Origin of the sequence: Microcoleus sp. ARI1-B5 (genome assembly GCF_036705795.1) — a bacterium.
Classification (GTDB): domain Bacteria; phylum Cyanobacteriota; class Cyanobacteriia; order Cyanobacteriales; family Microcoleaceae; genus Microcoleus.
This window is the reverse complement of sequence record NZ_JAUBVK010000013.1, coordinates 26256-141598: the sequence shown is the minus strand read 5'-3', so window position 1 is coordinate 141598 and position 115343 is coordinate 26256. Positions and strand designations below refer to the sequence as shown.

General features: G+C 46.7%; 84 protein-coding genes (1 of these 84 only partly in view). 44 read left to right on the top strand and 40 right to left on the bottom strand.

All coding sequences use genetic code 11. The features are described from left to right. Nucleotides 1-808, bottom strand: partial view of a glycosyltransferase family 2 protein gene (locus QUB63_RS19635; RefSeq protein WP_332946950.1) — the 5' portion only. 209 nt of this gene lie to the left of the window's left edge; 808 of the gene's 1017 nt are visible here — the first part of the coding sequence; its start codon is at nucleotides 806-808; its stop codon lies off the left edge, out of view. A gap of 613 nt (nucleotides 809-1421) precedes the next feature. Here QUB63_RS19635 and QUB63_RS19630 point away from each other — a divergent pair. Next, nucleotides 1422-2117 carry a glycosyltransferase family 4 protein gene (locus tag QUB63_RS19630; protein WP_332946948.1) on the top strand — a complete coding sequence of 232 codons (696 nt, stop codon included), beginning with the start codon at nucleotides 1422-1424 and terminating at the stop codon, nucleotides 2115-2117. 82 nt (nucleotides 2118-2199) lie between these two features. Here the strand turns inward: QUB63_RS19630 and QUB63_RS19625 are convergent, their stop codons facing one another. The 5 genes from QUB63_RS19625 to QUB63_RS19605 form a co-directional block, all read right to left on the bottom strand. Further along, the gene (locus QUB63_RS19625) at nucleotides 2200-2706 is read right to left on the bottom strand and encodes a serine O-acetyltransferase (protein WP_332946947.1); all 507 of its coding nucleotides are present in this window, start codon (nucleotides 2704-2706) and stop codon (nucleotides 2200-2202) included. Between the two features lie 403 nt (nucleotides 2707-3109). After that, nucleotides 3110-3691, bottom strand: a complete 582-nt coding sequence (locus QUB63_RS19620; protein WP_332946946.1) for a serine O-acetyltransferase — start codon at nucleotides 3689-3691, stop codon at nucleotides 3110-3112. Nucleotides 3692-3889: 198 nt separating this feature from the next. Continuing rightward, nucleotides 3890-4900 (bottom strand): glycosyltransferase family 2 protein, encoded by a 1011-nt coding sequence (locus tag QUB63_RS19615; RefSeq protein ID WP_332946945.1) that lies wholly within the window; start codon nucleotides 4898-4900, stop codon nucleotides 3890-3892. Between the two features lie 245 nt (nucleotides 4901-5145). Continuing rightward, nucleotides 5146-5757 (bottom strand): acyltransferase, encoded by a 612-nt coding sequence (locus tag QUB63_RS19610; protein WP_332946944.1) that lies wholly within the window; start codon nucleotides 5755-5757, stop codon nucleotides 5146-5148. A gap of 635 nt (nucleotides 5758-6392) precedes the next feature. Beyond that, nucleotides 6393-7310, bottom strand: a complete 918-nt coding sequence (locus QUB63_RS19605) for a histone deacetylase family protein (protein ID WP_332946943.1) — start codon at nucleotides 7308-7310, stop codon at nucleotides 6393-6395. Nucleotides 7311-7387: 77 nt separating this feature from the next. Between QUB63_RS19605 and QUB63_RS19600 the strand changes: the two genes are divergently transcribed. The 4 genes from QUB63_RS19600 (at nucleotide 7388) to QUB63_RS19585 (ending at nucleotide 16648) form a co-directional block, all read left to right on the top strand. Further along, on the top strand, nucleotides 7388-7894 hold the full coding sequence (locus QUB63_RS19600; protein WP_332946942.1) for a hypothetical protein: 507 nt from the start codon (nucleotides 7388-7390) through the stop codon (nucleotides 7892-7894). A gap of 751 nt (nucleotides 7895-8645) precedes the next feature. Beyond that, nucleotides 8646-13361, top strand: a complete 4716-nt coding sequence (locus tag QUB63_RS19595) for a response regulator (protein ID WP_332946941.1) — start codon at nucleotides 8646-8648, stop codon at nucleotides 13359-13361. Next, nucleotides 13327-15360 (top strand): adenylate/guanylate cyclase domain-containing protein, encoded by a 2034-nt coding sequence (locus QUB63_RS19590; RefSeq protein ID WP_332946940.1) that lies wholly within the window; start codon nucleotides 13327-13329, stop codon nucleotides 15358-15360. The genes QUB63_RS19595 and QUB63_RS19590 overlap by 35 nt, the downstream gene beginning before the upstream one ends. Before the next feature lie 397 nt (nucleotides 15361-15757). Then, nucleotides 15758-16648, top strand: coding sequence for an alpha/beta fold hydrolase (locus QUB63_RS19585; RefSeq protein WP_332946939.1), 891 nt, complete (start codon nucleotides 15758-15760; stop codon nucleotides 16646-16648). A 456-nt stretch (nucleotides 16649-17104) separates the two neighbouring features. On the opposite strand, the gene QUB63_RS19580 is transcribed toward QUB63_RS19585, so the two are convergent. Further along, nucleotides 17105-17986, bottom strand: a complete 882-nt coding sequence (locus QUB63_RS19580) for a Cof-type HAD-IIB family hydrolase (RefSeq protein WP_332946938.1) — start codon at nucleotides 17984-17986, stop codon at nucleotides 17105-17107. Between the two features lie 373 nt (nucleotides 17987-18359). On the opposite strand from QUB63_RS19580, the gene QUB63_RS19575 reads away from it, so the two are divergent. From QUB63_RS19575 to QUB63_RS19555, 5 genes are all read left to right on the top strand, one after another. Next, a complete protein-coding gene (locus tag QUB63_RS19575; protein WP_332946937.1) occupies nucleotides 18360-23873 on the top strand; it encodes a trifunctional serine/threonine-protein kinase/ATP-binding protein/sensor histidine kinase in 5514 nt (1837 codons plus the stop codon). Between the two features lie 47 nt (nucleotides 23874-23920). Further along, nucleotides 23921-25333: an adenylate/guanylate cyclase domain-containing protein gene (locus QUB63_RS19570; protein ID WP_332946936.1), complete on the top strand. Its 1413-nt coding sequence runs from the start codon at nucleotides 23921-23923 to the stop codon at nucleotides 25331-25333. A gap of 156 nt (nucleotides 25334-25489) precedes the next feature. After that, entirely contained in the window at nucleotides 25490-26701 is a 1212-nt protein-coding gene (locus QUB63_RS19565) for an acyltransferase family protein (protein ID WP_332946935.1), read from the top strand. A gap of 167 nt (nucleotides 26702-26868) precedes the next feature. After that, the gene (locus tag QUB63_RS19560) at nucleotides 26869-27879 is read left to right on the top strand and encodes a hypothetical protein (RefSeq protein ID WP_332946934.1); all 1011 of its coding nucleotides are present in this window, start codon (nucleotides 26869-26871) and stop codon (nucleotides 27877-27879) included. 47 nt (nucleotides 27880-27926) lie between these two features. Then, nucleotides 27927-28163 carry a DUF433 domain-containing protein gene (locus tag QUB63_RS19555; protein WP_332946933.1) on the top strand — a complete coding sequence of 79 codons (237 nt, stop codon included), beginning with the start codon at nucleotides 27927-27929 and terminating at the stop codon, nucleotides 28161-28163. On the opposite strand, the gene QUB63_RS19550 is transcribed toward QUB63_RS19555, so the two are convergent. After that, complete coding sequence (locus tag QUB63_RS19550; RefSeq protein ID WP_332946932.1) at nucleotides 28099-28293, bottom strand: hypothetical protein; 195 nt, start codon at nucleotides 28291-28293, stop codon at nucleotides 28099-28101. The genes QUB63_RS19555 and QUB63_RS19550 overlap by 65 nt on opposite strands. Before the next feature lie 71 nt (nucleotides 28294-28364). Between QUB63_RS19550 and clpP the strand changes: the two genes are divergently transcribed. Further along, nucleotides 28365-28973 (top strand): ATP-dependent Clp endopeptidase proteolytic subunit ClpP, encoded by a 609-nt coding sequence (clpP, locus tag QUB63_RS19545; protein ID WP_332946931.1) that lies wholly within the window; start codon nucleotides 28365-28367, stop codon nucleotides 28971-28973. Between the two features lie 296 nt (nucleotides 28974-29269). Here clpP and QUB63_RS19540 read toward each other — a convergent pair whose 3' ends face one another. Together QUB63_RS19540 and QUB63_RS19535 are read right to left on the bottom strand one after the other, a co-directional pair. Then, nucleotides 29270-30250: a hypothetical protein gene (locus tag QUB63_RS19540; RefSeq protein ID WP_332946930.1), complete on the bottom strand. Its 981-nt coding sequence runs from the start codon at nucleotides 30248-30250 to the stop codon at nucleotides 29270-29272. Between the two features lie 213 nt (nucleotides 30251-30463). Then, the gene (locus QUB63_RS19535) at nucleotides 30464-30655 is read right to left on the bottom strand and encodes a hypothetical protein (protein ID WP_332946929.1); all 192 of its coding nucleotides are present in this window, start codon (nucleotides 30653-30655) and stop codon (nucleotides 30464-30466) included. A gap of 484 nt (nucleotides 30656-31139) precedes the next feature. Here QUB63_RS19535 and QUB63_RS19530 point away from each other — a divergent pair, with 484 nt between their 5' ends. The 4 genes from QUB63_RS19530 to QUB63_RS19515 all read left to right on the top strand — a co-directional run bounded on the left by QUB63_RS19530 (nucleotide 31140) and on the right by QUB63_RS19515 (nucleotide 36151). Further along, on the top strand, nucleotides 31140-33515 hold the full coding sequence (locus tag QUB63_RS19530; protein WP_332947007.1) for a ribonuclease R family protein: 2376 nt from the start codon (nucleotides 31140-31142) through the stop codon (nucleotides 33513-33515). Nucleotides 33516-33895: 380 nt separating this feature from the next. Beyond that, nucleotides 33896-34528, top strand: a complete 633-nt coding sequence (locus tag QUB63_RS19525; protein ID WP_332946928.1) for a flavin prenyltransferase UbiX — start codon at nucleotides 33896-33898, stop codon at nucleotides 34526-34528. A gap of 43 nt (nucleotides 34529-34571) precedes the next feature. Continuing rightward, nucleotides 34572-35579, top strand: coding sequence for a LapA family protein (locus QUB63_RS19520; RefSeq protein ID WP_332946927.1), 1008 nt, complete (start codon nucleotides 34572-34574; stop codon nucleotides 35577-35579). Between the two features lie 20 nt (nucleotides 35580-35599). Then, nucleotides 35600-36151 carry a shikimate kinase gene (locus QUB63_RS19515; RefSeq protein ID WP_332946926.1) on the top strand — a complete coding sequence of 184 codons (552 nt, stop codon included), beginning with the start codon at nucleotides 35600-35602 and terminating at the stop codon, nucleotides 36149-36151. A 952-nt stretch (nucleotides 36152-37103) separates the two neighbouring features. On the opposite strand, the gene QUB63_RS19510 is transcribed toward QUB63_RS19515, so the two are convergent. Both QUB63_RS19510 and QUB63_RS19505 read right to left on the bottom strand, forming a co-directional pair. Continuing rightward, a complete protein-coding gene (locus QUB63_RS19510; protein WP_332946925.1) occupies nucleotides 37104-37547 on the bottom strand; it encodes a hypothetical protein in 444 nt (147 codons plus the stop codon). 201 nt (nucleotides 37548-37748) lie between these two features. After that, nucleotides 37749-38153, bottom strand: coding sequence for an NIL domain-containing protein (locus tag QUB63_RS19505; RefSeq protein ID WP_293149705.1), 405 nt, complete (start codon nucleotides 38151-38153; stop codon nucleotides 37749-37751). Nucleotides 38154-38330: 177 nt separating this feature from the next. Between QUB63_RS19505 and QUB63_RS19500 the strand changes: the two genes are divergently transcribed. The 4 genes from QUB63_RS19500 (at nucleotide 38331) to QUB63_RS19485 (ending at nucleotide 46011) form a co-directional block, all read left to right on the top strand. Next, the gene (locus QUB63_RS19500; protein WP_332946923.1) at nucleotides 38331-38933 is read left to right on the top strand and encodes a thioredoxin family protein; all 603 of its coding nucleotides are present in this window, start codon (nucleotides 38331-38333) and stop codon (nucleotides 38931-38933) included. 702 nt (nucleotides 38934-39635) lie between these two features. Beyond that, a complete protein-coding gene (locus QUB63_RS19495) occupies nucleotides 39636-42854 on the top strand; it encodes an efflux RND transporter permease subunit (protein WP_332946922.1) in 3219 nt (1072 codons plus the stop codon). A 433-nt stretch (nucleotides 42855-43287) separates the two neighbouring features. Continuing rightward, nucleotides 43288-44160, top strand: a complete 873-nt coding sequence (locus tag QUB63_RS19490) for a hypothetical protein (protein ID WP_332946921.1) — start codon at nucleotides 43288-43290, stop codon at nucleotides 44158-44160. Nucleotides 44161-44838: 678 nt separating this feature from the next. Further along, nucleotides 44839-46011, top strand: coding sequence for a TRC40/GET3/ArsA family transport-energizing ATPase (locus QUB63_RS19485; RefSeq protein WP_332946920.1), 1173 nt, complete (start codon nucleotides 44839-44841; stop codon nucleotides 46009-46011). A 163-nt stretch (nucleotides 46012-46174) separates the two neighbouring features. Here QUB63_RS19485 and QUB63_RS19480 read toward each other — a convergent pair whose 3' ends face one another. The 3 genes from QUB63_RS19480 to QUB63_RS19470 form a co-directional block, all read right to left on the bottom strand. Continuing rightward, entirely contained in the window at nucleotides 46175-48496 is a 2322-nt protein-coding gene (locus QUB63_RS19480) for a DNA phosphorothioation-associated putative methyltransferase (protein ID WP_332946919.1), read from the bottom strand. A 294-nt stretch (nucleotides 48497-48790) separates the two neighbouring features. Beyond that, complete coding sequence (locus tag QUB63_RS19475) at nucleotides 48791-52237, bottom strand: response regulator (protein ID WP_332946918.1); 3447 nt, start codon at nucleotides 52235-52237, stop codon at nucleotides 48791-48793. Between the two features lie 125 nt (nucleotides 52238-52362). Continuing rightward, nucleotides 52363-52794 carry a response regulator gene (locus QUB63_RS19470; protein WP_332946917.1) on the bottom strand — a complete coding sequence of 144 codons (432 nt, stop codon included), beginning with the start codon at nucleotides 52792-52794 and terminating at the stop codon, nucleotides 52363-52365. A gap of 358 nt (nucleotides 52795-53152) precedes the next feature. Between QUB63_RS19470 and purC the strand changes: the two genes are divergently transcribed. The 8 genes from purC to QUB63_RS19430 all read left to right on the top strand — a co-directional run bounded on the left by purC (nucleotide 53153) and on the right by QUB63_RS19430 (nucleotide 62695). Continuing rightward, nucleotides 53153-53881: a phosphoribosylaminoimidazolesuccinocarboxamide synthase gene (gene purC / locus QUB63_RS19465; protein WP_332946916.1), complete on the top strand. Its 729-nt coding sequence runs from the start codon at nucleotides 53153-53155 to the stop codon at nucleotides 53879-53881. A 312-nt stretch (nucleotides 53882-54193) separates the two neighbouring features. After that, nucleotides 54194-56659: a BamA/TamA family outer membrane protein gene (locus QUB63_RS19460; RefSeq protein WP_332946915.1), complete on the top strand. Its 2466-nt coding sequence runs from the start codon at nucleotides 54194-54196 to the stop codon at nucleotides 56657-56659. Nucleotides 56660-56837: 178 nt separating this feature from the next. After that, the gene (lpxC, locus tag QUB63_RS19455; protein ID WP_332946914.1) at nucleotides 56838-57695 is read left to right on the top strand and encodes a UDP-3-O-acyl-N-acetylglucosamine deacetylase; all 858 of its coding nucleotides are present in this window, start codon (nucleotides 56838-56840) and stop codon (nucleotides 57693-57695) included. 103 nt (nucleotides 57696-57798) lie between these two features. Next, entirely contained in the window at nucleotides 57799-58320 is a 522-nt protein-coding gene (gene fabZ / locus QUB63_RS19450; protein ID WP_332946913.1) for a 3-hydroxyacyl-ACP dehydratase FabZ, read from the top strand. Nucleotides 58321-58607: 287 nt separating this feature from the next. Beyond that, entirely contained in the window at nucleotides 58608-59402 is a 795-nt protein-coding gene (gene lpxA, locus QUB63_RS19445; protein WP_332946912.1) for an acyl-ACP--UDP-N-acetylglucosamine O-acyltransferase, read from the top strand. A 216-nt stretch (nucleotides 59403-59618) separates the two neighbouring features. After that, the gene (locus tag QUB63_RS19440) at nucleotides 59619-60224 is read left to right on the top strand and encodes a Uma2 family endonuclease (protein WP_332946911.1); all 606 of its coding nucleotides are present in this window, start codon (nucleotides 59619-59621) and stop codon (nucleotides 60222-60224) included. A gap of 9 nt (nucleotides 60225-60233) precedes the next feature. Beyond that, entirely contained in the window at nucleotides 60234-61406 is a 1173-nt protein-coding gene (gene lpxB / locus QUB63_RS19435; RefSeq protein WP_332946910.1) for a lipid-A-disaccharide synthase, read from the top strand. A gap of 23 nt (nucleotides 61407-61429) precedes the next feature. Next, on the top strand, nucleotides 61430-62695 hold the full coding sequence (locus QUB63_RS19430; protein ID WP_332946909.1) for a DNA cytosine methyltransferase: 1266 nt from the start codon (nucleotides 61430-61432) through the stop codon (nucleotides 62693-62695). A gap of 347 nt (nucleotides 62696-63042) precedes the next feature. Here QUB63_RS19430 and QUB63_RS19425 read toward each other — a convergent pair whose 3' ends face one another. The 9 genes from QUB63_RS19425 to QUB63_RS19385 form a co-directional block, all read right to left on the bottom strand. Further along, nucleotides 63043-63414 (bottom strand): four helix bundle protein, encoded by a 372-nt coding sequence (locus tag QUB63_RS19425; protein ID WP_332946908.1) that lies wholly within the window; start codon nucleotides 63412-63414, stop codon nucleotides 63043-63045. 114 nt (nucleotides 63415-63528) lie between these two features. Beyond that, a complete protein-coding gene (locus QUB63_RS19420; protein ID WP_332946907.1) occupies nucleotides 63529-64860 on the bottom strand; it encodes an adenylate/guanylate cyclase domain-containing protein in 1332 nt (443 codons plus the stop codon). 519 nt (nucleotides 64861-65379) lie between these two features. After that, nucleotides 65380-66399 carry a chemotaxis response regulator protein-glutamate methylesterase gene (locus tag QUB63_RS19415; protein ID WP_332946906.1) on the bottom strand — a complete coding sequence of 340 codons (1020 nt, stop codon included), beginning with the start codon at nucleotides 66397-66399 and terminating at the stop codon, nucleotides 65380-65382. 376 nt (nucleotides 66400-66775) lie between these two features. After that, nucleotides 66776-69781, bottom strand: a complete 3006-nt coding sequence (locus tag QUB63_RS19410) for a hybrid sensor histidine kinase/response regulator (protein ID WP_332946905.1) — start codon at nucleotides 69779-69781, stop codon at nucleotides 66776-66778. Between the two features lie 177 nt (nucleotides 69782-69958). Next, nucleotides 69959-70627 carry a chemotaxis protein CheW gene (locus tag QUB63_RS19405; protein ID WP_332946904.1) on the bottom strand — a complete coding sequence of 223 codons (669 nt, stop codon included), beginning with the start codon at nucleotides 70625-70627 and terminating at the stop codon, nucleotides 69959-69961. A gap of 152 nt (nucleotides 70628-70779) precedes the next feature. Further along, nucleotides 70780-72372, bottom strand: a complete 1593-nt coding sequence (locus QUB63_RS19400) for a HAMP domain-containing methyl-accepting chemotaxis protein (protein WP_332946903.1) — start codon at nucleotides 72370-72372, stop codon at nucleotides 70780-70782. Then, a complete protein-coding gene (locus QUB63_RS19395) occupies nucleotides 72365-73942 on the bottom strand; it encodes a methyl-accepting chemotaxis protein (RefSeq protein ID WP_332946902.1) in 1578 nt (525 codons plus the stop codon). The genes QUB63_RS19400 and QUB63_RS19395 overlap by 8 nt, the downstream gene beginning before the upstream one ends. A gap of 206 nt (nucleotides 73943-74148) precedes the next feature. Continuing rightward, complete coding sequence (locus tag QUB63_RS19390; RefSeq protein ID WP_332946901.1) at nucleotides 74149-75903, bottom strand: methyl-accepting chemotaxis protein; 1755 nt, start codon at nucleotides 75901-75903, stop codon at nucleotides 74149-74151. 312 nt (nucleotides 75904-76215) lie between these two features. After that, nucleotides 76216-77544 (bottom strand): CheR family methyltransferase, encoded by a 1329-nt coding sequence (locus tag QUB63_RS19385; RefSeq protein ID WP_332946900.1) that lies wholly within the window; start codon nucleotides 77542-77544, stop codon nucleotides 76216-76218. Between the two features lie 141 nt (nucleotides 77545-77685). Here QUB63_RS19385 and QUB63_RS19380 point away from each other — a divergent pair, with 141 nt between their 5' ends. Next, nucleotides 77686-77820 (top strand): hypothetical protein, encoded by a 135-nt coding sequence (locus QUB63_RS19380; RefSeq protein ID WP_332946899.1) that lies wholly within the window; start codon nucleotides 77686-77688, stop codon nucleotides 77818-77820. Between the two features lie 19 nt (nucleotides 77821-77839). On the opposite strand, the gene QUB63_RS19375 is transcribed toward QUB63_RS19380, so the two are convergent. Continuing rightward, nucleotides 77840-78325 (bottom strand): chemotaxis protein CheW, encoded by a 486-nt coding sequence (locus tag QUB63_RS19375; RefSeq protein ID WP_332946898.1) that lies wholly within the window; start codon nucleotides 78323-78325, stop codon nucleotides 77840-77842. A 144-nt stretch (nucleotides 78326-78469) separates the two neighbouring features. Here QUB63_RS19375 and QUB63_RS19370 point away from each other — a divergent pair, with 144 nt between their 5' ends. The 5 genes from QUB63_RS19370 (at nucleotide 78470) to QUB63_RS19350 (ending at nucleotide 80839) form a co-directional block, all read left to right on the top strand. Next, nucleotides 78470-78814: a BON domain-containing protein gene (locus tag QUB63_RS19370; RefSeq protein WP_332946897.1), complete on the top strand. Its 345-nt coding sequence runs from the start codon at nucleotides 78470-78472 to the stop codon at nucleotides 78812-78814. 236 nt (nucleotides 78815-79050) lie between these two features. Then, nucleotides 79051-79422: a DUF4278 domain-containing protein gene (locus QUB63_RS19365; protein ID WP_332946896.1), complete on the top strand. Its 372-nt coding sequence runs from the start codon at nucleotides 79051-79053 to the stop codon at nucleotides 79420-79422. Between the two features lie 275 nt (nucleotides 79423-79697). Further along, the gene (locus QUB63_RS19360; RefSeq protein ID WP_332946895.1) at nucleotides 79698-80348 is read left to right on the top strand and encodes an RNA ligase family protein; all 651 of its coding nucleotides are present in this window, start codon (nucleotides 79698-79700) and stop codon (nucleotides 80346-80348) included. Beyond that, the gene (locus tag QUB63_RS19355) at nucleotides 80345-80644 is read left to right on the top strand and encodes a DUF433 domain-containing protein (RefSeq protein WP_332946894.1); all 300 of its coding nucleotides are present in this window, start codon (nucleotides 80345-80347) and stop codon (nucleotides 80642-80644) included. The genes QUB63_RS19360 and QUB63_RS19355 overlap by 4 nt, the downstream gene beginning before the upstream one ends. Nucleotides 80645-80647: 3 nt before the next feature. Further along, nucleotides 80648-80839 carry a DUF5615 family PIN-like protein gene (locus tag QUB63_RS19350; RefSeq protein ID WP_332946893.1) on the top strand — a complete coding sequence of 64 codons (192 nt, stop codon included), beginning with the start codon at nucleotides 80648-80650 and terminating at the stop codon, nucleotides 80837-80839. Nucleotides 80840-81232: 393 nt separating this feature from the next. Here QUB63_RS19350 and QUB63_RS19345 read toward each other — a convergent pair whose 3' ends face one another. The 4 genes from QUB63_RS19345 to QUB63_RS19330 form a co-directional block, all read right to left on the bottom strand. After that, the gene (locus QUB63_RS19345) at nucleotides 81233-81502 is read right to left on the bottom strand and encodes a type II toxin-antitoxin system RelE family toxin (protein ID WP_332946892.1); all 270 of its coding nucleotides are present in this window, start codon (nucleotides 81500-81502) and stop codon (nucleotides 81233-81235) included. 5 nt (nucleotides 81503-81507) lie between these two features. Then, nucleotides 81508-81777, bottom strand: coding sequence for a hypothetical protein (locus QUB63_RS19340; protein WP_332946891.1), 270 nt, complete (start codon nucleotides 81775-81777; stop codon nucleotides 81508-81510). Between the two features lie 59 nt (nucleotides 81778-81836). Then, nucleotides 81837-83984, bottom strand: coding sequence for an RtcB family protein (locus tag QUB63_RS19335; protein WP_332946890.1), 2148 nt, complete (start codon nucleotides 83982-83984; stop codon nucleotides 81837-81839). Between the two features lie 282 nt (nucleotides 83985-84266). Beyond that, nucleotides 84267-84653 (bottom strand): DUF2358 domain-containing protein, encoded by a 387-nt coding sequence (locus tag QUB63_RS19330; protein ID WP_332946889.1) that lies wholly within the window; start codon nucleotides 84651-84653, stop codon nucleotides 84267-84269. 123 nt (nucleotides 84654-84776) lie between these two features. Between QUB63_RS19330 and QUB63_RS19325 the strand changes: the two genes are divergently transcribed. Continuing rightward, the gene (locus tag QUB63_RS19325; RefSeq protein WP_332946888.1) at nucleotides 84777-85487 is read left to right on the top strand and encodes a glutathione S-transferase N-terminal domain-containing protein; all 711 of its coding nucleotides are present in this window, start codon (nucleotides 84777-84779) and stop codon (nucleotides 85485-85487) included. Between the two features lie 230 nt (nucleotides 85488-85717). On the opposite strand, the gene QUB63_RS19320 is transcribed toward QUB63_RS19325, so the two are convergent. Continuing rightward, entirely contained in the window at nucleotides 85718-87142 is a 1425-nt protein-coding gene (locus tag QUB63_RS19320; RefSeq protein WP_332946887.1) for an NADP-dependent isocitrate dehydrogenase, read from the bottom strand. A 487-nt stretch (nucleotides 87143-87629) separates the two neighbouring features. Next, nucleotides 87630-88244: a DedA family protein gene (locus QUB63_RS19315; RefSeq protein WP_332946886.1), complete on the bottom strand. Its 615-nt coding sequence runs from the start codon at nucleotides 88242-88244 to the stop codon at nucleotides 87630-87632. 123 nt (nucleotides 88245-88367) lie between these two features. On the opposite strand from QUB63_RS19315, the gene QUB63_RS19310 reads away from it, so the two are divergent. Next, a complete protein-coding gene (locus QUB63_RS19310; RefSeq protein WP_332946885.1) occupies nucleotides 88368-88562 on the top strand; it encodes a hypothetical protein in 195 nt (64 codons plus the stop codon). Between the two features lie 154 nt (nucleotides 88563-88716). Here QUB63_RS19310 and ahcY read toward each other — a convergent pair whose 3' ends face one another. The 3 genes from ahcY to QUB63_RS19295 all read right to left on the bottom strand — a co-directional run bounded on the left by ahcY (nucleotide 88717) and on the right by QUB63_RS19295 (nucleotide 90940). Then, the gene (gene ahcY, locus QUB63_RS19305) at nucleotides 88717-89994 is read right to left on the bottom strand and encodes an adenosylhomocysteinase (RefSeq protein ID WP_332946884.1); all 1278 of its coding nucleotides are present in this window, start codon (nucleotides 89992-89994) and stop codon (nucleotides 88717-88719) included. A 47-nt stretch (nucleotides 89995-90041) separates the two neighbouring features. Beyond that, complete coding sequence (locus tag QUB63_RS19300) at nucleotides 90042-90182, bottom strand: hypothetical protein (RefSeq protein WP_332946883.1); 141 nt, start codon at nucleotides 90180-90182, stop codon at nucleotides 90042-90044. A gap of 146 nt (nucleotides 90183-90328) precedes the next feature. Beyond that, nucleotides 90329-90940, bottom strand: a complete 612-nt coding sequence (locus QUB63_RS19295; RefSeq protein WP_332946882.1) for a DedA family protein — start codon at nucleotides 90938-90940, stop codon at nucleotides 90329-90331. A 153-nt stretch (nucleotides 90941-91093) separates the two neighbouring features. On the opposite strand from QUB63_RS19295, the gene QUB63_RS19290 reads away from it, so the two are divergent. Both QUB63_RS19290 and QUB63_RS19285 read left to right on the top strand, forming a co-directional pair. Further along, nucleotides 91094-91387, top strand: coding sequence for a hypothetical protein (locus QUB63_RS19290; RefSeq protein WP_332946881.1), 294 nt, complete (start codon nucleotides 91094-91096; stop codon nucleotides 91385-91387). Beyond that, nucleotides 91309-91974, top strand: coding sequence for a mechanosensitive ion channel family protein (locus QUB63_RS19285; protein WP_332946880.1), 666 nt, complete (start codon nucleotides 91309-91311; stop codon nucleotides 91972-91974). The genes QUB63_RS19290 and QUB63_RS19285 overlap by 79 nt, the downstream gene beginning before the upstream one ends. Nucleotides 91975-92305: 331 nt before the next feature. Here the strand turns inward: QUB63_RS19285 and QUB63_RS19280 are convergent, their stop codons facing one another. After that, nucleotides 92306-93004, bottom strand: a complete 699-nt coding sequence (locus QUB63_RS19280) for a PEP-CTERM sorting domain-containing protein (protein ID WP_332946879.1) — start codon at nucleotides 93002-93004, stop codon at nucleotides 92306-92308. Between the two features lie 621 nt (nucleotides 93005-93625). After that, entirely contained in the window at nucleotides 93626-94225 is a 600-nt protein-coding gene (locus QUB63_RS19275) for a sulfite oxidase-like oxidoreductase (protein WP_332946878.1), read from the bottom strand. Between the two features lie 315 nt (nucleotides 94226-94540). Here QUB63_RS19275 and QUB63_RS19270 point away from each other — a divergent pair, with 315 nt between their 5' ends. Next, nucleotides 94541-94774, top strand: a complete 234-nt coding sequence (locus QUB63_RS19270; RefSeq protein ID WP_332946877.1) for a hypothetical protein — start codon at nucleotides 94541-94543, stop codon at nucleotides 94772-94774. Nucleotides 94775-95151: 377 nt separating this feature from the next. On the opposite strand, the gene QUB63_RS19265 is transcribed toward QUB63_RS19270, so the two are convergent. The 3 genes from QUB63_RS19265 to QUB63_RS19255 all read right to left on the bottom strand — a co-directional run bounded on the left by QUB63_RS19265 (nucleotide 95152) and on the right by QUB63_RS19255 (nucleotide 97674). Continuing rightward, nucleotides 95152-95847 (bottom strand): potassium channel family protein, encoded by a 696-nt coding sequence (locus QUB63_RS19265; RefSeq protein WP_332946876.1) that lies wholly within the window; start codon nucleotides 95845-95847, stop codon nucleotides 95152-95154. A gap of 140 nt (nucleotides 95848-95987) precedes the next feature. Beyond that, on the bottom strand, nucleotides 95988-97322 hold the full coding sequence (locus QUB63_RS19260) for a TrkH family potassium uptake protein (protein WP_332946875.1): 1335 nt from the start codon (nucleotides 97320-97322) through the stop codon (nucleotides 95988-95990). 193 nt (nucleotides 97323-97515) lie between these two features. Beyond that, complete coding sequence (locus tag QUB63_RS19255) at nucleotides 97516-97674, bottom strand: hypothetical protein (protein WP_332946874.1); 159 nt, start codon at nucleotides 97672-97674, stop codon at nucleotides 97516-97518. Here QUB63_RS19255 and QUB63_RS19250 point away from each other — a divergent pair. The 3 genes from QUB63_RS19250 (at nucleotide 97668) to QUB63_RS19240 (ending at nucleotide 109990) form a co-directional block, all read left to right on the top strand. Beyond that, entirely contained in the window at nucleotides 97668-98621 is a 954-nt protein-coding gene (locus tag QUB63_RS19250; RefSeq protein ID WP_332946873.1) for a methyltransferase domain-containing protein, read from the top strand. The two genes, QUB63_RS19255 and QUB63_RS19250, sit on opposite strands and share 7 nt — an antisense overlap. Nucleotides 98622-99069: 448 nt before the next feature. Next, nucleotides 99070-100071, top strand: coding sequence for a homogentisate phytyltransferase (locus QUB63_RS19245; RefSeq protein WP_332946872.1), 1002 nt, complete (start codon nucleotides 99070-99072; stop codon nucleotides 100069-100071). A 145-nt stretch (nucleotides 100072-100216) separates the two neighbouring features. After that, nucleotides 100217-109990 (top strand): tetratricopeptide repeat protein, encoded by a 9774-nt coding sequence (locus QUB63_RS19240; RefSeq protein WP_332946871.1) that lies wholly within the window; start codon nucleotides 100217-100219, stop codon nucleotides 109988-109990. A gap of 123 nt (nucleotides 109991-110113) precedes the next feature. Here QUB63_RS19240 and QUB63_RS19235 read toward each other — a convergent pair whose 3' ends face one another. After that, complete coding sequence (locus QUB63_RS19235; RefSeq protein ID WP_332946870.1) at nucleotides 110114-112543, bottom strand: class I SAM-dependent methyltransferase; 2430 nt, start codon at nucleotides 112541-112543, stop codon at nucleotides 110114-110116. Nucleotides 112544-112645: 102 nt separating this feature from the next. Between QUB63_RS19235 and cobA the strand changes: the two genes are divergently transcribed. From cobA to QUB63_RS19220, 3 genes are all read left to right on the top strand, one after another. After that, nucleotides 112646-114214 carry a uroporphyrinogen-III C-methyltransferase gene (cobA, locus tag QUB63_RS19230; RefSeq protein ID WP_332947006.1) on the top strand — a complete coding sequence of 523 codons (1569 nt, stop codon included), beginning with the start codon at nucleotides 112646-112648 and terminating at the stop codon, nucleotides 114212-114214. 189 nt (nucleotides 114215-114403) lie between these two features. After that, nucleotides 114404-114595: a DUF2281 domain-containing protein gene (locus QUB63_RS19225; RefSeq protein ID WP_332946869.1), complete on the top strand. Its 192-nt coding sequence runs from the start codon at nucleotides 114404-114406 to the stop codon at nucleotides 114593-114595. After that, nucleotides 114582-114977 (top strand): type II toxin-antitoxin system death-on-curing family toxin, encoded by a 396-nt coding sequence (locus tag QUB63_RS19220; RefSeq protein WP_332946868.1) that lies wholly within the window; start codon nucleotides 114582-114584, stop codon nucleotides 114975-114977. Before QUB63_RS19225 ends, QUB63_RS19220 begins: the two co-directional genes overlap by 14 nt. Nucleotides 114978-115343: the final 366 nt, after the last annotated feature.

Genomic DNA, 115343 nt, shown 5'->3' with positions numbered 1-115343 from the left:
GGTAAGCGCTGCACGCTAACAGGCTCCAGCCTTTTGTCGGCCATGCCATTGTCAAGGCTAGCACTGGCAAGACTAATCCCCAGAACCAGGTACTTTGGGTCTCTTTGACCCAATGGCGCTCCGGTTCGCTTCCGTGCATCCAGGCTCCCTCGGCGTAGGCGTAACCAGCTCTTTGAGCGCGCTTCCACCACTGAGAAAAACTGGTCATTTGTGCGTCGTGCAGGGTCATTTCTGCGTCTAAGCGAAGGATTTTCCAACCTTTTTGGCGCAGCCGCACGCACATTTCCGGTTCTTCGCCGGCTATGAGTGCGGGATTGAAACCTTCAACTTGCTCAAATGCTGCTGCGCGCATCATGGAATCGCCACCGCAGGCTTTGGTTTCACCGATCGGGGTATCCCATTCGATGTCGCATAATTGGTTGTAGATAGTAGCTTCGGGGTATCTTTCGCGCCGGCGACCGCACACCGCAGCTACATCGGGGCTGGCTGTGAGTTCGCTGTGCGCGCGATCGATCCATCCCTCAACCACTTCGCAGTCGCCGTCCACAAATTGGACAAATTCGATGTCCGGTGATAGTTCCAGCAGGCGAGCAAAGCCTACATTCCTGGCGCGAGCTGCGGTAAACGGTGTGGACAAGTCGAGTTCCACTGCATCGACTCCTAGGGAACCAGATAACTCAACGCTGCCGTCTGTGGAGCCGGAATCGACGTAGACGACGCGGGCAACTTTGCCCAGGGCGGAGACTAGGCACTGGCGGAGCCGCTGCCCTTCATTACGTCCGATCGCCACTAATCCAATTTGTTTCAAGTCTTACCTCTTGAATTCGACCGAGCTGTTCTTTTAATATTTTAGTAACAATCAAGCTAATTTCACAAGATCTTTATGCCAAAACTTTCAGCCCGGGGCTGTAGTGGCGGTCTAAGCGCCTTCAGCTTATTATATATTAAGTCATGTCACATCTACCGTTTTTAATTCAGCGGAGTCAACCATGTTAAATTTGAGTTCTTTGTTCACAATTTACTGTAGCGGTCAAGGAATAAGCCATATATTTTTGTCACTTTGCTCCGAGTGGAACTACCCTGACTTTAAAACCCGGATGGTTGTTCCCAATTGCGCGCCATCATATCGCGGGTCTAATAATATTGTTGAAAGCGTACCCCGATATTTGAAATGGTTTTACTACAGGTTCCCAGATACAGCGCAATCTTGTGCCCAAAAGCGTTTTCTGAGAGATGTCAATGATTTTGATGCATTTTACTTGTTCCCTCCCACTTCAATCGAAACTTTTAGAAAGGTAAAGCAGCAGGCGAAAAAAGTTTTTTGTGAGCGTATTAACTGCTCTACTAAAAAGGCAAAATATATTCTTGACGATGCTTACGACCGCTTGGGCCTCGCTCCCCAACATGGAATTACAGAGGCGATGATTCAGCAAGAAGATGAAGAAATGAGCTTGGCTGATTTCATTTTTTCTCCTAGTCCGGAGGTAAAAAAATCTTTTCTCGAAATAGGAGTTCCCGAATACAAACTGATTTCAAGCAGTTACGGGTGGTGTCCCAAGCGCTTCCCGAATATTTCGCCCAAAAAACAGCCATCAGACACCGTTACTGTGGTCTTTGTGGGCAGCGTCTGCGTCAGAAAAGGAGCTCACTTGCTCTTGCAAGCTTGGGAAAAAGCCGGCATTAAAGGCAGACTGGTGCTTTGCGGAACCCTAGAGCCTGCAATTGCCGAAACTTGCAGCGATATTTTAGGACGCTCTGATGTAATTCATCTGGATTACACCACCAATGTTGGCGAGGTATATGGCGAAGCTGACATTTTTGCCTTTCCGAGTCTGGAAGAAGGCAGCCCGCTGGTTACCTATGAAGCTATGGCTCACGGGTTGCCACTTATCACCTCACCTATGGGAGCGGGCGCAATTGTTCGGAACGGCACAGATGGGCTCGTGGTGGACCCCTACGACTCTGAGGCTCTTGTTGAAAGTTTGCGAAAGCTTGCTTTGTCGCCGGAGTTGAGAGCTGGGATGGCTGATAGTGCTCGCCAGCAAGCCGAGGAATTTACCTGGGAAAAAGTAGCGCGCCGGCGGAAAGAATTGGTGCAGGAGAAATTGAAAGTTTAGAAAATAGGAGGATTCTTTGAAAGAATCCTTCCTATCCAACTTCCTTTTTCCTGGCAAGATTTCTCGGGGTGTATTTTCAGGATTAGGGTTTTTTTTCGAGAATTTTTGCGGGTATTCCCACTGCGGTTGCGCCCGGTGGTACGTCGCAAATCACCACAGCATTTGCACCAATCAAAGCATGATCGCCGATCGTTACGGAGCGAATAATTTTTGCTCCTGCACCGATATCGACGTGACCGCCAATTTTGACATGAGCAACAATTGTGACCTGTTGAAAAATCATACAGTTCGGGCCAATAGACGCCTCTGGATGAATGACAATGCCATTAGGATGAAGCATAACGAGTCCCCCTCCTATCTGGCAGTTCAAAGGGATGTCAGTTCCAGCTACAATAGTCCAGAATAGATGCTGGATCGTGTTGAACCGGGATAAAAAATATCCTAAAATTCCACCTTGCTGCTGCCATTTTTGATAGTTGCGGATAGATTTTAGGAGTTGGCGACTGGGTTCCCACCACTTGCTAAGTTTTTCGCGGCTCCAGTCTGGAACTGTGGCAGAAACGACTGGTGTAGTTATTGATTCAACCATTCTTTGTGCAACAGAATAGATAAAATATACATAATCATGTGACCCTTGATTATCAGTATATGATAACTGGTTGCTGATTGACAGTATTTTTTGAAATTCTCTAGCAATCCTATTTGAGTTGTAATGTTTTTGTAGGTTGCCAGGTTTTTAGGGTAGGCACGGCGGGGGACTAACCCTACAAATTTTTCACAATTCATACAGGATTGCTATACGGTCAACTTATCATTATTTAGTTAACCGAGTTGATGTCTACAAACAAGCCGTCGCGATCGCACCCTTTGTGCCACAATAACAATTGCAATAGAACTACACGATTTCGTAAAACCCTCTATCACTATAGAGGTGGTATATCTCTAGTTTATTTAAGTAAGAGAAGAGACAGGTCACTTTTTCTGGCACTAATTTAAGGATTGTTTTCCACAGGGCGAGATTTGATAATTTTGGCAGGGATGCCAACGGCAGTTTGACCAGCAGGAATGTCTGATAAAACGACAGCATTTGCACCGATATTTACGTCGTCTCCCAGGTAGACCTTGCCGAGAATTTTTGCTCCGGCGCCGACGTTCACCCGATCGCCCAATTGAGGGGATTCTAGAGGTTTTTCCAAGTAGCGGTTCCCCAGGGTTACGCCTTGGCGGATAATGCAGTCGTCACCAAGAGCGCAGTATCCGTGAATGATAATAGCACCTTGATGTTCAATCACCACGCGGCGGCCGAGCTTCACTGTGTACGGCAAATCTATGCCGTAAGTATTGCGGACTTTTCGATAGAGCGATCGATATAGAATGCTCAAGGGAGCCCGCAGCAGTTTTGGTTCTACCTGCATTCTCCAGACACCGAATCTTTGAACTGCTACGGCGCGAAATCCCGGTTTTGTCCAATCGCGACCGTGAGCAATCCAGTCTTCTTTAATCTGCTGCCACAATCCCAGTGCAGGGGTTTCTACTTGATTTTCACTTGCTATTAAATTTGACTCCGTTACCATAAGCTGTACTCAACACTCTGTCTTGTTTAAGTTGTTATTAGATGCCCCAGATTTTAAGCTATTTCTCTGGTTTTGCAGGGAGAATGCACCCGGTTTCTTCAATCAAAAACACCCCATGCTGCTGCGGTGAATTACGCAATGTTTGGTTTGCCAGGATTAACCGGGTTTCTCAGGCTTTGATTTATTTACAAACACCATTTAAAAGTTTTTGGAATCTTCAATCTTACCTCCCTTAAAAAATACACTATTCATGACAAAATCGGTGAGCATTTTTGGCGGGTCGCCGTCCGGCTTACCTTGAAGTAGGCGGCGGAACCTCCATGCAGCAAAGCCCGAAGCCCAGGATAAATCAGTTAACGCTGTGTAAACCAAGCCGTAGTTTTTGATAAAGTACCTGCGCCGGGAATCAAACCAATAATGTGGCAGTCGCTTAGGGGGCTTTTTGGTGTCAGTAACACCTGAGCTTTGACCTACTAGGTGAACCACGCGACTTTCAGGTACATACCAGCAACTCCAGCCGGCTTTGTTAGCTTGCAGACAAAAGTCCATTTCTTCGCAGTACATGAAATAAGCTTCATCGATCAAGCCTATCTTTTCAAATACTTCGCGACGGACGATCATGCTGGCTCCAGCCACCCAATCAGTTTGACTGATTTCTTGGGAAATAGGAGGCGCTGCGACCCAGTTTGCCAATAACTTTGATATAAAGCCCGTCCGCCAACCAAAATCTAGTTCGGTCAAGAGATTGTGAAACCGAAAAGCTGACTGCTGGGGGGTACCGTCGGGGTCTTCCAAGCGGCTGCCGGCAATGCCTGCGTCGGGATGAGTGTCCATGAAATCGACGAGGGCTTTTAATGCACCGGGGCGAACTACGGTGTCTGGGTTGAGCAGCAGGATGTAAGGGGGGGGATTGGTGGATTCCAGGGCGGGACGGATCAGGGCGTTGTTGCCGAAGGCAAATCCGCCGTTGCGGTCTAGGGGTACGAAGGATGCCCATTGGCTCCAGCCTTCTGACGCTATAGCGGCTGCTATTTGTTCGCTAGAATTGTCGCCGGATGCGTTGTCGGCAACTGCAACTCGCATACCGGGGAGCGATTGCACTTCGGTAACTAGAGAGCGCAAGCAGTCAATTGTCAAACTAGAGGTTCGGTAGTTAACAATGACAACCAGCAGTGGATACGGGTGATTGGGCTCGCTGGCATTGGACATAGGTGCGGTTGTTGGTTTAACAACTTTTTAGCTCAAGTTGTACCGATTTGGCAAGCGGGCGCGATCGCCATTTGAGGCATTGCCTACTTTTTTGATAGTTTGGACATATTTTACAAAAGCGGCCACTCTTTTTAAGCTCTTCTGTTGAAAAGCCTGCTTTACTGCCAAGAAAAACCCCAAAAATGCCCAAAAAATATTCACAAAAAAGATTGTGTATATAAGGGTTTGAGTATTGTTGGATATGTCTATGTATTTCTATAGAAGTGTGACAATCGCACTTGTGTAAGCTGGGGTTCCATTTCGGGGTCGTAGGCACCTTCACGACTGTTAATTAAATTGGCCCACGGTAGGCTTTGAGTTTCAGTTTGCCATTTTTCCACCAAGTCTGCGACGCGTCCGATGGGTTTAGCGGGAACACCGGCAACGATATCGCCTTCTGCGACATCTTTGGTGACGACGGCACCAGCGGCGACGATCGCATTGGGGCCGATGGTGACGTTGCGGAGGACGATCGAGTTGTAGCCGATAAATACGTTGTCACGGATGTCTATTTTGCCCACAGCATCTAGTTTGACGTTGTAGGCTTGATTGAGCATGGCGACGGCTCCGTCGTGGCAGATCAGGGTACAGGTGGAAAAGTGGACGTTGTTGCCGATGCGGACGTAGGAGGGGTCTGTAAACAGCGTGCTTGGCAGGATCGTGCAATTTTCGCCGATCGAGTACAGGTTGCCGTGAAGGCGAAGAAATTCGGTGTATTCCTCGGAACTCGGATCGCAGAATTTGACGTAGAGGCCTCGCAACTTGCCGTAGCGCATAGCAAAGTGGCGAAGGATTTTCTGAAAGGTTGATTTAATCATTATTTTCCTGAGCCTAGGTAGATTTAAGAATATTGGCAGACATACTAACCGCTGTTGTGGCAGGAGGTAGAGCTGACAAGATGACAGCGTTGACACCAATGTTCGTGTCATCTCCGAAAGTGATGCTGCCGATAATTTTACCACCATTGCTCAGCGATTGATTCGATCGCCCAGTTGAGGCTCTTCTGGGCCGCGATCGAGAGTGCAATTGCCCAAGCTTACGTATTGGCGGATCGTGCAGTCGCCGCCAACTAATAACAGTGAACGATCCTCGCGCCTTGATGTTCTGCAACTAGGTAGCGGCCGAGTTTAACAGTGTCGGGCAAGTCTCTGGTGTAGGTGTTGCGACTCTCTAGCTGCTGTTGCTGGCGATCGTCGCCAGCACTCTATTAGACATCGACCGAAACTAGGTTTTTGCTTGAGCAGGACAATGGTTTCAGATTTTTTGCGAGATGTCTCTTGTTAAACTGAGCGTTTTTTATGCTAAAGACAACTCTAATTAAATTCCTACTGACATCTGGCCGATCGCCGTAGGATAGCCTTGGTTTTTTTCTATTTTTTAACCCGTTTCTGAGTGAAACAAACATGATTATTTGATGATTTTATAGCCGTATTTACTTGTGCAGGGTTCGGGCTTAAAGTCGATATTGCCTGTAGGCTTGACTTGCGGCTCGGTGCAGCAGCGAATGCCGGTAAACTAACCCTTTCGTGTCATCGGAATAGCCGCCGCCAATCACGCAGGCAACGGGATAGCCGCGGACCAAACACGCCATCAAAACTTGCATTTCCCTGCGAAATAAGCCCGTATCAGTTAAAGCTAATTTTCCCAGTTTGTCCCCCTGATGGGGGTCTACTCCGGCCTCGTACAAAACTAAATCTGGCTTGACATTTGAGAGCAAATCTGGTAAGAATTTATCTAATGTTTGTAAATATTCGTCGTCCTCCATACCCACAGGCAAAGGTACATCTAAATCGCTCTTTTGTTTAGTGCCGGGAAAATTAACTTCGCAGTGCATCGAGAAAGTAAAAACGCTGCTGTCATCTTGGAAAATTACGGCGGTTCCGTCTCCTTGGTGCACGTCTAAATCGACAATTAAAACTTTGCGAACTAAACCAATTTTTTGCAAGACGCGACAGGCGATCGCCAAATCATTAAAAATACAAAAACCCGACCCATAATTGGGGAAAGCGTGATGAGTTCCGCCCGCAGTATTGCAAGCCAAACCGCAGTCTAAAGCGAGCTTGGCAGTTAGTACCGTCCCTGCAACCGCAGTGCAAGTGCGGTTAGCCAGGGCCCGACTCCAAGGCAGACCAATTCGCCGCATCGCTTTGGCATCGAGCGTCCCGTTGCAGTAAGCTTGAACGTAGCGGTGGTCGTGGACTAATTCAATCCATTCTTGAGGGGGAAGCTCGGGAGCGTGAAATTGCGATTTATCTGCTACCCCCTCCGCGAGCAGCATCTGGTAAAGCATCCGAAACTTTGCCATCGGGAAGCGGTGATCCGGCGGCAGGGGTGCAACGTAATCTTCGTGGTAGATAATTGGTAAGTCCATGCCGATTATTGTAGAACGATTGAATCTCCCATTGAAAGCCTGCAATCTCAAATTTAAATTCGCTGGAGAACCTGTATATGCAACTAAAAACAGTCTGGCAGTCCGGCAGCAACGACCCCGAAAATGCTGACAAATTCGAGCTGATCAGTCAGTGGTGGCGAAACCTCAACGGCAAAGAAATTAGCTGGGTAGAGCGACTGATTCCGCAAATCGGCGGTCTGAGCGAAATTCACTGGCACCCCCAGCGTTTTGACGAAGCATTTGTGATACTCAATCCCGCAATTCGCGAGGATACTCTCTATTGGTACACACCCGATTCTCCTGTCGAACGCAACACCACAGTTCAAAAACTAGAACTCGACAACCTCCAACAGCAATTGTACATCTATCCTCAGTTGGAATCAGAACTGGTAATTCGCATAGGGATTCCCGAAGTTAAATATCAAACACTTGAATTGAACAATCCCGAAATCGCCTTGGGGGAAGATAATACTCTGCTGCTGTGGGAGGCTGACCAAGAACTTGAAATTAAAATCTCCCTCAGCAATGAAAATATTGCTAAACTTAAGGAATTGCTGGCCTAGAAAAGACCGAGAAAAGAGTTGATACGGCAGGCATTGGGTGCGGGCGAGTCGATCTATACTCTTAGTTGCCTATAAATATCTTAAGGCTGACGCGCGGGTGCGTCGAAACTGAGTTTTTTCACAGCAATACTTCGTTGCAGCCTGGCCAAGAGTAAAAAACCCGGTTTCTTGGCGTCGGGGTGCGATCGCGCCTGTATCTATGCTAAAACCCTTGGAAGGTGGCAGCAAAATGTCAGGAAGCTGCCGTCATCCTCCTGCGACTGTTAACCCTAAAGTCAACCAAAAAAACTGTCTCGGGCGCATCAACCGGGTTTGATGTACGAAAATACTTCTAGTGGGCCCTTGAACAGAGTTAAAAAACTAAGGTTTGAAGGTCTGGAGTGCCTAAGTCATGATTTTTTTTAGGAAAACTTAATATTTTCAGCGAATAATGGGATTTGTTTTTGCGATAAAATATGGAAAATTCCGGTTAATTGGAGTTGCTAATTGAAGACAAGTAACCCTAAAAAATAACAAGAAAAGGTGCGTCATTCAATGGATTAATATTTTCATATTTTTATTTTTTGTAAGATAAAAATTTTACCGGCTTGTTTTTTGACAATAACTCCTCGCTTAATTAAATCATTAGACATCTTGCAGAAATATTTTATTTAGAGGCCAACCGCTCCTTAACGCAGATGCTTTTCAAGATATGAGAGCGAATGCAAGCAATCTTGTCTATTAATCGGCTGCTAACACTAGACAATGAAAAATGGCAAAACAAAAAATAGCGATCGACAAAGAAAGTATTCACATTTTAATTATTGATGACCAGCCCAATAACCTCCGGTTTATATCAAATATCTTGACGAAAGAAGGGTATAAAGTTCAGCGGGCGATTTCGGGAGAAATGGTGGTTAATGCTAAATTAACCGTTCTCCCCGACTTGATTTTGCTAGATATTGCCATGCCCAGAATGAACGGCTACGAAGTCTGCGAAAGACTGAAAGCTAACGAAAAGACTCGGGAGATTCCGGTGATTTTTTTGAGCGTTTTTAATGAAACTTTTCACAAAGTCAAAGCTTTTGAAGTCGGCGGTGTTGACTACATTTCTAAGCCTTTTCAAGTGGAAGAAGTTTTAGCGCGCATCGAAAGTCAATTGACTATACAGCAGCTATCGAAACAATTAAAACAGCAGAATGTCCAACTGCAACGAGAGGTAGAATTTCGCAAGCTAACAGAACAAGAACTCCGGGAAAGCAAAGCGCGTTTGCAGAAATTGGCGGTCAATATACCGGGAGTTATTTATCAATTAGTTAAAAGTTTAGAGGGAAGTTCTAAATTTGAATATATCAGTTATGCTTGTCGGGAGATTTACGAATTAGAGAGTGAGGAGATATTAAATAATGCTGAGTTGGTCTGCGCTCAAAATCATCCAGATGACCGACAATATGTGGTAGAAAAAATTGCAGACAGCGCTCGAACTTTAGAACCTTTTGCTCTGGAATGGCGGATTGTTACGCCGTCGGGTAAACTCAAATGGCTGCAATCGAATTCTCGACCCGAAATGCGCGATAATGGCGATATTGTTTGGTATGGCGTACTTTTTGATATCAGCGACCGCAAGCAAGCAGAAATAGAAACGGCCGCAGCTAAATCTGCTTTAGAACGGCAAGTTCAGCGAGAATTGCTGATTGCAAAAATTACTCAAGAAATTCGATCGAGCTTGCAGCCAGAACAAATATTTCAAACAGCCGCAACTCAAATCGGTCAGGCATTCTGCGCCAATCGCTGTTTGATTCATACTTATGTTACTACCCCCCAAGTCGATATTCCTGTGGCGGCCGAGTATCTCGAACCCGGGTACGAATCTCTTCGGAACGTACCCGTTCCAATTTGGGGCAATCCTCACGTCGTACAAATGATGATACAAGATATGGCGATCGCCTCTAACAATGTTTACTCAGACCCTCTTTTGCAAGCTGTTCAACCGATTTGTCGCTTGATTGGGTTGAAATCGATGCTGGCAATTCGCACTTCCTACCAAGGCAGGGCAAACGGCGCTATCGGCTTGCACCAGTGCGATCGCTATCGGGAATGGACGAAAGATGAAATCGACTTGTTAGAATCTGTGGCGGCTCAAGTAGGGATTGCGATCGCTCAAGCTAAACTGATTGAGCGAGAAAAAAACCGGCTCGGGCAGCTCGATCGGCAAAATAAAGTGCTGCAAGCAGAAATTCGCACCCGCATCCTCGCCGAGCAAGCTCTGCAAGAATCTGAAACCGAATTGCGGACTATTTTTGCTGCCATGACTGACACAGTTTTAGTGAGAAACGCAGAAGGGCGCTGCATCAAAATTGCCCCGACAGCAGCGGTCAATTTGGTGAAACCTCCCAGCGAAATGATTAACAGAACCGCCCACGAAGTCTTGCCGGAACCTGTGGCAGATTTGGTATTAAATGCCATCCAACAGGTTCTCAAAACGAAGCAAAGCATCAATGTTGAATATAGCTTTACAGTCGGAGAGCGCGAAGTTTGGCTCGACGCTAAAGTTTCTGTGCTTTCAGCAGAATCAGTGATTATCGTAGCGCGAGATATTACCGATCGCAAACAAACAGAATCTGCACTCCGAGAAAGCCAGCACTTCATTCAGACGATCGCCGATTCCAATCCCAACCTATTGTACGTTTACGATTTAATTGAACAGCGGAATGTCTACAGCAACCGCCAAATGGCGGCGATGCTCGGCTACAACGCCGGAGAAATACAAGATATGGGTACAGCAATGATGCCAACTCTGATGCACCCCGAGGATGTGTCGCCTTTCGTTGAACACATCAAAAAGTTCGATCGAGCCAACGGCGGCGACATCATCGAATTTCAATACCGGATGAGGCACAGAAACGGCGAATGGCGGTGGATGCACAGTTGGGATACCGTATTTCTCAGAACAAATGACGGTAAACCCAAACAACTTCTCGGCACGGCTAATGATATCACAGACCGCAAAAAGGCAGAAGAAAAACTGCTAGCGTCGCAGCAAAGAATCTCATTTTTATTGCAGCAAACGCCGATCGCAGTCATCGAGTTAAACCTGAATTTAGAAATTATCACTTGGAATCCGGCGGCGGAAGCTATTTTTGGCTACAGCGAGCAAGAAGCGAAAGGGAGAGTCGCCGCCGATTTGATCGTACCTGAAAGCTACCGCTCCTGTGCATCTGAGATTTTCAATCGCGGCTTGAGTGCCTCATGTGGCGAGACTTCCGAAAATCTGACCAAAGACGGCAGAATTATCATCTGCGAGTGGTACAATACTCAGCTAATTGACGAAAACGGCAAAGCGATCGGTACGGCTTCAATGGCTGTAGATATTACCGAACGCAAGCAAGCAGAAACCGAACTGCAAGAAAGTGCTTTGCGCCAAAGAGCGATCGCCCGCATCATTGAAAGAATGCGCCAGACTTTAGATATCCGAGACATTTTTCAGGCCACAACCCGAGAATTGCGCCAAACCATGAAGTGCGATCGAGTCGCCCTTTACCGTTTCAATCCTGACTGGAGCGGCGAATTTGTAGCCGAATCCGCTGACAGCAAATGGGTTTCCTTCATCCAAGCGCAACAAATAGACGGCAACTTCACAGAAAGCGCTTTAGAAAGCGAAAAGTGCCTCGTCCAAAAATTCGATAGCACCTCACAAGAAGTACGGGATACCTATTTGCAAGAAACCGAAGGCGGAGCTTACAGCCGAGGTACAACTTATCTTTGTGTCCCAGACATTTACAAGCAAGGATTCCACCCTTGTTACATCCAATTGCTAGAAAGATTTCAAGCCAAATCCTACATTACTGTGCCAATTTTCTGCGGCGAACAGCTCTGGGGATTGCTAGCATCCTATCAAAATTCAGCTCCCCGCCAGTGGAGCGAAGCTGAAATCAATGTTGCAGTTCATGTAGGCACTCAGCTAGGAGTAGCATTGCAGCAAGCCGAATTGCTCGCCCGCACTCAAAGGCAGTCAATGGAACTGATTAAATCCAAAGAAAACGCCGAAGTTGCCAACCGCGCCAAAAGCCAATTTCTCGCTTCCATGAGCCACGAACTCCGCACGCCTCTCAACGCCATTCTCGGTTTTTCCCAAGTCATGGCTCGCAACATTTCTATCACCGCAGAACAAAAAGAATACATAGAAATTATCAACCGCAGCGGCGAACATTTGCTGGAACTAATCAATGATGTTTTGTCAATGTCCAAAATAGAAGCAGGTCAAATTACCATCAATGAAAGCCGCTTCAACCTCCACAACATTCTCAACAGCCTCAAAGAAATGCTGCAACTAAAAGCCAACTCCAAAGGTTTGCACCTAGTCTTTGAAAATATCGGCGATTTGCCGCAGTACATTCAAACAGACGAAGCTAAATTGCGGCAAGTTTTAATTAACCTGCTCGGCAATGCGATTAAATTTACTCAACAGGGAACCGTTACCTTGCGAGTCAGCAGCCAAGCAGAAACCAACGCCACAGAAGAAAAAAAAGCCCAATTGCTTTTTGAAATTGCCGACACGGGGCCCGGCATTTCTCCCTCGGAAATCTCCACATTATTCCAGCCATTCGTACAAACCGAAACAGGTCGAAAATCAATGCAGGGAACCGGTCTAGGATTGCCGATCAGCCAACAGTTTGTCAAGATTATGGGAGGCGATATTTCTGTTGAAAGTCAACTCTGTCAAGGCACAACTTTTACCTTTAATATCCAGGTTAAATTAGTAACAGAAAGTGACGGACAAGAAAAATCGGCGGCTAAACAAGTTATTGCTTTAGAAGCCGGACAGCCAACTTATCGGATATTAATAGTTGAAGATGTAGCGGAAAATCGCCAACTGCTGCTTAAGCTCCTCGCACCGCTGGGATTTGAAGTCCGCGAAGCAACTAACGGTGAAGAAGGAATTGCTTTGCACTCAACTTGGAAGCCGCACCTGATCTTAATGGATATGCTGATGCCTGTGATGGACGGGTACGAAGCGACAAGACACATCAAGCAAACTCCTGAAGGTAAAGAAACAATCATTATTGCCCTGACTGCTAGTGCTTTTGACGAGCAGCGCCAGATAATTTTGTCGGCTGGTTGTAACGATTTGATTTGTAAACCGTTTCGGGAAGAGGTACTATTTGAAAAGATAGCCCATCACCTGAACCTGCGGTATATTTATGAGGAAGAAAACTCATCTACTTCTGGCTCGGCACCGAGACAGCTTCAAAGTTTGACCACGGAGGATTTGAGTGTAATGCCCACAGACTGGGTGGTCGATTTGTACCGAGCAGCACTTTGCGTTGACGACAATCGCATTCTCGAACTCATCGAGCAAATTCCCGAAACAGAGGCAAATCTCGCTAACGCTTTAACAGATTTAGTCGATAATTTTCGGATAGATATCATTATTGATTTAACTCAATTATATTATGATGAACGACCATCCATTACCAGGGACTCCTAGAGACATTCTGATCGTTGACGATATGCCGGACAACTTGCGACTTTTATCCACTATGCTCGCATCCCACGGGTATCAAGTCAGGAAGGCTATTAACGGACAACTGGCTCTGCAAGCGGCACAAATGTCTCCTCCCGATCTAATTTTACTAGATATTAATATGCCGAAAATGAACGGCTATGAAGTTTGTCAGCAGTTAAAAATAAGTGAAAATACTAAAGATATTCCGGTGATTTTTATTAGTGCGCTAGATGACGTGCTGGAAAAAGTTAAAGCTTTTCAAGTAGGAGGAGTAGATTATATTACTAAGCCGTTTCAAGTAGAAGAAGTTTTGGCCCGCGTCGAAAACCAACTTTCCCTTCGTTCGCTGCAATCCAAACTGCAACAGCAAGCCCGGGAATTGCACGATCGCAATTCGAGATTGCAGGAAGAAATCGCCGAACGGCAGCGGGCTGAAGAATCAATCCGGTTTTTGCTGGAAACTACGCGGGCGATCGGCGAAGCTGTAGACTTTCACTCAGCTTTAGAAGTAATTCTGCGCCAAGTAGGCGAAACAATCGGATGGGATGTAGGAGAAGCTTGGATTCCCGATGCAGAGGGAACTGTGCTGCAATCTGCCCGGGGCTGGTATGCCAGCAACGCCAGCATGGAATCGTTCCGCACCCAAAGCGAACAACTGACATTTGCCATGAATATCGGGCTGCCGGGACGAGTTTGGGCATCCAAGGAACCGGAATGGGTAGAAGATATTTCCAGGGGCTACCCTCATTTTTTCCGAAGTCAGATAGCACTAGAACTCGGATTCAAAGCGGGTTTTGGCGTACCGATTTTGGTAGGCGATGAAGTATTGGCAGTGCTAGTTTTCTTTAAAATTTCGCCTTGTCGGAAAGACGCGCGATTTATAGACGTTTTTAATGCTGTCGGCACTCAATTAGGTTCTTTGATTCAGCGGAAACAAGCAGAACAATTGCTGCGGATTGCTGAAGAAAGATATCACAGCATTGTCGAAAATGCGATGGAAGGCATTTTTCAAAGCACGCCTTCAGGAGGCTATCTCAGCGCTAATCCAGCTTTGGCAAAGTTGTACGGTTACGAATCCCCAGAAGCACTGATGTCCGAGATTAAAAATATTGCTCAGCAACTGTACGTTGACCCGGAACGCCGCCTCGAATTTGTGGCGGCTATGGATGCAGAAAATGCCGTTTCGGGGTTTGAATCTATGGTATGCCGCAAAGACGGGCGCCGGATTTGGGTGTCAGAGAATGTCCGGGCTGTTCGGGATGCAAAAGGTGAGCTGATGTATTATGAGGGTACTGTTTCTGACATTACAGAGCGCAAATTAGCGCAAGAAGAGCTGAAAATTCAACAGGAACAAAGCGAGAAGTTGCTGTTAAACATTTTACCGAAACCAATAGCAGAACGTTTGAAAGCTGAGCAAACTACAATTGCTGACAATTTTGGGGAAGTAAGTGTTTTATTTGCTGATATTGTTGGCTTTACTGAGCTGTCGGCGAGAATGTCTCCGACGGAGTTGGTAAAGCGATTGAACGTGATTTTTTCGCACTTCGACCAGTTAGCTGAAAAGTACGGTGTGGAAAAAATTAAGACGATTGGTGATGCTTATATGGTGGTTGGGGGTTTGCCTACACCGAGAGATGACCACGCCGAGGCGATCGCCCAAATGGCCTTGGGAATGCAGGCAAAAATAGCAAAGTTGTCCGCCGAGACAGGGGAAAAACTGGCAATTCGCATCGGCATCAATTCCGGGCCGGTGGTGGCGGGAGTGATTGGTGTGAGCAAGTTTACGTATGATTTGTGGGGAGATACGGTGAATGTGGCGGCGAGGATGGAAGTTACGGGATTTGCAGGCAGCATTCAAGTTACTGATGTTACTTATGAGCTTTTGAAAGATAAGTATTTGTTTGAGAGGCGTGGCGTGATTCCGGTAAAAGGTAAGGGGGATATGATGACTTATTGGTTGGTTGAAAAAATAGTCAGTTGACAGTTGACAGTTGACAGTTGACAGTTGACAGTGGACAGTTGACAGTTGTCCTTGGGAATTGGGAATGGAAAATTGGTAATTGGGAATAATGTTCTTGTGGGATGGGCTTCTAGCCCTCGTCATTACCCACATTTTTCATTTTTCGTTTACCTGCTAGCCCGCCGTAGGTTCAAACCTAGGGCTAATAGCTCGCATTCCGTTAAAACTGACTAAAAGAACCAGAAACTTAGTCGGTTTTAACCGACTTACGCTATTAGTCAGGGACTGAAGTCCCTGGCGGGATAACGGCGCAGTGAGGGTTTCACCAGATGTGGGTAATGACAAGGCTCCTAACCCGCCCCTAAAGAGATGGTGCTGCTATGATGAAATAAGTTAACGAAAATTTACATTTAGAGCCGTGACTGCACAACAGCTAGTATCTGCAACCAGCTTTGAAAAACTAATTTGGACTTGGAAAGGTCACAAAATCCAATATACCGTCCAAGGAAGCGGCCGCCCTCTGATCTTGATTCACGGATTTGGGGCTTCGATCGGACATTGGCGGCAAAATATCCCCGCACTCGCAGCCGGCGGCTACCGCGTATTTGCGCTGGACTTGCTGGGATTCGGGGCTTCCGCAAAACCGGCCCTCGATTACACCCTGGAATTGTGGGAAGAATTGCTGACAGATTTCTGGGCAGATTTGGTACAGGAACCGGCGGTATTTGTCGGAAATTCGATCGGCGCTTTGCTGAGTTTGATGGTAGTCGCCAACCATCCAGAAATATCAGCCGGCGGGGTTTTAATCAACTGTGCCGGCGGGCTCAACCACCGACCAGACGAACTGAATTTCCCGCTGCGAGTAGTGATGGGGACTTTTACTAAATTAGTTCGATCGCCCATCATCGGCCCGTTTGTATTCAACAACATCCGCCAAAAACACCGCATCCGCAACACCCTGCGCCAAGTCTACAGCAACGGCGAAGCCATCACCGACGAACTCGTAGAACTCCTCCACGCCCCCTCCTGCGAGCCCGGAGCTCAACAAGTATTTGCCTCCATTCTCACAGCCCCAGCAGGCCCTCAACCGTCAGAATTGCTGCCAAAAGTCGATCGTCCGTTATTGGTACTTTGGGGCGCAGACGACCCCTGGACGCCGATCGCCGGCAGCCAGATTTACCAAGAATTGGCCGCCAGCGGTAAAGCCGTGAAATTTGTGTCAATTCCCAACACAGGCCACTGTCCCCACGACGAGCGGCCGGGTGAGGTCAATCATCTGATTTTGGACTGGATGCTGCAATTGAAATAAAATTTTTCTGGTGAATGCAAGGAAAGCGCGATCGAGCAAAACCCTTGCATTGCAAAGGTTATGCCTCGCTCAACCGCACCGGAATCCGGTATGCGGCCGACTCAAAAAAAAACTTTTGTAAAAAGTATTGACACATTCGGCCGAGTCAGCTATATTGATGGACGTGTGAGGAGCGAACCAGAGAAAGCACCGAGACGAAACACGGCCAGTCGTCGGTGCTTTTTCTGTGGAAAGGCATTTTTAAGAGTTTTCAATTATCTACAATTCGCATCCAAAATATCTGCAAACGGGCCCCTTCAATTCTTCTTCCTTCGCGTTCTTCGCGTCTTCGCGGTTCGTTAAATAAATACTCTTAGGTTCGATCGTTCGGACTTCAGTCCTCTGAATTTATGAGGACTGAAGTCCGAACGATCGAACCAGAGATAACAGGCTTTCGGGCCTGTTCCACAAATAATATCAGCTCGCGCCCAAAACAAATTGTTCGATCGCCGCCGCCACCCCATCTTCCTCCACATCCGGCGCCACCCAATTAGCACCAGCCTTCACGCCATCAGGAGCATTCCCCATCGCCACGCCCACACCCGCGTAGGAAATCATTTCGACATCGTTAAAATTGTCGCCGATCGCCATCACATTCGCCGCCTGCAAACCCAAAATTTCCTCCGCTAAATACTGCACCGCAGCTCCCTTATTCGCCAAAGGATGCGTCGCTTCAAAAAAAGTAGCAACAGATCGAGTCAAATAAAGCTCCGCAGGCGTGTAGCGCTCCCGCATACTGATGAGCAAGCCGTCGAGTACCACCGGATTCTTGCACAAAGCCAAGACTTTCGTCGGTTCCCCCGGAATATCTCGCCGCAAATCTTTAATTACATTTGGTTCAATGCCCGATCGTTCGGCATAAATTCGGGTAGCTGCGGTAATTTCCGGCACGTAAAGTTTATCGTCAATGTAGAAATGGATCGATAGGAGCGATCGCAAATCCGGTGCTTCAAAATGCTCTAACAGTTGCAAAGCCGTTTGTTTCGACAGCGGCAAGTGTCGCAGCCGCTTTTGAGTAGCCGGATCTTGAATCCAGGCACCCTGATAGCAAATGAGCGGCAAAGTTGAGCCGATGTCCGAGTGAAAACGCAAAGCAGACTGGTACATCCTGCCCGTAGCTACAGCCACTTTCACTCCCCGCGACTCGGCTGCCAAAATTGCCCGCTTGACTGGTTCTCGGATGTCATTTGACAAACCTGCGATCGTGCCGTCGATATCCACTACCAGTAGTTTAATGTCTGCGGTGCCAAATGCGCGATCGGTCGCAGTAGCTGGATTTGAGGCAGTTATATTCTGCATGATTGTTTTTTGATTTTAGCTGTTGATTTGCACGCACCAGTTTATTTTGACACTGCCGGGATAGCAAAGTGTCCCTTCTGATTTTTTGAATACTAGAATATAGATCGGTGAGTAAACGAAAAAACATATCGAGAATCAGCCTGTAAAGGCGACTTTATCTAAGATATATAATAGCCGCCAGTGTACTGCCGTAAAAACCGCCCTCGACCTGCGATCTGTATTTTTACTTAAAATTACCATGTTAAAAAAAAGCAACAGCAGCCAATATGTCAACCATTCTGTCATCATTCATTCCCACTTCTTCAATTCTTTAATCTAAAATTTAAAATCTCAAATCGTATAACCCTACTTTTAAAGCCAGCCCCCAAACAGCATGATTAACATTCCAGGATACCGCATTGACGAAGAAGTTTATACAAACCCTCACACAGTTATTTATCGAGGAATGCAGCTTGAGGAACAAAAACCCGTTATCCTCAAAACTCTCACGCCAACCTACCCTACACCTGCGCAAATAGCCCAACTCCTGCACGAATATGAAATCCTTAAAAATGTGAATTGCCCAGGAATAGTCAAGCTTTACAAACTCGAAAAATACAATCACTTTCCTGTTTTAATTTTAGAAGATTTTGGCGGTATTTCCCTCAAAGAATTTCTCGGCAACAACCAGCTAGAGTTACAACAATTTCTGCAAATTGGCATAAAACTAGCAGAAACTCTCGGCCAACTCCAGGAACACCACATCATCCACAAAGATATTAAACCCAGCAATATTATTGTCAATATCGAGACGGGGGATGTCAAAATTGCTGATTTTGCGATCGCCTCCCTGCTACCAGGCGAAAACCCCGCCCTGGGTCATCCCAATTTACTCGAAGGAACCCTCGCCTATATGTCTCCCGAACAAACGGGGCGCATGAATCGGGCGATCGACTACCGCACCGATTTTTATTCTTTAGGCGTCACTTTTTATGAAATGCTCTGCGGCGAATTGCCTTTTAATGCCACAGATCCGATGGAATTAGTGCACTGCCATATTGCTAAAACGCCCGTTTCTCCTGGCGAGAATAGAAAGCAGAAAGTACAAGGCAGAATCAATCAAACAGAAAGCGACGAGATTCCTCAAGCCGTTTCCGATATCGTGATGAAACTATTAGCAAAAACCGCCGAGGATAGGTATCAAAGTGCTTTCGGAATTTTGTACGACTTAGAACAATGTCTCGGTCAACTGCAAACAACAGGCAAAATTTCTCACATCACCATCGGCGAGCAAGATCGATCGAGTCACCTGCAAATTTCCCAAAAAATTTACGGGCGAGAAGCCGAAGTTAATCTGCTTCTCAATACCTTCGATCGCATGAAGCGGGGCCATACAGAAATCCTACTCATTTCCGGTTCTGCCGGCCTGGGAAAATCGTGGCTAGTCTATGAAATTCACCAACCCATCGTGCGGGAAAACGGGTATTTTATTGACAGCAAATTTGAGCAATTCAAGCGCGATATTCCCTACGCTTTTTTGCTCCAAGCTTTTCAAGACTTGTTGCGGCAAATCCTCACAGAAACAGCCGTCCAAGTCCAAGTTTGGAGACAAAAAATCTTAAATGCCCTCGGCGGCAACTGCCAAGTAATTATTGAAGTTCTTCCCGAAGTAGAACTGATTGTCGGGCCGCAGCCCCCAGTGCCAGATTTAGGAGCAAATGAATCTCAAAATCGCTTTAATTTACTCTTTCAAAAATTTATCCGCGTCTTTACTCAAAAAGCACACCCGCTGGTAATTTTCCTCGACGACTTGCAGTGGGTCGATTCAGCATCGCTCAAGTTAATCCAACTGCTAGCAACTGACCTCGAAAGTCAATACTTGTTAATAATTGGAGCGTATCGAGAGCAGGAAGTAGATGCAAATCATCCCCTAATGCTGACGGCAGAAGCAATTAAGAAATCAGGCGGGACTGTAAGTGCGATCGCCCTTTCACCTTTAGAGATTAACAGCGTCAATCAATTCGTGGCGGATACTCTGAACTGCGCACCAGAAAAATCGCTGCCTTTAGCAGAATTGCTCTTTCAAAAGACCGGAGGAAATCCATTTTTTCTAACTCAATTGCTGAAGTCTCTTTACTCGCAAAAATTGCTACAATTTAAATTTGTAGCCTTGGAAAAATCGGTCGATCGAGCAGAGCCTCACCTTTCTGACTTGGCCCAACAAATCCCTGAGCAATCTGTAAAAAAATGCCAAATCACAGGCGAGTGGCAGTGGGATATCGAGCAAATACAAGAAATAGGAATAACTGACAATGTTGTAGAATTAATGATAGACAACATTCAGAAACTTTCCGATAATACGCAGGAACTGCTCAAATTAGCTGCTTGTATCGGCAACAAATTTGATTTAGGAATTCTCTCAAAAATCGGCGAAAAACCTCTGACTTCCGCAGCAACATACCTCTGGGAGGCACTTCAGTCCGGTCTGATTTTGCCCGTGAATAACGCCTACAAAATTCCGATCGCACTAGCAGCAAGCACAGGCTTAACAGACCAAATATCTAGAGACGTTACAGATGAATTGTCCCTACCAGTTGCTGATGTTGCTAGCGCGACTTATAAATTTTTGCACGAGCGAGTTCAGCAAGCAGCTTATGCTTTAATATCCGAATCTCAGAAACAAGAAACCCATCTCAAAATCGGCAGAGTCCTGCTGCAAAACGCGCCTCCAGAGCAATTAGAAAACCATATTTTTGATGTAGTCAACCAACTAAATGCAGCCCAACCAATCATCAGCAGCGAATTAGAAAAACTTCATTTATGCCAATTAAATTTAATTGCGGGGCGCAAAGCAAAAGCCAGCGCAGCTTACGAACTCGCTGTCAAATATTTAACCGTAGGTATTGAATTGCTTCCCCCGGAAAGTTGGCAAACTGACTACGACTTGACTCTTGCACTCTACGAATCAGCCGCAGAAGCAGCTTACCTGAATACCGAGTTTGAACCAATGGAAAAATGGGCAGAAATTGTCCTGCAACACGCAACCAATGAACTAGACAAAATCAAAATTTTTGAAATCAGAATCACAGCTTGCGCGATGCAAACCCAACTGCAAGAAGCCGTAAAAATTGGTCGGGAAGCACTAACAATGTTAGGAATAAACTTTCCCGAATCGCCAACTCCCTTCCACATTCAGCAAGCACTGGCCCAAACCGCAGCTTATTTAAGCGGAAAAAAGATAGAAGACTTAATTAACTTGCCGGTGATGTCAAATCCGCGCAAATTAGCAACTATGCGCGTGCTTTCCAGTATGTTTTCAGCTACCTTGATAGTTAAACCAGTGCTGCTGCCGCTGATTGTATGCGAGCAAGTTCATTTATCTATCAACTACGGAAATTCAGCTTTTTCTGCCTTCGGTTATGCTAATTACGGAGCAATTTTAAAAGGAATAATTAGAGATATTGAATCGGGCGATCGTTTCGGTCAATTAGCTTTAAATTTGATCGAGCGACTAAATGCTTTAGAATTCAAAAGCAAAACGCTTAATTTAGTAGCATTCATTTTGATGCACGGCAAGCATCACGTTAAAGACACTTTACCGCTGTTAGAGGAAGCCTATCAAAGCGCGCTCGAAAATGGTGATTTAGAATGTGTCGGATATTCTGCTGTAAATATTTGTCAGTCTTTGTATTTCATCGGTCAAGAATTGCCGCAACTGGAACGAAAAATGGTAAATTACAACCATCTGCTGTTTCAACTCAAGCAAGAAACGGTATTGAGTTGGAATCAAATATATCGGCAAACTGTTTTGGAATTGATGGGAAAAATGGCAAGCCCCGACATTTTATTAGGTGAAGCTTACAGCGAAGAAAAATTGTTGCCGCTGCTGTTAAAAGCTAACGATCGGGTGGGACTCCAAAATTTTTATTTGCAAAAATTAATAGTAGCCTATTTATTTGGCAATGTCGAGCTAGCGCTAGCAAATGCAGCGCAAGCCGAAGTTTATTTAGACGGAGTTGCGGGCTTTATTAATGTTCCTGAATACCATTTTTACGATTCTCTCGCCCGACTAGCAGCATATCCATCTGCAACAAAGGAGGAACAAGAAGAGCATCTTTTTTACGCAACCAGCAACCTAAAAAAAATGCAAAAAAAAGCGCTTTCTGCCCCGATGAACCTTCAGCACAAGTGCGACTTAATCGCGGCAGAAAAAGCGCGAGTATTGGGCAATATTGTGAGAGCAATGGAATATTACGACTGTGCAATTGCCGGAGCACAAGCAAACGGATACATACAGGTACAAGCACTCGCAGCAGAATTGGCAGGAGCATTTTATCTATCCATAGGACGAGAAAAAATTGCGAAAACTTACTTGACAGAAGCGCGTTATTGCTATCAGCGCTGGGGAGCAAAAGCAAAAGCAGCGCATTTAGAATCAAAATACTCAAAATTGCTAACTTCTGCCTCGATTTCAACTAATATCGAAACTCACAAATCTACGAGCAGCGCTTGCACTACGAGCGGCAGTGCAGGCGTGCTAGACTTGACAACAGCAGTCAAAGCATCGCAAACCTTAGCCGGCGAAATAGTTCTAGACAAACTGCTGGCAAAAATGATGAAAATTGTTATTGAAAATGCTGGGGGACAAAGAGGCTTTTTAATACTAGAAAAATCCGGTCAATGGGTGATTGAAGCATCAGGCTGTGTAGATGTCGATCGCGTTGCTGTCATGCAATCAATTCCCATAGATTTTTTAGATGAGGATGGAGAAGTAACTTTGCTGTCAGTTGCAGTCGTCAACTACGTCGCCCGCACCCAGGAAAGTATAGTTTTAAACGATGCCGCCCGCGAAGGACAATTTACTCGCGTACCTTATATAATTGCCGTTCAACCTAAATCAATTCTTTGCACTCCGTTAATCCATCAAGGCAAACTCAGCGGCATTATATATTTAGAAAACAATCTGACTGCGGGCGCTTTTACGCCAGACAGGTTAGAAATATTAAAACTGCTGTCTTCTCAAATTTCAATCTCGATCGAAAACGCCCAACTTTACACCAACTTGCAGCAATTTAATCAGAATCTCGAAATGTTAGTACAGCAGCGTACCTCCGAATTGTCCCAAACTTTAGAAGACCTAAAATCGGCTCAAAATAAACTGGTTGAAGCGGAAAAAATGGCTGCCCTCGGAGGGTTGGTTGCAGGTGTTGCTCACGAAATCAATACTCCCATCGGCATCGGTATCACCGCCGCCTCCCTGCTGGCTGAAAAAGTAACAAAATTTTTTGAGCTTTACAGCAAGGGCCAAATTAAACGCTCGGAGTTAGAAAAGTTCCTGGATACTGCCCTGCAAAGCAGTAATATGATCTTATCCAACCTCACGCGGGCGGCCGACTTGATTCACAGTTTTAAAGAAGTGGCTGTAGATCAGTCGAGCGAATTAAAACGCACGTTTAACGTGAAAAACTATCTAGAGGAGATTTTGACATCTTTAAGCGCCAAACTAAGAAGAACTAAACACAAAATAGAGATTAAGTGCGATGAAAATATTGTACTGGACAGTTACCCGGGCGTGCTGTGTCAAATTGTGACAAATCTCGTGTTGAATTCCCTAATTCACGCTTACGATGGAGAAGACGAGGGCATTCTGGCGTTTGATATCAAGCTAGAGGGATCTCGGCTAATATTTGAATATGCTGATAACGGCAAAGGAATTACCCCAGAAAATCTCAGTAAAATTTTTGAACCATTTTTTACCACGAAAAGAGGTCAGGGCGGCACCGGATTGGGACTGCACATTATTTACAACCTGGTCACGCAAAAGCTCCAAGGCACAATTCACTGCGAAAGTCAAGTAGAGAAAGGAACAAAATTTATGATTGAATTTCCCGCTAAAATTAGCAATTAGTTATTCTACCGACTGTTTTAATATACTTTTATTTAGGAGAGCGATAAATGTCAGAAGCTAGTAAAAATCTGTTCGCTGCGGGCGAGGACGAATTAATCGCGGCGGGCGACGATGAATTAATATTTGCCGCAGAAGACGAGGCACAAGAAAAGCCGATAGAAGCCTGTTGGAAAATATTAATTGTAGACGATGAAATAGAAATTCACAATATTACAAAACTCGCCTTAAATGATTTTACATTTGAAAACAAACCCATCGCATTTATCAGCGCTTACTCAGGCAAAGAAGCCAAAGAAATCATCCAAGCCCATCCAGATATAGCATTGATTTTACTCGATGTAGTTATGGAAACAGAAGAGGCAGGCTTGGAAGTAGTAAAATACATCCGCGATATTTTAGACAATCAAGTAGTGCGGGTTATTTTGCGCACCGGACAGCCGGGACAAGTGCCAGAAGATGTAGTAATTGTCAGCTACGATATTAACGATTACAAAACTAAAACAGAACTGACAAACAAAAAGTTATTTACCACAGTAGTAACAGCATTGAGAGCATTTCGCGCCCTGACTCAAATCGAAGCCAGCAAAAGCGAACTCGAAAAAATTGCAACAGCTTCTGCGCGCTTTGTCCCCCGCGAATTTTTAAGATTTCTCAAGATAGAAAGTATTGTTGATGCTAGATTGGGAGACTCTGTACAGGCGGAAATGACGATTATGTTTGCCGACATTCGCTCATTTACAAGTTTGTCAGAAAGTATGTCTCCCCGAGAAAATTTTGAATTTCTCAACTCTTACTTAAGCCGAGTTGGCCCAGTTATCCGCCAGTACAACGGTTTTATAGATAAATACATTGGTGACGGGATTATGGCTTTGTTTCCTAACAGTGCTGAAGATGCTGTGCAAGCCGCAATTGAGATGCAGCAGCAAGTTAAAATTTATAACAGACACAGGCAAAATAGCGGCTATCAACCTATTTCGATCGGGATTGGCTTGCATACGGGAACTTTAATGTTGGGTACTATTGGTGAAGCGGAACGGATGGAAAGTACGGTAATTTCTGATGCGGTGAATTTAGCGGCCAGGGTGGAAGGATTGACAAAGCTTTACGGAGTTGGTATTGTAGCTAGCGTCCAAACTCTTTGCCGAATCGACGACCCCCAACATTACAAGTGCCGATTTCTCGATCGCGTTCAAGTCAAAGGAAAACAAACACCTGTTGCTGTCTTTGAAATTTACGACGGCGACTCGGATCTCACGATCGAACTAAAAGCACAAACCCAAACTTATTTTGAACAGGGAATTTTTTTTCATTACCAGCAGCAATTCGCGCAAGCAAGGCAAATGTTTCTGCGCGTCTTGCAAGTCAACAAGTATGATAAGGCAGCATTGTTTTATGCTGAACGCTGCGATATGTTGATGAAGAATGCACTGATTATGACTTTGGAAGGAATTGAAATTTAGCTAATTGGTAATTTGGTAATGGGTAATGGGTAATGGGTAGTTAGTTTTTCCTTCTTCCTTCTTTCTGATTCCATATTCACGCTTGACTTTTTCCCTCAATATCCATCCGTTACATCCGTTAAATCCGTTAAATAATCCGTTGCCGAACTTCTCCCCATGCGCTTAAAATCCCTTGATGTTTTTCGCGGAATTGCGATCGCCTCGATGATTCTAGTCAACAACCCCGGCAGTTGGAAACAGGTGTATCCGCCGCTAGATCACGCCGAATGGCACGGTTGCACCCCGACAGACTTGGTATTTCCGTTTTTTCTGTTCATCGTTGGCTGCGCGATGTCCTTTTCGCTGTCTAAATATACTGAAAATTATCAAAAAATAGGAACAGAAGCATCGGAAATTTCCGCAACACAGGAACAAACAACAAGAAAACAAAAACTTTCTTCTTTCTCGTCTCTTCCTGAAAATATTTACTGGCGAATTGCGCGCCGCGCGGCGATTTTGTTTGTATTAGGATTGTTGTTAAATACTTCTTCGATCGCCCTTGACGTACTTCTCAACAGCGCCCCGGTCGCAAACTTCGGTAAAATCCGCATCATGGGAGTATTGCAGCGCATCGGCTTAGCTTATTTTATCAGTGCGATCGCCATTCTCAACCTTTCCCCCCGCAATCAAAAACTGCTCGCTGTTGCGGTACTTTTGGGCTATTGGGGCGTGTTATCCGTATTTGCTGTAGGGGGGTACAGCGCCTACGAACTGACGCCGGAGGGATATGTAGGTGGATATGTCGATCGGCTAATTCTCGGCAGCCAACACCTGTACAAAGGCGGCCCCTTCGATCCTGAAGGACTGTTGAGCACATTACCAGCCAGCGTGACAGTTTTGATCGGCTACTTTACAGGAGAGTGGCTGCGCGTGCAGCCCATCAAAACCCGCACGAGTTTAAATTTAGTAATTAGTGGATTGTGTTGCTTAGTAATTGGTCATTTGTGGGGATTTTCATTTCCCATCAACAAACAACTGTGGACGAGTTCTTATGTAGTTTTTACTGCTGGTTGGGCGTTGCTATTGCTAGCAGCTTGCTACGAAACAATAGAAGTGCGAAAGTGGAAATGGGGCTGGCCGTTTGAAATCATGGGATTGAATGCAATTTTCCTGTTTGTCGCCTCTGGTATTGTCGCTAGACTTTTGTTAAAAACTCATATCGGCCTTGGTAAAACTGCTCCAACAACTTACACTTGGATTTATGAAAATTGGTTTGTGCCGTGGGCTGGGCCGTTGAATGGTTCTCTGGCTTTTGCCGTGGCTGCGGTATTATTTTGGTGGTTAATTTTGTATGGAATGTACCGCCGAGGTTGGGCGATTAAAATTTGAGTAGTCAGCAATAAGTAAGCCTGCCTAAAAAAATAGAATAACCAGATACCCCAGATACCGGGCTTCTTCAAGAAGTCCGGTATCTAAGAGCTAGTCGGTCTTGACATCCAAAGCCTTTGGCGGTTAACATTTGAAAAAAGTGTTTCAATGTTGGAAGGGAGAGAGCAATGAACGACTTCTTAGATAGCTTGATATGTAGGCAGACATTTGATACGCAAGCTCTGATGAATTCTCACCCACCAAAATTTTACCACGCTAATAAGAAGCTCGTTTATGACATTTGTTGTCCACCTGGATGCACTCATCGGGGTCAATTAGCGTTTTCCCGATGGTACGCAATGCCACTTCCAGAATATCTTTCCCCTCTTGAACATCAGACCGATCTTTCTGAGCAAAAGAGATACTTTGAATACGAGCCATCCCAAGATAGCACTCAGATGGAGTGGTATCTCAATTTCGCTCATCACAATCTTTTTTGTGCTTATGGTGGTTCGCTATTTGCTCAAGATGAAATGCAGGTAGCCGAACATCCAGCACTCAGTTCACTGCGAGAAGCTTTAGTAGATTCCAAGATTAAACCATTAACAGTGGAGAGTCAACAACCCACCCCGATTCTGATTCGTGGGGTTGAACGGAGGTGTGCAATTTCTACCGATCGCAATTCAGAACAGGGGCGACCTTTTGGTCTTTATGGCAACAATTTTGGACGAGCTACATCAGATGCTATAAAACAAGCGACAAAACCTCTAAACCCGCCTACAATCACAAACATCATTGCAATAGAAGCTCCTTCCTATGGCGAGGGTTCTTATAGTATTGCCGAAATTGAATACGTCCTTAAAACAGCGTTCACGGGATTTTCAGCAGCACGAATTGAGTCACAGTTAGAGTTGAATGAAGCACCAAATTTGATTATTCACACAGGCTTCTGGGGATGCGGAGCTTACGGTGGTAATCGTGTCCTGATGGCTCTTTTGCAACTCCTGTCGGCTCGTCTCAGTCAAGTGAATTGTCTAGTATTTCATACGAGTGATGCTATGGGTAGTCAAGATTTGGCAACCGCTCAACAAATAGTCGATCGGGATTTAGTACCTGATAATTCACCCGTTAAAGTTTCAGCTTTGGTAGAAAAGATTCATGCGATGGAATTCCAGTGGGGTTTTAGCGATGGAAACTAACAGGCTATTCGAGCCAAGTGATACCTGGACTGAGGAAGATTGTCTCGATGTCACAACCTTTTCTTTGCAATACGCAGCTACTATCTATCGTTCATAGCGACCCCGACATTTTAGGCGGAACTCCTGTATTTATCGCTACTCGCGTCCCGATGAAGACTCTGCTTGATTATCTCGAAGCTGGTGACTCGCTCAACGAGTTTCTCGACCATTTTCCTAGTGTCAGCCGCGATCGAGCGATCGCACTTCTCGCCACGATCCGATCGCCACATCACAACCTTTATTGATGTCCGGTTCCTCAAGATCGATCGCCCGCACGATCGGATTTCCGATCGCCCGCCCGACACATTTTCCACAAATTAACAGCCAAACCCTGCCAAACTCAAGGATTTTAGCGATTTGTCGATCGCGCGCCACCCCTCCCTAACTATAAATCAACCCAAATCGCTAAAATAAAAAAAAGATACGTACTGAGGCAGGCCCTGTCAATGATCCCAACAGTAATAGAACAATCCGGTCGCGGCGAACGCGCCTTTGACATTTACTCGCGACTCCTGCGCGATCGCATCGTCTTCTTGGGCCAACAGGTGGACTCTGACTTAGCCAACCTGATCGTTGCCCAATTGCTATTTTTAGACGCCGAAGACCCCGAAAAAGACATTTACCTCTATATCAACTCCCCAGGGGGTTCGGTAACAGCAGGTATGGGCATTTTTGACACGATGAACCACATCCGCCCCGACATTTGCACTATTTGTCTGGGTTTGGCCGCCAGCATGGGCGCTTTCCTGCTGAGTGCCGGCGCTAAAGGCAAGCGGATGAGTTTGCCTCACTCCCGGATTATGATCCACCAGCCTCTGGGCGGAGCTCAAGGACAAGCTACCGATATTGAAATTCAGGCGAAAGAGATTTTGTATCACAAACAGCGCCTGAATGGATTTTTGGCAGATCATACCGGTCAGCCGCTTTCCCGCATTGAAGAAGATACCGAACGGGATTTCTTCATGTCCGCTGAAGAAGCAAAGGACTATGGTTTAGTCGATCAAGTGATCGATCGCCGCCCTTCTGCCAGCCGCCCGATCGCCGCTGTGGCGTAAATTAAACGTTAAAAATCAACAATGGGGAAATCTTCTTCATTGTTGATTTTTAATTTTTAACGTTCAAAAGTAGCTCTTTAATGGATAAACGGGTGGCGAGAAACCGGGTTTTTTACTCGAATCTTTGGTTCTCAACCTTAATCTCTGTAAAAAACCCGGTTTCTTTAATCCTGGAGCAACGGGTGGCGAGAAACCGGGTTTTTTACCCTAATCTTTGGTTCTCAACCTTAATCTCTGTAAAAAACCCGGTTTCTTTAATCTAATAGCCTCCAGCGCCTTGTTTAGTTGCCGAATTCCTAGGGTAAAGATTCCAGATATTGCAGGAAATCGAGCAATTCTTCTGGCTTTAATAAATGCCGCGCTTCTTTGCCATAATAAGCTTGTTTGAGATAATCTCTTCCTTGGTTGGGAGTCCAGCCCAACCGCTTGATTTCCTCAGTGGTTCTGCTGTAGATTTCTAGATATTCTAGGAAATCTGCCAATTGTTCGCTAGAAAGTTCTCTCTGGGACGATTTGCCATAGAGTTGTTCGAGACAGTCGGTTTCCGTTTTTTTATTCCATCGCTGGCGTTTGAGGATGCCGTCTATTTGGGCGATCGTATCAGAATCATCCTCGATCGCATCGCTGGGAATTCCCACCGCGATCGGTTGCAATTGGCGGACTTCGGCCGCACCCTGCGACAGTTCGCGATCGCTAGTATTCGGCACCGACAGTTCCTCCATCGGTTCGCCGTAGCTGGAAGACAGCCAAGCGTCCGAGTCTAACTGTTTTGGTACAAATCCAGGAACTTGGGCCCGATCGACTGTTGGCGGTAGCGGTTCCGGTACAGGTGCGATCGGCTCTTGATTTAATTTCGCTTCTGTATTGACAAAATTGCTTTGCTGTGATATGGCAATTTTGTCGGCAACAGGCATTTCTAAAACAGGAAGAGGAGCCAGGGCTGGCCCAACCGGAGGCGGAGCAACGGGAACAGCAGCAGCAGCAACCGGAGCCGGAGCAACGGGAACGGGAACAGCAGCAGCCGGAGGCGGAGCAACGGGAACAGCAGCAACCGGAGCCGGAGCAGCAACCGGAGCATCAAATGCGAGGACAGCTATCGCTCGCGATCGGGCGCGGTCTTCAGCATCCTCAACAGACTCAGCAGCCGACATACCAGTAGCAAGAGTTTTGCCGTCAACCTGAACCAGACAGCGAACCACAAACTTACCGTGATGAATAGTCAGCAACTCACAGATTAACTGTCCAGCAGGATAAAGGGCGCGAAATTGAGCAAGCATAATTTTTTTACCCCGAAACCAGAAGGGGCTGATGACTTAAGTTTAGTACAACGAGAGAGAAAACTATTTTCGGAAAGCACCTATTCAACATACAATAAATGAAAGGTGAATCATCCGCGCAACCTTTCACGTCACTAAACCCTATCCCACATCCGGCGGTTTAAGCTAACAAGCACCGGGCGTCATTTCTACCTATAGGAGATGACACAGCAACTAGGCAAAAGTAGTAAAAGTCTCCGGTTTTGTGTACCAAGCACCTTCTACAGCACAGATTGCTCCCGACCCGCTCGTTCCTCCTCTGTCCGCAAGGACAGATCGCGTGGAAAAAACAGGGGCATCGCAGCGACGAGCTACGAGCAATTTGGCCCGATCGCCGGTAAAATCTTGGGCTTTAGCAAAAGGCAAGAGACACTTCAAAAAGAAGAAGAAAGCAGGAAAAAGGCAGAAGGAAAAAGGCAGGAGGCCCAAATGCAAATTTTCTCCCTCGGACTCTCTCCATCTCCCAATCCCCGACTCAACCCGTCGCTTTCAGCATCGAGCTATCTTTTAAGAACCGACAGGGGCTTTCTACTTCGCGAAGAGCTCGGCGCTGCAAGTCAAAAGCAAACGAACCAACGCTAAAAAAATTGTATTGGGGAATAGGGTGCGGAGCATTTGTCTGCACCATCATCTGTCAGTTGCAGACAGACAGCAGACAATTAGCGACTGCCGGTGTCGGGAAAAAATCTGAAAAAATGCCCGCGCACGGGTAGCACCGACTGTGCTCGCTTCTTTACCTACTAACCCGCGAATTTGTTGGGAAGCAGGCACAGCGAAGGCGGGAAAGGGCGCGGCGGCTGATTTCGCCAAAATTAGACTAATTGCTGGAAACAAGAGGATCGATCGCTACATGGAATTTTCTATCGCTGCACTGCTGGCAAATTTTACAGAAGACAAATTAGTGGCTCCCAAAGCACTGGAGAAAAAACTCGATTGCAACGACGCCACCAGTCAACTCAAACTTCAAATCGCATTAGAAGCTCTAGAGAAAATTGGCATATTAGTCAAAGACAAAGGCCGCTACCGCCGAGTAGCAGAAGACGACGTAGTAGAAGCAAAACTGCGCTGTTCGAGCAAAGGATTTTGCTTTGCAATTCAAGACGCCGAAGGCTCAGAAGACGTTTACGTGCGGGAAAGTCACCTCTCGACAGCTTGGAACGGCGATCGAGTTTTAGTCAAAATCATCAAAGAAGGCAGCCGCCGCCGCTCGCCCGAAGGCGAAGTCATGCTGATCCTCGAACGCGCCAACCCTTCGGTACTCGCGCGAGTCAAGCAAACCGCCACCCCCACCGGCCGCGTCAGCTACAGAGCAATTCCCCTGGACGATCGCCTGCTGTTTGAATTAGACTTGCTGGCAAACGGCACAAACCTCCAAGAGGCGATCGACCATTTAGTACACGTCGAAGTCAAACGCTATCCCCTCGGCACCCACCGCCCAGTCGGCAAAGTAGTACAGGTACTCGGTTCCGACGCCGAAGCCGCTGACGACCTCGACATCGTATGCTGCAAGCACGACTTGCCGCGATCCTTCCCCGCAGCCGTCATCAAAGCAGCCGAAAACTTGCCCAGCAAAGTCAAAAAAACCGACATCAAAAAACGGCTAGATTTGCGCAACATCCTGACTGTTACCTTTAGCAAAAACGAACTGCAAGAAAGCAACACCGAAAACGAAAATTATGCCCCTCAAGCCCAGGAGGAAAATCTCTCCGAGGAAGCAGCCGAAAACGAGTTCGATCCGACCTCATTCCTCTCCGATCCGCCAATAGAACGCGCTTTGTCGATCGAAAGCCTGAAGTCCGGCGGCTGGCAAGTAGGAATCCACGTCACCGACGCCGCCGAGTACGTGCAGCCAGAAACCCCCCTAGACCGCGAAGCCCGCAAACGAGGCACCGCAGCCCATCTGGGAGAAAAAATCATCGCCGTACTGCCAGAAATCCTCAACGAGCGCTGCTCCCTGGTGCCAGACACAGAACGGCTCGCCTTCAGCATCATGCTCACCCTAGACGCATCAGGAGAACTCCTAGAATACGAAATTCAAACCAGCGTCATTCAAGTTGACTACCAGCTCAGCTACCCAGAAGCTCAAGCAATTCTAGAAGCCGGCCCCGATGCCGAAGTTCATCCTTTGTCCTCCGCCCTCCGTCCTTTCCTCGATCGCATCGGAGATGCCTCAAAGGCTGCCAGACAGGCGCGGTTCAAGCGGGGAGCTTTTGAACTAAATTTGCCCGACGCTAACTCTCACTTCGACGATGAAGGCGAATTAGGAGCTTTTGCAGTCGCTCCCGCCGCCCAGTCGGCTGTCTCGGAGTTGGTCGTACTTGCCAACGAAGCTGTCGCCACCCACCTGCAAGCCTTGGGAGTCCCAGCAATCTACCGCGTCCAGCCGATGCCAGACCCGGCAGACATTCAAGAGTTCATCAAACTCTCCAACAACCTCGGAGGCGAACTGTATCTCGAAAACGAAGAAGAAGTTCTGCCCTTTGACTTCCAGCGATTTACCCAGCAATTTGCCGGTCTCAAGTCCGAAAGAGTTCTCACCTACCTGCTGGAAGACACCATGAAGCCCGCTGTTTACAGCACAACTCCCAAGCCGCACTTCGGTTTGGCGCTGCCAGACGGCTACACGCGCTGCACTTCGCCGCTTGGACGCTACGCCGATTTGCTGGTGCTGCGGGTGTTGCAGGCCGTGTTCGAGCAAGGCCGCAGCAGCCGCACAACTCGGGCTAAGGAAAAAGTTAACCTGCACCATTCCTCCTGTCACGGTCAAATTACTTGGAATGTCCTCCCCCCAGACTTGCACCACGAATTTGAGACGGAGTTTGCAGCGGCGGTGGTACACCTGACGGAACGCGAAAGGGTTGCTGAAGATGCTGAAAGCGATTTGCAGGGATTGAAGAAAACCGGATTGATGAAAGAGCGCACCGGTCAAACTTTCCAGGGTTTGATTACAGGTGTACAATCTTACGGTTTCTTTGTGGAAATTGAGGTGCGGCCGCCCGAGAGCGAACTTCTGCGAGTTGAAGGATTGGTGCACGTTTCTTCGCTGAAGGATGATTGGTATGAATATCGATCGCGCCAGCAAACTCTCGTAGGTCGCAAAAACCGCAATCAGTACCGTTTGGGCGATCGGGTGGAAGTTCAAGTTAAGAGCGTTGACTATTACCGCCAGCAAATTGATTTAGTTGCAGTTGGTGGCGGCAGCCAAGCTTTTGATGATGAGGAATAGTCATTAGTCCTCAGTCATTAGTCATTAGTCATTAGTCATTTAAGCGATGACCAATGACTAATAATATTATTTCCGCTCGGATGGCAATAATAAGATTGGTTTGATCGTTCGGACTTTAGTCCTTCTTTTCCTGAGGACTAAAGTCCGAACGATCGACACCTTAATGCCGTGTCCCACACATATCTAGGAAAACGGCATTTTATACGAGTAGGAAAACGGCACGGCGCCTTGTCCTGAAAGACATCGAAACCCGTCCGGAAAGAAATTGAAACCATTCCCAAAAGATATCGAATCCGTACCGACAGACATCGAACATATTTGATATTATTTCTTCTCTATTCCTACTTGCTTCTTGCCTCGTACTTCTTACTTAAAAAATAATGACAAATAACTACCCGCTGATTGTAGGAGTGACTGGAGCATCGGGACTGATTTACGCCGTGCGGACTTTAAAATATCTGTTGGAAGCCGATCGACCTGTGGAACTGGTAGCATCAAAATCTACCTACATGGTTTGGCAAAGCGAACAGAACATCCGAATGCCCGCAGAACCGACTCTGCAAGAAGAATTCTGGCGAGAACAAGCCGGAGTACCCAATTCTGGCAAACTCCGGTGCCATCCCTGGCAAGATGTTGGTGCTAATATTGCTAGCGGATCGTTTCGCACCCAAGGGATGATGATTATTCCCTGTAGCATGAGTACACTAGGCAAGTTGGCTGCTGGCTTGAGCTCGGATTTGCTCGAAAGAGCGGCCGACGTTCAGCTCAAGGAAGGGAGAAAATTGGTACTTGTACCTAGAGAAACGCCTTTTAGCTTGATTCACCTGCGAAATTTGACTACCTTAGCAGAAGCTGGAGCTAGAATTGTGCCTGCGATTCCCGCTTGGTATCACAATCCTCAAACTATTGAAGATTTGGTTGACTTTGTGGTGGCTCGCGCTTTAGATCAGTTGGGGATTGATTGTGTTCCTCTCAAACGCTGGAAGGAAGAAGAGTTGACAGTTGACAGTTGACAGTTGACAGTTGACAGCTTGCCCGAAGAGCGAAGTCGAAGGGTTGAGAGTTGACAGTAGTCAGTTGTCAGTTGTCAACAGTCAATTACCCATTACGGATTACCAATTACCCATTACGGATTACCAATTACCCATTACGGATTACCAATTACCCATTACGGATTACCAATTAAAATTTGATATGCGCGCTGTATTTTTGCTAGTGATTGTGGTAGGGCTAACTATTTTTGCCTTACAAAATGTGGAGCCGGCTTTATCGCTGGTATTTTTGGGAATTCGATCGCCCGCTTTACCCTTATCTATCTGGATTTTGCTCAGCGTGGGGACGGGAGTTGTCACATCTTTATTGATTTCTGCTTTGCTCTCCTTCTCAAATTACCTATCTCAAACACGAGATCGCAGCGGCCGCGACATTCGCAGCCGTGAGGCTGTCTCACCAGACAGGAGAACAGCTTACGCGCCACCTGTTCCTCCCAGAAAACAGGAGATTGACCCCGATTTTGAGACTGTAAATAGCCAAACTTCCTATCGAACTGAGTACGGGACACCGGCGGGCTACACTCCGCAGACTTTCCAACAACAAACTCCAAACCCTCCTGCTGCAAAGAATTACGCTCAACAGACAACTGTTCAAGCCGCTGACGATGAGGATGATTGGGTTTCTGATGGCTCAAAATCAGGCTCTGGCGGCAGCGATGACGATTGGGGGGACGATCGCTCAAAAGTCGATCGACCGCAGGTAAATGACGTTCCAGCGACAAATCCGAAGGCTTACGAAACTAAACAGGAACCGAAAAGCAAGTCTTGGGCTGGCTCGGTATACTCTTACGGCTATCGAGATCCCAGCCAGTCTGGAGTGGGACAAACTGAGTCTGTCTACGATGCAGAGTATCGGGTGCTGGTTCCCCCGCAAGATCCCGTACCTTCACCGAGTGGCGGGGAAGCACCGAAAAATCCTAGTGCACAAGAGGATGATTGGGGATTGGATGAGGAGGATGTATTTGAAGACGACGATCGCCCCAGCGGCGGGCCGATTAACCTGAAAAAATAGCACAATATGGAGGATTTGCGGTGGATTTGTTGAGGGGAGTTAATATCTATCTCGTCGGGATGATGGGTGCGGGAAAAACTACGGTGGGGCGGATTTTGGCAAGGGAATTCAAATACCGTTTTTTTGATACCGATGAACTAATTGTTCGGGTTGCTAATCAGTCAATTGCTGAGATTTTCGATCGCGAAGGGGAAGAGGCTTTTCGGGAACTAGAAACGAAAGTGCTCGGCGAATTGTCTGCTTATCAAAATTCGATCGTGGCTACGGGCGGCGGGATTGTTGCCCGATCGACAAATTGGGGTTACTTGCATTACGGTATAGTGGTGTGGCTGGATGTGCCTGTAGATCGATTGTGCGATCGGCTGCGATCGGACAGCACTCGACCCCTACTGCGGGAGGGCGACCTCAAATCTAAGCTGCAAAGCCTTTTGAGCGAGCGAGAGCGTTTCTACGCTCGAGCAGATGTCCGAGTTGGCATTTCAGGAGGCGAAAGGCCTGAAGAAGTGGCGCGTCGGGCGATCGAAGAAATCAAAAAAGTTATCAAATCCAAAACCGCACCTGATATCAATTGAGACAGTCCTAAACCGGGTTTCTGGGAAAATAACCGATTTGTGAGGACTTGTGAATCCCGTAAAAATACTGATTTCTGGCTGAGTGTGTCGGTTTAACCGCCAAATGTTTGGGAATCAACCGGGTTTGAATGAATGTGGCGCGTAAGTTTTATTAAGTGTGAGGATTAAGCGATGGAGCTTTTGTGCAAAAACTAATGGCAGACTCGTCTGATGGGTTAAAGTCGGCTATGGATACCAGTTTCAAAAAAGAATGCAACGGTCGGCCCGCGATCCAAAGCCTTATGTCATCAGTCATTCCCAATTGAAAATCGCAAATCGCAAATCGCAAATCGAAAATGCTATGAGTTCTCTCTAAAAATAAAAGGGCCCCACCGCTGAAGGGCTGTAGGGCGCAAGGACAGTTAAACGCTAACCTCATTGTCGGAAAATTTAGCATCGATGCTATCGTCCTATGTGACGATTTCGCGATCGTCCATTGACTCATCAACTCTCCCGTATCAAAAAATGTAACCCAAGATCGATCGAATTCAACCTGTCTTATTCTAAAAACAATACCTCATGCAATTCTGACGAGCAGCTCCCTAAAGCTGCTTTTTTATTGGGATTTAGTTTTTGGCTCCCCCAGTTGCGGGATCTTGGGAATAAGATTTTGAGCAACAGTCGCTACAGATCGATACTGTTATACCCGTTTTCAGTTGCACTCCAGCTTCGTCGGTAATTGGTAATGGGGAATGGGGAATGCCCAATTGGGAATGGGGAATGGGTAATCGAGCATTGGGAAGCTGTACCTCGCGAGGCTTGAAAACTGCTATAATTACGAGCCGAAGGCATTAGTCCGGGGGTGGGGTATGGAAAAAAATAAGCCGTATTTATTGATGAGCGATCGGAGAGTTTTCGGCTAAATATCCGTTGCGAGTTGTAGAATTTGGTGGGTTGAATTTCCCGTTCCCCATTAACGTAATACCAGCCGGCCTGTTCTCGACAAAAACTCGATCGCTCCGCCCAACCCCACACCCGTTAAAGAAAGAGTAGCTAATATCGCAAAAGTCCGCCATCTTTGATGACCAAATAGTTGAATATCGAGTCTTGCCAAAGCTCCCGCTGAGGTCAAGACTAAAGCCGTCACAAAAAGGTGCATCCAGGTAACAACTATAACTGCCAAAAAAGCTCCTACAATAATCGAAATAAAAGCCCCAGAATCACTCGAAATCCACCGCATGAGCCATCTTTTTGTGTCCTTCAGCGGGAACGACAACGCGATAGCTAACACTAAAATGGCAGCTACGGCGAAAAACCAAGTCAGGTGCGGGGGAATATCAAATTCAGATAATTTCCAGCCAAAAATGAAATAAGTAACAAAAAGTAGAGTTAGGGAAAGCCAAGAGTTTCTTTTCATCCGATATACAAATTAGGGGAACCAAGCAAAAAAAGATGACCCCGCCCAAAAACGGGTACAAGTTTCCGACACTCATGAGGGTCGATTCCAAAATTTTAGACTTTTGTTTAAGCTCCCAGATTCACGGAGCTGCAAGTAAATCTAAAATTCTTCAAGTCTTTAATCTAAAATCGACTGACCCCGATAAATTCGTGCGCGGCATTAGAGGTTAGTAGAAATAGCTTGCACCGGACAAGTAGGGATGCACTGCTCGCAGACGATACAGCGCGATCGAGCAAACGTTAGTTTAAAGCTTTCTGGGTCAAGGGTCAAGGCTTCTGTGGGGCAAACCCCCGTGCACAAGCCGCAGTGAACGCAGGTATCTTCGTCGATGAGTATTTCCCTGCTGGCTAGGGAAACGCCGATGTTTTGCGATCGCATCCAGTCGATCGCCGCTTCTAGTTGGTCGATGTCCCCTGATAACTCTAGCACCAGTTTGCCCACTTGATTCGGAGCCACCTGAGCGCGGATAATGTTGGCTGCAACATTAAAATCCTTGGCCAGTCGGTAAGTGACAGGCATTTGGATCGATCGTTGGGGAAACGTCAGCGTTACCCGTTTTTTCACTGTTACCTCGGTAATTTACAAACACAATCTTTCTTATCTTATTGTTTTAGCGCACTTGGTCTAATTACTGGCATCAGCCAATTTTTTGATGAGATTGGTCGGATTATCTCAAAATGTGGTATAATTTGCAGTGGTTATAAAAAATAAAAACATAGAAATAAAATCGCCATTTATTTTATGAGTCTCAATTCGCCCAACTCAACTTCTGCCCCCGCACCCAAAGATTCCGAAATACAAGCCGCCGCGCGCGTCAGAAACTTATTGATCGTGTTAGCAGCGATCGCCCTTTCAATATCCCTCTTCTTCGGAGTGCGAACTCAAACGCCATCAAGCAGTCTCACCGAAATGGCAAAAGCCTCCGCACCGCTGGAAACAGCCTTAGCAAACGGCAAGCCAACACTAATGGAATTTTACGCGAATTGGTGCGGTAGCTGTCAAGCAATGGCTAACGATCTGAGCGCCATCAAACAGAAATACGCCGAACCGCTGAATTTTGTCATGCTGAATGTAGACAACGACAAATGGCTGCCAGAAATCACCAAATATCGAGTTGACGGCATTCCGCACTTTGTCTATTTGAATAATAAAGGCAGCGCCGTTGCTGAAACGATCGGCGAAGCACCGCGCAGTATTATGGAAGCTAACTTAGAAGCTTTAATTGCAGGGAAACCCCTGCCGCACGTCCAATCTTCCGGTCAAGTTTCTGATTTTACTCCCCCCACAGCGCCTGTGAAAACAAGTAGCTCCGACCCCCGCGCCCACGGCTCTCAAGTGCAGTAGAAGAAGTTCGGCAACGGATTGTGTAACGGATGTAACGGATTTAACGGATTTAACGGATTTAACGGATTTAACGGATACAAGTCAAGCGTGAAGTCGGAAGAAGGAAGAAGGAAGAAGGAACAGGGAACAGGCAAGATGCCTGTTCCACAATCAATAAACTTTCTTGTGGAACAGGCATCTTGCCTGTTCCTATTTGTGATAATGCAACATACATATTTCACAACAAATAAACCTTATTGTGGAACAGGCATCTTGCCTGTTCCAGATAGTGATACCTTACAGAGATTCAACGGCACATCGCAACTTAATAGCGGTTCTCAAGCGTGGTGAGGTATGCTTGCATGCCCTATGCCCTATGCCCTATGCCCTATGCCCTATGCCCGGCGCAGGCCAGTCGTACCTCATATGGGAACTCGAAAGGCTATATGTCAACTTCGGTTGAGGGCGACTACCTCTAAAGGAATATTCAAAAAAACTTTATTTACATTTTATTAAAATTTATTATAATTGCAAAAAGTGGAGTGTAAACATTCGATCGCTGCCGCTCAACAATAAAATGCGATCGAAAAGAATTTGGTCGCAATCCCCCGATTCATGCCTTCACAGGCCCAATGACGGGATAAACTTTTCAATCTCAAATCGAATAATCCCCAATCGTCTAATCTAAAAATCTAAAATCTAAAATCTAAAATCTAAAATCGCATGACTTCCGACAAACCCGGATTCAGCATTAGCGCGACCGCCATCCGTCGCCACATCGGCACCCTCATGCTGACACTAGCAATTATCATCGTGGGCCTTTTCTACATCACCCAACTGCCCGTTGACTTGCTACCCTCAATCACCTATCCCCGCATCGGCGTGCGCCTCGACGCCCCCGGAATCTCCCCAGAAGTCGCAGTAGACGAAGTTACCCGCCCCCTCGAACAAGGACTTTCCGCCACCGAAGGCGTCATCCAAGTTTTCTCCCGCACCCGCGAAGGACAAGTCAGCGTCGATTTATTCTTCAAACCCGGAGGAAACATCGACCAAGCCCTCAACGACGCCACCGCCGCCGTCAACCGCATCCGCAACCGACTTCCCGACACAGTTGAATCCCCCACCCTCTTTAAAGCTGACCCTTCCCAACAACCAGTTTACGAATTTGCCCTCACTTCCAACTCCCTGCAAGGAGTAGATTTGCGCGTATTTGCCGACGAAGAATTATCCAGAGAACTAAACGTAATTCCAGGAGTAGCAGCAGTTGACGTTGCCGGCGGGGTACAAGAAGAAATTCAAGTAAATATCGACTTAAATCGCTTGCAATCTTTAGGCGTCAGTATTTCCGATGTTTTAAACGCCCTCGAAGCCCGCAACCTCGACACTTCCGGCGGGCGGCTGCGGCAAGAAGCGGCGGAACCTTTAACCCGCACCGTCGGGCGGTTTCGCAACGCCAAAGAAATTCAGGAAATTTCTTTTCAAGCATCGGCTTCCAACCCGCCCAGACGAGTTTTTTTGCGCGATTTTGCTCAGGTAATTGACGGTACAGAAGAAGAACGAGTTAAAGTATTTCTCAATCAGAAACCAGCCGTAAAAATTACAATTCAAAAACAGCCGGATGCGAATACAATCTCAGTTGTAGACGGCATCAAAAAGCGGCTGGAAGAATTAAAAGCATCCGGCGCTATTCCCGAAGGCACGACTATTATCAATACCTTCGACGAATCTAAGTTCATCCGCGATTCGATTAGCAACGTTCTATTTTCCGGCTTAACCGGGGCTGTTTTAGCTGGCGCAGCAGTTTTGCTGTTCCTCGCTTCCCTGCGCCAGACTTTTATTATTGTCTTGGCAATTCCCCTCGCCAGTTTAATGGCGATTATCCTGATGGGAGTTTTTAATTTATCTCTCAACGTTTTTAGTTTGGGCGGTTTGGCGCTGGGCGTGGGAATTGTGGTCGATAACTCGATCGTTATGCTGGAGAATATTGTCGAAGGAACCAGCAATAAAAACAGTGCCAACGGCAAGCGCTTAAGTAACAAGCAGTTGATGCAGCAAGCCGAAAAAAGCAGTCAAGAATTAGAATCAGCTTTATTTGCCTCTACCATCACTAACTTAGTTGCCGTACTGCCATTTTTGCTGATCGGCGGCTTAGTTTCCTTGCTTTTCAACGAATTAATTCTCACTATCAGCTTTTCCGTCGCCGCTTCTCTGATTGTGGGATTGACGGTTGTACCGATGATGGCTTCTCGACTGCTAGCCCTCCCGGTATCCAGCGGTTTGAGCAACTTTTGGCCGCTGCAGGCGTTCGATCGCGCTTTTACCAATGCTACCGCAGGCTACGGCAAATTTTTATCGGGTATAGTGCGCTGGCGGTTGATAATCATTGCAGTAGCGATTATTGCATTGGGCGGCGGCAGTTGGGTGATGGCCGGTCAAATTCCCCAGGAAATCTTGCCCAGAATTAACACAGGCCAAGCCCGCTTGTTTGCTTTGTTTCCCGCAGGCACAAATTTGGCAACCAACCAAAGAGTGATGGCAGAAGCTGAGAAAATCATCCTCAGCCAGCCTGAAACTCAATACACTTTGACGACGGTGGGCGGGCTGTTGTTCGGCAATAGTACGATCGAGAATTTGCTCAGAGGCGGCTGCAACATTACACTAAAACCGGGCAGCAATACCTTAGCTTATGTAGAGCGAGTGACGCAAGAATTGAATAAAATGGATTTGCCCAAAAATACTCGCTTGCGGCTGAATCCCGAAAATGTGCGCGGTTTAGTTTTGACTAATTCACCGGTGCGCGGCGCGGAAATTGATATCCTGCTTCAGGGCGACAACGAACAATTATTGCAGCAAGCAGGCCGCGACATTTTGGCAACTTTGGATAAGCAGGTAAAATTAGCTCGTTTTCGCCCGGATGCCGATCCGCAGCAGCCGGAAGTGCAGATTCGCCCGAATTGGGAACAAGCGGAAATCTACGGGTTGAGTGCGAGGCAAATTGGGGAGGCAATTCAGACAGCAATTCAAGGTGCTATTCCCACGCAGTTGCAGCGCGGAAACCGTTTGGTAGACGTGCGGGTACAGTTCGATCGCGCTTCTGTCAAGTCGATTTCGGAACTAAAATTTATCCCTTTAACTGCTAGGAATAACAGCATCATCCGCTTGAGCGATGTGGCAAATATTCAAGTGGGAAAAGCGCCGGGAGAAATTCAAAGACTCAACCAGCGCCAAGTTTTCTTGATAGCTGGAAATATTAATAAGGGCGCGAGTTTGGGCGATGCTTTGAAACAAGTAAATGCTGTTTTGGATCAGTTAAAATTGCCCCCTGGCGTGCGAATTATACCGAGTGCGGCGGCGGAAACTAACCGGGAATTGCAAAGTTCGCTGAAGATTTTGGGCGGGTTGGCGGCGTTTTTGGTGTTTGTGGTGATGGCGGTGCAGTACAATTCCCTTGTCGATCCGCTGGTGATTATGTTGACGGTGCCGCTGGCTTTGGCTGGGGGGATTTTTGGGCTGTACGCGACTAAAACTGCGATCGGCGCGACGGTGATTGTGGGCGCGATTTTGCTGGTGGGAATTGTGGTGAATAATGCGATTATTATGGTAGAATTGGCGAACCAAATTCTGGAAGATGAAAAGGTCGATCGCGCGACAGCAATTCTCAGGGCTGCACCTCAGCGCTTGCGACCGATTTTGATGACAACTATCACCACAGTTTTGGGTTTATTTCCCCTAGCTTTGGGGATTGGAGACGGTTCGGAATTCTTGCAACCTTTGGGTGTCGTAGTATTTTCCGGTTTGTCGCTGGCTACGCTGCTGACGCTGTTTATTATTCCGTGTTTTTACATTTTGCTGCACGATTTCTTTGGGATGTTTGCAGCGAAGAAGCCGCAAAGAGTTGTTGCTGTTCCCGCGCCGAAGGCGGGGGGGAAAACTACGAATTGATCGTGGTTTGCGTGGTTGATTTACGCGGGTTTTATCGGAGTCCGGCAGGGGTTTAAACCCCCGCCGAGAGAGCAAAAGTCGGTTGAAACCGACTGCGGATTGTGAGGGAAAATATTCGCGATTTTAGTTTTCTTTGAGAGGACTTTCGCTATGAGTCCGGCGGGGGTTTAAACCCCCGCCGAGAGAGCGAAAGTCGGTTAAAAACCGACTGCTGATTGTGAGGGAAAGTGCGATCGATTTTAGTCCTCTTTTAGAGGACTTTTGCTATGAGACAGGGGTTTTCAACCCCTGTCGGACTGCGGAACTCACAAACAATACCAATACAGCATTTGATATTCCGCTAACAAGCCAGGAGCGAGCATTGCGTGATTGAAAAGAATGCAATATTTAAGTTAAAATAGACCCTATCTACACAGAATATCCCAATATATTTATGCTTCTTTTACCAAAATACGAAAGACAAATAGACTGGTCATTCTCATACATAAATCAACCCATTAATTCCCAGTGGGCGACCATCGTCAGCGGCGATCGCAAAAAAGTCACTTTGGTCGATCGCAACTTTTCCCCAAAATACGAATACCAGCTTCCCGACGAAATTAGCTGTTTAGCGATCGGTCCCAAAGGCGATCGACTAGCAGCAATCATGGCAAATGGCAATCATTTAGCAATTTTGACAGCCGAAAACCAGCTAGTGTACGAACAACAGCTACCTAACCCTCCTGTTAAGTATTGGCTGGATAACAATAATGGATTTCAGGACTGCTGGTTTGATGCAGACGGCGTGCGTTTTTGGTGCATGAAATTAATTGAAGGCGAGGAAGTCGAGATTCAAATTCGCGATACCAATTCGTGGCAAATTCAGCGACAACTTTTGCTCCAAGACCCTTTTGGCTGGAGTTCCTTCTCGTTTCACCCGCACCCAGAAAATCAAATTTTAGCCCTTTGGGCTGCCGCAGGTCAAGACGGACAGCAAGTCTACTGGCTTTATGATGATGGTATCAAAATTCATGCTGTAGAGGTTGCGTGTCTGGCTGACACGAGTCCTCCAGAATTTCACCCTGCAGGTAGCGAATTCTTGGTACTCGATGATACTGAGAGAGAACTAAGTCGGTTCAGTTTTCCTGATTGCAATCTCATAGGCAAATGCCAATGGCCTTGGCCAGATTTAGACGATGGTTTTGATTACTCTATGTGCTACCTATCAGACGATCGCATTCTGATTAGCTCTAATCAAGGCAGGATGTACCTCATCGATCTCGATAGAATGCAGATATCACAGGAAGTGATTTTAATTGGTCACTAACCGCGCCCATGTCTAGAATTTTACCCTAATTTGCAAGGTTTAGAAAAAGAGATTTGTGGCGACCTGCACTGTTTTTATCGTTTTGATTCAGACAGCATTCTGTCCGTTCACTCACAACGGGCAAGTCAAGAACCTAACTCCAAACAGAAGACATTAGTTATTTTCGGTGAAAAAGAGCTGTTTGGTTCGCTGTCGCAGGTACAAGAATCCGCACCCTACAGTAAATTATTCATTCAATCTTTGGGCATTTCTTAAGGATTTCCCATTTATGAAGCTTCCGGCGCGGTGTTAGATTTCCGCGCGCTTTCCCAAAGTCCGGCGGGGGTTTAAACCCCCGCCGAGAGAGCGAAAGTCGGTTAAAAACCGACTGCTGATTGTGACGGAAAGTGCGATCGATTTTAGTCCTCTTTTAGAGGACTTTCGCTATGAGACAGGGGTTTTCAACCCCTGTCGGACTGCGACACTCACAAACAATACCAATACAGCATTTGATGTGAAGTGCGATCGCCCTTCACAAGATTTATCAATCGCCCCCTATGATATTTCAAGCCTCTAAGGGACACCCCAGCCGACGCCCCACCACCACCCCACGGACTGATATTTTCTGGTCTCAGTCTCATAAAGTTACATTCCGTTACAATAGATAAGTAAAGAACTTGCAGGCGAGCTTAAGAATCAATGCGCTTAATATTAATGACCGGAAAAGGCGGCGTCGGGAAAACCTCCGTAGCCGCTGCTACAGGGCTGCGATGCGCCGAATTGGGATACAAAACCCTAGTGCTGAGCACAGATCCCGCCCACTCCTTGGCCGACAGCTTCGACATGGAACTCGGACACGATCCCCGACTGGTAAAACCCAATTTGTGGGGAGCAGAATTGGACGCCCTCAGGGAATTAGAAGGCAACTGGGGAGCAGTAAAACGCTACATTAGTGAGGTTTTGAGAGCCCAGGGACTTGAGGGCGTACAAGCTGAAGAACTAGCCATTTTACCGGGAATGGACGAAATCTTCGGCTTGGTGCGGATGAAACGGCATTACGACGAGGGAATATATGATGTTTTAATTATCGATTCCGCTCCCACCGGCACAGCATTGCGACTCCTAAGTTTGCCAGAAGTTGGCGGCTGGTACATGAGAAAATTTTACAAGCCATTGCAAGGCATATCAGCCGCCCTCAGACCTTTAGTTGAACCGATTTTTAGACCAATTGCCGGTTTTTCTTTGCCGAACAAAGAGGTGATGGATGCACCTTACGAATTTTACGAACAAATCGAAGCTTTGGAAAAGATTTTAACTGACAATACTGTGACTTCGGTAAGGTTAGTTACTAATCCCGAGAAAATGGTAATTAAAGAGTCTTTGCGCGCTCACGCTTATTTGAGTTTGTACAATGTTGCCACAGATTTAATCGTAGCCAACCGGATTATTCCCGAAGAAGTAACCGATCCATTTTTCAAGCGCTGGAAAGAAAACCAGCAGCAGTACAAGCAGGAAATTCACGATGATTTCCGGCCGCTTCCCGTGAAAGAAGTACCGCTTTATTCCGAGGAACTGTGCGGTTTGCCAGCTTTGGAACGCTTGAAAGAAACGCTTTACAAAGACGAAGATCCCAGCCAGGTTTATTACAAAGAAAATACGATTAAGATTGTGCAGGACAACAATCAATATGTTCTAGAACTGTATTTGCCGGGAATTGCTAAGGATCAGATTCAGTTGAGCAAAACTGGTGATGAGTTGAATGTTCGGATTGGGAATCACCGCCGCAATATGGTATTGCCACAAGCTTTAGCGGCGCTGCAACCTTCGGGGGCGAAGATGGAGGATGATTATTTGAAGATTAAGTTTGCTTAAGCTACAAATATAGGACAGGGTTTGTAGTGAGGACTTTAGTCCTTTCTTGATGGATGAAGAAGGACTTGCATTCCTCACTACGAACCTGTTTATGCCGTTTGTAGTGAGGACTTCAGTCCTCTGTTGATGGATGAAGAAGGACTTGCATTCCTCACTACGAACCTTAGTAGGAACCTTTTTCCTCTCCGTATTCTTTCTCTTCCTCTGTGCCCTCTGCGCCCTCTGCGGTTCCTTCCATCTTTCCTGCATTAACCTCAATCTTTTTATGCTGGCGTTCCGAGGCAGCTTTTTGCAGCATTTTCACCCGTTCCGGGTCAGCATCCGATCGCCAAAACAACTTATGACCTTTAATCTTAACGCAATTTTCCTCCAAACACTTCACCCATTCCCGATATTTTATAACGACGCCACCATCGAGAATCCCCAACTTTTCTTCTTGGCGGGTGAGTTTCGCAAACTTTTCGTAATGGGGATAACTAGGACTAACAAAAGCTTCTTTTCTCACTAAAATTGGCGGGTTGTACGCCTCGGAATAGTCTTGATAGCTGACAGAAAGGTCGCGCAAATGTATGTGCATAGCCGTGTGGAGGGCTGGATGCGGGTTAGTGTCAAAATCGGGATAAAATAAATAGGAAATCTGAGGTTTGCGAGCGTGAAATTTGACGATTGTAGCGCCGTCAAGCCTGCCAATTGTGCGGTTGGCGCAGCCTTCATAGAGGCGCAGCAAAGGGTCGAGTTCTTCTAAAAATGAGACGTGAACTGAAAGGGAACCGTGCTGTTTGTAGCCGATCGCACTATCCTCGCAACAGTCCGCCACAATATCCGGTTTGCTGAGACTGTACAGCATTAAATCTGCCAAAGTGCAAGCTTTTTGATAAGTGTCAAACAAACCCTTGATGTCGTTGCGGATTTGAGCCGGTAGCCGCCGCATCGCAGGTCGATCGCCCAAACCGTTAAGAGCAAGATATACTAGCAAATCCTGGCGGCGCTTGTCGGCGATTGTCTCCCAATCATCCGCATCCGTTGCTTGCAAAATCACCCTCCAAGCGCGATTAAAACTGTGAAATTCCTCCTTAATCGGCGATTCTTCCGCTAATTCGCCTTTCACCGGGAGGCGGCCCCGATCGCTCACAAAAGCCATCAAAGGAGCCAGCATTTGGGCATAATCCTCAAAGCGCTTGACTTGCGATCGCACTCTGGGAGTCGCTAAGTGCGATCGAAACCGAGAAGCCCGAAAACCCTCACCCTCCGCCGCATCCCGAAACACAAAATAGATTCCCAAAGCCACAGGAATCGCATCAACATTCAAAACTCGATCGATATAAACCTTCAACTCTTCCTGCTCGTAATACTTCTGAAAAGTATTCCGAGAAGTAATCACCCCATCCCCATAAGCAATTTGACCGCGCTCCGTATCGTCAATCAAAACCTGAGCCGCCACCACCAATAAATTCTTAGTTAATTCCCAAGCATTCAGCAAAGCTTCCCTGCGTTCCGCCAAAGATTCAATCACATTAATTACATAACCAATATTCACAATATCCGCAGAAATTCGCGGAGTATCAGGCTGATAGTAAGGGTCCCAACCCGCAGCAGCATAACCTTCTTCTGCAATACATTTAACATCCCCGCCGTAACCGCAACCGTAATCAAAAAAAGTCATCCCATCAACAAACAAATCCGATTCCAAAACCAGACGCAGAGGTTTAGAAATAGAGTTGCGCACCATCGCAGCTTTGTGACGCTCAATCTTGGGAATTGATAACTCGCTATTCTCCTGTTTCAAACGCTCGACAACAGCATGATCGTGGATTTCAACACCGCAATATCCCAAATATTTCAGCCAACCGTCGCGAGTGCCGATAACGCTAGTATTGTCAAGCAGTCCCCATCCTTCCTCACAGCGAGTCAGCCGAGCAAACTTTTCGTAATTGGGATAATCCGCAGTTACAAAAGTTTCCTTGCGGTGCAAAACCGGGGGATTTTCGCTGTAGCTGTAATCGAAATATTTAACTTCCCCTGTTGCGAGATTAATTTGGATGCTTGTTTGCAAAGCAGGGTGAGCGTCTGTATCGAAATCGGGATAAAAAAGATAAGATATTTTAGGTTGATTGAGTGAAAATTTAACTAAATTTGCTTCCTCAATATTTTCGAGATGGCGTCTGGCACAATTTTCGTAAATTACCAGAACAGGATTGAGTGCTGACAAAGCCGAAACGTGAACGTAAAAAGCCGTCGGTAATTTTTTGCCAACTTGGCTGTTCCGACAGCAGCCAGCAACTTTTGCCACCAGACTATCAACATAAAAAGTATCTATTTCATCGGGCGGGTACGGCACAGCATTTACAGAATCTTGCTCAGAAATAGCTTCGTTTTCATGCAGTAAAACTTCCCGAGCAAAAGCCATCAAAGGCGTTAGCAGTTCTCCATTATTTTCTAATGGCTCGCGATGTGAAACAGGGTTTGTATCGGTATCGTAAGTCATAGGTTAACTCATCGATTTTTTCTTAAAGACGGGCGCGGTTTCAACCGCGTCTATACAGACACTCACGCGACGGGAGCGGGTTGAAGATAAGAAGACCGTCCGGTTAAAATTACCTTATTTTCTTCAGAAGACCGGCCGGTTGAAACCGCGTCTATACATACAAAACCTGCCGACGCAGGTTGAAGATAATTAGACCGTGCGGTTGAAATTACCTTATTTTCTTGAGTCCCTCGCTCGCTCGGACATCGTTTGTTTGGCGTGCGATTTCAATCGCCAACTATAATCGCTAACAGATTAACCAAACATTCGAGTTTCCACAAATTCTTGAACTCTGGCTAAATGACTCGACAAACTCGCTAATATGTTTTCAACCGTCTCAATCGTTGACAATCCCGAAGCACCAGGTTGAGATTGAAAGCCTCGGGCTTGATGCTCCAATTGTGCGGCTAAATCCGACATGAGAGCAACTCCCACATTCGCAGAAGTTCCCTTGAGACGGTGAGCTTGATATTCCACAGTTGGCCAATCTTTAGCTTCTACTGCAATTTTTGCAGCAGCCACATCAGCTTGCGCGTTTCCCACAAATGCTTGCAAAAGTCGCTCGGGCAATTTAATATTAACTCGTCCGAGTTGCTCCAATCTGCTCTTGTCGAACAGTCCGTCGCAGTCTCCGTGTTCCCAAGTTTGAAGCGCGCGCGGCGAAGCTATCCCGTAGGGAATCGCCCTTGGTGCCGGCACAGCCACAACCTCCTCTTTTTCCACAGCTTCTGTATACTTTGTTGCTAACTGAGAATTGTGAGAATTGTTTTCCAAATTAATACTTTTAACTCCATACTTATTTTTAAACTGAATATTTTGGGCTTCATAGTTTTTCAGCGCCGCACCCAAAGCATCTAAATCCACAGGTTTGCTGAGATAATCGTCCATCCCCGCCGCCAGACACTTTTCTCGTTCCCCCGGCATAGCGTGAGCAGTTAAAGCAATCACAAAAGTATGCCGATCGCCCTTTTCTCGTTCCCTCAGCTTTTGCGCCGTTGCGTAACCGTCTAGTACGGGCATTTGACAGTCCATCAACACTAGATCGTAGCCTTTTTCTGCCAGCAATTCCAGCGCTTCTTGACCGTTGGCGGCACAGTCAGCATCATACCCTAAAGCTGCCAACTGCTCGACAATTACTTGTTGATTGATCGGATGGTCTTCCGCCAGCAAAATTCTCAGCGATGACGGCGAATTGGGAGTAACATATTGAGAATTAACTCCGGGCAATTTGCAAGTATTAGCAGCCTCCAAGCTTTCAAACTCTCCCCTTCTCCTAACCCCAGCCCGCAAAGCCTCAAGCAAGCCCGAAGGCCGCACCGGCTCGATCAAATAGCTGGTAAAACCCTGACAGCAAAGCGCTTCAGCTTTCGGCTGTTCCCGCAGCGCCGTCATGGCGATTAACAAGCTAACTGACTGCATCGATCGCACTTTCTGGGCAAATTCCTCAGCATCCAAATCCGGCATTTGCAAATCCACCAGCACCGCATCGCAGCATTTTTCACCTTCCTTCGGATGCCCAGAAATGCTAATAGCTGCATTTTGCAACCAAGTCAAAGCAGCAGCAGCAGTTTCTGCCTCATCGCAGCGGGCGCCCCAACTTTGAGCGAGCGATCGCACCGCCGCCCTCCTCAAAGCGCTTGCAGAGACTACTAACAGCTTCTTCCCCGCAAGTTCGGCAGTCTGGGGTTCAACTTGCACCTGTTTTTCCAAAGGTACAGCAAACCAAAAAGTCGAACCGCTGTCGATAAGACTGCGAACCCCAATCGCACCTTCCATCATCTCCACTAACTGCTTGCAAATAGCCAAACCCAAACCCGTGCCGCCGTAGGGCCTAGTCGGAGAAGCGTCTACTTGAGAAAAAGATTGAAACAGTTTTGTCTGTCCTTCCGGCGAAATTCCAATCCCAGTATCCCGCACCGAAAATAGCAAACTTTCCCCTTGTCTGCCGTCTGCCAATCGGTTGCCCCGCTTGACGGTCACGTGAACTAAAACTTGACCGCTATCCGTAAATTTTATGGCATTTCCCGTCAAATTCAGCAAGATTTGCTTCAACCTGCCCGAGTCGCCCACCAACTTTCTCGGCACCGCACTGTCAACTAAAATATTAAATTCTATACCTTTTTCCTCTGCCAAAGGTGCCACCATTTCTATCACCGATTCCAGGCAGGTATCCAAATCAAAATCCGCCTTTTCCAGCCGCATTTCTCCGGCTTCAATCTTAGAGAAATCGAGGATATCATTAATTACGCTCAGCAAATGTTCGGCACTGCGGTAAATAGTCTGAGCCGACTCCCGCTGTTTTTGTTCCAGAGGAGCGCGCAGCAGCAATTGAGCCATGCCCAAAACCCCATTCATCGGAGTGCGAATTTCGTGACTCATGTTCGCCAAGAATTGCGACTTAACCTGGCTTGCTTTCAGGGCTGTTTCCCGGGCTTCCACCAACTCATTAATTTTGTCTGCCACCATCACAATTCCCCCCACTTTGCCGTCGGGATCGTACCAAGGGTGAGCTGCCCAGCGCAGGTACATCACAGAGCCGTCTGCTCGTTCCCAAGCATCTTCGCTCACAGAAACTACTTCACCCTTTAACACTTCTTGATACATCATTTTCCAGCGATTCGGCGTATCTGGAAACAATTCGTAATGACTGAGGTTGTTCAGGGACTGCCACTCCAAATTAAATTGAGTCAGCCATTTGTGAGAGTTGGCTGCATAGCGCATTTGGGTATCGAACATCGCCATTGCTACGGGCACGCAGGCAATAATTTGTTTCAGTTGCTGCCGTTCTCTTTCTAGGGCAGCTTCGGCTTGTTTGCGCTCAGTAATATCGCTAATCATGCCGGCCATCCGCAGCACTTTTCCTTGGGAATTCCGCTGAGCTTTTCCCTGAGAAGTGCAGTAGCGGTAAGCACCGGATGAGTGCAGCAGCCGGAATTCTACATTGTAGTCGATTTCTTGCTCTAAGTGAGCCTCGATCGCCCGGACGATGCCGTCCTTGTCATCCGGGTGCAGGCGGTTGTAGAGAGCATCCATAGTGCTGCCAAATTGCTCCCGCGGCAAACCGATAATTTCCAAAAGGCGATCGTTCCAATAAACCTCATTTTTACTTAAATCCCAATCCCAAATTCCGTCGTTCACTCCCTCTAAAACTAATCTGTACCGTTCCTCGCTTTCCTTAAGTTTTTGACTGGTATGAAACGTCTGATATTCGGCGCTGTAAACGCGAAGGGCATTGTGCAAACTCCGCGACAAACTCTCGGGAGACATCTTGCTTTTAGCGATATAATCTGAAGCTCCCGCCTTCATCAATTCCACAGCAATTTGTTCGTCGCCTTGACCTGTGAGCACAATTAAGGGAACTTTCAGCCCCGCTTTCCGTATTTTTTTCACCAAATTCAGTCCGTCTCCGTCCGGCAAACCGTAGTCGAGGAATACGCACTCAAATTTGCACTCAAATATCTGATTTAATAGCGAATTTTCAGTCTCCTCCACTTCGCTTAAATGTGGGGATTTATCTTGTTTGGACAGTTGAGCTGCCGCAGTGCTAGAATTTTGATCGATCGAGAGTTGGGCCAGGGCTGCGGCGCAGTCTTCTGCTTCAGTAACTTCTACCGAAACCCCAGCCGACTTGAGGGAGCGTTTGACGGCCATGCGATCGACTGCATCGTCATCAACTATCAGAATCTTGATAAGTTTGTCCATAACAACCGAATTGTGGATTAATCTGAAAAAGCTGCGGCCTACCAAAAGTAATTAAAACAAATGCACCGCTCAAAAATTACAATAGCAACCTTGAAAGAAATTTTTTATGTTAAAATTTCCCTAATTTAGGGAATTTCGCTCAGCATCCAGTATCTGTTGAGGGTAGCCATAACTTCTACAAAGTTAGAAAAAGTGACTGGTTTAAGAATATAGCCAGCTACATTCAAATTATAAGCTTCTACCTTATCTCTATCTTCATTAGAAGTTGTGAGGACGATCACGGGAATCGACCTCAAACTTTCATCCTGCCGCAATTCTCGCAAAAACTCGATCCCGTTCATTCTCGGCATATTCAAGTCCAGCAAAATCAACCGGCGCGCTTGAGGCATTGCAGGCTCTGTTTTACTTTCCCCGCGCAATATATCCAGAGCTTCTAATCCGTTGGCAGCCATGTAGAGGGGGTTGACGATATTATTTTTTTTGAACGCTCGCCGGACGTTCATCACATCCACCTCATCATCTTCTACCAAGAGGATATGAATTTTTTTGTCTTCCATAAATCAGCCATTTTACAGATGTTTTTTAACCGCCAGTCTGTGTTGTGAGCTTCTTTGAGCACATCGCGAACCCAGCAGGTCTAATCTCTATTGTGCTTTGTAAAGAATCATTTATGCCCTTGCCGATCGCAGTATATATCTGGAGGCGTAGTCGCAAGCGGGGCATGAGTGGCAGCTCGATCGCCCATAACTGGCAAATAACACCTGTTCAAAAAAAGACTGCAACTGGCTTAGAAGCTCGAAACCCATACAGAATCAGTCATTTCCAATTATTCACTCAAAAATCAAAAATCAAAAATGGTATAATGCCCGATCGAGCTACAGTAAAATCTAAAACTCATCTACATTATTAATTGCCATGTCAGCCGATCGCAAACTCTACGAAGGCAAAGCCAAAATCCTCTACTCCACCGAAGACAGCGAAATTTTGCTGACCCACTTCAAAGACGACGCCACAGCCTTTAACGCCCAGAAACGCGGCAGCATCGCCGGCAAAGGCGAAATCAACAATGCCGTATCCGCCCACCTGTTTCGGATGCTAGAAGCCAAAGGCATTCCCACCCACTTCATCGACACGCCAGCCCCCAACCAAATGCGAGTCTGCCGCGTCCAAATCTTGCCCTTAGAAGTCGTCGTCAGAAACATTGCCGCCGGCAGTCTTTGCAAACAAACCGGACTCGCCCTCGGCACAATTGTCAATCCGCCGCTGGTGGAATTTTATTACAAAAACGACGATTTGGGAGACCCGCTGCTGACAAAAGGCCGACTGCTGTTGATGCAGCTAGCCACCCCCGAACAAGTAGACCAACTAGAAATCGCCGCCCGCGAAATTAACGAAATACTCAAAGAATTTTTCACCCAGTGCGGTATCACCCTAGTAGACTTCAAACTAGAATTCGGGATCGACCAACATCAAAATCTGATTCTCGCCGACGAAATCAGCCCCGACACTTGCCGCCTCTGGGACAACGCAGAAACTGACCCCGACGCCCGCGTGATGGACAAAGACAGATTCCGCCGCGACATGGGCTCGGTAGAAACCGCTTACCAAAAAGTTCTCCAGCGGGTTCTAGCTCAGAAAGTATAGAGGCTGGAAATGCGCTACAATTGCACAGTTTGCAACCCTTCTGCCTTCAATGTCAGCAATCAGCCGTCAACAGTCATCAATTAACGGTCAGTCGATTTTAGATTTTAGATTTTAGATTTACTCGCCGTCAGGAATCTGGGAGCTTGGACCTTCGTCTAAAATGTTTGACTCGACCCTCATGAGTGTACGTGGCGCGGTATCCGTTTTTGGGATCGGCGCGAAATTCAACCGACTCAATCACTAATGGCTAATGACGAATGACGAATGACGAATAATGTGGTGTGTGTGGATTGCCCAAAAGAGTGAACAAAAATGCGCTTATCTGCTGTATTGGTGGCAGTTTTTACTGTCTCAGCAACATTCGGATTATCAAATTCGGCAAGCGGTCAAACATCCTACTCTCAATCAACAGAGGAAGCTTTGGCCGCCGTTCCTTCCGCCCCGTCGATCGAATTACCCGATCGCCCCGTTCCAGAATTAACCCAAAATCCTCCTCAAACCCCCAAAGCCGCCAAAAGCAGCAAAGCCGAAGCCCTAAAAATAGCTGGGGTCCCGGGCAGAGGAGAAGACGATCGCGAACCCCCAAACCGAGTCACAGACCCGGCAACCCCGGTGTCGCCCGCCCAGGTGCAACTCAAACCCGAGATTGCATCCAATACCGTCGCCTCTAGCAGCCAAAACGCCCTGCCAGAGGCGCAACAGGCCAGCGAACTCCCCCCCTCGGAGACCGCAGTTTCGCCCGCCTGGGTTGCGGTAGAGCCTCGGAAACAGGACGAATCAGGGGCGATCGCTCAAAACGCCCAAATTACCCCGACACAGGCCCAGGACGAATCAGGGGCGATCGTCCAAAACGCCCAAATTCCCCCCAGACAGGCCCCGACCAGACCGGCCCCGACCAGACAGGCCCCGACCAGACCGCCGGCCCCCACCCTTCCGACATTGCCCTCGGGCCCAGGAACACCGCAGCCCAGACAAACCCCCGCACCAGCCGGGGCAGCAGAACCGCAAGTGCTAGTTGCAGAAGTTACCGTCACCGGGGCAACGGGAGACCTAGCAAGCGAGATTTACCGAGTCATCAGCACCCAACCGGGGCGCACGACCAACCGCAGCCAACTGCAACAAGACATCAACGCCATTTTTGCCACGGGCTTTTTCAGAAACGTGCGGGCAGTACCGGAAGACACCCCGTTAGGCGTCCGGGTGACTTTTATCGTGCAGGCAAATCCGGTGCTGCGGGGAGTCAGAATCACCGGCCAGCAAGTGCTGCCCCAAAGCGTAATTGACGACAGCTTCCGCGATCAGTACGGCAAAATTCTCAACCTCCGCCGCTTTGAGGAGGGAGTGAAAAAAATTAATGCGTGGTATCAAGAGAACGGCTATGTTTTGGGCCAAATCACTGATGCGCCGCAAGTAGCAGACGACGGCACAGTCACCCTGCAAGTGGCAGAAGGCCAGATCGAATCCGTTGATGTCCGCTTCCTCAATAAGGAAGGAGAACCCACGGATGCGACCGGTCAGCCGATCGGAGGCAACACCCGCCGCTATATCATTACCCGCGAAGTACAACTCAAGCCCGGAGACATCTTTAACCGCACCAAGGCGGAAAGGGATTTGAGGCGGGTGTTTGGTTTGGGGATTTTTGAAGACGTGCGGCTTGCCTTGGAACCGGGAGCGACTGACCCCCGCAAGGCAAGGGTAATAGTCAACGTCATTGAGAAAAATACCGGTTCTCTGGCTGCGGGTGCGGGTTTGAGTTCCGCGACGGGTTTGTTCGGTACGGTGAGTTACCAGCAGCAAAACTTGAACGGTAGAAACCAAAAATTGGGGGCTGAAGTACAAATCGGGGAACGCCAAACCCTGTTTGACTTGAGTTTTACCGATCCCTGGATTGCGGGCGATCCTTACCGGACTTCTTTCACGGCTAATGTTTTTAGAAGACGATCGATCAGCGTGATTTTTGACGGCGGCGAGCGGGAAGTCAGATTGCCAAATGACGATCGACCCCGCATCGTCCGCACCGGCGGTGGCATCAATTTTACCCGTCCCCTGTCGCGCGATCCTTTTGCAGATTCTGAGTGGACAGCTTCACTCGGTTTGCAGTACCAGCGAGTCTCAATTACCGATCGCAAAGGCCGGCGCGAAGCCGAAGACGAACTCGGCAACCAGTTAAGTTTTAGCAATTCCGGCAGCGACGACTTGACAACAATCCAAGCAGGTGCAGTGCGCGATCGGCGCAACGATCCCCTCCGCCCCACCAGCGGTTCCCTGCTCAGATTTGGGATGGAACAATCGATTCCTGTAGGTTCCGGCAGCATCCTGCTCAACCGCCTGCGCGCCAGCTACAGCTTTTACCTACCAGTCAAGTACACAAACTTTACCCCAGGCCCCCAAACCCTGGCATTTAGTTTGAAAGCCGGCACCGTATTCGGAGATTTGCCTCCCTACGAAGCCTTTGCCTTGGGCGGCGCCAACTCGGTGCGCGGATACAACGAAGGCGACCTCGGAGCCGGCCGCAGCTTCCTAGAAGGCAGCGTGGAGTACCGTTTCCCGATTATTTCGTTTATCGGCGGAGCGCTATTTTTGGATGCCGGCAGCGACTTGGGCACGGGCAAAGATGTCCCGGGCGACCCAGCCGGTGTCCGCAGAAAGCCCGGTAGCGGTTACGGTTACGGCCTAGGCGTGCGGATTCAATCACCTTTAGGCCCGATCCGCATCGATTACGGTATCAACGACAGCGGCGACAATCAAATTCACTTTGGGATTGGCGAGCGATTCTAATGACAGTTGACAGTTGACTGTCAACTGTTCCTTCTTCCTTCTTCTTTCTTCCTTCTTCCTTCGGTCAAGTGTCAACCCTTCTCCCTTGCGAGCCGGCAAGCTGTCAACTGTCAACCTGTATGCTGTCAACTGTCAACTGTCAACTGTCAACTGTCAACTGTCAACTGTTCCTTCTTCCATGACTCAAAGTACCTTAAAATCTGAATTTGAACTGTCAGGAATCGGTTTGCACAGCGGCGAACAAACTCGCGTCCGAGTCTTGCCCGCTGCGGTTGGAGAAGGCCGCTATTTTGTCAGAATAGACTTGCCCGGTGCTCCGATAATTCCGGCAAAAATTGAGGCGGTTTGTCAGACTGCACTTTCTACTGAACTGGCAGGTGCGGCAGGTGTTCAAATTCGCACTGTAGAGCATTTATTAGGCGCTTTGGCGGGGATGGGAGCGGATAATGCTCGAATTGAGGTTGATGGGCCGGAAGTGCCGCTGCTGGACGGTTCGGCTCTCTTTTGGGTAGAGGCGATCGCCCATACCGGCCTAATTCCTCAAGAATGCAAGGAAGATTCAAGTCCCTCATTCGTCCTGACTGAGCCAATTTGGGTGCGTCACGGGGATGCTTTTGTCGCAGCCCTACCGTCAGCGGAAACTCGGTTTAGTTACGGAATTGATTTTGAGGAACAGGCGATCGGCAATCAATGGTACAGTTGGTCGCCAGAGACAGAAAGTTTTGCGACCGCGATCGCCCCAGCCCGCACTTTTGGACTGGCCCGCCAAGTTGAACAATTGCGGCAAGCAGGTTTGATCAAAGGTGGTACCCTAGATAACGCCCTTGTTTGCGATCGATCCGGCTGGCTCAACCCGCCCTTGAGATTTGCCAACGAACCGGTGCGCCATAAAATCTTAGACTTAGCAGGCGACCTCAGTCTGCTGGGAACTTGGCCAAAAGCTCACTACTTGGCTTACAAAGCCAGTCACAACCTCCACGTCCAACTCGCCAAAGCCCTGAACTCCCAACCCCCGGCCGTGCTACAGCCAAGTTAGGAATAAAAGGTTCTAGCCAATTTACAGTTATAGTTTACAGTTACAATTCACAACCCAAAACGCGAGCCGTCGCGTTTCTACCACACTCAAAAGTCTTCAAGCAATGTCCACGCTGACAGAAATTAACACGATCAATACTGCTAATTCTGAATCCGTTCCCACCGAAAACGGCGCCGATTCTCCAGCGGTTAAATCTACTTTTACTCTCGAAGAAATTCAGAAATTATTGCCTCACCGCTATCCTTTTGCACTGGTTGACAAGATTGTTGATTACGTGCCGTCCGAGAGGGCTGTAGGAATTAAAAATGTGAGTTTCAACGAACCGCATTTTCAAGGGCATTTTCCCGGAAGGCCGATTATGCCTGGAGTATTAATTGTTGAAGCGATGGCTCAAGTTGGCGGTATTGTTCTCGCTCAGTTGCCGGACATCGAGAAAGGATTGTGGATGTTTGCCGGAATTGATAAAGTCAAGTTCCGCCGTCAGGTTGTACCGGGCGATCGGTTGCTGATGACTGTAGAATTGCAATGGGTAAAACGCCGGCGCTTCGCAAAAATGCAGGCTTTAGCCGAAGTGGACGGACAAAAAGCTTGTGAAGGAGAATTGATGTTTTCGATGGTAGATTAAATTTGGTAATGAGGAATGGAGAAGGGGGGATTGGTAATAGGTGATAGCTCACAACTAATAACGGTTGGGCGAAGCAAATTATCAATTATCAATTATCAATTACAAATTACCAGCTAATTAAATCCACCTAATTAAACAACGTAAAATCCTGGTCGCTAAAAAGATTGCTGCGTAGGTCTTCTTCCTTCTTCCGACTTCCTTCTTCCTTCCATCCGTTACATCCGTTACATCCGTTACATCCGTTACAGAATCCGTTGCCGAACTTCCTTCTACTGAAAAACTGACAAATGCTTACTTTGATTCACCCAACTGCTGTGATTCATCCCCGCGCCGAAGTGCACCCGACTGTAGAAGTGGGCGCTTATGCTGTAATTGGGGAAAGAGTGAAAATCGGGCCGGAGACTAAGATTGGCGCTCATGCAATTATCGACGGGCTAACAGAAATAGGCGCTCGGAATCAAATTTTCCCCGGTGCGGCGATTGGTTTGGAACCTCAAGATTTGAAATATGAAGGTTCTCCCACTAGGGTAACAATTGGCGACAACAATGTGATTCGGGAATACGTGACAATCAACCGCGCTACTGGAGCGGGAGAAAGCACGACGATCGGCAATAATAATATGTTGATGGCTTACGTTCATGTGGGTCACAATTGCGATATTGCCGATCGAGTAATCATCGCCAACGCCGTAGCCCTAGCCGGACACGTCAAAATCGAGTCCCAAGCCAGACTGAGCGGGGTTTTGGGCGTGCACCAGTTTGTCCACATCGGCCGCTTGTCTATGATAGGTGGCTTGAGCAGGATCGATCGAGACGTGCCTCCTTATATGCTAGTCGAGGGGAATCCTTCGAGAGTGCGATCTCTCAACAAAATAGGCCTCGAACGCGCAGGTTTAACCCCAGAAGATTTGCTAGTTTTAAAGAAAACTTTTCGGATTTTATACCATTCTGGCTACACTCTCAATCAAGCTTTGGAACAGTTGGATTTGTTGCCGGAAAATCACCACTTGCAGCACCTGCACAGATTTGTGCAGAAGTCTGTAACCAAAGGGCGGCGCGGTTTGATTCCTGGCAAAAAGTGAATGATTCTAGATTTGGGTTAGATAAAAGTCGGCGGTTGAAACCGCTACTATACAAACCATGTCCGCCGCACGCCGACTCAAGAAATCAAAGTCGGCGGTTGAAACCGCTACTATACAAACCATGTCCGCCGGACGCCGACTCAAGAATTAAGGGGTATTAAAGCCAAATTGGATATGACGTAGAATTAAAGCTATTAACTAAGCGACTGTTGCGCTATGAATGTCTATACTTCAGTCAAATATAATACATCGCCTCAAACAGAACCAGATGGCTGCATCAGGTTCTCAGATGTTAGCTGGGAGCAATTTGAAGCGATAGAATCAGCGTTTAAAGATATCGGCGGTGTCAAATTTTTCTATCTCGATCGCATCCTGCAACTTATGACTGTCTCGCCGGAACACGAAATCATCAAAAAAACTCTCTGTATGCTGCTAGAGGCCTATATGAGAGCAAGCGGGATTCGATTTTATGGCAAGGGCGGGCCGACTCTGGGTAACAGAGAGTTGGGAGGTAGAAAAGAGCCGGATGATTCCTATGACATAGGAACCCAGAAAACAGTCCCAGATATTGCGATTGAAGTGGTAATTACCAGCGGCGGCACAGACACTCTAGAATTTTACAAAAGATTGGGCGTTCGGGAAGTTTGGTTTTGGCAAAATAACCAGTTATCTATCTACTGCTTGAGCAATGAAAATTACGAGCAAATTTCCCGGAGTACATTTCTCCCTGACCTCGATTTAGAATTACTGCTGCGCTGTGCTAATATGCCAGATCAATATGATGCTGTGACACAATTGCTAGAACAAATCTCACCCGTTTAAAGTCAGAATATGAAAATTTTTATCAGCACTGGTGAGGTTTCGGGCGATTTGCAAGGGGCTTTGTTAATTGCTGCCTTAAAACGTCATGCTGTCGCCGCTGGTTTGGAGTTAGAAATAACAGCATTGGGCGGCCATCGTATGGCACAAGCTGGTGCTACTATTTTAGGCGATACTGTGGGTATTGGTTCTATGGGCATTATAGAATCAGTGCCGTATATTTGGCCGACGATCCAAGTTCAGCAAAAAGCTAAACAATATCTAAAAAAGTTCCGTCCCGATGCGGTTGTATTGATTGATTATTTGACTCCCAATCTCGGTATTGGTAGCTACATTCGCCGCTGTTTGCCGGATTTACCTGTGGTTTGGTACATCGCACCTCAAGAATGGGTTTGCTCGATTTCTCCTCGCAATACCGATCTGATTGTCAGTATTGCCGATCGCATTTTGGCGATTTTCCCCGAAGAAGCTCGTTATTATCAAAAAAAAGGAGCTCAAGTGAGTTGGGTTGGTCATCCTTTAGTGGATAGAATGCAATCTGCACCTAGCCGGGAAGTTGCCCGCAAAACTTTGGGAATTGAGCCGGAACAGGTGTCAGTCGCTCTAATTCCGGCTTCTAGAAAGCAAGAACTCAAGTACCTGATGCCGGTGATATTTGAGGCTGCTCGAATTATTCAAGCTAAATTGCCGGAGGTTCATTTCTGGATTCCGGTTTCTCAAGCAGCTTTTCGCAGCAAAGTTGAACAGGCTATTCAAAATTACGGTTTGCGGGCTACTTTGTTGGAAAATCACAATCTGGAAATCTTGGCGGCTGCCGACTTTGCGATCGCCAAATCTGGTACTGTTAATTTGGAATTAGCTTTGCTAGAGGTTCCGCAAGTTGTCGCCTACCGCGTCAGTCGCATTACGGCGATGATTGCTCGCCACCTGCTGAAATTGTCGATTCCTTTTATCTCTCCGCCTAATTTGGTGGAAATGAAGCCGATCGTCCCGGAGTTGCTGCAAGACGAGGCTACTGCGGAAAATATAGTTTTCCACGCCCTGGAATTGCTGCAAAATGCCGATCGGCGCCAGCAAACTTTGACGGGCTATCGGGAAATGCGCGAAAGTCTCGGAGATGTCGGTGTGTGCGATCGGGCGGCTGCCGAAATAATGAAAAATGTTAAATTAAATACAGCAAATTAAACCAATTTTAGTATTGAAATGTTATGCTAAGCTATCGGAAAAAGCGACCGATCGCTGTTGATTTATTTGCAGGCGCGGGCGGCATGACGCTGGGCTTTGAACAAGCAGGTTTTGATGTACTTGCCTCAGTTGAAATTGACCCAATTCACTGCGCCACACACCAGTTTAATTTCCCGCACTGTTCTGTTTTGTGCCAAGATGTCGCAGAGCTGACGGGATCGGAAATTAGGAAAAAATCTGCGATCGGGCGGCGCGAGATAGACGTAGTAATCAGCGGCTCGCCCTGTCAAGGATTTTCGCTGATGGGAAAGCGCGATGTGGACGACCCGCGAAATTCTTTAATTTTTCACTTTCAGCGCTTGGTTTTAGAGTTAAAACCCAAGTTTTTTGTCATGGAAAATGTGCCGGGAATTGTGGCTGGCCCACACAAAGAACTCCTGAATATTTTAATTAACTCTTTTCTGGAAGCAGGCTATCAAGTAGAAGAAAACTATCAAGTTCTCAACGCCGCTCATTACGGAGTGCCGCAAGCTCGCAAACGGTTGTTTCTGATTGGGTGCAAAAAAGAGTACGAGCTGCCAAAATACCCTCAGCCAACTACTTTCCTGCCGAAAAAGAAACTTCCTAAACGCTATAAAAAAGTTAATTTACCTGCTGTCCCGACAGTTTGGGATGCGATTGGAGATTTGCCGGAAGTGGAAAAGTACAGCGAGTTGCTGCACCGAGATTGGGTAATGGCGGAGTACGGAGATTGCAGCAATGATTACGCGAGTATAATGCGCGGCATCGATAATTTGGATGATGATTATTCTTACGATCGCCAGTACGATCGACAAATCCTCTCTTCTAGCCTGCGCACAAAACATTCTCCCGAATGTATGGAAAGGTTTGCAGCCGCCGCCTACGGTCAAAAAGAGCCGATCAGCCGTTTTTACAAGCTGCACCCCGACGGAGTTTGCAACACTCTCAGGGCTGGAACCGACAGGGCGAGGGGCGCTTATACTTCGCCGAGACCGATTCACCCGATCGCGCCTCGGTGCATTACAGTCAGAGAAGCTGCGCGGCTGCATTCCTATCCTGACTGGTTTAGATTTCACGTCACAAAATGGCACGGTTTCCGCCAAGTCGGAAATTCTGTACCGCCGCTATTGGCGAAAGCTGTAGCAGCCCAGATTATTTGCGCTTTAGGCGTGAAAGCAATTAAGCCGAGTGTCAAGTTTCTAGTTGGAGATGATTGGTTGCTTAAACTGAATTGGTCGGAAGCAGAACAATATTATCTCGAAAGATAAGAGTTAGATTTAATAATGGGTAATGGGTAATTGGTAATTGGTAATTGGTAATCCGTAATTGGTAATCGGTAATGGGTCAATACTTCTCGGTTAAGGAAGTTTGCTTAACAATTGCTAAGGATTTTACACATCTTTCAAGAGATTAAATCCTGCCAAATTGTGCTTTACCGAGAGGTATTGGGTAATGGGTAATTGGGAATTTGTGTTTTTTTGTGTTCTATAGCGGTTCTAAACTTTCGTGATGTAGTCGCCATTTTTATTGCCAATTAGCCATTACCAATTACCAATTACCAATACTGTACCTCACTCACTTGATAATTGCTATATATACTCTGATTATTAATCAGTTATTTTTCTTGATTGTTACCTATAGACTGTAGATAAGCATTCAGCTTGGGCGACAATTCATCAATTATTGGTGGGAATCTTTTTACCTGTTCACTTCCCACTAATTTTCTGGCATATGCTAGTCTCAAAAAGCTGATTGTTTCATACAAAGAACCTCTGGCAATCTTGACAAAACGCCGATTGTCTTGATAATTATATCTACCACGTCCTTCTGCAATATTAGCACAAACGCTATCGGCGGCGCGTACAAGTTGCTTCCCCATAGTATCTTTTGTAAAAAAGTCCCATTCTTTGACGATAAACCAAACCTCATTTGCCAATTTTTCAGCCAACTTGTAAACATCCAAATTTTCAAAATCTGGTCTACTCATATCTCACACCCCTTAATCAATAATTACCAATTACCAATTACCCATTCCCCATTACCAATTACCAATTACCAATTACCAATTACCCATTCCCCATTACCCATTACCCATTCCCCATTAAAAATCAATTTCCAATCTTCCTTTCAATAAATAAGCTGCCATTTGTCCCTTACCTTTAACACTAATTAAACCGCGTTTTTCAAACTCATACTTGTCTTCTATGAGCAAATAAGTTGCTTCCGTAATCTGAATTCCGTCCGGGATACCGTGAGATTCCATGCGGGAAGCGGTATTTACCGTATCTCCCCACAAATCGTAAATAAACTTTTTAGTGCCGATGATTCCAGCTACGACTGGCCCGGAATGAATGCCGATGCGGATGCTGAGACTGATGCCGAGCTTTTCTCTGTATGTGGTGATGGCTTCTTGCATATCTAGGGCCATTTCCGCGATCGCATCTCCGTGATCTTCTCTCGGATTTGGCAGTCCGGCTACTACCATATAAGAGTCCCCAATTGTCTTAATTTTTTCTAAACCGTGCTTTTCGGCAAGTTCGTCGAACTTGGAAAATATATCGTTGAGCAAATGTACTAAGTCTTTGGGCGATATTGATGCTGACAACTGGGTGAAGCCAACAATGTCGGCAAACATGACACTAACTGCTGCAAATTCGTCGGCGATTACGCCTTGTTCTTTTTTTAATCTTTCGGCGATCGCCTCTGGCAATATATTTAGCAGCAACTCCTGGGATTTTTTTTGTTCTATCTCTAATTTTTCTAAATAATCCTGCATGGTTTGATAGGCGAGATTCCTTTCCAGCAGGTGCATATAAGCTTTGGAGTGATAGCGGATTCTAGCTATGAGTTCGACGGGATTGGGCAATTTCACCAAATAGTCGTTAGCACCCAAGGAAAATGCTTGCGCTTTGAGTTCCGCTTCTTCTTTACTGGAGAGCACGATCATCGGAATGTCTCGCGTCAGCGAATTCGCTCGAAAAAAGCGCAACAACTGCAATCCATCTATTTCTGGCATTACTAAATCTTGGAGGATTACTGTTGGCTTCACCTCTAATGCTTTATGAATTGCTCGAGCTGGATCGTTACAGTAATAAAATTTAATATCTTTTTCACTAGCGAGCATTCGGCGCACCGCTTCGCCGATCATTTCCTGATCGTCAACGAGTAAAACTCTCACAGTGTATTCGGTCAAGCTGGATGATTTTTCGATTTCTGAATTTAAGGGTAATTTTAAGTCAATAGAGTGGCTGCCTCTCTCCAAGTTGACGTTGCTGACAATGGCGCTATCTTTGGCTGTAACTGGGTTTTTTGCATTGTTTCCCCTATCCTCAAACTTCAACGTTACCACGTTGCCGTTGAATTTTTGGCTTTCTCGTTGATTTACTGCACAACTGCGATCGAATTCAATAGCCTGAGAGTGAGCTAAGTTCATAACTGGATCTGGCAACGGCCATTGTCTGGAGAGGATCAAAACTTTTACTTGAATATTTTCTAATTGTCAATAGCGACCCGGTGTTATACGATTTTCGATTTTCGATTTTCGATTGGGGATGAGGAATGACTGACTGCATAAGGGTTTGGATTTTCCCTAAAGTTGCATTCTTTTGGGAAACAGGTGTTATTTAAGTACCTTTACCAAGTGATAATACCAGGTCGGTAAAATCTTATCGGCTGATTTTTGTAAAATCTTTACACAGCCTAGCACGCTTGACATTGATTGCCAGCGCTGCGAGCTAATTTTTGGGTCAGCGGGCTTGCGCGCTGCGTGTACTTACCGAGTCCCCGCAGCGCAGAAGTCCGCGAAACTACGGACTCCTGCAAGATACAAGCACGATGACAAACTCCCAAAACATCCCCCCATAGATAGATGATCGTCAACGATGGTCTCACCCGTCATCGGCCATTGTGCTCAAGAGCTTAAGCTATATGGCCCAAACATCTCTAATAATTTCTACACTAAATATTTGAGGCAGGCTGGGGCGATCGCCTCCACCGGCAAAACCTGCACCGCCGCATTCAACTGGGCCGCCGCTTTCGGCATCCCGTAAACTACTGAACTGGCGCGGTCTTGGGCGATCGTGTGCCAGCCGGCCGATCGCAAAACTTTGAGTCCTTTGGCGCCGTCTTTGCCCATGCCGGTTAACAGCACTGCCACCCCTTTGCCCGGCCAGTATTGGGCCACGCTGTGAAAAAAAGTGTCTACAGAAGGGCGGTAAGGATAGTCTAAAGGTTGCTTCGTGTACTTAAGTGTTAAGTTCGACTGTAATACTAAGTGGTCGTTAGTAGCCGCAATGACCACCTTACCGACTTCCAAAGGTCGATCGGCAACTGCCACACTCACCGGCAACTTAGTTTTCTGACTCAGCCATTCTGCCAAACCCGGAGCAAACTCAGCATCTACGTGTTGGACGATCGCCACAGCCGCCGATAAATTGGCAGGTAAAGCCGACAGCAGAGTTGCCAAAGCTTGCGGCCCGCCAGTCGAAGAGCCGATAGCCAACAGCGGCGGAGTCAGGCATTTAGGAGTTGCGCTCTGAAATATAGAAGTCGAGTTACTTTTACCAATCAATCTAGCGACTTTAGAAATAGTTTTTAACAATTCCAACCCGCCGCTTTGGGAATTGCCCATCAACCCCAAAATCGGCGTATTAATAGCATCCAAAGCTCCATATCCCATAGCTTCAAAAACCCTGCTGGCATTACCTGTTACCGAAGATGTCACCAACAGAATCGCGCAGGGAGATTGCTTCATAATCAGGCGCGTCGCCTCAACGCCATCCATCACCGGCATGATCAAATCCATCAAAATCAAATCCGGGGTATTGCGGGCGCACTTGGACACAGCCTCGGCCCCGTCGCCAGCTATCCAAGCAATTTCATACTCCGGTACTGTCACCAAAACTCGGCGCAAAGCTTCAGCAGCAATCAGCGTGTCATTGACGATCGCTATTTTCATCTTGAAATTGGTCATAGTTTATTAATTTTCGGTTGCGGGTAGTTGCCAGAGCCTGCTGATACAGTTTTTTATGCTCCGGCATTTTCTTTAAAACAAAACTTGTATGGTGCATCAGCAAACCGCTTCTCAATTATCGATAAATACCGTTGGGTTAACACTGTTTATTGCCCGGATATCCCCCTCGCATCCCCCTTAAGAAGACCCACTTTGAGTGCTTCCGGTTGCCCCCTACTCCCCCCGGGAGGGGGGTTAGGGGGGATCTCCGGGCCTAACCCAAGCGTATTGAATTACCGATTGAATTACGAACTATCGCGCACCCTACTACTATTTTCTACTACATTCTGGTCAGATTTTTATTTTTTCATTCAAAATACTTAACCCGAGATTTTTTTCAAGCCTCGCCGATTAAATCAACAACCGCATTTAACAGCGTATCGTCGTGAAAACTGCTTTTAGTTAAATAATAATCCGCTCCCACCTCCAAGCCTCTAATTCTATCTTCCTCGCGGTCTTTGTAAGAAACAATAATTACCGGAATCGACTTTAAACCCGAATGATTTTTAATTTGACTGACCAGCTCAATTCCCGTCATGCGCGGCATATCAACATCGCTGATTACCAAATCAAAATGCCCAGTGCGCAGAGCATTCCAACCGTCCATCCCATTCACAGCTATTTCTACTTCATATCCTTGATTTTCTAACAGTTTTCGCTCTACTTCTCGGACAGTAATCGAATCATCCACTACCAAAACGCGCTTGCGAGTTGTTGATTCAGCAGTTTGTGCAGTTTGACTGACTTTCTGCAACCGAGATTCAGTCAACAGTTTATCAGTCGATCGCACCAAATCTTCAACATCGATAATCAGCACCGGCGCACCGTCTTCCATAAAAGCAGCAGCGCTGATATCCGCTACCTTACCCAAACGCGGATCTAAAGGCCTGACAACTAAATCGCGTTCGCCCAGAAACTTGTCTACAGCTAAACCGTAACTGCTAGATCGATCGCTGACAATGATCACCGGCAGCAAATCCAACTTCTCAGGTGGCGCAGGTAACTCCAACACTTGAGAAGCTGTCACCAAACCAATGTTTTGGTTGTCCAGACTAAAATACTGTCGGTTTTCGGCGATCGCAATCTCAGCAGAGTCAACCATCACAATGCGATCGATCCGAGTCAGCGGAAAAGCATAAGGTTCCCCCGAAATTTCCACCAACAGCGTCCGAATTACCGACAGAGTTAGCGGCAACTGCAAATGAAAACTCATACCTTTTCCCGGGACAGAAGCCGCCCGCAGAATGCCGCCAACCTCCTGCACCATACTCTGCACAATATCCAAACCGACGCCGCGGCCCGAAATTTCCGTCACTTGACTAGCAGTAGAAAAACCCGGCAAAAACAGAAAATCCATCAGTTCCGGTTCAGTCAATTTCGCCGCCATTTCCGCAGTTACCATACCTTTAGTCACAATTTTTTGGCGCAGTTTTTCCGGTTCTATTCCCGAACCGTCATCCGAGACAGTAATTGACAGCATCCCGCCCCGGTGTGCAGCTTCCAGCCGGATCGTACCTTCGGCCGGTTTTCCCGCAGCCAAACGCGCTTCGGGAGCCTCGATACCGTGGTCGAGAGCGTTGCGCAAAATGTGCGTTAGCGGTGCTTCTAATTTTTCTAAAATATCTCGATCGACCTGAGTAGATTTGCCAACAACTTCAAAATTTACTTGCTTCCCCAACTGTCTGGCCAAATCTCTCAGCATTCGCGGAAAAGCTGAAACGCCGTCAGCAAACGGTCGCATATTGCTCGCAATAACTTCTCGGTACAAGCGATCGGACAAGTTGGCAGAACGGCGAGCAAACAGTTCGAGTTCGTTTAGGCGATCGGACAAAATGTGGCGGCAATCATTAGCTTTTTTGCGAGCACTGCTGAGATAATCTTCCGAACGCTGATCCAGAACAGAATCGCTTAAAGATTCCTGCAATTTTTCCAACAAGTTATACAATTGTCCTTGGTTTGTTCTCAGTTTTAATAATGAATCAGCAAACGGTTGCAGCCATTTTGCTTCTACTAAAGATTCGCCCGCCAAACCCATAATCCGGTTTAAGTTTTCCGCATTTACTCGCACTACGCGGTCAGCCACTTTCGGCTTTTGAGCGTTTTCCCTGAGATTGGAACTTGCAGGTCGTCCGGGAGCAAGTTGAGTCTGCCGTTGCTCTACAGCTACTGCTGTAGAATTGGCAGCGGGGGAAATTTGACCGCTATTTTTTGTGGGTTCGGCAGCCTTATTTTTAGGTGGTGATTGCGGTGTCGGCGTTGTTTTGGCATTCGTTTCTTTCTCAGATTTTTGTGAGGCGACTCCCGCTGCAATTGCGGCTTGCTGACTTTTTGCTGCTTCAGAAATCCGACTTATAGCTGCGACAATATTATCTATTTCACCCTCTTGTTCCGCCAGCCAATTCTCGATTTCGCTAACAGGAATGTCCTGCATATTTACCAGGACATTGACTCCGGCAAGCATAGTGTCAATTTGACTGGCATTTAAGCTAGCTTTGTGCTTCTGAAGTGCCACAAATGTATCTTCTATCGCCTTGGCAAGTTTGACAACTTCATTGAACTGAACTATTCTGCCAGCACCTTTAATTAAATGAGCGGATTTGACGAGGGAGTCCAAGTCTAAGTATTCATTGGGGTTATTTTTGAGCGATAGTAAACTTTGGTTGAACAGTATTGATTGGGCTTCTACTTCTTTTGAAAATAAAGCTAACATCGATAAATCGGTTTTTACCAGCCGAGTTTCTGGAGTTTCAATCTGCGGCAAGTCGGGCAATATTTGTGGAGGAATATCATAATTTAATTGTGCATATTCTGTTGTTTCTGCGGTAAAATCAAGATGAACTTGCGCTGCTGGTTCCAGCGGAGTTTGGAGTTCAAAAATCGCCTCTGGTTCTATGGGTTCTGCTTCATACGGGCTGCCCAAATCTAATTGTTCGTTGTTGATAATTGCTAAGATGGCAGTTTCTAAGCTTTCAATTTGCGATCGATTAACCGGGAGCCAATTTTCGATCTCGGTTTCGGGAATTTGGCTGATTCTGGCCAAAAGGTCGATCGCCCGCAGCATCACATCAATCTTATCTGGTGAGTCTAGGGCGATCGACCCAGACTGAGCCGCCACAAAGCAATCCTCCATCACGTGAGCGATTCGCACAGCAGCATCCAATCCCACAATCCGCGCAGCGCCCTTGAGCGAGTGAGCCGCCCGCATCAAAGATTCCAGTTCAGCAGGAGAATTCGGGTTATTTTCCAATACCAAAATGTTCTCATTTAATATTGCTACTTGAGTGTCCGCCTCCATGCGAAATAAATCCATCATGGAGAAATTGCTCATATCTTCGTGGTTCATTTTTTATTAGTCCTAAATAAAAGATAATTTGGGCAACAGATTGTGTAAATGAGATTAATTCCGGTCGCATCGGAATGATTAAACCGCGAAGGCGCGTCTGACGCAAAGGAAGATAAGAGAGAGATGAATAATTCCCTATGCCCTATGCCCTATGCCCTATGCCCTATGCCCAATTTATTAGATAATCTTCTTATTCAACGTATAAAACAGCAAATCATCATCCAGATAACAAACACTTTGCCCCTGCCAACTTATAATCCCTTTAGTATAAGTTTCTGGCACTTTAGAAACAGTAGCCGGGACATTTCTGATTTGCTCCGGGAGAATGCGGTGAATGCCGTAAATTTCATCCACCCCAAACACCCAGCGGCTGCCTTCTCTTTCAACAACTACCATCCTCTCGTAAACAACAGGACTAATATTTTGTCGGCTAGCATCTGCCGCTTCCAATCCCAAAAGAGCTTTTAGCGAAATGCACAACTGGATTTCGCCGCGAATATTCACCAAACCGATAAGTATATTATTGCTGCGGTGCGGCAAAGTGTGAGTAACAGATATCTGCGTCACTTCCTTAAACAGTGCCGCCGGTAAAGCCAACCATTCGCCGCTGAGCCTAAAAATACCTACAGATAAAGTACCCGCAGCCGTGACAGCGTTAGTTACTCCTTGACTCGATCGCAATAAATTAGTCCACTCTTCCAGATACCCTGCCGGCAATTCCTGTTCCAGCAAACTGCGGCCCGCGTCGGAATAGACAGGACAGTTGCGGCAGTGAATAAATGTCTTTAATTGGGGACAAGTGCGATCGCCCCCAACTCCGATCCGATTCCAACAATCATCAGTCATTCGATTTTAGATTTTAGATTTTAGATTTTAGATGCTAGATTTTAGATTGTCTTCATATCCGCTCCTATTTTACAAAAAAATTCGATTTTAGATTTATTCTCGGCACACCTGTTATTCTTCTAAGAAACCAAGTTAATGAGCGTCAGCCCTATTTACTTTAAAAACGCTAGCATTTCGTGACGCAAACCGAGTGTAGCATCATTAACTTGCCCGATCGCCCCATTGATATCCCGCAGCGCCGACGCAGTTTGCGAAGAAGCCTCACTCAACTGCACCATAGCCTCGCTAATTTGCTGAGCACCCTGAGACTGCGCATCCATCCCCTCATTCACCTCTTCAAAACGCGGAGTTAAAGCTTCCACCCGCTGAATAATCGACTCCAACTGCAAACTAATAGTTTGCACATCTTCCACCCCCCGGCGCACCTCATTAGTAAACTTATCCATTTCCATCACACCAACTCCCACCGCAGACTGCATTTCTTTAACCATATTTTCAATATCCAAAGTAGCCACCGCTGTTTGATCGGCCAGCCGGCGAATTTCCCTAGCAACCACCGCAAAACCCAACCCGTACTCTCCCGCTTTTTCCGCTTCAATAGCCGCGTTGAGCGAAAGCAAATTAGTTTGATCTGCCACCTTCGTAATCGTCGTAATAATACTGTTAATATTATTAGCCTTTTCGCTAATAACTCCCAATTTACCAGAGATAGCACTGGTAGAATCTGCTAATTTATTCATCGTGGATTCCATGCGACCAATTTCTTGTTTCCCCCCGCCAGCCGATTGAGCAGCTTGGTGCGACATCTGGGAAACTTCATCCATTGTCCTCGCCAGTTGCATAGCAGTAGCAGCAATTTCTCTAGCCGTAGCTACCACTTCATTAGTCGAGGCGACTTGTTCGTTCATCGTCGCTTCCAATTCCTTACCAGAAGCAGCAATTTGGTTAGTAGAACCGCTAATTCTGATGCCGGACATATCTATTTGATTTTCCAGAGTTTGGGAAACCGCGCTCGCGAGAAACAGCCCAAACAGTCCCGCCGTTAGCGGCCCGAGGATCATGCCAAAAATTACCCAGAAGGTGGTTTGAGTAATATCGTTTTTAGACTGCTGTTTAGCTAGTTGTCCCGTAGTTTCATTGATTTTTAGATCTTCCAAGATTAAGTTAGTAGCTGCTTGAAACGAGGGGCGGTTCGCTTTTGCCCGATCGCTCAATTGATTGTAAAACGCCCCAGCTCTTCTAGCAGCCTCGATATCGGGCGACTTGGTATTCCCTTGGCTTATCAGTTCGATCTGCCTTTTAAATGGGTTGAGAATTCCCAAACTCTCAAATCTTTTATTTAAATCTAAAAAAGCTTCGTGATTTTTCTTCCAGATATCCCATTTAGCCTGCAATTCTTTGTATACCTTATCTTCATCCGCCGTTCTGGATGTGGTTTCATACTCTTTGAAACCGTCATCAATCTGCTCCCAAGCTTTCTGGATTCTCGTCACTTCAGTTCTCCTTTCCTCTGGGCTGAGTTCCAGATCCAGTAAGGCCCGTTCCGACGACTCAATTTGTGTTTGTCCTTCATTAATTTTCCACAATCCACTAATGCTCGGCAGGGAATTATTAGCTAGCGTATCAATATGTCCGGCGAGCCGGGAATTGCCGCTCCAACCGATAGAAGCCACAGCTAAAATAATCACCGCTAGAAAGATAAATGCTGCATTCAGCCGCTTTTTGAAACTGATATTTTTAAACATTTTCTGCATCCTTACTGCTTACTTTAAACTGAGAAATTTCTTGACGCAAACCTTGAGATGCCTCATTTAATTGAGAGATAGCACCGTTAATTTCGCGCAAGGCCCCCGCCGTTTGCGACGATGATTCACTCAGATACACCATCACTTCACTAATTTGCTGAGCGCCTTCCGATTGAGCCTCCATACCCTGATTTACCACTTCAAAACGCGGAGTGATAGCTTGCACCTGCTCGATAATTTCAGTCAGTTGCCAGCTCACACTTTCCACATCCTCAACGCTATCATTTACTTCTTCAGTAAACTTGTTCATTTCCGTCACCCCAGTAGAAACTGCTGCCTGCATTTCTTTGACCATTTTTTCAATATCCAAAGTAGCGACAGCAGTTTGATCGGCGAGGCGCCGAATTTCTCGGGCAACAACAGCAAAACCGCTACCATATTTTCCCGCTTTTTCCGCTTCGATCGCAGCATTCAAAGAAAGTAAATTAGTTTGGTCAGCAACTTTAGTTATCGTAATAATAATTCGGCTAATATTGTTAGCTTTTTCGCTGATGTTGGTAAGTTGGCTAGAAATAGAACTCGTGGCAGTTGCTAAATCCCGCATGGTGTTTTCCATCTGGCTTAAATTCCGCCGCCCGCCCTCTGCCGCTATTGTTGTAGTTTGGAATGTAGAAGTTATTTCCTCCATTGTTTGCTTCAGTTCCCGAGAAGTAGCAGCAATCTCTTTTGTAGTAGCTTCCACATCTCTAATCGAAGCTGCTTGTTCGGTAACAGTCGCTTCTAATTCCTTACCAGAGGCGGCAATTTCATTAGAGGAAGCAGTCACTTGAATGCCGGAATTTTGCACTTGCCCGATTAAGGAATTTAGGCTGTGAGTCATGCTTTGGAATCCGGCGAGCAGTTGGCCGACTTCCCCCGGATAAGTTGCTGAAATATTGGCAGTTAAATTGCCCGCCGATACCTCTTCTGCTACTTTTACAGCTATTCCCAAAGAGTCGGCGATGTTCCGGATAATTACCCAAGAAATTAACCCGCCAACTCCCACAATCATCAAAGTGCTGGAAAGAGCAAAGTAAGTTGAAAAAATCTCAGCTTCCCGGGCTAATTTTTTCCGGTCATCCAAGAATTGATTTTCGGTTTCCTTAATTTCTGTAATTTTTCCCCTCAGCTTTGCCATCATTTCCAGTCCCGTTCCAGCACTTACTAGATTTTTTACCTCCTGTTCTCGACCTGATTTTCGCATTTGAATAGTTGTTTCTAAATAATCTATTCTTTCTCCAATCAGCGTTTGCAGTTCGCCGAGTTTTTCTTGCTGTTTTGGGTTTCTCATCTTCTCTCTCAACTCTGCTATTTGCAGGTTAATGCTGGCATTTGCTTCATTGTAGGGGTCTAAAAAATTCTCTTTTCCCGTGTACAGATAACCGCGCTGGCCGGTTTCAGCTTCCACCAACAGCTTATCCAACTGTGCCAATTCTTGCAACAGTTTATAGCTCAAAGTAACGTTATCTAAAGACTTAACTAAAGTATTTTTAGTTTTTTCTGCTACAATATTCGCTATAATTATTAACATAAAAATTGTTCCCAATCCTCTCCACAAAATTTGTTTAATAGTTGATTTTTTCTGCACTTAATTTACATCTCCTTGGCGCCCTAGCAATAACTGATACAATTTTAGATTTGAGATTTGAGATTTTAGATTGTTCTATACAGACGATTATCGGGGTTGAGAAATTGTTGACAGTTGCATTCTTTGTCACGCAGGGGTACGAGTAACTCTCAACTGACTTTGAATCGCGAAATTTCGTGCCGCATTCCCTGGGCGGCTTCGTTCAACTGGGCTATTGAACTATTAATTTCGCGCAAAGCATCAGCCGTTTGCAGAGAAGTTTCCGCCAACTGCGACATCGTTTCGCTAATTTGCTGAGCGCCTTCCGATTGAGCTTCCATACCTCGATTTACCGAATCGAAGCGGGGAGTGAGAGATTGTACTTGCTCAATAATCTGGGCTAATTGCACGCCGATGTTGCGAATATCTTCCATCCCCCTGCTGACTTCATGGGAGAATTTATCCATTTCCATCACCCCAGTAGAAACGGCTGACTGCATCTCTTTAACCATGTTTTCAATATCTAAAGTTGCAACGGCTGTTTGGTCGGCGAGGCGGCGAATTTCTCGGGCGACGACGGCAAAACCCATGCCGTATTCTCCGGCTTTTTCGGCTTCTATCGCCGCATTTAAGGAAAGTAAATTAGTTTGGTCGGCTACTTTAGTAATCGTCGTCACAATGCTGTTGATATTGTTAGCTTTTTCGCTAATTATTCCGAGTTTGTTCGAGATAGAAATGGTAGAATTTCCCAACAGTTTCATGGTATTTTCCATGCGACCTAGCTCTTTTTGACCGGTGCCAGCTTCCCGGGCTGTTGATTCTGCCATATGGGAAACTTCATCCATCGTTTTTACGAGTTTACCGCTGGTGGCGGCGATTTCTTTGGCTGTAGCTACAACTTCGTTTGTGGAGGCTGCTTGTTGGTTGACTGTGGCTTCTAATTGTTTCCCAGAAGCGGCTATTTGGGTGGCTGATGAAGTGATTTGAATTCCCGATTTTTGCACTTGCTTGATTAATGCCGCCAAACCCAGATTCATGCTGCGGAAGGAGTTCTGCAATTTGCTGATTTCGTCTTTGGTGTCGCTGACATGAACTTCTGAAGTCAAATCGCCGATCGACATTTTCTGTGCTACATCCACAACTCCCGCAATTTTAGCCCCTAACGGTTTAGCGATCGTATTGCTAAAGTACAGTCCAAACAGTACAGCGGTCAAAGGGCCCAGCAGCGTGCCTAAAAGCACCCAGAACCGAGTTTGACTGATATCTTCGGCGGCAGATGAGGCCGAATCTGCTGCTAATTGGCGATTGTAGTTGAGGAGTTCCTGCATTCCCTCAGTCGCAGCTTGAAATGTAGTTACTTTCACATTCAAAGCTTGTTCGTTCATTCTGTTAAGCACCTCAACTGCTGCTCTAGCAGTTGCTAGTTGAGGCGATTTAGTTTTACCCTGTTCTAACAAATTAATTTGGATTTGTCTTGGGTTGAAAATGCCCAACTTTTCATATTCTGTATTTAGTTGTTGGAATTGTTCGTGAGCATCAGCCCACCTTTGCCACAGCGGTTTAAATTGTTGATAAAGTTTGTCTTCGCTGTCGTCGCGCGGAATTTTTTCGTATTCTTTAAAACCTTGATTTATTTGAGTCCAAGCATTATTTATTCTCGCGATTTCTCGGCCTCTTTGGTCAGCAGTGATTGCTTCGTTGAGCAGCATTCGATCGGAAGACTGCACCTGTGTTTGTCCTTCGTTGATTTTCCACAAAGCCACGGTGCTCGGATAAGCATTGTTGGCGAGGGACTCCAGGTGCCCGGACAGCCGAAAATTGCCGCTCGCACCGACTAAAGCCACAACAAGCACGATCGCACCCATGAACACAAACGCAGCGATCATGCGTCTTTGCAAAGTCATATGCTTAAAAATATTGTCCATAATTCCGTTCTCAGTTATTACCAGAAAGAATTGGTTGAAAGCCTCTCACGAGTGAGGGAGAAATTAAACTCAGACTATTAATTACTCTAATCCTCTTCCTTCTAGGTAGAGGTCGCTCTCAAGCTGTCAACTGTCAAACGATTTTAGATTTTGAATTTTGGATTTTGGATTGGGGATTGGGAATTGAAGATTTTTGATTGTCAACTGTCCCTGGGTCAACTGTCAACTCTTCCTTCTTCCTTCTTCCTTCTTCCTTCTTCCTTCGTGTCAACTGTCAACTGTCAACTGTCAACTGTCAACTGAATTATCAGGCTATTTTTCCATTCGCTGAATGCGCTGGCGGACGATCGCAGCACCGACAATATCTCCTCGCTCTTCTTTGAGCAAAGCTAAGTGAATTAGTCCTTCATAGTGATCCGGCTTGAGGTAAGTTGCTTTTTGGAAAGATTGCTCGGCTTGTTGGCGATCGCCCGTTGCTTGGTAAACTTGGCCCAATAAAACGTAAGCGTCAGCATTCGTGCGATTTTGACTGAGGTAAGTTTCGCACAGTTTGGCCGCTTCCTGCAATTGTCCGCGATCGGCCAAACGGCGCGCTGCGTCTAAATCGGCACTGGCAGATTTAGCAGGATCTGGTGGCGGGGCGATCGCCCGAATTGGCAAAACCTGCGAATTCTCGCCCTCCCTCGGATATTTTTGATGGGAAGTAGAGGATTTACTGTTAACACTCGGCAACTTGTCACTGCGGATATTTTCCCTATTTTCCGCGCGTTTAAACTCCCCAACCATCCGCGAATAATTGATATTAATCTGCTCTTTTTTTACCGGCACTTGCGGGCTGTCCGAAATATCTGTTTTGCGGTAAGCAAATGCTAGGGAATGACGCACCGAGACAAATTGAGGAGGCAATTTCAGCCCGCTTTCCGAGTGACCTAAAAACAATATGCCTGTTTTTTTTAACAAGCGGTTTAAAAGTTGAACTGTCTGATTTCTGCCTGCTCGATCGAAGTAAATTAACACATTGCGACAAAAAATTGCATCGTAAGGAAGTTGGTCAACTAAAAAATAGCTGTCTAGAATGTTCCCATGAATAAAATTAACTTTCCTTCTCACCAAGTCGTTCAACTGATAGAGGTCTCCCGCCAGCCCAGTAAAATAGCGATCGCGAAAGTCTAAGTTTTTATCGCGGAAAGAGTTTTTGCCGTAAACTGCGCGATCGGCTTTTTTGAGAGCAACTTTGCTGATGTCTGCCGCATCGATGCTGAAGTTTCTCGGATTTAAACCAGCTTCCAGCAGGGCGATCGCGATCGAGTAAGGTTCCTCCCCCGTCGAACAAGGAAGGCTCAACACGCGCAGGGTTTTGCCGGAATTTTGCGGCAACCATTCCGAAACCGCGTAGCGGCTCAAAAAAACAAAAGGTTCTCGATCGCGAAAAAACCAAGTTTCCGGTATCACGACAGTTTCTATTAATTCTTCCAATTCAGGAGGCGATGTTTGCAATTTTGTCAAGTAAACATTTATATCCGTTAAACCGCAATCTGCCATCCGACGGTTCACTGCTCTAGTAATTGTATTAGAACCAACTGTCAGGGCATCCAAACCAATTTTTTGTCTGAGTAGAGCTTCAATTGCTGCTTGTGTCATTGATTTTAGCTCGTAGATTTGCGCAAATATAAACTTTTTTCGTAATTGTCGGCAAAGCAATCTACCATAAGCAGAAATACTCGCAAGTCAGCAAGGCCAGTAGTCTTTCCAAAGGCTTTCTACTTTATAAATAAGTGCTGAATGCCTTTATATAGCGGCTCTCAACTTTCGGACGTACTCGCCATTACCAATTACCAATTACCAATTACCAATTACCCATTACCAATTACCCATGACCAATTACCCATGACCAATTGGCAATCCGTACCCCACTGACTCTGACAATTGCTATATCTCAGTCTTCCTGCTGGGGAAGCAAATAAGTTTTTTGGGATTCAGGCAGCAGATGTTCAACCCTGACAAATTGAATCATACCGCGATCGTCTGCAATCATTTCTCCTAAATAGGGAGTGCTGTCAATCTTAATCCCGGGAGTAACGAATTCGGTTTCCGGTTTGTCGAGAGTTTCTGTCACCCGTTCCGCCATCAGTCCTAAAATTACCGGGCCGCGCAAACTGCCGCCGTTCCCCTCCGAAGTATCGGGAAACTGGCAATTGACTAACACAATGCGCGTGCTCAAGTAAGCGCGGGCGGCCGTCCCCTGTAGCATTTGGCACAAATCGATGACCGGGACGAGATGTCCCCGGTAGTTAAACAAACCGGAAATGTATTCCGGCGCGCTGTGAAGTTTTTTCAAGGTGACAGTGGGAACTACTTCGACTACGCGCCTGGTATCCAAGGCGTAGCGATCGTCCCCGACATAAAAAAGTAACATCAACATAGGGATACCATTGGAGATTTTAGATTTTGCAAGTCTGTCAGGAAAACATTTTGAGAAATTTCGCTTAGTTTTGCAACAATTACGAGTCTTTTGGAATTCTAGAGCTATCTTGGAAAAAGTGTATTTTCTGGAGACTCAACTTCTATGGGTTGGTTTAAAAGACTGTTTGGACTCGAAAAGCCTGAAGAGCAGGCTCAACCGATGGCACAAGTAGTACAGCAAGCAGCCGAAGCGCAATCCATCGCTCCTGCTAAAGTCGGCCCAGACGGAAATTTTGACGAAAGCGGCCTGGCGAAGCGGGTGGCTTTGGCTTTTGACGGCGATTCAGAAGTTGCTGATATCGAGACTGTTTGGGTGGCTCAGCTCAGCGGCACGGTTGTTCTCAAAGGTCAAGTTCCCAGTCAGGAAATTCTTGACAAGTTGGTGGCGATCGCCTCTGCTGAAGAGGGCGCCACAGGCGTGCAAACCGATGAAGTGACAGTCGGGTAGTTCTTCGGAACCGCAGCATTTTCGATCGGAGTGCGATCGAATTAGTCAAAGCTCGATTAAACCCGCTGCGGCGGGTTTTTTCCTGCCCTCTCCCCCTCAAAATATTAATTTTTGTAAAAAGTAGCGCATTTATTTGAGAAACAGTATAATTGAATACAGAAACTAAAAAAGTTTTAGCGAACAAAAGTACATCAGACCAGATTTCCATTTTTATATCTGTATAAGGATTGAAAAATATGCAACTGACTTATCGCGGCGCAAACTACGAGTACGACATTCCCACAGTCGAGATGATCGAAGGCGAAGTCGCGGGCAAATATCGGGGTCAAAACTGGAACTATCGGTATCCCAGACACGTTCCCGTCCCCAAAAAATATGGGGGCGTAAACTCTACCACAAAGCGAGATTTTCAAGCCCAGCAGGATGTCGCAGCAGCTAGCGCACCTTACTCGGCGGTTGAATCTTCCCCAACTGCTGCGGATGTGGCGCAAGTTCACCGGGCGCATATTTGCAGTATTCTCGATCGCAGGAAACAAGTAGCCGCAGCCAAAGGTGATGAAACACTGCTGCGCTTGCTAGAAAGAGAGTGGCAGCAAATGGCTTGTTAGGAAAAAGGTTCAGAAAACACCACGTTTGTCAAGAGGGGGAAGTTGAGTTAAGCTCGATTTCCCCCTCTTCCCATATCTTGTTAAAATTATTTGTAAATTTATGTAATATTATCTCCAGTCAATCAACCAAAAAATTGGTGTCGATCGTTCGGACTTCAGTCCGCATCCATGACGCTTGACTCGCATTCCTCACTACAGCACCTCGATCGCAGTTAATGAACCGAAGACAATATAAGCTGCCATCTTTAATTCAGCATCAAAAGGAAGTCAAGACAGTGACAAGAATCCAACTTGCCTATCCCAAAATTCCCGACAGCAAAAACGCTCCCTTAGATAAGTGCATAGCCTTTGAAAAGTACGATGGCACTAATCTGCATTGGGTTTGGGAAAAGCAACTTGGCTGGTATGCGTTTGGAACACGTCGCGACAGATTTGATTTAGACGATCGGGGAATTGCAGAATTTAACGCTGCACATCCGGGTTTGGAAGAAGCACCGCAGATTTTTGCGAGAGACTTCGCGAAATCTCTGGAAGTTGTATTTGAGGCGAACCCAGAATATCACTGCCCAGAAATCGCGGTATTTACAGAGTTTTTTGGTGCTAGCTCATTTGCAGGAATGCACAAACAGGATGAACCCAAACATTTGGTGCTGTTAGACGTGCAGGGCGATCGAGGTATTGTCGATCCGGAGCAATTCGTGCAAGATTTCAGTTTAGTAAACATTGCCAGAGTTGTGTATCGCGGAAAGTTGACAGGCAAATTTATTGATGAAGTGCGTCAAGGAAAATACGGTGTAGCGGAAGGAGTTGTGTGTAAAGGAAAGGATAAGGCTAACAGCATATGGATGGTCAAAATTAAAACAGTGGCTTACATGAAAAAACTGCAACAAGCGTTTAAAGATGATTGGGAGACATATTGGGAGTGAACGGGGAGCTCGCGAAGCCGATCGCCCCTGGTACGATAAAGAAGAATCAACTACTATCAGAGGCAAATATGGAAATCGCACCACACATTAGCGTAGATCCTAAGATCCATCATGGTGTACCTGTCATCACTGGAACTCGCGTGCCTGTATCTATAGTGATAGGATCGCTTGCAGGAGGCATGGGAAAGGAAGATGTGATGCAAGAATACGAACTTACCAAAACTCAAGTCGAAGCGGCCCTCGCTTACGCCACCGAACTTGTCAAGCAAACTGAAGTCATCCCCCTAGGAGCTTAAGCCTTGAACTTCCTCGTTGATGAAAATATGCCCCGCTCTCTTGCATCCCAAATTGCTGCATTGGGATTTTCTGTGCAAGATGTACGCGACATAGGTTTACGCGGACATCCCGATACTGAAGTCATGGAGGCGGCTATTTCTGCAGATGCCATCATTATCACCCGCGACAGAGAACTTGCCGATCCCAAAAGTTGACCAGAAGCCTTTACGGCTGGTGTTATTTTTATAAATCTTCCCGACGATACACCTGCGGGCGCAGTCAATGCCAAGATTCTTGAACTGCTAGCCAATCGTTTACCTGTTTCACTTTTGGGTGCTTTTACAACGATCGAATCTCGTCGTGCTCTTTCTCGTAGATTCCGCCGCCGAATCTAAACAGTTTTCCTCAAGCCTGAATTTATATCGACTCCTGCCTCTGAGTGTATCATCAGAAATTAAATCCTCTGCGAGGGCAACGCTTACGGGCGATCGCACCAAACTCTCACCATCACCCCTTAACGCAAACCACCTGCTTCAGAGTCGCCACAACCTCCACCAGCAATTTTCAATATTCTAGGACGAAAAGAATGAATGTTGAATTGCAAATATTTACGGAAAATAACGATAAAATTCCCGGCGATGTATAACGCGCATCACTTCTATAACATCTCCATTGACCTCTATTCCCATACGGTAATCGCCGATGCGGATGCGATAGCGACCATTGTAACCTCGCATGGCTTTAATATTAGGAATCTCCTCCAAATTGTTCATGGCTTCTAGAGTTGTAAAGGCAAGTTCGTAGATGCGTTGGTATGATGTCGAACTCTTCAATTGCTTCAGGTCTTTTAGAAAAGCCTCACGGTATTGAACTTCCAAGATAATTACTCCTCAAGATAAGCTAATGCTTCGGCTCTACCTAGCAAGGTTGTATTCACAGCTTCATTCATCGCTTTGTTCAGGCAATAATCTTCTACTGCTTCCGCCAGATTCTCCTCTGAAGCTTCTCCATTAGGTAACAGTTGTCGCCATAAATCAATCGGAATCACTACTCCGATCGCCTCGCCGTCTTGGTTGGTAAGATATTCAATATTTAGCATGACAGTTTTCCTCAAGCCTGAATTTATATCGACTCCTGCTTCTAAGTGTATCATCAGAAATTAAATCCTCTGCGAGGGCAACGCTTACGGGCGATCGCACCAAACTCTCCCCATCATCCCTTAACGCAAACCACCTGCTTCAGAGTCGCCACAACCTCCACCAAATCCGACTGCTGCTGCATCACCTCATCAATCGACTTATAAGCCCCCGGAATTTCATCCAATATACTCTCATCCTTGCGACACTCCACCCCCTCAGTCTGGCGCACCAAATCATCCAGAGTGAAAACATTCTTCGCTTGATTGCGAGACATCAAGCGCCCCGCACCGTGACTGCAACTACAATAACTTTCAACATTTCCCTTACCTTTAACAATAAAAGATTTCGCCCCCATCGAACCCGGAATAATCCCCAAATCCTCAACTTGCGCGCGCACAGCACCCTTGCGAGTAACATACACATCCTCACCAAAATGCACCTCTTTTTCCGCATAATTGTGGTGGCAATTCACCTGTAACAGCGGCTTGGTAACTTTGCCGCCCGCCAGATGCTTTTCCACAATTTTCTTAAACCGATTCATCATAATATCGCGATTAAAACTCGCATAATCCTGCGCCCACTGCAAATCGTGCCAATAAGCCGCAAACTCCGGCGTACCCGCCACAAAATAAGCTAAATCTTTGTCAGCCAAACTAATTTCTGCGAGTTTAGCTAAATCTCTAGCAGTCTCGATGTGGTGTTGGGCCAACAGATTGCCAATGCCGCGCGAACCCGAGTGCAGCATCAGCCAAACAAAGTTTTCCGTGTCAACGCAAACCTCAATAAAATGATTGCCGCCGCCGAGGGAACCCAACTGTTTTAAAGCTTTGTTGTCTTGGCGCTGCACTCCTTGATGCAGTTCCTTGAAATCGCGCCATCCTTGCCAGTTGGTGACTGTTTTTTCGACTTCTTTGTTTTCAGCAAATCCGACGGGAATTGCCGCTTCGATATCGAGGCGAATTTGTTTGAGTTTGCCTTCTAATTTGTTGGCGTTGAATGGCATTTTCACAGCCATCATCCCGCAATTGTGGACGAATACTCCCGCAGTTAAGGCAAAATTGCCGTATTCTGGAACTGTTAGACAATAGACATCTTGCTTTTCAGGCAAAGGAATAACATCCAGTACCTTGTGGTTGTAGCCATGCTGATTTTTTATATGGTTGTGAAGTCCGATCGGAGTTTTTATTTGATCTCCACAAGTATCGCAAGTATATAGCCGATTAGCAATTTCTCTGCTCTTTGCTTTACCCTTTTCACTTTTGTTGTAGTTGATTAGATACTGCTTTCCTCGTTCGCCATTCTCTGCAACTGACTCCCTGAAGCGTTCGGGATTTTCTGACATATACTTCAGGATATTTTTCGTTCCCCGTTCAGAGTAGTACCTGTGCCCATCAGGGGTCTTAGATTTATCAGCTATAGCTTGCTTTCTTTTTTGTTCAAATTCACTCGATTGCCAGTGAACATTCCTGTCAACTAAGGATCTGTGATAGGCAGAGTGGTCTTTGCTGCCCATGAATTCTAAATTTTCAGGTCTATTATCTGCTTGCTCAAAGTTTTTGTGATGAATCACTGTTCTCTGGTTATCAAAATGTGGTATGGTTCCTAACAGACCAGAACGAGCAATTATCCAATGAGCTTTTTGCCATCTACCTGAATAATTTTGCTGTACTAATGTATACCCATCTCGATTTGTTTTGGTATAAAAAGGCATCAAAGATGTTCCAGTTGCTAAATCCCGTGCTTCTCGGTATTCACCATTCCGCAACATGAATTGATGATCGGTAGTGCATCTGATTTCTTCTCCATTATCGAGCAATACTTTAACCAGTTTGGCATTTTCTCTGGTTAATTTTGCTGTAGCCTTAGCCGCCACAATTTTGCCTGTTTCCGTACAGGAGTAGATAATAAATTCTTTTTGACTTGCGGCTAATTCCCCGATAGAATAAGATTTACCATCAACTAGAGAAATTTGTGTATCGTAAGTAAAGCAACCAATATCCACCCCCACAGCAGCCGGAATAATTGCTTCTTTTGTGGCAATTACTGAACCGACTAAAGCTCCTTTTCCTAAATGTACGTCGGGCATTAGGGCGACGTGTTTGAATACAAATGGCAAAGATGCTACATTGGCGGCCATCTTGGTTTCTTTGTCGCCCAGGGCGTGATTTGCCCAAGATAATACTGGTTTTGGGGTGGATATTTCTAATTTTTCGTAGGGCATTTTTGTTTAAATTTATTTGGCTGGATTAGCTTCTGTAGTATGAATGTAGCATAATTATCAGCTAACGTCAACAGTCCGATCGCCAGAAACGGGGTTTTTAACCAAAAAACTTAGTTCAAACCTTTAATCTCGGTTAAAAATCCCGGTTGCTGAGAGTCGGAAAGTTCGATCGTTCGGACTTGTGTCCTCAAATCTCAGCCGTAATCGGTAAGGTGCTGGCGCGGCGCACCCTACAAGCTCAACCGGCGCGCCCCGCACACCCTACAAACTACTTAAAGGCGGTTATGTTTCGATCGCAAATACGAGTTGTTTGAGCACGTCTAGCCGCGAACAGTTCCAGTAATCGATGTGGGAAACGATTAAACCCTCGCTGTTAACCTTCAGTTCGCTCCTACCGGCGATCGCCATTTTCGGTTTCCAAGGTAGCGGCGCGATCCAACTCAGAGTCCAGCGAGTTTGTATAGTATCTCCAGACTGAGAAATATCGTGCAAGTCGAGTTTAATCTGTTGAAAAAAAGTCCCCATAAACCCGATCATTTTTCGGTAGCGATCGACTCCAGTAAATCGATTCACTGGGTCTTCAAAATAAACATCTTTTGCGTAAATGCTGTAAGTCTGATTTTCGGGGAATCTTTGATAATCGTCTTTGAGAATTTCCAGAATATTCATTATTATTAATCATAGGCCTTAAATTACTATAATATAATCATACCAAAAAATAGGGTTTCCCATCCGGCCTCCCAGCATTCCCCAAGTTTTTAGAACAGGGTATAAATTCCCGTCTTAAAAACCTTGTCCTCAACTGTCACAGGTCAACTGTCAACTGTCACAGGTCAACTGTCAACTGTCACAGGTCAACTGTCAACTATCAACTGTCAACTGTCAACTATGATCGACCTCTACACTTTTACCACACCGAACGGCCGCAAAGTCTCGATCGCGCTCGAAGAAATAGGTTTACCCTACAGCGTGCACGTCATAGACATCAGCAAAAACGACCAATTTAGCCCAGAGTTCATCGCCATCAACCCCAACAGCAAAATACCCGCGATAGTCGATCGCGATAACGGCATCACAGTCTTCGAGTCAGGCGCCATCCTGATCTATCTTGCCGAAAAAAGTGGTCAATTTCTGCCCACAGACAAACACAAATACTTTCAAGTCATGGAGTGGCTGATGTTTCAAATGGCCAGCGTCGGGCCCATGTTCGGTCAACTCAACCACTTCAGACGCTTTGCACCCGAACAAATTCCCTATGCAATTCAACGCTACGAAAAAGAAACTCTGCGGCTTTACGGAGTATTAGACAATCAACTAGCAAAATACGAATACATTTGCGGCGAATATTCGATCGCCGATATGGCGACTTATCCCTGGGTTGCGATTTACGAATTTCAAGGATTAACCCTCGACAACCACCCCCACCTCAAACGTTGGGTAGAAACCTTGCAGAAGCGTCCCGCCGTTGAGCGGGGTATGGCTGTTCCATCTATACAAAAATAACAATTTCTGTCCAGGACACAACTGGCATAATATGGGGTTAATTTTTAGGTACGTTGTTGGGATGAAAGCGCTCTTATATAGATAAGAGCGAAGACAGCGCAACAACGTACCTTTCTTTAATGTGAGAGTTGCGTCCAGGACTGAATTTTTTTAACCGCAGATCAGCAAATATCTCACCAATATTATCAGCGTTTATCAGCGTTCATCGGCGGTTAAAAATTATTGAAAACCTAATCAGCAAAGTGCTTAATAATCGCCTCAGCAAACTCCGAACACTTCAACTCCGGCACCGGCGGCTCCATCAACCTCGCCAAATCGTAGGTAACTTCACCGTTAGAAATTGCCGCGCCCAAACCCTTCTTAATCAAATCTGCGGCTTCCTGCCATCCCATGTATTCTAACATCATCACCCCCGACAAAATCAGGGAACCCGGATTAACTCGATCGAGACCGGCGTGTTTCGGTGCAGTACCGTGAGTCGCCTCAAAAACAGCACATTCATCACCAATATTCGCGCCGGGGCCCATGCCCAATCCGCCGACAATTGCAGCCGCCGCATCGGACAAATAATCCCCGTTCAAATTCATCGTCGCCAAAATCGAATATTCGGCGGGGCGAGTTTGAATTTGTTGGAAAATGCTGTCAGCAATTCGGTCATTGACCATGATTTTTTCTTTCCACTGGCCGCTACCGTGACTTTCCCAAATTGCGAACAGAACATCGGCGACTTCTTGACAAATTTTGGCTTGTTTTTCGGGAGTCAAAGCGTCGTATCCCGGCTCTATTTGGCGGGCGTTGTCTTGTAAGCTAATGTCGGGATTGTGTTCTTTGTTGCCCAGAATCCAAGATTCTCTTTCTGTCACGCACTGAGCGCGATATTCGGTGGTTGCCAACTCGTAACCCCAATCTCGGAAGGCTCCTTCGGTGTATTTCATGATGTTGCCTTTGTGCACCAATGTTACTTGTTGCTTGTCTTTTGGCAACCGCAAAGCGTGGGCGATGGCGCGCCGCACTAAGCGCTGAGAACCGCTTTTGCTAATCGGTTTAATTCCGATTCCTGAATCGAGGCGAATTTGTTTTTTGCCGTGTTCGGGTGTTGCGGGAATTAACTCATTGTTGAGGTATTCAATTAGTTTGTTGCCGATTTCGCTGCCTTGTTTCCATTCAATTCCCAGGTAAATATCTTCTGTATTTTCCCGGTAAATAATTACGTCTAGCAGTTCGGGAGTTTTGTGCAGCGATGGGGTTCCAGCATAATATTTGCAGGGCCGCACGCAGGCGTAAAGGTCAAATATTTGGCGCAAGGCTACGTTGAGCGATCGAATTCCGCCGCCGATTGGGGTTGTCAGCGGCCCTTTGATGGCGACGCCGTATTCTTTGATGGCGTCTAGGGAATCTTGGGGCAAATATTGGTAAGTACCGTAGACATCGCAGGCTTCGTCGCCTACGTAAATCTTGAACCAGTTAATTTTCCGCTGGCCGCCGTAAGCTTTCTCTACCGCAGCATCCATGACTTTCTGGGATGCTGGCCACAAGTCTACGCCCGTACCGTCGCCGCGTATGAAGGGGATAATTGGGTCGTTGGGGACGATCGGCGAACCGTCTTGGAAAGTAATTTTAGAACCAGTTGTCGGGGCTACAATCTTTTCGTACATATCTTAACAGTGCGGATAGCAATTCTCCCTATTTTGCCACGATTGTCTGTCTAAACCTCAATAAATCCTAAATTTTTGTCTAAATTTAAGTTTGATGTTTGGGCGATCGGCTATTTGTCACTGTGCTAATCTGGCGATCGCCAAAAAACTAAATTCAAAAAAGTAGTAAAAATAGCAGAAGTTTGTCTCAGATATGCCCATCTATCTTTCAGCGCTACTGTTCGAGACATCGTTAAAGCGAGTCAAAATGGCGATCGCTTTTGAACCGCAAATAAACGCCGATAAACGCAGATATTTTTGAGGATATGGCAACCGCCAAGACAATTAGGAAGTTCTTAAATGTCTGAAACATAAGATTTTATTGTTTCTTCTTTCCTCCTTCCTCCTTTCTTCCTTCCTTCCTTCCTTCCTTCCTTCCGTTACATCCGTTACATCCGTTACATCCGTTACATAATCCGTTGCCGAACTTCCTTCCTTCGTTCTGCATTTACTTGCGATATTTTTCCTTCTGCATATTCTTTTTGACCACCCACAAAATAAATCCAATGACAATAGTCACGGCTACTATTTTAGAAACGGGAGCCAGATAATCATCGACAAGTGCATAATTTTCGCCGAGTTTATATCCGGCAAAAGTGAGGAAACTCACCCACAAAATTGTGCCGCCTGTTGAGTAGAGTAAAAACGGGATTAAAGGCATATTGTTAATGCCTGCAGGCAGGGAAATCAGGGTGCGGACTCCCGGTACGAGGCGACACAAAAATACGGCTTTGTTGCCGTGTCTGTTAAACCATCTATTTGCTTTGTCAATATCGGCGCCTGATACTGTAATCCATTTGCCGTATTTGTCGGCTAAATCCCTCAAGCGTTCTTCGCTCAATAATTTACCAGCATAGTACCAGGGAAGTGCTCCTAAAACTGTCCCTATTACTCCTGCTGCGATCGCCGGTGAAAACTGCATATCGCCCTTGGATACCGTGAATCCTGCCAGCGGCATAATCAATTCTGAGGGTATGGGGGGGAACAGGTTTTCTAAGAACATCAACAGGCCTATTCCCAGATAACCCATCGACTGCATTGTGTTAGTTATCCATTCAACCATTGTGATTTAATAATTGGTAATAGGTACAGCAGAAGGAAGAAGTCATCGGTCATTAGTCATTAGTCATCAGGAAGAAGTCATCGGTCATTAGTCATTAGTCATCAAGAAGAAGGAAGAAGTCGGATGGAAGTCGGAAGAAGTCCGATGGAAGTCGGAATTGCTCGTTCCAAGGCTCTGCCTTGGAACGCATATATAGAGGCTCTGCCTCGACTGCGAACCAGGGAGGCAGAGCCTCCGTCCATTCATTCCCAGGAAGAGCCTGGGAACGAGAATAAACTGACATTCCGGCAGGGAATGAATTCCCTGCCTCAAAGCTAAAGTCCTCTAAAGAGGACTAAAGAACTTATTAGTCCTCTTTAGAGGACTTTAGCTATTAGCCAGGGGTTTCAACCCCTGGCGGACTTGTGGACTTGCAGACTAGAAGGTTAAGTTGTCACGCCTTGGACTCTGCCTGGGAATGAAAAGACAATGATTAAGTGCCCGAAGTCCAAGAGTTGGTGTACTCAATTTGCTCGGCTGTCAAGGTATCAATGTTAATTCCCATTGCTTGCAATTTTAGACGCGCAATTTCCTTGTCAACTTCCACAGGAATTGAATGAATACCCGGCTCTAGTTTGCCTTTGTTCGTGACGAGATGTTCGCAGGCCAAAGCTTGGTTAGCGAAGCTCATATCCATCACGGCGCTGGGGTGTCCTTCGGCTGCTGCCAAGTTGATCAAACGGCCTTCGCCCAAGACAATAATCGACTTGCCATTATTGAGGTGGTATTCTTGGGTGAAAGAGCGGACTGTTTTCACATCGGTGCTCTTGGCGCCGAGGGATTTGAGGTCAATTTCAATGTCGAAGTGACCGGAATTGCAAACAATTGCGCCGTCTTTCATGGTGTCGAAATGTTCGGCACGAATGACGTGTTTGTTGCCGGTAACGGTGATAAAGATATCGCCGACTGTTGCTGCTTCGTCCATCGGCATGACGCGGAAACCGTCCATCACTGCTTCGATCGCCCGAATCGGATCGATTTCAGTAACAATTACGTTAGCGCCCATGCCGCGGGCGCGCAGTGCCGTGCCTTTGCCGCACCAGCCGTAGCCTGCAACCACAATATTTTTACCAGCTAACAGGATGTTGGTAGCGCGGATAATCCCGTCTAGAGTAGATTGACCGGTGCCGTAGCGGTTGTCGAAGAAGTGCTTGGTGTCGGCGTCGTTGACGTTCATTGCGGGGAAAGTCAGCACGCCGTCTTTCAACATTGCTCGCAGGCGCACGATGCCGGTGGTGGTTTCTTCGGTGGTTCCGATCAAGTCGGCAATTTGGTTCGGGCGGTGCTGGATCAGGGCTGCTACTACGTCGCTGCCGTCGTCGATGATAATATTGGGACGGTGGTCTAGGGCTGTGTAGACGTGGCGTTCGTAGGTAGCTGCGTCTTCTCCTTTGAGGGCGTAGACGGAAATGCCGTAGTCTTCAACTAAGCAAGCCGCTACGTCATCTTGAGTGCTCAAGGGGTTGCTGGCGATCAGTACGGCGTCGCCACCGCCGAGTTTGATGGCGATCGCCAAATGAGCGGTTTCTGTGGTTACGTGGCAGCAAGCAGCCAAGCGAATCCCAGCGAAAGGCTTTTCTTTAGCAAAGCGTTCTTGAATTTGGCGCAAAACGGGCATTTCCCGGCCGGCCCACTCGATGCGTTGCTTGCCCAACGGGGCGAGGGACAAGTCTTTGACTTCGTGTTTAATCTTGACGGATGTAGCTACCATGTATGTTATTTCCCAGAAATCATCAAACTTTGTTAGTTTTAGCAGATTTACCTATCTGCGGGCAAGTGTTGCGATTTTACTTTCTGAGGGTGGGCGGTGCCGATCTTAATTTTTGATTGCGATCGATTTGCGATCGAGTCGATGGAGTCACCCGCACCGCTAGAGTCAGTCGATTTTAGATTTTCCATTTTCGATTTGAGATTTACTTGCAGCGCGGTGAATCTCGGAGGAGAAACTAGGGTAGAAAATTTTAGGCTGCTCGCGACGCCAGGAGTGAGCAAGTATCCGTTTTTAGGCGGGGTCAAAAATTCTTGTCGGGCGAGCTCCGGCGGACTCAATCTTTTTTGTGAGCGCGGCGTTCTTGAACTATATGAATAATCGAAGGCACAAAAGAAAGTACAATTATTGCCCCAACAATCGGCAGTAAATATTCATCAACTTTCTCCGGAGGAATCATCTTTCCTAAATAATAACCCAGCAGCGTTAGCCCCACCGTCCACACAAACCCGCCGATCAGGTTGTAAAACATAAAAGTTTTGTATTTCATTGCCGCCACTCCCGCCACTATCGGCGCAAAAGTGCGGACAATTGGCATAAATCTCGCCAGTACCACTGCTTTTTGGCCGTGTTTTTCGTAGAAGTTTTCGGTTTTTTCTAAATATTCTTTCTTAAACAGCCACGAATCTTCCTTGTTAAATAAGCGACGGCCCCAACGGTGTCCGGTTGCATAGCCAACATTATCGCCAGCCACCGCGCAGACAAAACACCCAAAAATTAGCGTCCAAATATTCAGAGAGTCGGGCCCCGACGCCACAATTCCCGCAGCAAACAGCAAGCTGTCTCCCGGCATAAAAAAACCGAACAGCAATCCGGATTCCGCGAACACAATAGCCCAAATTCCCAAATAGCCGAAGGTTTTAATCAGTTGCTGCAAATCAAAATTCATCTTTCTGTTTTTCCGAGGAATGGGCTAAGCAGTAGATAAATGACATCTATGATATCATTGTCTGTTGAATATAGCATAAACGAGGGTCTGGCCAAATCAGAAATTACCCAGCGCTCGATTATTTCCCTAAAAAGTTTTAGTTAAAATTTAACAATGGGCGCCGTAATTCAACAAATCCAAACTAGCTTGTTAAATCTGCTGGGTCAAGCGATCGAGGCAATGCCGTCAATAGCAGCGGCCCTGGCAGTTATTTTCCTGACGCGCACCGCAGCTAGGTTTGTGCGACGAATGAGTTCGGCAGCTTCTGAACTTACTGTCAAAAGTTTGTCTTTGCGATCGCTGTTCGTGCAGATAGCCTATGCCCTCACTTGGGCGGCAGGCAGTTCGATCGCCGGCGCGATCGCCCGTTCCCGGCTTTGCGTCCGGGAGACATCATCGGTTTGTTAGGATTGGGTTCAGTAGCTGTTAGTTTCGCCTTCCAAGACATCTTCAAAAACTTTTTAGCGGGCATCTTGATGCTGCTGCACGAACCGTTTCAATTGGGCGACCAGATAGTTGTAGAAGGCTTTGAAGGTACTGTTGAAGAGATTTCGATGCGTTCAACTATAATTCGGACTTATCAGGGAGAGCGAGTGATTGTGCCGAATGCGATCGTCTTTACCAATTCAGTGCGGGTACTCACAGCCATGCCGCACAGGCGAACCGACCTGCCTTTAATTTTAGACTGCGATACCGAACCTTCCTTAGCAATTGAAACCTTGGTAAAAGCTATTTCCGAAGTCGAAGGCGTTTTTTCGCAACCAACCCCAGAAGTAGATATTTCAGGGCTTACCGATGGTTATTTGCATCTGATTGTCCGCTATTGGACGCTGCCGGAACAAACACAGGTGCGGCGGACAAAAACTAGGGCTGTGGTGGCGATTCTAGCCGCGCGCGATCGAGCCGATATTAAAATTCCTCAACCCCTACCGGTGAATTTGTTCGACTTGCACTCGTCGAACAACTCTGCGTCAAATTCAGCTAGCGACGCATAATTAAGCTGCTGCGAGAGGGGGAGAGTGTTCGAGGGGAAGAGTGTTCGAGGGGGAGCTCAGAAAAATATTCCGACTTCCCTCGAACCTCTTCCTTCTTCCCTCGAACCTCTTCCTTCTTCCTTCTTCCCTCTTCCTTCTTCCTGATGACTGATGACGGCAGGACTAATGACCCATGACTGATGACTAATGACTAATGACGGCAGGACTAATGACCGATGACTTCTTCCTTATTAAATCAAGCAAAAGGCGAGCCGATTTCCCATCAGCGCGCCTGCAAATTTTATGCTTTTTTTGTCAAACCTAATTAAGCATATCGTTCTGGTTCAAAAAATTATCCAGCCGTCTTGCTAGCGCGGCGGCGGCGCGCTGCAACCAAGCCGCCCAAACCGAGAGCCAAACCAGTCATCGTCATCGGTTCGGGAACTGCTTCGGCGCTGACGGTGAAGTCTTGGAAGTCTGCGTCGTTGCCGCCGCCGCGATCGTCGAAGGAGATTAGCGTGCCTCCGTTAGACAGAGAAGCTGTTCCATCTGTGAATTGTCCGGCAGCTTGGAAGGTGTTCGTTGTTTCTTTGCCGAGTGCGTTCCACAGCGACGCCCCGCCAAACACGGCTTGCTGACTACCACCGGAACCGGCATTCAAGGCTGATGTCGAGTAGACAGTGCCGTCGCCGCCGCTGTTGAGTCCCAAAGTGTAAACTTGATTTGCCAGGAATGTGAATACTCCCGAGCCCGAATCCAAGACTGTATTGCCCAGAGATCCTTTCCATTCGTTCTGGTCGACATTGTCTGAGGATTTAGTTTCCCACAACAGGGTGTGAACTAGAGATGTCACCGAGTTATTCACGGTGTAAATTCCCAAAGAGGAAGTGTACGCACCGTGAGACTCTTTGAAGCTAAACATGACATCTGTATTTTGGCTGAATGTGATGCCGTTGGTACCAAAGGAGAAGGCTTGGGCTGGAGCTCCTGCCCCTAATAAAGCGGTGGCGGCTGCGGTAGCTGTTAGGGCCCATAAGAGTTTGATATTCATAACCTGATTCCTTTTGTGTGACCATATTAATAATTTCATTATGTGATACTTTGTGTGTGTTTTTTTCACTTGATGTGAATTTTGACAGACTCTTTATCAAGCATTTACAAATCCTTTATAAATGCTGTCGAGCGAATCGGCTACCGGGCGATCGCTCCCTAAAAATACACACAAAATAATTATAAAAATTGTGGCTGTAAACCTTGCAGTCGCGGTCATGCGAGCGCGAACCGGCCAAACTGATTTGGGTCTGGTTTATCCTAATTTTTGATTTTATTCCGAGTCTAAATCCTTAACAGCAAACACTTACGTATAAACACCGTCACTTCCGCGAAATCTGACCGTTATCAAAGTTTTCTATTAACCAGAAACTGGGAATATTTGTTTTTTAGGACTTGCGTATGGGAGTTAAAGTAGTCGATCGCTCGGGTAAATTACCTACAAACTGCGAGCGTCCGGTTTAGGTCTTTTGGTGGAAATACGGAGAGCCCGCCCCGTGACAGAACCCAAAGATTCGATCGAGATCGGCTTTCTGCTTTCAAAATTCTCAAACAGCAGATTGCCCCTCAACAAATACCATCTATAGAAGCTATTGGCAAGCCGTAATCGCGATCGACCGCATCAAAAAAGACCGCTGTAGCGTTCCTCGGCCCAAGGTTCGCCCCTGCGGTGGTAGCCGTTGCGTTCCCAAAAACCGAGTTGTTCGGTTTCTGTAAACTCCAGCCCGTTAATCCATTTAGCGCTTTTCCAAGCGTACAAGTGCGGAACTACCAGCCGCATCGGGCCGCCGTGGTCTGGGGAGAGGGGTTCGCCGAAGACGGTGTGGGCGAAAAAGTTTTCCGAGCGCAGGAAGTCGTCGATCGCAATATTAGTAGTGTAGCCGCCGTAGCAGTGCTCCAGGACGTGCAGAGCCGAGCGATCGACTTCTACGTGGTTCATAAAATCTGTGACTTTGACTCCCGTCCACTGCACGTCGAGTTTTGACCAGCGGGTGACGCAGTGAAAATCGGCAGTAAAGTTACTCTGGGGCATGGCCTGGAAGTCCGACCAAGTGAAGGTTTTTGGTTTTGCCAATCCCCAGACTTTAAATTCCCAACTCTCGATGCTGACCGAGGGTGTATCGCCGTAGGTCAGGACGGGAAAGCCGTTGGCGAGGTATTGACCAGGAGGAACTCGATCGCTGTTTTCTGATTCTGGCTTGCGAAAAAATTTGCCCTGCATTGATTCAAGCTCTACAGTAAATGACTGCAATCCTCAGTATAACTTACACAGAAGGGCGCATCGCAATTGATCTCAAGGTATTCGGCTTTCATCACTTATGTATAAAGAAATATCCCCCAACTCTGCCTGTGCCGACCTACTTCTGCCGTTTGAGAGAGCCGAAGCTAAAAATTCAACAAGTCTTGCCCCAGCGTATTAATTCCCTAACCTTAAATTTTATCAAAATTAATGGTACATTTCCTAATTTTTGATGTATTGTAACAATATGCTGAGATGCCATATGTAATGTAAAAAAAATTTAATGGGGTAAAAACCATGATCGCAAGTTGCTTGATTCCGTTTACGCTCTGCTTGATTGCTGGGTGGGTGACTGCTGGGACTGACAACAGAACGCTAGACGGGATTCCGGCTCCCATAGCTGCAATTATTGGAGTGTGTTCGTTAATTTGGTTTGTGGCGGTGTGTCCTTGGCCTGTTGAACTCGCTCTAGTCTTGGCGGTGCTGGTGTTGGGCAAAGCTTACCTGCAAGATATCTTGAAAGTCGGCTGAGTTTTCAGGGCTAGGGCTCCTATATTTGCGGGAGGGCGATCGTCCTCGGGTGCTTCTACTTTCTTGAAGAATTTTCCCTTTTGGCTATTGTTTCGGTTGTGTTCTGTGAGGAAGCCACAACGGCAAAAGCAAACCCAGCATTGGTGAAATTCAATTTAGATATTTCGGTTAAAATTTAAAAGATCGAGGTGGTCGTTCGATCGCACGTACAGCAGATTCCACGTTTAGGAAGTACACCTGAAGAACGATCGCCGAGCGGGACAAGGCACGGCGCCGTGTCCTCTATCTCTGCACCGACCTACTTACCTGAAAAATGCTGTAAGGTGCGCGGCCCGAGCGCACCCTACTACAGATAAAGTAAGTCAAATGTCGAGCTGTTAAATTGGCAAGCGATTGATATCTTTATTAGAACCAATTACTACCATCACCTCGCCGTTTTTCAAGCGTTCGTTTGGCTGGGGATTGATCTCGAACTTGTCGGCGCGACCGACTGCGAGCAAGGTCAAACCGTACCGGCGCCTCAGATCCAAATCGGCAATGGTTTTGCCGTCAAACTTTTCAGGAACGAGCAATTCCACGATGCTGTGATCTGGGTCGAGGTCAAAGCGTTCTAAAATGCTGGGTTTTGTAAGAATGCGGGCTAAAGAGCAGCCCATTTCTCGTTCTGGAAAAACTACATGATCGGCGCCGACTTTTTTCAACAGTTTTAAGTGAGTTTCCGAGGAAGCTTTGGCGATTACGTGAGTTACACCGCCTTCCTTAAGGTTTAGGGTGGTGGTAATGCTTTCTGCTAGGTAATTGCCGATCGCCACAATCACTGTTTCAAATTCAAATATACCCGCTTCGTGCAGAGCGCTAGGCTCGGTAGAATCTAACTGCACAACGTGAGCAGAAATGCGATCGCTCAAAGCTTGAGTTACTTTTTTTTCGTCGGAGTCAACTCCCAGGACTTCGTAGCCCAAGCCGTGCAGAGTCGAACACACAGCCCTGCCGAAACGTCCCAAACCAATAACTGCAAACTGCTTGTTTTCGGCGCGCAAACTGCGAAAAAAATTTAAAGATGACAGGTTCACTGAATATCCAGCGCTGAGCGTCTTGCTGTTTAAATTTTAGCAGAGACAGCGCCGCCTCCTTTTGATTTTTGGGTAAGTAGTAAAAGTTGATTTGGGTTGTCACCCACTGTTTAGATTATCAGCAACGAGGCCGGATTTTTCTATCCTACTAACAAACTTTCCTCAGCATACTTAAAAGTTCTGGGTTTGGGGTCGCCGAATGCAGCACTCATCAGCAGCAGCACGCCAACCCGACCTATGTACATTGTAGCAATTAAAATTAATTTGCCGACCGCTGAAATCTTGGCTGTAATCCCTGTGGAAAGACCGACTGTGGCAAAAGCTGAAACTGCTTCAAACAGCGCTTGGATAAATTCTACTTGGGGATTGGTCACCTCAATTAAAATTGCAGATGTGAACGCGACCAACAGGGAACCGAAGACTACGCTAATGGTTTTCAGAATCATTGCTGGCGGGATTTGACGCTGATAGCACTCCACCTCTTCCTGGCCTTCGAGAACTGCTGCGGTACAGCTAAACAATATCCTAAAAGTTGTGGTTTTGATGCCGCCGCCGGTGCTGCCGGGACTGGCGCCGATAAACATGAGCGCGATCGTCAGAAATAGCGAGGCTTCGCTCATTTGGCCGATGTCAATTGTATTGAATCCTGCCGTGCGGGGAGTAACAGATTGAAACCAAGCTGCCATCACCTTTTGCGGAAAATTGAGAGGGCCGAAAGTTGCTGGGTTGTTGTATTCCAGCAGCAAAAATGCTACCGTTCCTAAAATTAAAAGGACAGCAGTTGTACTGGTAACAACTTTGAAGTTCAGGGAAAAAACTGTGCACATCGGGCTTTTGTAGAAGCGATCGCGCAGCCACAGGTACATTTCCATAATTACTTGATAGCCGATTCCCCCAAATACGATCAAACCGCTGACTGTGAAGTTAATCACAGGCGAATTTACGTAGCCGATTAAATTATCTGAATAGATGCTAAACCCGGCGTTGTTAAAGGAATTAACGCTGTGAAATATAGCAGACCACACACCTTCGTTAAATCCGTATTTTGGGACGAAAACCGACATCAGCAAAAACACTCCAGTTAATTCAAACAACAGGGTTGTTGCTAGAATTGACTGCACGAGTTGCACTACGCCGGCTAGTCCAGGTTTGTCAAGAGATTGTTGCAGGGCCATTTTGTCTTTTAAGCCAAAGCGGCGCCCCAATAACAGCAGCAAGAAAGTTGTGGCTGTCATGTAGCCCAAGCCTCCTATTTGCACCAGTAAAACAAGGCACAGTTGCCCCCAAAAAGAGTAATATTTTCCGACATCCACAACCGACAAGCCTGTGACGCAGACAGCGGAAGTAGAGGTAAAGAGTGCTGTTATTGGATCGCTCCAAGTTCCATCAATTGTGGAAAATGGCATCATCAACAATAGAGCACCTGCGGTAATGACGGCGAGAAAGCCCAAAGCAATGGTTCGCGAGACAGTCATTCGATTTTAGATTTTAGATTTTAGATTTTAGATTTGGGATTTTGGGATTTGGGATTTGGGATTTGGGATTTGGGATTTGGGATTTGGGATTTGGGATTTGGGATTTTGGGATTTGGGATTTGGGATTTGGGATTTGGGATTTGAGATTTGAGAGGGAACCCACAAATTGATTTTAGATTTTAGATTTTAGATTTTAGGGGGAACCCACAAATCGATCGCCCGGCCCGAAATCAGGACATCTCTGCGAGTGCGAGTGCCTGCGGTCGATCGCACTGGCATCGCAAAATTCCATGACAACATCGGGAAAATAACGGTAGAATTCCTTTAACAACTTGCGATCGTGCGATGACATCAACACTTTACCAGCAAATTCAGCAACTTTACGACGCTTCTAGCGGTTTGTGGGAGCAGGTGTGGGGCGAACATATGCACCACGGTTACTACGGCCCGGATGGAAACTTAAAGAAAGAGCGCCGACAGGCTCAGATTGATTTGATCGAAGAACTGCTGGGCTGGGCCCGAGTGCCGACAGAGAAGGCACTCTGTCAACCTTACCGCATTCTGGATGTCGGTTGTGGCATCGGCGGCAGCACGCTGTATTTGACTCAAAAGTTTGGTTCGATCGCTAAAAATAATTTAAAGTTGGATGGCGGGGTCGATCATCATTTTAGCCGATCGGCCCAACCAAATAAAACGGGCGATCGCGTTACAGCGACCGGCATTACCCTGAGTCCGGTACAGGCAAACAGAGCAACGGAACGCGCTAAAATTGCTGGGCTAGAAAACAATGTCAATTTTTTGGTTGCAGATGCTTTAAATATGCCTTTTCCTGACGAGTCGTTCGACTTGGTTTGGTCGCTCGAAAGCGGCGAACATATGCCGGACAAAATTAAGTTTTTGCAGGAATGTTGCCGGGTGCTCAAGCCGGGAGGAACTTTGATTTTGGCGACTTGGTGTCACCGCCCGCTGGGAGAAACGGCGGGAGAATTGACAGATGAAGAGAGAAAGGAATTGGCAGAAATTTACCGGGTTTATGCTTTACCTTACGTGATTTCTTTGCCGGAATATGAGGAAATTGTCCGCAGTTTGCCTCTGACAAGTATTCGCACGGCTGATTGGTCGAAGGCTGTTGCTCCGTTTTGGGATGTGGTGATCGATTCTGCTTTGACTCCGAGCGCGATTTGGGGTTTGCTGACGAGCGGTTGGACGACTGTTCAAGCTGCTCTTGCTCTCGGATTGATGAGCCGGGGATATGAGAGCGGATTGATTCGTTTCGGGCTGATTTGTGCTGTAAAATAATGGGGATAGAGCAGAGATTTTTTGAGTTTTGAGTTGAGGGGTAAGGTGTTCTTCGGAGTATTGGTGTCAACTTGAGATTAAAGGTAGTATGAGTCTACTGTTTGATGATTAGGGCCGATCCCCCCTAGCCCCCCTTAAGAAGGGGGGGACTGGAGCGATCGAAGTTCTCCTTCTTAAGGGGGGGAACCGAAAACTTTCTCTTTCGTCCCCCTTAAGAAGGGGGATGCGAGGGGGATCGAGACTTGGCTACAAGCGAGAATTGTCGTGCTACCCGGATAGTCGGGGAAAGCCGAAAACTCTCTCTTTCGTCCCCCTTAAGAAGGGGGATGCGAGGGGGATCTAGACTCGGTTATAAACGATAGAACTCAAGGGTTTTAGGCGATTGTTGATACCAATGGCTCGGAAGAACACCCTACAGAATAGTATTTTTGGTGCGTTTGTAGGATTTATGAGCAACGATTCGATCGGCAAGTCTTGGATTGATAAAGATAACAATGGCTCGGCTCCGCAAAGCTGGGCGAGCGCTTTTTGGGAGTTTTCTCGACCGCACACGATAATCGGGACTACGTTGAGCGTACTGGCTTTGTATGCGATAGCCCAAAGCACCAGATTATTTGCGAATCCTATATTTTTGCCCCTAGCTTTTGCTTGGTTGGCTTGCATTTGCGGCAATATTTATATTGTGGGATTGAACCAGTTAGAAGATGTTGAAATTGATAAGATAAATAAGCCTTATTTGCCGATTGCCTCGGGAGCGTTTTCTCGCAAGACAGGGGAATTAATTGTAATTGTCGCGGGAATTATCGCTGTTTTGACGGCTGTTTTGCAAGGCCCGTTTTTGCTGGCTACAGTTGGTGTGAGTTTGGCGATCGGGACTGTTTATTCTCTGCCGCCAATTCGGCTGAAGCGGTTTCCTTTTTGGGCGGCGCTGTGCATTTTTACGGTGCGGGGCGCGATCGTCAATTTAGGGCTGTTTCTGCACTTTAATTGGGTGTTGGGTTTGTCTAGGGCGAAAAGCATTTTCTCGGGCTGGAGTTGGGATAGCGCGTCTTTGGGGATTCCTGGGGAAGTTTGGGTGCTGACGGTTTTTGTGATTGTGTTTACTTTTGCGATCGCGATTTTTAAAGATATTCCCGACATGGAGGGCGACAAGCAATACAATATTACTACGTTTACGATCGAGCTGGGCAAGCCTGCTGTCTTTAATTTGTCTCGCTGGGTGTTGACGGTTTGCTATTTGGGGGCGACTTTGGCGGGAGCAGTCGCATTGTCTAATGTTAATTTAGTGTTTCTGGCGGTTTCTCATTTCGTGGCTTTGGGTTTGATGTGGTTTTGGAGCGCGAAAGTTGATTTGGACGAGCAAAAAGAAATTGCTGATTTTTATCAGTTTATCTGGAAGTTGTTTTTCTTAGAATATCTAATTTTTCCCGCAGCTTGTTTGTTAGGGTAGAAGTTCGGCAGCGGATTTTGTAACGGATGTAGCGGATGTAACGGATTTAACGCATGGATGTTGAGGGAAGAAGGAAGGAAGAGTTAACAGATTAGAATAAGTTGGCAATTACAAGTTGGCGAACTCCCAAACAACAAAGACAACTATGGCTTCTAAGAAAAAATCGCAAAAATCTGCCGTCAAACTGGGTGCAGAAGATTCTTTGAACATAGCTTGGGAATATCACCAAGCGGGGCGTTTGTTAGAAGCTGAGAATTTGTACCGGCAAATCGTAGAAGTGCAGCCGGAGTCAGCAAATGTGTTGTGTTTGTTGGGAATAGCGGTTAGACAGCAGGGAAAAGTTGCTGAGGCGATCGACTTTTACGATCGCGCGATCGCCCAAAACCCCGATTTTGTAGAAGCACATTTAAACAAAGCTCATGTTTTGATGGATCGAGGGGAAAGTCAAAGGGCGATCGCCAGTTACGAACAAGTCATCAAAATCCAGCCAAATTCCGCACTCGCATACAATAATTTGGGCTGGCTAAAACAGCAATTAGGCGAAATAGACTCGGCAATTTTATATTACCAAACAGCGCTGCATCTCGAACCAAGTCGCGTCGAAACAGCGCACAATTTAGCAGGTTTATTCAAGGAAAAAAATCACTTAAACGAGGCAGTTGCCTGTTACTTGCACGCTTTAAAAATTAATCCAAATTTGACATATTCTATCATCGGGTTGGGAAGAATTTTGCAGGAGCAAGGTGAATTAGCAGAAGCTTTTAAATGCTACCAGAAAGCTATAGAAATAGAGCCAAACAATCCCGAAGCTCAGAACAATGTGGGAGCATTTTACCACGAACAAGGAAATGCAAAAGCAGCAATATCCCACTACCGACAAGCATTAAAATTTAAGCCCGACTTCGTAGATGCTATTAACAACCTCGCCCACGCTTTGGTCGATTTAGGAGAATTTCAAGAGGCTTTTGCTTGTCACCTTCGAGCCTTGGAATTGCAGCCAGACAATGCCACCGCACACCTGGAATTAGCCTTAAGTTTGCTATTGTTTGGAGATTTTCAGCGCGGTTTTGCTGAATACGAGTGGCGGTGGCGTACTTCGCAAGTAGAACCGAGACAATTTCTACAGCCGCTTTGGGATGGTGCGGATTTGCAGGGGAAAACTATTTTACTCCATGTCGAGCAAGGCTTCGGCGATTCGATTCAGTTTATTCGCTACGCGCCGATTCTGCGCAGCCGAGGCGCTAAAGTTATGGTGGCTTGCTATCCAGAATTGATGCGGTTGTTTGCGACAGTTGCCGGTATTGAATATTTATCAGTCTGTTTTGAGAATTTGCCAGCATTTGACGTTCACGCACCCCTGATGAGTTTGCCGAGAATTGTGGGGACAACTCTGGAAACAATCCCGGCCAATGTTCCTTATTTAGCTCCGCCTGCTGAGTGCAATTTTGCGCTGGCTTCTGAGGCAAATTTGAAGGTGGGGATTGTGTGGGCGGGGAGCCCGCAGCGCCGGAAAGATAATCAGCGCTCTTGCAGTTTGAGCGATTTTATTCAATTTTTGGATGTGCCGGGAATTGCTTTTTATAGTTTACAAAAAAACTTGTCGGAGTGCGATCGCACTTTGCTCAACCAGCACTTAATACCGGATTTGAGTCCGCATCTGAGCGACTTTGCTGATACGGCTTCGGCGATATCCCAACTGGATTTAGTGATTAGTGTCGATACCTCTGTTGCACATTTAGCCGGTGCTTTGGGTAAACCGGTTTGGGTGCTGCTTTCTTTTGCTCCTGACTGGCGCTGGCTGCTGGAGCGCGAAGACAATCCTTGGTATCCAACTGCAAGGCTTTTTCGCCAAAGTCAGCCGGAAAGTTGGCAAGAATTGTTTGATGAAGTGCAGGCGGCTTTGAGTTTATTTGCGATCGCACATTCTGCTACTTCTTCCGAGGATTCTGGGAAATATCCGCTCACAATGACTGTCGATCGGACGGCTTCCCTCGATTCGGAAGTGCTGGAAATGACAAATTCAAGTCTGGTAGATCGGAGTCAACAAGTATTTGCGATCGCGAATCCAGCCTTAGCCCCAGGCTCCGCAGTCAAGCAATTGCAGGGGATTGAGACATCTGTGGCGATCGCAAATTCGGTTGTTTTAGAGGATTTATTGCGGCAAGCAGAACATTTAATGGAAACAGGCGATAAGGAAGAGGCGATCGCCCTTTACGAACAAATAATCTCTATCGAACCAAATTGCGTCCAAGCACGGATTAATTTTGGTTTCCTCAAGCAAGAAAAGGGCGAGTTAGATGCAGCTATTCCGCATTACCGAGAAGCTTTAGCCCTCGCTCCAAATATTCCTCAAACAGCTTACAACTTGGCAAAGATTTTTGAGGAACAAGGTCAAGTCGAAGAGGCGATCGCACATTACGAACAAGCTCTTGCCGCTGAACCGGATTTCGTGCCCGCACTGATTAATTTAGCGGTGGCGCTGCAAGAAAAGGGCGAACTTTTAAGAGCGCTCGATCTGTACCGGCGAGCGCTGGAAATTCAACCCCATAGCTGGGAAGCTTACAACAATCTGGCAACAGTGCTGCAAGAACAGGGCAATTTAGAAGAGGCGCTGGAGTATTATCACAAAGCTCTGGAATTGCTGCCGGATTTTGTGGAAGCTATCAATAATTTAGGCAGGACTTTTCTGGAAAAAGGCGCGGTTGAAGATGCGATCGCCTGTTACAGACGCGCGATTCATTTGAATCCAAATCATGCTAGCGCTCACCTGAATTTGTCCTTGGCTTTGCTGTTGGCGGGAGATTTTGAAAATGGTCTCGCCGAATACGAGTGGCGCTGGCAAATCAAAGAATTTAAAACTGGCCATTCCTGTTTTTTGACGGCGCCGGGAAATACAGTTTCGGCGAGAGAATACCGGCCGCTGTGGGATGGTTCCGATTTGCAGGGAAAGACTGTTTTGCTGCACGCCGAACAAGGTTTAGGCGATTCGCTTCAGTTTATTCGCTACGTGGCGATCGTCAAAAATCGAGGCGGTAGGGTAATTGTTGACTGTTACCCGCAATTGCGCCGTTTGTTTGCAATGCTTGATGGTATTGATTTGCTGATAGTTAGAGGTGAGCCGCTGCCGGAATTTGACGTGCAAGTGCCGATGCTGAGTTTGCCCTATGTTCTCGGTACAAAGCTCTCAACAATTCCGGCAAATGCTGCTTATTTATCTGGGCCTGCGGATGCTGAATTTGCGCTTTTGCCCGATCGCAATTTGAAAGTTGGGATTGTCTGGGCGGGAAATCCCAAACACCGCAAAAACACCCAGCGTTCTTGCGGTTTAAGTCAGTTTCTGCCGCTTTTGGACGTTTCGGGGGTAACTTTTTACAGCTTGCAAAAGGAGGTTTTAGAGGCCGATCGCGCGCTGTTGAATCAAACGCCGATCGTCGATTTGAGCCCGCATTTTGGCGACTTGGCCGATACTGCTGCTGCGATCGCCAAACTGGATTTAGTCATTAGCGTCGATACCGCTGTCGCTCATTTGGCGGGCGCTTTGGGCAAACCGGTCTGGATTTTGCTGGCGTTTTCCCCGGATTGGCGGTGGCTGTTGGAGCGCGAAGACAGTCCTTGGTATCCGACGGCGCGGCTGTTCCGCCAGCATCAGCGGGGCGACTGGAAACCTGTTTTCGAGCGGGTGGCGCAAGCTCTAGGCGCTGTTTCTGCTGCATTTGTGCCGTCGGATGCGGCGGATGCAGAGTTTCGCTCGGGCCGAGATTTGCAGCAGCAGGGCAACTTTGGCGGTGCGATCGAATGTTACGAGCGGGCGATCGCGATCGATCCGAATTATGCCGCCGCCCACAGCAATTTGGGCGTTGTCAAACAGCAAAGCGGGCGCTTAACAGAGGCGATCGCGCATTACCGAAAAGCGCTAGAAATCGACCGGAATTTGGCGGAAACTGCGAGCAATTTGGGCAGCGCGCTGGCGGAAGCAGGGGAGAATGAAGGGGCGATCGCAGAATACGAGCGGGCGCTGTCTTTGAACCCGAATTGCGCGGAAGCGCTGGTTAATTTGGGCGTGCTGCGGGAAGAGCAAGGGAATGTGCCGGAGGCTGTAAGCTGCTACGAGCAAGCGATTCAAGTTAATCCTAATTGCGCGGCGGCTTATTTGAATTTGGGAATTGTGCTGGAGGAACAAGGGGAGGAAGCGGGGGCGAATTACGAACGGGCGATCGCGAATTACAAACGGGCGATCGATCTCGATCCAAATTACTTAAATGCCTTGCACAACTTAGCATACGCCTCGATCCGACAGGGCCGAGTTGCCGATGCGATCGCGTATTACGATCGAGCTCTGGCGCTGCAACCGGATTTAGCAGAAACTGATCTCGCTTTGGGGAGTTCGCTGCCAAACCCAGATAACTTAGATGAGGCTCTAGCTGTTTGCCAGCAAGCGGTTCAGGAGTTGCCATCAAGTGCTGGCGCTCGCTGCAATCTGGGAATTGTCCTGCACAAACAAGGCAAAATTGCAGGTGCGATCGCCTGTTACCAGCAAGCTTTGAGCCTGAAACCTGACTTTCCCGAAGCTTGGAACAATCTGGGTAAAGCTTTTGAGGAAGCGGGAAAAATGGCAGAGGCGATCGAATGTTACGATCGGGCGATCGAACTCAAACCCGGTTATATCAATCCCCTCAACGGTTTGGGAAAGGCTTTGCACTCGAGCGGTCAATTTGCAGGTGCTGTCACCTGCTACAGCCAAGCAGTAACATTCAATGCCGCTAACCCGGAATCTCACCTAAACTTAGGTTTAGCTTTGCTGCTGTCGGGAGAATTTGAGCGCGGTTTTTCCGAATACGAATGGCGGCTCCTGGTTAAAGAAAAACAGTTCCCAACTTACAACTTTCAGCAGCCGATTTGGGATGGGAAAGATTTGGAGGGAAAAACTATTTTGCTTTGCCCGGAACAGGGTTTAGGCGATGCAATTCAGTTTATCCGCTACGCAGATTTAGTTAAGCAAAAAGGCGGACGGGTAATTGTTTGGTGTTTGCCGCACTTGCAGCGCTTGTTTGCACAAGTTTCGGGAATCGACGAGTTAATAGTTAATCCAGAAGATGCACCGGATTTTCAAGTACGCGCGCAGCTAATGAGTTTGCCGCACCTCCTGGGAACAACTTTAGAAACTATACCGGCAAAAGTTCCTTATTTAGCTCCGCCCCCGGGCTGGGAATGTTCTATTCCGAACACTCCTAATTTGAAAGTAGGGATTGTTTGGTCGGGAAATCCTAAACATTCACAAAATAAAGTGCGATCGTTCCCGCTAGATTTGTTAACCAAGCTGTTAGAGATTCCCGGAGCAGATTTTTACAGTTTGCAAAAGGAAATGACAGCAGAAGCTCGCGCTTGGTTAGAGCAAATGCCCGTAACAGATTTAAGCTCTCATTTGCACGACGTGGCCGATACTGCGGCTGTAATATCGGCTCTGGATTTAGTGATTTCTGTAGATACTTCTGTGGCGCACTTGGCCGGTGCTTTGGGCAAACCGGTGTGGATTTTGCTGTGTTTTGTGCCGGATTGGCGGTGGATGTTGGAGAGCGAAGATAGTCCTTGGTATCCGACGGCGCGGCTGTTTCGCCAGTCCACAGCGGGGGATTGGGAAGGCGTTTTAGAACGGGCTATTTTGGCGCTGAAAGAAAGAATTTGCCAGCATCAGGAAGCTCTACCCCTAGGAGAAAGTCAGCCAAATATTGAGTTGGCTAAGAAACAGTTCGATCGTGGAAATCTGCTGAAATCCCAAGGCAGGTTTGCGGAGGCGATCGCCTATTTTAAGAATGCTTTGGTTTTGCAGCCGAATTCGATCGCAGCCGCTACTAATTTGGCAGTGACGCTGCACCAAACAGGCGATTTAGCCGAAGCTGCCACCTATTATCAGCGCGCGATCGAAATTGACCCGAACTGCGCTCAATCGCAAAATAACTTGGGCATTTTGCTGCAAGATCGGGGGAATACAGCCGATGCTGTAACTTGTTTTCAAAAGGCGATAGCCCTAAATCCAGTTTATGTCAAAGCTCTCAACAATCTCGGCGCGACATTCCAGCAGCAGGGCGAGTTGCAAAGTGCGATCGCCTGTTTTCACCAAGCACTTTCCGTCAATGCGAATTACGTGCCCGCGCTGGTAAATTTGGGCGCGGCGATGCAAGCAAAATGTCAGCTAGCTGAGGCAGAACGCCTTTACCAGCGTGCAATTGAAGCAGAACCGAACAATCCTAAAGGACACTACCACCTGGGAACGTTATGCTTGGCTGCGGGCAAAATAGAACAGGCAATTTCTAGCTTGGAACGAGCAATATCATTAGATCCAAATTATGTAGAAGCAATCACTAATTTAGGCAGTGCTGTACAACAATTGGGAGACGCAAATCGCGCAATTTCCTGCTACAATCAAGCTCTCGCAATCGATGCAAATTGTGTTAAAGCTCACTTCAATTTAGGCTTAGTCTTGCTGTTGACTGGGGACTTGCCGCGCGGTTTAGCAGAATACGAGTGGCGCTGGCAAACTGAACAGGCGAAAAAATTGCAGCGGTTGAATTTTGACAAGCCCGTTTGGGACGGTTCAGATTTGAACGGGCAAACTATTTTGCTGCGCTGCGAACAAGGTTTGGGCGATGCCATTCAATTTGTGCGCTACGCCGCCATTGTGCAGCAAAAAGGCGGCAAAGTCATCATCTCTTGCTATCAAGAACTGAAGCGTTTATTTAAGCAGATTCCTGGCATCGAACAAGTTGCGGTGCGGAGGGAGGAATTGCCGGATTTCCAAGTACAAGCACCGCTGATGAGTTTGCCGCACATTCTGGGAACAAATTTAGAAAATATACCCGCAAGTGTTCCTTATTTAGCGGCGCCGCCGAATTGGCAATTTTCGCTAAATTCCGATGGCAATTTCAAAGTAGGGATTGTGTGGGCGGGAAGTTCGGAACATTTGAAGGATTTTCAGCGATCGAGCGATTTAAGCTATTTCCTGAAATTGTTAGATATTCCCGGTGTAAGTTTTTACAGCCTTCAGAAAGAAGTGTCGGCGGGCGATCGTATTTTGTTAAATCAAATTCCAGTAACAGATTTGAGCGACAATTTGAACGATTTTGCCGATACTGCGGCGGTGATATCGCAACTAGATTTAGTAATCTGCGTGGATACTGCTGTCGCGCACTTAGCCGGTGCTTTGGGCAAACCTGTATGGATTTTGCTGTCTTTTATGCCGGATTGGCGGTGGATGTTGGAGAGCGAAGACAGTCCTTGGTATCCCACTGCGCGGTTGTTTCGGCAGTCAAAAGCGGGCGATTGGGATGGAGTTTGCGATCGCATAAAAACCGCCTTGCAAGAGTTAACAACCTCATTTGCGATCGCGAGTGAGACACCGCAATCGCCAAGCGCGATCGCTCCCAACGCCCTGACAGAAATTGACGTGCAGTTTCACATAGCAAAAGCCTTACAAAAACAAGGTAACAAAGCAGCCGCCGCCGCGCGCTACGAACAAGTAATTGCCGCCTCGTCCAGCCACGCCGAAGCCCACACTTATTTAGGTTATCTCAAACAGGAAAAAGGACAAATAGCCGAGGCAATTTGTCACTACAAGCAAGCGCTAGAAACCAATCCAAACCAGGGCGAAACCCACTTATATTTAGGTTGCGCCCTGGAAGAACAAGGAAAAGTTATCGAGGCGATCGACTGCTATACTAAAGCAATTCAACTATCTCCCGAATCGCCCAATTTGCGTTTGAGACTAGCGTTTGCTTTGCTTTTAAATGGCAATTTGCAGCGTGGTTTTGCGGAGTACGAATCGCGCTGGCAAACTCAAGAACTGGAGCAGCGCTATTTCGATCGACCGCTTTGGGACGGTTCCGATTTGCCCTCGAAAACAATTTTATTGCACCCAGAACAAGGTTTTGGCGATGCGATTCATTTTATCCGCTACGCACCTTTGGTTAAGCAAAAAGGTGGCAAAGTTATTGTTGCTTGTCATCCATCGCTGAAGCGCTTGTTTGAAGGAGTTGCAGGGGTAGATAATGTAGTAACAAACCCGAAGGATTTGCTAGAATTTCAAGTGCAAGCGCCGCTGCTAAGTTTGCCGCGAATTCTGGGAACTACTTTGCAAAATTTACCTGCAAATATTCCTTATTTAGCTCCGCCACAGGATGGTAAATTTTCTCTAGAACCGAACGATCGACTAAAAGTAGGTATTGTGTGGGCGGGCGGCCCGCTGCACCGCAAGAATCACGAGCGATCGTGTAAATTGAGCGATTTCGTGAATTTTTTAGATGTTGCGGGAGCGAGTTTTTACAGCCTTCAGAAAGATGTGTTAGCGGGCGATCGCACTTTATTAAATCAACAGCAAATTCATGATTTAAGCGAACATTTAGGCGATTTTGCCGACACCGCAGCGATTATTTCGCAACTGGATTTAGTAATCTGTGTTGATACTGCTGTGGCGCACTTAGCCGGTGCTTTGGGTAAACCGGTGTGGATTTTGCTGTCTTTTATGCCGGATTGGCGGTGGCTGTTGGAGCGCGAAGACAGCCCTTGGTATCCCACTGTGCGTCTGTTTAGGCAGTCAAAGGCGGGTGATTGGGATGGCGCGTGCGATCGTATAAAAACCGCCCTAGAACAGCTAATTACCAGTTCCCAGGCTCGTTCCCAGGCTCTGTCTGGGAACGCATATCCAGAGGCTCCGCCTCAAAATCCCCTCCCAGAAACCCCGCCACAAATAACAGGAATCGGCATCAGTTGGCCAGTCAGCATCACCAGCGGCTGGGGAATTTACGGCATGAATTTAACACTGCAACTGCTGCGAAATCCCGCCTGGGAAGTTGCACTTTTAGTACCGCCATCCATCACCTCAGAATCCATCAATCCGCTGCACAAATCGCTGTTATTACCCGTAGTAGAAAAGCAGAAACAATTTCAGGAATTAGTAACAGCCAATTACGACAAACAGATTAGTTGTAATTTTCCTGTACTTTACGCTCTCGGCAACAATTTAGCACCCTCTGGAGTTGACAATCAAATTATCAGCGCTTGTCAAGTAGGAGTCATCTTTTTTGAAGACACGCGAATCACCGCAGAAGCACTAGAAAAAGCCAAGAAATATAGCGCGATTGTCGCCGGTTCCCACTGGAATGCCGATGTTTTGAGAAGCTGCGGCTTGACTAATGTGGCGATGGTAAATCAAGGAATTGACCCGGCAATTTTCCATCCTGCACCTAAATCTAATCTATTTGGCGATCGCTTCGTGATTTTCTCCGGCGGCAAACTCGAATATCGCAAAGGTCAAGATATTGTAATTGCCGCTTTCAAACGATTTCGCGCCAAACATCCAGAAGCTTTGTTACTAACAACATGGCACAACTTCTGGCCCCAGTATATGCTGGGAATCGAACAAACCGGAAACGTTACCGGACTTCCGAATATCAACCGCGACGGCAGTTTAGGAATTTCCCAATGGTTGGCGGCTAACGGTTTACCGGTTGACTCTTTTATCGACATCGGCTTAATTCCCAATCACCTCGCCGGACAAATATTGCGAGAAGCCGACTGCGCTGTTTTCACCAACCGCTGCGAAGGCGGCACTAATTTAGTCGCGATGGAAAGTATGGCCTGCGGAATTCCGACTATTTTATCAGCAAATACCGGGCATTTAGACTTGATTTACAGCAACATTTGCTATCCTTTATCGCATCAGGGACGAGTTAAACCGACTGCTCATTTTCCCGGTGTAGAAGGTTGGGGAGAGTCTGACGTTGAAGAAGTTGTTGAGGCTTTGGAACAAGTTTATACTAAGCGCGAAGCCGCCAAAAATCGCGGTTTAGCAGCGGCGAATTTTATGCTCGATTGGAGTTGGGAAAAACAAGTTAAGCGCTTTCTAGATGTTATTAAGGAGCTTTAGATAATAGGATGAAGAAGGACTAAAGTCCTCACTACAAACCTGGTTCGTAGCATCGGACTTTAGTCCTTCTTCCTCCCAGAGAGAGGACTAAAGTCCTCACTACAAACACGGTCAGACTTAATACTATTTGAACTTTTGAAACCAGACACCTGTTTCATCAATGGTATGCAGAGAAAATGACTCATCTTTCATCTTCTCAAAATCGTGTACTGCTTGCTTGCAGCCCTCCCAGTGTCCGTAATCATCAACTTGAATCAAACCGTTAGAAATAACGCTGTCATAAAGCGTATTAAATATATCCATTGTTGACTCATACCAATCTCCATCAGCGTGCAGAAACGCAATACTTCCTATTGCTGGCTTGTATTTGGGTAAAGTCTCGGCGAATAATCCCTTAACCGGTACAACAATATCTTTAACTTGCAGTAATTCACAGATTTTATCCAAATTTTCACTAATTGCAGCTTTGAGAGTTCCTTCGCCAAAACCGGTGAGATTTGCAGGTATTCCCTGATGTTTATCAATCTCAGTAGGTGCCGGCATTCCTTCAAACGTATCAAAAGCATACAGCACTCTCGGACGGCGGCTGTAATGTTTAATTACAAATGCCATTAACGCCGCTGAACCGCCTTTGCAAGTTCCGCATTCTACAAAATTTCCCGGCAAATCTTCCACACATATTTGCTTGGTCAAACAATACAGAGAAAACAGTCTCGATTCGCTAAGCAGCGTGTAGGGGCGCACAATTGACAAGATATTTTTAAAGTTTGCAGGAAAAGTTTGCACTGACGATTTGCTGCTGTCAATAATTTTCCCCAAATTTGGCTGCTGTAGGGTTGGCAAGTTCTGTTTTGGCATAACTGAAATACCGCTGACTGAATAGCCCTGTAAATGTGCTGGTAACTGCCAAGAAATATTGGGATCTGGTTGATGTTTTACAGGCTCGACATTCCCCCGCCAAGCAGCCCCCATAATTTGCATTGTTTGATATATTACCGTTTGCCATCCCTTTTGTTTCAAGTAATCCAAACCCTTAGCCACAGCGGGAGAAGCTAAATCATGAAATAAAATTATGGCATCTTCTTCAGCCAATTTTTCGCAGGCAATCGCATCATTTAACGGGCCATCGCCTTCGTGTTCTCCATCAATAAAAATTAACGACCATTTGCGGTTGAATTGAGAGGCAAATTCTTCTACTCTTTGGGGGCTATACCCAGGTATTAGCTCGACGGAAGTTTGAACGCCAGACGCATTGAGAGCGCCTTGAATTGAATCGATGACGCTTTGTCTGATGTCCTCTCTTTCTAACAGCGGATCGACGACATCTAACTCAACTCCTGCGAGGGCTAAGTGACACGCAGACCATCCCAGCCAGCAGCCTATTTCTAATGCTTTTTTACCTGTGAATTGCAGGGCTGTATTGTAAAGAATGTGCGCTTCGTCGCGGCTGAGAAATCCGACTGAACTAACACGGCGATCGACATACCAATTGTGCTTGATTTCCCGGCGCAGGTAAGGCCACGGACAAGTCTGAGTATCGCCAACAATCATGTTGGGAAAGTACGCATCTGGGAGAATAATTTTTAATCCTGGCGAGACGTAATCTCCGGCGGGTAACAAAGTATTGTTTGTGATTTCAGATTGTGGTTGTACTGTCAGTTTTTCTGATTTTAACTGTGGAGATACTGGCTGTTGTATTGGTTGGTAGCGGAGACTAATTTCTATTTGATTGCCGTCGGTTGTTGCTATTTTTACTAAGTCGTGCTTGTGACCGGTGATGTGCAGAATGCCGATCGCCCCGTGCGGCAAATACGGCTCCACAAAACAGGCTTGCTGCTTGTCCCAGACGGGCAAACCAAAGTTGCAGCTCCAGTTGCACCGAGCCGGCAGCATCTCTGTGCGATCGAACATTTCAGTGCCGTAAACCAACCGATTTAATGCTATTTGGTCGGTCATCAAAGAAACGTGCCGCTGCAATCCCTGTTCCAGATATTCCGCCCAAAGTTCCCAGTGCGGCGCATCTTTGTGCAGTGCGAAAATACCTGCATTGATGGTGGGATAGCTGTGCAAATGTTCGGCTACTTCTTCCCCAAAAGCTGCTTGATAATCGCGATAAACAAATTCCCAGTACCAAGGCAATTTGCCATAAGCTAAATAATAGCCTCTATCTAATTCGGGAACAACTGCTAAACCCCGTTTTGCCGCGCCTTTTACGAATAATTCCACAGCTTGCCAATCTTGCACCCAAGCATCGGCATCTATCCACAGGTAGATGTCAAAATTGGGAAAGTATCGGCGCAGAAACGGACGGGCTAAAAGTCCTTTGAGATAGTGAGGGGCTTCATTTTTACCGGGAAAGTCAAAGTCCCAATCGGGCTTTTGAATGATATTAACTTGTGTTTCCAGCCACTGCAACTGTTCGGGAGTGCAGCCGAGATCGAAAAAGCCGATCGCCACATTTTCACCCTCGGATTTTTCCCGCACCGATAAAATAGTGCCTCGCACCAGTTCAAAGTAATTTGCATCGGCGGCCGTGATGATGATAATCTGCATAAATAGCTTTTATTATACAATAAACTGCTGGACACGGTAGGGCGCGCAATGCCCACCGCAATATTAATTAAACTATACTATCGAAACGATCGAGGAGGAATTGTGAAAAACCCAAAAGGAAAAGTTTATCTAGTCGGTGCGGGGCCCGGAGATTGTAACTTGATGACAGTGCGATCGCACAAACTGCTCTCCCAAGCCGAAGTCTTAATCTACGACGCCCTCATCGACATCCCGCAACTCGAATTAATCCCAGCAACTTGTCGGAAAATAGAAGTCGGCAAACGCGGCGGCAAACCTTCCGCCCAGCAGCAAGAAATTAACCGCTTGCTGGTAGAACACTGCCAACTAGGCAAACAAGTCGTGCGGCTCAAAAGCGGCGATCCGTTTATTTTTGGTCGCTCCAGTTCCGAAATTCAAGCATTGATAACAGCCGGGTGCGAGTTTGAAGTAATACCCGGAATTTCATCAGCATTAGCCGCACCTTTATTAGCAGGAATTCCCCTCACCGATCCGGTGATGAGCCGCTGTTTTGCTGTAATGAGCGCCCACGAACCGGATGCTCTGGAATGGGAAGCTTTAGTGCGGATAGAAACTTTGGTAATATTGATGGGAGGGCGCAATTTAAATGAGATAATTTGGCAATTGCAAAAACACGGGCGATCGCCCGAAACTCCGATCGCCATTATCAGAGATTGCGGCCGCCCCGAACAGCTTCTTTGGCTCGGCACGCTCTCCGATATTGTACAGCAAACAGCAGGTCAATCTCTGTCGCCTTGCGTGATAATCATTGGGGAAGTAGTCAGATTGCGCGAATATTTAATTCAGCCAGAAAGCACAAACATGAGCCATACACCTGTCACCGCTAACAACAGCCAGCCGCTAGCCGGAAAAACCATTTTAGTCACCCGCGCAGCTTCTCAGTCTGGTCAATTTAGCGATCGGCTCCAGCAACTAGGAGCCCGCGCGATCGAAATGCCAGCCTTGGTAATTGGTGCGCCTTCGAGTTGGGAACCGTTAGATAGCGCGATCGCACAATTGTCAAGCTTTCACTGGTTAATTCTCACTTCCCACAACGCTGTAGACTGCTTTTTTCAGCGATTGCAAGCAAAAGGCAAAGACGCGCGGAGCTTGTTTGGCATTAAAATAGCAGTTGTCGGGAAAAAGACAGCAGAAAGTTTGCGATCGCACTCGCTACAACCCGACTTTATTCCCCCCAACTTTGTCGCCGATTCCCTAGTCGAAAACTTCCCCGACAAATTGCCAAACTGCAAAATCCTATTTCCCAGAGTAGAAAGCGGCGGTAGAGAAGTTTTAGTCAAAGAATTCACCGCCAAAGGAGCGCAAGTAATCGAAGCACCAGCTTACCAATCTTGCTGTCCCGAAACAATCGATCCGATCGCCCGACGCGCACTCCAAAATCAAGCCATAGATATCATCACCTTTGCCAGTTCCAAAACCGTACATAACTTTTGCCACCTTATAGAAAAAACTCCCGAATTATCTTTGTCTAAGGAGTGGCTAGAAAGTGTTTGCATCGCATCCATCGGCCCGGAAACTTCCAAAAGCTGCCAAAATTTATTGGGTAAATTAGACGTAGAAGCCACAGAATACACCTTAGATGGATTGACTGAGGCGATCGTCCAATGGGCAACAAAATATCAAACTTTATAAGTTTACTCTACTCTTGTGTCTGCGGAGGCAGACTTCGTTTGTATAGACGCGGTTTCAACCGCCCTCTTGGGTCTCTTAGAGAGGGACTTCGTTTTTATAGCAGCGGTTTCAACCGCCGAATTTTACGGGCAGCCCTTGATTATCTCATCTTTAGGTTGTAAAATGGTTGTAAAATAACTAGGAGTAAACATGACCGCAAAAGACCAACTTCTTCAAGAAATTGACCAATTACCAGAACCGATGTTGAAAGAAATGCTTGACTTTGTACTAGCTCTCAAAGCAAAACATCCTGTAAAATCAGATAAAAGTGATGTTTGGAACGCTTATCTAGCATCTAAAAAAGAACGAGAGGAGGTTTACCGTCGCCTTGCAAACTCCTAGATTTATCTCCATAGATGAAGTGTTAGAACTTCATGAAGACCAAATTTCTAGCTTTGGCGGTACTTCCGGCGTTAGAGATGAAGGTTTGTTAGAGTCGGCTTTGGCTCAGCCTCAAGCAACTTTTGGCGGTCAACTTTTGCATCCAACAATTAGCGAACAAGCTGCCGCCTATCTCTATCACATAGCGATGAATCATCCATTTATAGATGGCAATAAAAGAACGGCTTTTGCGGTGGCAGATACCTTTTTGCGTTTGAATGGTTGCACGCTGAATTTGACGGACGATCGAGCATATGATTTAGTCATGCAAGTCGCACGGGGAACGATGACTAAGGAAGAATTAAGCACTGAGTTTGAGTCATGTATTGTTGAGTTTTATTAAGAAGTAAGTTGGGCAACATACGTTCAGATTAGGAAGGTGCGCCCATAAACACCCTACGTTGATGCAATGTCGTGTCCGAGGCCGGGTGCGGGGAATCGCGGAACAAAATAGCGAGTAAAATTATCACTAAAGAACAAAGCCGATCGCCTTTGCCTCAAAACACTAATCAAACTAAAAACTAAAAAAGCCCAAACCGCCGCCAGCAGCCAACTCCCCCGACGCATCTACAAATTACCAACAGCCATGAATATAAACTTTTCTCGTTATGACACCTTAACCGCACTGCTAACAGGAACCACCGCAGCCTTAACCATAGTGATCGGCCAACCCGCAATCGCCAAAACTCCCCAAGAAGTAGCCAGCATC

Excerpts from the sequence above, each read along its gene's own strand:
- QUB63_RS19630 (WP_332946948.1), top strand. The coding sequence starts at position 1,422 with ATGATTCAGCAAGAAGATGAAGAAATGAGCTTGGCTGATTTCATTTTT.
- QUB63_RS19625 (WP_332946947.1), bottom strand. The coding sequence starts at position 2,706 with ATGGTTGAATCAATAACTACACCAGTCGTTTCTGCCACAGTTCCAGAC.
- QUB63_RS19620 (WP_332946946.1), bottom strand. The coding sequence starts at position 3,691 with ATGGTAACGGAGTCAAATTTAATAGCAAGTGAAAATCAAGTAGAAACC.
- QUB63_RS19615 (WP_332946945.1), bottom strand. The coding sequence starts at position 4,900 with ATGTCCAATGCCAGCGAGCCCAATCACCCGTATCCACTGCTGGTTGTC.
- QUB63_RS19610 (WP_332946944.1), bottom strand. The coding sequence starts at position 5,757 with ATGATTAAATCAACCTTTCAGAAAATCCTTCGCCACTTTGCTATGCGC.
- QUB63_RS19605 (WP_332946943.1), bottom strand. The coding sequence starts at position 7,310 with ATGGACTTACCAATTATCTACCACGAAGATTACGTTGCACCCCTGCCG.
- QUB63_RS19600 (WP_332946942.1), top strand. The coding sequence starts at position 7,388 with ATGCAACTAAAAACAGTCTGGCAGTCCGGCAGCAACGACCCCGAAAAT.
- QUB63_RS19595 (WP_332946941.1), top strand. The coding sequence starts at position 8,646 with ATGGCAAAACAAAAAATAGCGATCGACAAAGAAAGTATTCACATTTTA.
- QUB63_RS19590 (WP_332946940.1), top strand. The coding sequence starts at position 13,327 with ATGATGAACGACCATCCATTACCAGGGACTCCTAGAGACATTCTGATC.
- QUB63_RS19580 (WP_332946938.1), bottom strand. The coding sequence starts at position 17,986 with ATGCAGAATATAACTGCCTCAAATCCAGCTACTGCGACCGATCGCGCA.
- QUB63_RS19575 (WP_332946937.1), top strand. The coding sequence starts at position 18,360 with ATGATTAACATTCCAGGATACCGCATTGACGAAGAAGTTTATACAAAC.
- QUB63_RS19570 (WP_332946936.1), top strand. The coding sequence starts at position 23,921 with ATGTCAGAAGCTAGTAAAAATCTGTTCGCTGCGGGCGAGGACGAATTA.
- QUB63_RS19565 (WP_332946935.1), top strand. The coding sequence starts at position 25,490 with ATGCGCTTAAAATCCCTTGATGTTTTTCGCGGAATTGCGATCGCCTCG.
- QUB63_RS19560 (WP_332946934.1), top strand. The coding sequence starts at position 26,869 with ATGAACGACTTCTTAGATAGCTTGATATGTAGGCAGACATTTGATACG.
- QUB63_RS19555 (WP_332946933.1), top strand. The coding sequence starts at position 27,927 with ATGTCACAACCTTTTCTTTGCAATACGCAGCTACTATCTATCGTTCAT.
- clpP (WP_332946931.1), top strand. The coding sequence starts at position 28,365 with ATGATCCCAACAGTAATAGAACAATCCGGTCGCGGCGAACGCGCCTTT.
- QUB63_RS19540 (WP_332946930.1), bottom strand. The coding sequence starts at position 30,250 with ATGCTTGCTCAATTTCGCGCCCTTTATCCTGCTGGACAGTTAATCTGT.
- QUB63_RS19530 (WP_332947007.1), top strand. The coding sequence starts at position 31,140 with ATGGAATTTTCTATCGCTGCACTGCTGGCAAATTTTACAGAAGACAAA.
- QUB63_RS19525 (WP_332946928.1), top strand. The coding sequence starts at position 33,896 with ATGACAAATAACTACCCGCTGATTGTAGGAGTGACTGGAGCATCGGGA.
- QUB63_RS19510 (WP_332946925.1), bottom strand. The coding sequence starts at position 37,547 with ATGAAAAGAAACTCTTGGCTTTCCCTAACTCTACTTTTTGTTACTTAT.
- QUB63_RS19500 (WP_332946923.1), top strand. The coding sequence starts at position 38,331 with ATGAGTCTCAATTCGCCCAACTCAACTTCTGCCCCCGCACCCAAAGAT.
- QUB63_RS19495 (WP_332946922.1), top strand. The coding sequence starts at position 39,636 with ATGACTTCCGACAAACCCGGATTCAGCATTAGCGCGACCGCCATCCGT.
- QUB63_RS19490 (WP_332946921.1), top strand. The coding sequence starts at position 43,288 with ATGCTTCTTTTACCAAAATACGAAAGACAAATAGACTGGTCATTCTCA.
- QUB63_RS19485 (WP_332946920.1), top strand. The coding sequence starts at position 44,839 with ATGCGCTTAATATTAATGACCGGAAAAGGCGGCGTCGGGAAAACCTCC.
- QUB63_RS19480 (WP_332946919.1), bottom strand. The coding sequence starts at position 48,496 with ATGACTTACGATACCGATACAAACCCTGTTTCACATCGCGAGCCATTA.
- QUB63_RS19475 (WP_332946918.1), bottom strand. The coding sequence starts at position 52,237 with ATGGACAAACTTATCAAGATTCTGATAGTTGATGACGATGCAGTCGAT.
- QUB63_RS19470 (WP_332946917.1), bottom strand. The coding sequence starts at position 52,794 with ATGGAAGACAAAAAAATTCATATCCTCTTGGTAGAAGATGATGAGGTG.
- purC (WP_332946916.1), top strand. The coding sequence starts at position 53,153 with ATGTCAGCCGATCGCAAACTCTACGAAGGCAAAGCCAAAATCCTCTAC.
- QUB63_RS19460 (WP_332946915.1), top strand. The coding sequence starts at position 54,194 with ATGCGCTTATCTGCTGTATTGGTGGCAGTTTTTACTGTCTCAGCAACA.
- lpxC (WP_332946914.1), top strand. The coding sequence starts at position 56,838 with ATGACTCAAAGTACCTTAAAATCTGAATTTGAACTGTCAGGAATCGGT.
- fabZ (WP_332946913.1), top strand. The coding sequence starts at position 57,799 with ATGTCCACGCTGACAGAAATTAACACGATCAATACTGCTAATTCTGAA.
- lpxA (WP_332946912.1), top strand. The coding sequence starts at position 58,608 with ATGCTTACTTTGATTCACCCAACTGCTGTGATTCATCCCCGCGCCGAA.
- QUB63_RS19440 (WP_332946911.1), top strand. The coding sequence starts at position 59,619 with ATGAATGTCTATACTTCAGTCAAATATAATACATCGCCTCAAACAGAA.
- lpxB (WP_332946910.1), top strand. The coding sequence starts at position 60,234 with ATGAAAATTTTTATCAGCACTGGTGAGGTTTCGGGCGATTTGCAAGGG.
- QUB63_RS19430 (WP_332946909.1), top strand. The coding sequence starts at position 61,430 with ATGCTAAGCTATCGGAAAAAGCGACCGATCGCTGTTGATTTATTTGCA.
- QUB63_RS19425 (WP_332946908.1), bottom strand. The coding sequence starts at position 63,414 with ATGAGTAGACCAGATTTTGAAAATTTGGATGTTTACAAGTTGGCTGAA.
- QUB63_RS19420 (WP_332946907.1), bottom strand. The coding sequence starts at position 64,860 with ATGAACTTAGCTCACTCTCAGGCTATTGAATTCGATCGCAGTTGTGCA.
- QUB63_RS19415 (WP_332946906.1), bottom strand. The coding sequence starts at position 66,399 with ATGACCAATTTCAAGATGAAAATAGCGATCGTCAATGACACGCTGATT.
- QUB63_RS19410 (WP_332946905.1), bottom strand. The coding sequence starts at position 69,781 with ATGAACCACGAAGATATGAGCAATTTCTCCATGATGGATTTATTTCGC.
- QUB63_RS19405 (WP_332946904.1), bottom strand. The coding sequence starts at position 70,627 with ATGACTGATGATTGTTGGAATCGGATCGGAGTTGGGGGCGATCGCACT.
- QUB63_RS19400 (WP_332946903.1), bottom strand. The coding sequence starts at position 72,372 with ATGTTTAAAAATATCAGTTTCAAAAAGCGGCTGAATGCAGCATTTATC.
- QUB63_RS19395 (WP_332946902.1), bottom strand. The coding sequence starts at position 73,942 with ATGTTAATAATTATAGCGAATATTGTAGCAGAAAAAACTAAAAATACT.
- QUB63_RS19390 (WP_332946901.1), bottom strand. The coding sequence starts at position 75,903 with ATGGACAATATTTTTAAGCATATGACTTTGCAAAGACGCATGATCGCT.
- QUB63_RS19385 (WP_332946900.1), bottom strand. The coding sequence starts at position 77,544 with ATGACACAAGCAGCAATTGAAGCTCTACTCAGACAAAAAATTGGTTTG.
- QUB63_RS19380 (WP_332946899.1), top strand. The coding sequence starts at position 77,686 with ATGCCTTTATATAGCGGCTCTCAACTTTCGGACGTACTCGCCATTACC.
- QUB63_RS19375 (WP_332946898.1), bottom strand. The coding sequence starts at position 78,325 with ATGTTGATGTTACTTTTTTATGTCGGGGACGATCGCTACGCCTTGGAT.
- QUB63_RS19370 (WP_332946897.1), top strand. The coding sequence starts at position 78,470 with ATGGGTTGGTTTAAAAGACTGTTTGGACTCGAAAAGCCTGAAGAGCAG.
- QUB63_RS19365 (WP_332946896.1), top strand. The coding sequence starts at position 79,051 with ATGCAACTGACTTATCGCGGCGCAAACTACGAGTACGACATTCCCACA.
- QUB63_RS19340 (WP_332946891.1), bottom strand. The coding sequence starts at position 81,777 with ATGATACACTTAGAAGCAGGAGTCGATATAAATTCAGGCTTGAGGAAA.
- QUB63_RS19335 (WP_332946890.1), bottom strand. The coding sequence starts at position 83,984 with ATGCCCTACGAAAAATTAGAAATATCCACCCCAAAACCAGTATTATCT.
- QUB63_RS19330 (WP_332946889.1), bottom strand. The coding sequence starts at position 84,653 with ATGAATATTCTGGAAATTCTCAAAGACGATTATCAAAGATTCCCCGAA.
- QUB63_RS19320 (WP_332946887.1), bottom strand. The coding sequence starts at position 87,142 with ATGTACGAAAAGATTGTAGCCCCGACAACTGGTTCTAAAATTACTTTC.
- QUB63_RS19315 (WP_332946886.1), bottom strand. The coding sequence starts at position 88,244 with ATGGTTGAATGGATAACTAACACAATGCAGTCGATGGGTTATCTGGGA.
- QUB63_RS19310 (WP_332946885.1), top strand. The coding sequence starts at position 88,368 with ATGGAAGTCGGAAGAAGTCCGATGGAAGTCGGAATTGCTCGTTCCAAG.
- ahcY (WP_332946884.1), bottom strand. The coding sequence starts at position 89,994 with ATGGTAGCTACATCCGTCAAGATTAAACACGAAGTCAAAGACTTGTCC.
- QUB63_RS19300 (WP_332946883.1), bottom strand. The coding sequence starts at position 90,182 with ATGGAAAATCTAAAATCGACTGACTCTAGCGGTGCGGGTGACTCCATC.
- QUB63_RS19295 (WP_332946882.1), bottom strand. The coding sequence starts at position 90,940 with ATGAATTTTGATTTGCAGCAACTGATTAAAACCTTCGGCTATTTGGGA.
- QUB63_RS19290 (WP_332946881.1), top strand. The coding sequence starts at position 91,094 with ATGGGCGCCGTAATTCAACAAATCCAAACTAGCTTGTTAAATCTGCTG.
- QUB63_RS19280 (WP_332946879.1), bottom strand. The coding sequence starts at position 93,004 with ATGAATATCAAACTCTTATGGGCCCTAACAGCTACCGCAGCCGCCACC.
- QUB63_RS19275 (WP_332946878.1), bottom strand. The coding sequence starts at position 94,225 with ATGCAGGGCAAATTTTTTCGCAAGCCAGAATCAGAAAACAGCGATCGA.
- QUB63_RS19270 (WP_332946877.1), top strand. The coding sequence starts at position 94,541 with ATGATCGCAAGTTGCTTGATTCCGTTTACGCTCTGCTTGATTGCTGGG.
- QUB63_RS19260 (WP_332946875.1), bottom strand. The coding sequence starts at position 97,322 with ATGACTGTCTCGCGAACCATTGCTTTGGGCTTTCTCGCCGTCATTACC.
- QUB63_RS19250 (WP_332946873.1), top strand. The coding sequence starts at position 97,668 with ATGACATCAACACTTTACCAGCAAATTCAGCAACTTTACGACGCTTCT.
- QUB63_RS19255 (WP_332946874.1), bottom strand. The coding sequence starts at position 97,674 with ATGTCATCGCACGATCGCAAGTTGTTAAAGGAATTCTACCGTTATTTT.
- QUB63_RS19245 (WP_332946872.1), top strand. The coding sequence starts at position 99,070 with ATGAGCAACGATTCGATCGGCAAGTCTTGGATTGATAAAGATAACAAT.
- QUB63_RS19240 (WP_332946871.1), top strand. The coding sequence starts at position 100,217 with ATGGCTTCTAAGAAAAAATCGCAAAAATCTGCCGTCAAACTGGGTGCA.
- QUB63_RS19235 (WP_332946870.1), bottom strand. The coding sequence starts at position 112,543 with ATGCAGATTATCATCATCACGGCCGCCGATGCAAATTACTTTGAACTG.
- QUB63_RS19225 (WP_332946869.1), top strand. The coding sequence starts at position 114,404 with ATGACCGCAAAAGACCAACTTCTTCAAGAAATTGACCAATTACCAGAA.